Annotated in this window: 106 protein-coding genes, 1 pseudogene and 1 riboswitch; of the genes and pseudogenes, 82 read left to right on the top strand and 25 right to left on the bottom strand. The window is 73.3% G+C overall.

The genetic code is table 11. The features are described from left to right. The first annotated feature begins 98 nt into the window (after positions 1–98). The 4 genes from secD to M8C11_RS04920 all read left to right on the top strand — a co-directional run bounded on the left by secD (position 99) and on the right by M8C11_RS04920 (position 6551). Positions 99–2000: a protein translocase subunit SecD gene (gene secD / locus M8C11_RS04935; RefSeq protein ID WP_252448544.1), complete on the top strand. Its 1902-nt coding sequence runs from the start codon at positions 99–101 to the stop codon at positions 1998–2000. A 1-nt stretch (position 2001) separates the two neighbouring features. After that, positions 2002–3189 (top strand): protein translocase subunit SecF, encoded by a 1188-nt coding sequence (secF, locus tag M8C11_RS04930; protein ID WP_252448542.1) that lies wholly within the window; start codon positions 2002–2004, stop codon positions 3187–3189. Positions 3190–3286: 97 nt separating this feature from the next. Beyond that, entirely contained in the window at positions 3287–3853 is a 567-nt protein-coding gene (locus M8C11_RS04925) for an adenine phosphoribosyltransferase (protein WP_120573853.1), read from the top strand. Between the two features lie 226 nt (positions 3854–4079). Next, on the top strand, positions 4080–6551 hold the full coding sequence (locus tag M8C11_RS04920) for a bifunctional (p)ppGpp synthetase/guanosine-3',5'-bis(diphosphate) 3'-pyrophosphohydrolase (protein WP_013285470.1): 2472 nt from the start codon (positions 4080–4082) through the stop codon (positions 6549–6551). A gap of 72 nt (positions 6552–6623) precedes the next feature. Here the strand turns inward: M8C11_RS04920 and M8C11_RS04915 are convergent, their stop codons facing one another. Next, a complete protein-coding gene (locus tag M8C11_RS04915; protein WP_252448540.1) occupies positions 6624–7466 on the bottom strand; it encodes a peptidylprolyl isomerase in 843 nt (280 codons plus the stop codon). 94 nt (positions 7467–7560) lie between these two features. Further along, the gene (locus M8C11_RS04910) at positions 7561–8430 is read right to left on the bottom strand and encodes a peptidylprolyl isomerase (RefSeq protein ID WP_120570534.1); all 870 of its coding nucleotides are present in this window, start codon (positions 8428–8430) and stop codon (positions 7561–7563) included. A 236-nt stretch (positions 8431–8666) separates the two neighbouring features. Here M8C11_RS04910 and M8C11_RS04905 point away from each other — a divergent pair, with 236 nt between their 5' ends. The 3 genes from M8C11_RS04905 to M8C11_RS04895 are packed head-to-tail and all read left to right on the top strand — an operon-like array spanning position 8667 to position 11772. Then, a complete protein-coding gene (locus M8C11_RS04905) occupies positions 8667–9386 on the top strand; it encodes an MBL fold metallo-hydrolase (protein ID WP_047892832.1) in 720 nt (239 codons plus the stop codon). 55 nt (positions 9387–9441) lie between these two features. Continuing rightward, positions 9442–10782 (top strand): histidine--tRNA ligase, encoded by a 1341-nt coding sequence (gene hisS / locus M8C11_RS04900; RefSeq protein WP_252448539.1) that lies wholly within the window; start codon positions 9442–9444, stop codon positions 10780–10782. Between the two features lie 51 nt (positions 10783–10833). Then, positions 10834–11772, top strand: coding sequence for an acyl-ACP desaturase (locus M8C11_RS04895; RefSeq protein ID WP_252448538.1), 939 nt, complete (start codon positions 10834–10836; stop codon positions 11770–11772). Between the two features lie 111 nt (positions 11773–11883). Here the strand turns inward: M8C11_RS04895 and M8C11_RS04890 are convergent, their stop codons facing one another. Continuing rightward, a complete protein-coding gene (locus M8C11_RS04890) occupies positions 11884–12384 on the bottom strand; it encodes a PaaI family thioesterase (RefSeq protein WP_252448537.1) in 501 nt (166 codons plus the stop codon). A 56-nt stretch (positions 12385–12440) separates the two neighbouring features. Here M8C11_RS04890 and M8C11_RS04885 point away from each other — a divergent pair, with 56 nt between their 5' ends. After that, a complete protein-coding gene (locus M8C11_RS04885; protein ID WP_252448536.1) occupies positions 12441–12917 on the top strand; it encodes a helix-turn-helix domain-containing protein in 477 nt (158 codons plus the stop codon). Between the two features lie 201 nt (positions 12918–13118). Next, positions 13119–14168: a S1 family peptidase gene (locus M8C11_RS04880; protein ID WP_120570529.1), complete on the top strand. Its 1050-nt coding sequence runs from the start codon at positions 13119–13121 to the stop codon at positions 14166–14168. A gap of 59 nt (positions 14169–14227) precedes the next feature. Here the strand turns inward: M8C11_RS04880 and M8C11_RS30495 are convergent, their stop codons facing one another. Next, positions 14228–14686: a DUF998 domain-containing protein gene (locus M8C11_RS30495; protein ID WP_252448535.1), complete on the bottom strand. Its 459-nt coding sequence runs from the start codon at positions 14684–14686 to the stop codon at positions 14228–14230. 151 nt (positions 14687–14837) lie between these two features. On the opposite strand from M8C11_RS30495, the gene aspS reads away from it, so the two are divergent. From aspS to M8C11_RS04855, 4 genes are all read left to right on the top strand, one after another. Then, the gene (aspS, locus tag M8C11_RS04870) at positions 14838–16643 is read left to right on the top strand and encodes an aspartate--tRNA ligase (RefSeq protein ID WP_252448700.1); all 1806 of its coding nucleotides are present in this window, start codon (positions 14838–14840) and stop codon (positions 16641–16643) included. A 65-nt stretch (positions 16644–16708) separates the two neighbouring features. After that, a complete protein-coding gene (locus tag M8C11_RS04865) occupies positions 16709–17518 on the top strand; it encodes a sugar nucleotide-binding protein (RefSeq protein ID WP_252448534.1) in 810 nt (269 codons plus the stop codon). 61 nt (positions 17519–17579) lie between these two features. Next, positions 17580–18194 carry a helix-turn-helix domain-containing protein gene (locus M8C11_RS04860; protein WP_252448532.1) on the top strand — a complete coding sequence of 205 codons (615 nt, stop codon included), beginning with the start codon at positions 17580–17582 and terminating at the stop codon, positions 18192–18194. Next, complete coding sequence (locus tag M8C11_RS04855; RefSeq protein ID WP_252448530.1) at positions 18191–19543, top strand: MFS transporter; 1353 nt, start codon at positions 18191–18193, stop codon at positions 19541–19543. Before M8C11_RS04860 ends, M8C11_RS04855 begins: the two co-directional genes overlap by 4 nt. A gap of 95 nt (positions 19544–19638) precedes the next feature. Here M8C11_RS04855 and M8C11_RS04850 read toward each other — a convergent pair whose 3' ends face one another. Then, positions 19639–20379, bottom strand: a complete 741-nt coding sequence (locus M8C11_RS04850) for a GNAT family N-acetyltransferase (RefSeq protein ID WP_252448528.1) — start codon at positions 20377–20379, stop codon at positions 19639–19641. Positions 20380–20512: 133 nt separating this feature from the next. On the opposite strand from M8C11_RS04850, the gene M8C11_RS04845 reads away from it, so the two are divergent. The 11 genes from M8C11_RS04845 to M8C11_RS04795 all read left to right on the top strand — a co-directional run bounded on the left by M8C11_RS04845 (position 20513) and on the right by M8C11_RS04795 (position 33988). Continuing rightward, a complete protein-coding gene (locus M8C11_RS04845) occupies positions 20513–20725 on the top strand; it encodes a hypothetical protein (protein ID WP_013285485.1) in 213 nt (70 codons plus the stop codon). Between the two features lie 75 nt (positions 20726–20800). Next, positions 20801–22291 carry a replication-associated recombination protein A gene (locus tag M8C11_RS04840; RefSeq protein ID WP_252448526.1) on the top strand — a complete coding sequence of 497 codons (1491 nt, stop codon included), beginning with the start codon at positions 20801–20803 and terminating at the stop codon, positions 22289–22291. A 3062-nt stretch (positions 22292–25353) separates the two neighbouring features. After that, positions 25354–25971 (top strand): hypothetical protein, encoded by a 618-nt coding sequence (locus M8C11_RS30490; RefSeq protein WP_308212724.1) that lies wholly within the window; start codon positions 25354–25356, stop codon positions 25969–25971. 146 nt (positions 25972–26117) lie between these two features. After that, a complete protein-coding gene (locus tag M8C11_RS04830; protein ID WP_013285490.1) occupies positions 26118–26579 on the top strand; it encodes a DUF948 domain-containing protein in 462 nt (153 codons plus the stop codon). A 32-nt stretch (positions 26580–26611) separates the two neighbouring features. Beyond that, complete coding sequence (locus M8C11_RS04825; RefSeq protein ID WP_252448523.1) at positions 26612–26917, top strand: hypothetical protein; 306 nt, start codon at positions 26612–26614, stop codon at positions 26915–26917. Next, entirely contained in the window at positions 26914–29595 is a 2682-nt protein-coding gene (alaS, locus tag M8C11_RS04820; protein ID WP_252448522.1) for an alanine--tRNA ligase, read from the top strand. The genes M8C11_RS04825 and alaS overlap by 4 nt, the downstream gene beginning before the upstream one ends. A gap of 70 nt (positions 29596–29665) precedes the next feature. After that, positions 29666–30127, top strand: a complete 462-nt coding sequence (ruvX, locus tag M8C11_RS04815) for a Holliday junction resolvase RuvX (RefSeq protein ID WP_252448521.1) — start codon at positions 29666–29668, stop codon at positions 30125–30127. Then, positions 30124–31323 (top strand): endolytic transglycosylase MltG, encoded by a 1200-nt coding sequence (gene mltG, locus M8C11_RS04810; protein ID WP_252448520.1) that lies wholly within the window; start codon positions 30124–30126, stop codon positions 31321–31323. Before ruvX ends, mltG begins: the two co-directional genes overlap by 4 nt. Beyond that, positions 31323–32159: a shikimate dehydrogenase gene (locus M8C11_RS04805; RefSeq protein WP_252448519.1), complete on the top strand. Its 837-nt coding sequence runs from the start codon at positions 31323–31325 to the stop codon at positions 32157–32159. The genes mltG and M8C11_RS04805 overlap by 1 nt, the downstream gene beginning before the upstream one ends. Before the next feature lie 85 nt (positions 32160–32244). Next, the gene (gene aroC / locus M8C11_RS04800) at positions 32245–33423 is read left to right on the top strand and encodes a chorismate synthase (protein WP_252448518.1); all 1179 of its coding nucleotides are present in this window, start codon (positions 32245–32247) and stop codon (positions 33421–33423) included. A gap of 55 nt (positions 33424–33478) precedes the next feature. After that, positions 33479–33988: a shikimate kinase gene (locus M8C11_RS04795; protein WP_252448517.1), complete on the top strand. Its 510-nt coding sequence runs from the start codon at positions 33479–33481 to the stop codon at positions 33986–33988. 162 nt (positions 33989–34150) lie between these two features. Here M8C11_RS04795 and M8C11_RS04790 read toward each other — a convergent pair whose 3' ends face one another. Together M8C11_RS04790 and M8C11_RS04785 are read right to left on the bottom strand one after the other, a co-directional pair. Beyond that, positions 34151–34972 carry a cytochrome c oxidase assembly protein gene (locus tag M8C11_RS04790; RefSeq protein ID WP_252448516.1) on the bottom strand — a complete coding sequence of 274 codons (822 nt, stop codon included), beginning with the start codon at positions 34970–34972 and terminating at the stop codon, positions 34151–34153. Continuing rightward, entirely contained in the window at positions 34969–35511 is a 543-nt protein-coding gene (locus tag M8C11_RS04785; RefSeq protein WP_121683045.1) for a DUF2243 domain-containing protein, read from the bottom strand. Before M8C11_RS04785 ends, M8C11_RS04790 begins: the two co-directional genes overlap by 4 nt. A 92-nt stretch (positions 35512–35603) precedes the next feature. Between M8C11_RS04785 and aroB the strand changes: the two genes are divergently transcribed. The 4 genes from aroB to nusB all read left to right on the top strand — a co-directional run bounded on the left by aroB (position 35604) and on the right by nusB (position 38220). After that, positions 35604–36680, top strand: a complete 1077-nt coding sequence (gene aroB / locus M8C11_RS04780) for a 3-dehydroquinate synthase (RefSeq protein ID WP_120570514.1) — start codon at positions 35604–35606, stop codon at positions 36678–36680. Continuing rightward, the gene (aroQ, locus tag M8C11_RS04775) at positions 36677–37117 is read left to right on the top strand and encodes a type II 3-dehydroquinate dehydratase (protein ID WP_252448514.1); all 441 of its coding nucleotides are present in this window, start codon (positions 36677–36679) and stop codon (positions 37115–37117) included. Before aroB ends, aroQ begins: the two co-directional genes overlap by 4 nt. Positions 37118–37228: 111 nt before the next feature. Next, on the top strand, positions 37229–37786 hold the full coding sequence (gene efp / locus M8C11_RS04770) for an elongation factor P (protein ID WP_073827682.1): 558 nt from the start codon (positions 37229–37231) through the stop codon (positions 37784–37786). A 23-nt stretch (positions 37787–37809) separates the two neighbouring features. Next, positions 37810–38220, top strand: a complete 411-nt coding sequence (gene nusB / locus M8C11_RS04765; protein WP_199733039.1) for a transcription antitermination factor NusB — start codon at positions 37810–37812, stop codon at positions 38218–38220. Between the two features lie 61 nt (positions 38221–38281). Here nusB and M8C11_RS04760 read toward each other — a convergent pair whose 3' ends face one another. Then, complete coding sequence (locus tag M8C11_RS04760; protein ID WP_013285505.1) at positions 38282–38770, bottom strand: transcriptional regulator; 489 nt, start codon at positions 38768–38770, stop codon at positions 38282–38284. 286 nt (positions 38771–39056) lie between these two features. Here M8C11_RS04760 and pyrR point away from each other — a divergent pair, with 286 nt between their 5' ends. The 20 genes from pyrR to M8C11_RS04660 all read left to right on the top strand — a co-directional run bounded on the left by pyrR (position 39057) and on the right by M8C11_RS04660 (position 63345). Next, complete coding sequence (gene pyrR / locus M8C11_RS04755) at positions 39057–39641, top strand: bifunctional pyr operon transcriptional regulator/uracil phosphoribosyltransferase PyrR (protein ID WP_252448512.1); 585 nt, start codon at positions 39057–39059, stop codon at positions 39639–39641. Next, positions 39638–40564 (top strand): aspartate carbamoyltransferase catalytic subunit, encoded by a 927-nt coding sequence (locus tag M8C11_RS04750; RefSeq protein WP_120570510.1) that lies wholly within the window; start codon positions 39638–39640, stop codon positions 40562–40564. The genes pyrR and M8C11_RS04750 overlap by 4 nt, the downstream gene beginning before the upstream one ends. Then, positions 40561–41838 (top strand): dihydroorotase, encoded by a 1278-nt coding sequence (locus tag M8C11_RS04745; RefSeq protein WP_252448510.1) that lies wholly within the window; start codon positions 40561–40563, stop codon positions 41836–41838. Before M8C11_RS04750 ends, M8C11_RS04745 begins: the two co-directional genes overlap by 4 nt. Before the next feature lie 55 nt (positions 41839–41893). After that, on the top strand, positions 41894–43066 hold the full coding sequence (gene carA / locus M8C11_RS04740; RefSeq protein ID WP_252448509.1) for a glutamine-hydrolyzing carbamoyl-phosphate synthase small subunit: 1173 nt from the start codon (positions 41894–41896) through the stop codon (positions 43064–43066). After that, positions 43059–46406, top strand: a complete 3348-nt coding sequence (gene carB / locus M8C11_RS04735; RefSeq protein WP_120570507.1) for a carbamoyl-phosphate synthase large subunit — start codon at positions 43059–43061, stop codon at positions 46404–46406. Before carA ends, carB begins: the two co-directional genes overlap by 8 nt. 112 nt (positions 46407–46518) lie before the next feature. Then, complete coding sequence (locus tag M8C11_RS04730) at positions 46519–47532, top strand: quinone-dependent dihydroorotate dehydrogenase (protein WP_252448507.1); 1014 nt, start codon at positions 46519–46521, stop codon at positions 47530–47532. Between the two features lie 72 nt (positions 47533–47604). Continuing rightward, positions 47605–48879 (top strand): adenosylmethionine--8-amino-7-oxononanoate transaminase, encoded by a 1275-nt coding sequence (locus M8C11_RS04725; protein WP_252448506.1) that lies wholly within the window; start codon positions 47605–47607, stop codon positions 48877–48879. 87 nt (positions 48880–48966) lie between these two features. Continuing rightward, positions 48967–49806, top strand: coding sequence for an orotidine-5'-phosphate decarboxylase (gene pyrF / locus M8C11_RS04720; RefSeq protein ID WP_252448505.1), 840 nt, complete (start codon positions 48967–48969; stop codon positions 49804–49806). Between the two features lie 175 nt (positions 49807–49981). Further along, entirely contained in the window at positions 49982–50299 is a 318-nt protein-coding gene (mihF, locus tag M8C11_RS04715; protein ID WP_013285515.1) for an integration host factor, actinobacterial type, read from the top strand. Positions 50300–50324: 25 nt separating this feature from the next. Next, positions 50325–50876, top strand: coding sequence for a guanylate kinase (locus M8C11_RS04710; protein WP_120570503.1), 552 nt, complete (start codon positions 50325–50327; stop codon positions 50874–50876). 3 nt (positions 50877–50879) lie between these two features. After that, a complete protein-coding gene (gene rpoZ / locus M8C11_RS04705) occupies positions 50880–51146 on the top strand; it encodes a DNA-directed RNA polymerase subunit omega (protein ID WP_013285517.1) in 267 nt (88 codons plus the stop codon). Between the two features lie 14 nt (positions 51147–51160). Beyond that, on the top strand, positions 51161–52369 hold the full coding sequence (coaBC, locus tag M8C11_RS04700) for a bifunctional phosphopantothenoylcysteine decarboxylase/phosphopantothenate--cysteine ligase CoaBC (protein ID WP_252448504.1): 1209 nt from the start codon (positions 51161–51163) through the stop codon (positions 52367–52369). A 97-nt stretch (positions 52370–52466) separates the two neighbouring features. Beyond that, on the top strand, positions 52467–53657 hold the full coding sequence (gene metK / locus M8C11_RS04695) for a methionine adenosyltransferase (RefSeq protein ID WP_013285519.1): 1191 nt from the start codon (positions 52467–52469) through the stop codon (positions 53655–53657). 59 nt (positions 53658–53716) lie between these two features. Continuing rightward, positions 53717–55684, top strand: a complete 1968-nt coding sequence (locus M8C11_RS04690) for a primosomal protein N' (RefSeq protein WP_252448503.1) — start codon at positions 53717–53719, stop codon at positions 55682–55684. 225 nt (positions 55685–55909) lie between these two features. Further along, positions 55910–56890: an AAA family ATPase gene (locus tag M8C11_RS04685; protein ID WP_252448502.1), complete on the top strand. Its 981-nt coding sequence runs from the start codon at positions 55910–55912 to the stop codon at positions 56888–56890. A 62-nt stretch (positions 56891–56952) separates the two neighbouring features. After that, positions 56953–58248: a cytochrome P450 gene (locus M8C11_RS04680; RefSeq protein ID WP_256485273.1), complete on the top strand. Its 1296-nt coding sequence runs from the start codon at positions 56953–56955 to the stop codon at positions 58246–58248. 42 nt (positions 58249–58290) lie between these two features. Continuing rightward, the gene (def, locus tag M8C11_RS04675) at positions 58291–58851 is read left to right on the top strand and encodes a peptide deformylase (RefSeq protein ID WP_013285523.1); all 561 of its coding nucleotides are present in this window, start codon (positions 58291–58293) and stop codon (positions 58849–58851) included. Between the two features lie 5 nt (positions 58852–58856). Beyond that, the gene (fmt, locus tag M8C11_RS04670) at positions 58857–59783 is read left to right on the top strand and encodes a methionyl-tRNA formyltransferase (RefSeq protein WP_120573849.1); all 927 of its coding nucleotides are present in this window, start codon (positions 58857–58859) and stop codon (positions 59781–59783) included. Then, positions 59780–61360, top strand: a complete 1581-nt coding sequence (locus tag M8C11_RS04665) for an RsmB/NOP family class I SAM-dependent RNA methyltransferase (protein WP_252448500.1) — start codon at positions 59780–59782, stop codon at positions 61358–61360. The genes fmt and M8C11_RS04665 overlap by 4 nt, the downstream gene beginning before the upstream one ends. A gap of 236 nt (positions 61361–61596) precedes the next feature. Then, entirely contained in the window at positions 61597–63345 is a 1749-nt protein-coding gene (locus M8C11_RS04660; RefSeq protein ID WP_252448499.1) for a M28 family peptidase, read from the top strand. 43 nt (positions 63346–63388) lie between these two features. On the opposite strand, the gene M8C11_RS04655 is transcribed toward M8C11_RS04660, so the two are convergent. Next, on the bottom strand, positions 63389–64279 hold the full coding sequence (locus tag M8C11_RS04655; protein ID WP_252448497.1) for a septum formation family protein: 891 nt from the start codon (positions 64277–64279) through the stop codon (positions 63389–63391). 77 nt (positions 64280–64356) lie between these two features. Beyond that, on the bottom strand, positions 64357–65244 hold the full coding sequence (locus tag M8C11_RS04650; RefSeq protein WP_121685678.1) for a septum formation family protein: 888 nt from the start codon (positions 65242–65244) through the stop codon (positions 64357–64359). Positions 65245–65505: 261 nt separating this feature from the next. Between M8C11_RS04650 and rpe the strand changes: the two genes are divergently transcribed. The 27 genes and pseudogenes from rpe to argH all read left to right on the top strand — a co-directional run bounded on the left by rpe (position 65506) and on the right by argH (position 93526). After that, positions 65506–66186 carry a ribulose-phosphate 3-epimerase gene (gene rpe, locus M8C11_RS04645; RefSeq protein ID WP_013285529.1) on the top strand — a complete coding sequence of 227 codons (681 nt, stop codon included), beginning with the start codon at positions 65506–65508 and terminating at the stop codon, positions 66184–66186. Between the two features lies 1 nt (position 66187). Beyond that, positions 66188–67144: a response regulator gene (locus tag M8C11_RS04640; RefSeq protein WP_091424366.1), complete on the top strand. Its 957-nt coding sequence runs from the start codon at positions 66188–66190 to the stop codon at positions 67142–67144. A 74-nt stretch (positions 67145–67218) separates the two neighbouring features. Beyond that, positions 67219–67391: riboswitch (FMN riboswitch) on the top strand. 169 nt (positions 67392–67560) lie between these two features. Continuing rightward, a complete protein-coding gene (gene ribD, locus M8C11_RS04635; RefSeq protein WP_252448496.1) occupies positions 67561–68622 on the top strand; it encodes a bifunctional diaminohydroxyphosphoribosylaminopyrimidine deaminase/5-amino-6-(5-phosphoribosylamino)uracil reductase RibD in 1062 nt (353 codons plus the stop codon). A gap of 1 nt (position 68623) precedes the next feature. Continuing rightward, the gene (locus M8C11_RS04630; protein ID WP_252448495.1) at positions 68624–69235 is read left to right on the top strand and encodes a riboflavin synthase; all 612 of its coding nucleotides are present in this window, start codon (positions 68624–68626) and stop codon (positions 69233–69235) included. Further along, positions 69235–69930 carry a nicotinamide riboside transporter PnuC gene (gene pnuC, locus M8C11_RS04625; protein WP_121685675.1) on the top strand — a complete coding sequence of 232 codons (696 nt, stop codon included), beginning with the start codon at positions 69235–69237 and terminating at the stop codon, positions 69928–69930. The genes M8C11_RS04630 and pnuC overlap by 1 nt, the downstream gene beginning before the upstream one ends. Then, entirely contained in the window at positions 69927–71192 is a 1266-nt protein-coding gene (locus M8C11_RS04620) for a bifunctional 3,4-dihydroxy-2-butanone-4-phosphate synthase/GTP cyclohydrolase II (protein ID WP_252448494.1), read from the top strand. Before pnuC ends, M8C11_RS04620 begins: the two co-directional genes overlap by 4 nt. 4 nt (positions 71193–71196) lie before the next feature. Then, positions 71197–71694, top strand: a complete 498-nt coding sequence (gene ribH, locus M8C11_RS04615; protein WP_091424378.1) for a 6,7-dimethyl-8-ribityllumazine synthase — start codon at positions 71197–71199, stop codon at positions 71692–71694. 26 nt (positions 71695–71720) lie between these two features. After that, on the top strand, positions 71721–72002 hold the full coding sequence (locus tag M8C11_RS04610; RefSeq protein ID WP_198039659.1) for a phosphoribosyl-ATP diphosphatase: 282 nt from the start codon (positions 71721–71723) through the stop codon (positions 72000–72002). A gap of 43 nt (positions 72003–72045) precedes the next feature. Then, a complete protein-coding gene (hisG, locus tag M8C11_RS04605) occupies positions 72046–72891 on the top strand; it encodes an ATP phosphoribosyltransferase (RefSeq protein WP_120570489.1) in 846 nt (281 codons plus the stop codon). Next, a complete protein-coding gene (locus M8C11_RS04600) occupies positions 72888–73850 on the top strand; it encodes a DMT family transporter (RefSeq protein WP_252448493.1) in 963 nt (320 codons plus the stop codon). Before hisG ends, M8C11_RS04600 begins: the two co-directional genes overlap by 4 nt. 8 nt (positions 73851–73858) lie before the next feature. Beyond that, a pseudogene (locus M8C11_RS04595) lies at positions 73859–74305 on the top strand (PH domain-containing protein); the annotation flags it as partial. A gap of 333 nt (positions 74306–74638) precedes the next feature. Next, positions 74639–75289, top strand: coding sequence for a translation initiation factor IF-3 (gene infC / locus M8C11_RS04590; protein ID WP_120570487.1), 651 nt, complete (start codon positions 74639–74641; stop codon positions 75287–75289). A 19-nt stretch (positions 75290–75308) separates the two neighbouring features. Beyond that, on the top strand, positions 75309–75503 hold the full coding sequence (gene rpmI, locus M8C11_RS04585; protein ID WP_007075851.1) for a 50S ribosomal protein L35: 195 nt from the start codon (positions 75309–75311) through the stop codon (positions 75501–75503). A gap of 32 nt (positions 75504–75535) precedes the next feature. Then, on the top strand, positions 75536–75928 hold the full coding sequence (rplT, locus tag M8C11_RS04580; protein WP_043324928.1) for a 50S ribosomal protein L20: 393 nt from the start codon (positions 75536–75538) through the stop codon (positions 75926–75928). Between the two features lie 32 nt (positions 75929–75960). After that, on the top strand, positions 75961–76845 hold the full coding sequence (locus M8C11_RS04575; RefSeq protein WP_252448492.1) for an RNA methyltransferase: 885 nt from the start codon (positions 75961–75963) through the stop codon (positions 76843–76845). Between the two features lie 168 nt (positions 76846–77013). Further along, the gene (gene pheS / locus M8C11_RS04570) at positions 77014–78075 is read left to right on the top strand and encodes a phenylalanine--tRNA ligase subunit alpha (RefSeq protein WP_252448491.1); all 1062 of its coding nucleotides are present in this window, start codon (positions 77014–77016) and stop codon (positions 78073–78075) included. Between the two features lie 26 nt (positions 78076–78101). Further along, a complete protein-coding gene (locus tag M8C11_RS04565) occupies positions 78102–80666 on the top strand; it encodes a phenylalanine--tRNA ligase subunit beta (RefSeq protein WP_252448490.1) in 2565 nt (854 codons plus the stop codon). A gap of 336 nt (positions 80667–81002) precedes the next feature. After that, positions 81003–81530, top strand: a complete 528-nt coding sequence (locus M8C11_RS04560) for a hypothetical protein (RefSeq protein ID WP_252448489.1) — start codon at positions 81003–81005, stop codon at positions 81528–81530. A gap of 2 nt (positions 81531–81532) precedes the next feature. Next, positions 81533–84928, top strand: a complete 3396-nt coding sequence (locus tag M8C11_RS04555; protein ID WP_252448488.1) for a hypothetical protein — start codon at positions 81533–81535, stop codon at positions 84926–84928. Between the two features lie 157 nt (positions 84929–85085). After that, entirely contained in the window at positions 85086–86087 is a 1002-nt protein-coding gene (gene argC, locus M8C11_RS04550) for an N-acetyl-gamma-glutamyl-phosphate reductase (RefSeq protein WP_121685668.1), read from the top strand. Then, positions 86084–87256 carry a bifunctional glutamate N-acetyltransferase/amino-acid acetyltransferase ArgJ gene (gene argJ, locus M8C11_RS04545; RefSeq protein ID WP_252448486.1) on the top strand — a complete coding sequence of 391 codons (1173 nt, stop codon included), beginning with the start codon at positions 86084–86086 and terminating at the stop codon, positions 87254–87256. Before argC ends, argJ begins: the two co-directional genes overlap by 4 nt. Continuing rightward, positions 87253–88140 carry an acetylglutamate kinase gene (argB, locus tag M8C11_RS04540; RefSeq protein ID WP_120570481.1) on the top strand — a complete coding sequence of 296 codons (888 nt, stop codon included), beginning with the start codon at positions 87253–87255 and terminating at the stop codon, positions 88138–88140. The genes argJ and argB overlap by 4 nt, the downstream gene beginning before the upstream one ends. Continuing rightward, a complete protein-coding gene (locus M8C11_RS04535; protein WP_252448484.1) occupies positions 88137–89414 on the top strand; it encodes an acetylornithine transaminase in 1278 nt (425 codons plus the stop codon). The genes argB and M8C11_RS04535 overlap by 4 nt, the downstream gene beginning before the upstream one ends. Continuing rightward, on the top strand, positions 89411–90337 hold the full coding sequence (gene argF / locus M8C11_RS04530; protein WP_252448482.1) for an ornithine carbamoyltransferase: 927 nt from the start codon (positions 89411–89413) through the stop codon (positions 90335–90337). The genes M8C11_RS04535 and argF overlap by 4 nt, the downstream gene beginning before the upstream one ends. Further along, complete coding sequence (locus M8C11_RS04525) at positions 90334–90846, top strand: arginine repressor (RefSeq protein WP_013474917.1); 513 nt, start codon at positions 90334–90336, stop codon at positions 90844–90846. The genes argF and M8C11_RS04525 overlap by 4 nt, the downstream gene beginning before the upstream one ends. Then, positions 90843–92048, top strand: a complete 1206-nt coding sequence (locus M8C11_RS04520) for an argininosuccinate synthase (RefSeq protein WP_252448480.1) — start codon at positions 90843–90845, stop codon at positions 92046–92048. Before M8C11_RS04525 ends, M8C11_RS04520 begins: the two co-directional genes overlap by 4 nt. A gap of 14 nt (positions 92049–92062) precedes the next feature. Next, the gene (argH, locus tag M8C11_RS04515; RefSeq protein ID WP_030271078.1) at positions 92063–93526 is read left to right on the top strand and encodes an argininosuccinate lyase; all 1464 of its coding nucleotides are present in this window, start codon (positions 92063–92065) and stop codon (positions 93524–93526) included. Positions 93527–93610: 84 nt separating this feature from the next. Here argH and M8C11_RS04510 read toward each other — a convergent pair whose 3' ends face one another. The 3 genes from M8C11_RS04510 to M8C11_RS04500 form a co-directional block, all read right to left on the bottom strand. Next, complete coding sequence (locus M8C11_RS04510) at positions 93611–93964, bottom strand: MmcQ/YjbR family DNA-binding protein (RefSeq protein ID WP_252448478.1); 354 nt, start codon at positions 93962–93964, stop codon at positions 93611–93613. Positions 93965–94045: 81 nt separating this feature from the next. After that, positions 94046–94471, bottom strand: a complete 426-nt coding sequence (locus tag M8C11_RS04505) for a hypothetical protein (RefSeq protein ID WP_013285554.1) — start codon at positions 94469–94471, stop codon at positions 94046–94048. 155 nt (positions 94472–94626) lie between these two features. After that, positions 94627–95265, bottom strand: coding sequence for a DNA-3-methyladenine glycosylase (locus M8C11_RS04500; protein ID WP_252448476.1), 639 nt, complete (start codon positions 95263–95265; stop codon positions 94627–94629). Positions 95266–95403: 138 nt separating this feature from the next. On the opposite strand from M8C11_RS04500, the gene M8C11_RS04495 reads away from it, so the two are divergent. Then, entirely contained in the window at positions 95404–96504 is a 1101-nt protein-coding gene (locus M8C11_RS04495; RefSeq protein WP_120570474.1) for an LLM class flavin-dependent oxidoreductase, read from the top strand. Further along, the gene (locus M8C11_RS04490; RefSeq protein WP_252448475.1) at positions 96501–97127 is read left to right on the top strand and encodes an FMN reductase; all 627 of its coding nucleotides are present in this window, start codon (positions 96501–96503) and stop codon (positions 97125–97127) included. The genes M8C11_RS04495 and M8C11_RS04490 overlap by 4 nt, the downstream gene beginning before the upstream one ends. Before the next feature lie 41 nt (positions 97128–97168). Here the strand turns inward: M8C11_RS04490 and M8C11_RS04485 are convergent, their stop codons facing one another. Together M8C11_RS04485 and M8C11_RS04480 are read right to left on the bottom strand one after the other, a co-directional pair. Further along, the gene (locus M8C11_RS04485; protein WP_252448473.1) at positions 97169–98053 is read right to left on the bottom strand and encodes a universal stress protein; all 885 of its coding nucleotides are present in this window, start codon (positions 98051–98053) and stop codon (positions 97169–97171) included. A 70-nt stretch (positions 98054–98123) separates the two neighbouring features. Continuing rightward, positions 98124–99032 carry a universal stress protein gene (locus tag M8C11_RS04480; RefSeq protein ID WP_252448471.1) on the bottom strand — a complete coding sequence of 303 codons (909 nt, stop codon included), beginning with the start codon at positions 99030–99032 and terminating at the stop codon, positions 98124–98126. Between the two features lie 157 nt (positions 99033–99189). Here M8C11_RS04480 and M8C11_RS04475 point away from each other — a divergent pair, with 157 nt between their 5' ends. Further along, entirely contained in the window at positions 99190–99660 is a 471-nt protein-coding gene (locus M8C11_RS04475) for a cyclic nucleotide-binding domain-containing protein (RefSeq protein ID WP_252448470.1), read from the top strand. 3 nt (positions 99661–99663) lie between these two features. Here the strand turns inward: M8C11_RS04475 and M8C11_RS04470 are convergent, their stop codons facing one another. The 6 genes from M8C11_RS04470 to ppdK all read right to left on the bottom strand — a co-directional run bounded on the left by M8C11_RS04470 (position 99664) and on the right by ppdK (position 107360). Further along, entirely contained in the window at positions 99664–99948 is a 285-nt protein-coding gene (locus tag M8C11_RS04470) for a hypothetical protein (RefSeq protein ID WP_120570469.1), read from the bottom strand. A 32-nt stretch (positions 99949–99980) separates the two neighbouring features. Beyond that, a complete protein-coding gene (gene pflA / locus M8C11_RS04465; RefSeq protein ID WP_252448469.1) occupies positions 99981–100763 on the bottom strand; it encodes a pyruvate formate-lyase-activating protein in 783 nt (260 codons plus the stop codon). Beyond that, entirely contained in the window at positions 100760–103003 is a 2244-nt protein-coding gene (pflB, locus tag M8C11_RS04460; protein ID WP_252448468.1) for a formate C-acetyltransferase, read from the bottom strand. Before pflB ends, pflA begins: the two co-directional genes overlap by 4 nt. Positions 103004–103069: 66 nt before the next feature. Beyond that, positions 103070–104080 carry a zinc-dependent alcohol dehydrogenase gene (locus M8C11_RS04455; protein ID WP_252448467.1) on the bottom strand — a complete coding sequence of 337 codons (1011 nt, stop codon included), beginning with the start codon at positions 104078–104080 and terminating at the stop codon, positions 103070–103072. 163 nt (positions 104081–104243) lie between these two features. Further along, entirely contained in the window at positions 104244–104687 is a 444-nt protein-coding gene (locus tag M8C11_RS04450; protein WP_252448466.1) for a hypothetical protein, read from the bottom strand. A 12-nt stretch (positions 104688–104699) separates the two neighbouring features. Continuing rightward, positions 104700–107360, bottom strand: a complete 2661-nt coding sequence (gene ppdK / locus M8C11_RS04445; protein ID WP_252448465.1) for a pyruvate, phosphate dikinase — start codon at positions 107358–107360, stop codon at positions 104700–104702. Between the two features lie 133 nt (positions 107361–107493). Between ppdK and M8C11_RS04440 the strand changes: the two genes are divergently transcribed. The 3 genes from M8C11_RS04440 (at position 107494) to M8C11_RS04430 (ending at position 110134) form a co-directional block, all read left to right on the top strand. Next, positions 107494–107997 carry a GNAT family N-acetyltransferase gene (locus tag M8C11_RS04440; protein ID WP_120570463.1) on the top strand — a complete coding sequence of 168 codons (504 nt, stop codon included), beginning with the start codon at positions 107494–107496 and terminating at the stop codon, positions 107995–107997. Positions 107998–108006: 9 nt separating this feature from the next. Then, on the top strand, positions 108007–108633 hold the full coding sequence (locus M8C11_RS04435) for a hypothetical protein (protein WP_120570462.1): 627 nt from the start codon (positions 108007–108009) through the stop codon (positions 108631–108633). A gap of 145 nt (positions 108634–108778) precedes the next feature. Further along, the gene (locus M8C11_RS04430; RefSeq protein ID WP_252448464.1) at positions 108779–110134 is read left to right on the top strand and encodes a hemolysin family protein; all 1356 of its coding nucleotides are present in this window, start codon (positions 108779–108781) and stop codon (positions 110132–110134) included. Positions 110135–110211: 77 nt separating this feature from the next. Here M8C11_RS04430 and M8C11_RS04425 read toward each other — a convergent pair whose 3' ends face one another. The 4 genes from M8C11_RS04425 to M8C11_RS04410 form a co-directional block, all read right to left on the bottom strand. After that, positions 110212–110529, bottom strand: coding sequence for a PRC-barrel domain containing protein (locus tag M8C11_RS04425; RefSeq protein ID WP_252448462.1), 318 nt, complete (start codon positions 110527–110529; stop codon positions 110212–110214). Then, complete coding sequence (locus M8C11_RS04420; RefSeq protein ID WP_252448460.1) at positions 110516–110896, bottom strand: hypothetical protein; 381 nt, start codon at positions 110894–110896, stop codon at positions 110516–110518. The genes M8C11_RS04425 and M8C11_RS04420 overlap by 14 nt, the downstream gene beginning before the upstream one ends. After that, a complete protein-coding gene (locus tag M8C11_RS04415; RefSeq protein WP_252448459.1) occupies positions 110893–112119 on the bottom strand; it encodes an NRAMP family divalent metal transporter in 1227 nt (408 codons plus the stop codon). Before M8C11_RS04415 ends, M8C11_RS04420 begins: the two co-directional genes overlap by 4 nt. Before the next feature lie 71 nt (positions 112120–112190). Continuing rightward, positions 112191–112574: a PaaI family thioesterase gene (locus M8C11_RS04410; protein WP_175438812.1), complete on the bottom strand. Its 384-nt coding sequence runs from the start codon at positions 112572–112574 to the stop codon at positions 112191–112193. A gap of 108 nt (positions 112575–112682) precedes the next feature. Here M8C11_RS04410 and tyrS point away from each other — a divergent pair, with 108 nt between their 5' ends. Continuing rightward, the gene (tyrS, locus tag M8C11_RS04405; RefSeq protein ID WP_252448699.1) at positions 112683–113966 is read left to right on the top strand and encodes a tyrosine--tRNA ligase; all 1284 of its coding nucleotides are present in this window, start codon (positions 112683–112685) and stop codon (positions 113964–113966) included. The last annotated feature ends 569 nt before the right edge of the window (positions 113967–114535 follow it).

The following is a 114535-nucleotide window of genomic DNA, read 5'->3' as shown; positions in this document are numbered from 1 at the left end:
CCGGTGCCGACCCGCCGGAGCAGTCGGGCGGACACCCCCGGCCCGACAGTTGTCGCCGCCGTGGAAGCGGCGCGACCGTACAGGGAGACAGGACAGCCGTGGCACCACCTCAGGGACAGATGCGGCCCGGACGGCAGCTCGCCGTGCTCGGGCTCATCTTCGTCGTCCTCTATCTATTGGTGTTCTTCTCGGGCGGCGCCAGCGGCGGCTGGAAGGACCGGTTGGAGCCGCGGCTCGGCCTGGACCTCGTCGGCGGCACCCGGCTGACGCTCGAGGCCACCAACACGGTGGACGGCAAGCCCCCGACCGCCGACAACCTCGAGGAGGCCCGGCAGATCATCGAGAGCCGGGTCAACGCGTACGGCGTGGCCGAGGCCGAGGTGGTCACCGAGGGCAACCGCAACATCGTCATCTCCCTGCCCGGCCAGAACCGCGACCTGACCGACGTCGGTGAGGCCGCCGAGCTGCGCTTCCGCAAGGTGCTCAAGGCCACCGACGGCAGCGGCGCCGCGGTCGCGCCCGCGCCGACGCCCAGCGCCACCCCGTCCGGTGCCGCCACCCCGTCGGGCAGCGCGTCGCCGAAGGCGAGCACGAGCCCCAAGGTGAGCGGGTCGCCGAGCGCCGGCGGGCAGGGCGGCATGGCCCCCACGCCGAGCGCCAGCGCCTCCGCGTCCCCGTCGGCCTCGCCGAGCGCCGCCGCGCCGAGCCCGAGCGCCAGCGCCGAGCCGGTTCCGCAGAGCATCGAGCAGCAGCGCAAGGCCGTCGAGCAGAAGGTCGGCGCGGCCGCCTGGGCCGCCGCCTCGGGCCTGCAGGCCCCGGCGGACCTGACCACCGACCCGTCGCTGGCGGACAAGCTCAAGCCGTTCGGCACGCTCACCCCGCAGGAGATCGCCGTCCTGCCGGTGGAGATGCAGTTCAACGTCCCGACCATCACCTGCGCCCAGCTCGACAAGCGGCCCGCCGCCTCGATCAAGGACGAGAAGCAGAAGGCGGTCGCCTGCGAGTCCGGCGCCAAGTACCTGCTGGACGTCGCGAAGGTGCTGGGCACCGACGTCAAGAACGCCTCCGCCCAGCTCGACCAGACCAGCTCCTGGGTGGTCAGTCTCAACTTCACCGGCGGCGGCCAGGAGAAGTGGACCGCGCTGACCCGCGAGGCGTTCACCAACGAGGGCCAGGCCTGCGACCAGACCGCGCTCGGCCAGGACGGCAAGTGCCGGGTCGCCGTGGTGCTGGACAACGAGATCGTCTCGTCCCCGGAGATCCAGGGCGTGCTGACCGGTGACTCGCAGATCACCGGCAGCTTCGACAACAAGGCCGCGAACGCGCTCGCCAGCCAGCTGCGCTACGGCGCGCTGCCGGTGACGTTCGAGCCGCAGGAGCAGCAGAACGTCACCGCGACGCTCGGCGACAGCCACCTCAAGGCGGGTCTGCTGGCGGCCGGCATCGGCATGCTGCTGGTCATCATCTACTCGTTCTTCTACTACCGGCTGCTCGGCTCGGTCATCTTCCTGAGCCTGGTGCTCTCCGCGCTGCTGGTGTTCGGCGCGCTCGTGGTGCTCGGCCGGTCGATCGGCTTCACGCTCACGCTCGCCGGCATCGCCGGCATGATCGTCTCGCTGGGCGTCGCGGCGGACTCGTTCGTCATCTACTTCGAACGACTGAAAGACGAGATCCGGGAGGGCCGCAGTCCACGCAGCGCGGTGCCCCGCGCCTGGATCCGGGCCCGCCGGACGATCATCTCGGCCAACGCCATCACGCTGATGTCGGCAGTGGTGCTCTACATCGTGTCCGTCGGCGCGGTGAAGGGCTTCGCCTTCGCGCTCGGCCTGGCGACCGTGCTCGACCTGGTCGTCGTGTTCCTCTTCCGCCACCCGATCATGACGATGTTCGCCCGTACCCGGGCGTTCCTGTCGCCGCGGGTCAGCGGTCTGGGCCGGGCGCTGCCGGCCCGGTCGGCCGAGCCGGGCAACGCCCGCAACCCGCGTGTGAAGGAGGCCTGAGATGGCTAAGAGCGGTCTGGCCGCCCGGCTCTACCGGGGTGAGGCGGATCTCAACATCGTCGGGCGGCGCAAGCTGTGGTTCGGCGTGGCCGGCGTGCTCGTGCTGATCGCCGTGCTGAGCTTCGCGATCAGCGGCTTCAAGCTGGGCATCGAGTTCGCGGGCGGCAACTCGTTCCAGGTGCCGGCCAGCGTCGGCACGCTGGACCAGGCCGAGCGGACCGTCGACGACGTGCTGGCCGACGAGGCGCCGGGCGTCGAGGTGGTCAGCGCGCAGAAGGTCGGCGGCACCAGCGGCGAGTTCTACGAGATGCGCACCGGCCAGCTCTCCGCCGAGCAGGCCAACGCGGCCAAGACCGCGATGGCGCAGGAGTTCGGCATCCCGGCCGACCAGATCAGCGGCAGCCAGGTCTCCGAGGCCTGGGGCAGCCAGGTCACCTCGCGCGCCTTCCTCGGCCTGGTGATCTTCATCGCGGTGGTGTCGATCTACCTGGTGCTGCGCTTCGAGTGGCGGATGGCTGCCGCCGCGATCGTCTCGCTGCTGACCAACCTGGCCCTGACCGCCGGCATCTACTCGCTGGTCGGCTTCGAGGTCACCCCGTCGACGATCATCGGCTTCCTCACGATCCTGGGCTTCGCGCTCTACGACGTGGTGGTGGTCTTCGACAAGGTGCAGGAGAACACGCGCGGCATCACCGCGAACAACAACGTCACCTACGGCGAGGCGTCCAACCTGGCGCTCAACCAGAGCCTCATGCGGTCGCTGAACACCTCGGTGGTGGCGCTGCTGCCGGTCGGCGGCCTGCTCTTCATCGGCGCCGGCCTGCTCGGCGCCGGCACGCTGAAGGACCTCGGCCTGGTGCTGTTCGTCGGTATGGCGGTGGCGTTCCTGACTTCGATCCTGCTGGCCACGCCGCTGCTGGTGCTGCTGAAGAACATGGACCCGCGGATCAGCGCCCACAACAAGCGGGTGCTGTCCCGCCGGGCCGCGCTCGCCCGGGGCGAGATCACGCCGAAGGGCCCGCGTACCGCAGCGCCGGCCGCCGACGCGCCGATCGACCCGGACGCGGCCGCGCTGGCCGGAGCCGCACCCAAGGTGGGCGCCCGGCCCGCGGGCAAGCGCCCCAGCGGCGCCCGCGGCGGCCGTCCCGCCGGTGGCGGCGGCAACCGGCCCGGCGGCAAGCGCCGCTGACCGCGGGGCCGGACGGAATCGGTCCGACGGCGTCCGTCATGCTGATGTCACGGCATGACGGACGCCGTCGTCGTTTCGAGAGGACATGGGACGCACCGTGACGGAGACCCACACCGCAGGGGTACGCGGAGACAGCGGCCCGGAGGTCGCCCAGCTCGTCGCCAGCCGGTTGCTGGACGTGCCGGACTTCCCCAAGCCGGGTGTCGTGTTCAAGGACCTGATGCCGCTGTTCGCCGACGGTGAGGCGTTCCGGGCGGTTATCGACGGCATCATCGCGTACCACGGGCGGGACTCGTTCGACACGGTCGCCGGCATCGAGGCGCGCGGGTTCGTGCTGGCGGCGGCGGTCGCGTACGCCACCGGCGTCGGCGTGGTGCCGGTGCGCAAGGCCGGCAAGCTGCCCCGGGCCACCCACTCGGCCTCCTACGCGCTGGAGTACGGCGAGGCGACGCTGGAGGTGCACCAGGACGCGTTCACCGCCGGTCACCGGGTGCTGGTGCTCGACGACGTGCTCGCCACCGGCGGGACCGCCGAGGCCACGCTCGACCTGGTGGAACGGGCCGGCGGGACGGTGGCCGGGTTCACCGTGCTGCTGGAGCTGGGCTTCCTCGAGGGCCGTAAGCGGCTGGCGCAGCGCCCGGTCCATGCCCTGTTGACCGTTTGACCGGGCCGGCCCGTCGGGCCGGTCGGCGCCGACCGTCCGGGGGAGCGGTGGCGTACCCTGCGTACGGGTAGCATTGCCCTTTGCCCGGCCCGGCCGAGATCTCCGGGGCGGCGAAGGCGCCGGGGCCCGGCCCCGGCGACCGCGTGGAACAACACCGGCCCCCGGGCCGGTTGAACCAGACGTCGGCCGGACGGCCGGCGCATCCCGGCGAGCGGTGAGGAGGCCGGTGTCCCACGATGTCGTCCCTCCGGTGGAGGGCACGGTGCACCCGACAGGCGACGCGGACGGCTCGGTGACCGAGCGCAGCGGCAACCCGCCGGCCCGGGCGACCGGCGCCACCGGCGGCGCGTCCGACGCGACGGCCGACGGCGGGGCGGTCGTGGTGCCGTTCCCGACCGAGGGTTCCACCGAGTCCACGCCCGGCAGCGGTTTCGCCCTCTCCAACGCGCCCACCGGCCGGCGGGTACGCGCCCGGCTGGCCCGGTTCAACGCGCCCTGGCAGACCTCGCAGGTCAGCGAGGTGCTGGAACCGTTGATCGCGACGCACCGGGAGAACCACCCCAAGGCCGACGCGCGGCTGCTCCAGCGCGCCTTCGACACGGCCGCGCGGTGGCACTCGGGGCAGTACCGCAAGTCCGGCGACCCCTACATCACGCACCCGCTCGCGGTGGCGACCATCCTGGCGAACCTGGGCATGGACACCACCACGCTGGTCGCGGCGCTGCTGCACGACACCATCGAGGACACCGAGTACACGCTCGACCAGATGCGCGCCGACTTCGGCGGTGAGGTCGCGCTGCTCGTCGACGGCGTCACCAAGCTCGACAAGGTCAAGCTCGGGGACGCGGCGAAGGCCGAGACCATCCGCAAGATGGTCGTCGCGATGGCGAAGGACCCCCGGGTCCTGGTGATCAAGCTGGCCGACCGGCTGCACAACATGCGGACCCTGACCTTCCTGCCCCGCCCGAAGCAGGAGCAGAAGGCCAAGGAGACGCTGGAGATCCTGGCCCCGCTGGCGCACCGCCTCGGTATGAACACGATCAAGTGGGAGCTGGAGGATCTCGCCTTCGGCACGCTGTTCCCGAAGCGGTTCGAGGAGATCAACCGGCTGATCGGGGAGCACCAGCCGCAGCGCGAGGCGCTGCTGCGCCAGGTGACCCAGAAGGTGTCCACCGACCTGAAGGCCGCCAAGATCAAGGCGGAGACGACCGGGCGGCCGAAGCACCTCTACTCGATCTACCAGAAGATGATCGTGCGGGGGCGCGACTTCAACGACATCTACGACCTGGTGGGCGTGCGGATCCTGGTCGACACGGTTCGGGACTGCTACGCGGCGCTGGGGGTCATCCACGCCAACTGGCAGCCGGTGCCGGGCCGGTTCAAGGACTACATCGCCATGCCCAAGTTCAACATGTACCAGTCGTTGCACACGACTGTCATCGGGCCCACCGGCAAGCCGGTGGAGATGCAGATCCGCACGTACGCGATGCACCGTACCGCCGAGTTCGGCATCGCCGCGCACTGGAAGTACAAGGAGCACAAGGGCACCCCGGTGGTGGGCCCGCCGGCGCACATCGACGAGATGACCTGGCTGCGGCAGCTGCTGGACTGGCAGCGCGAGGCGGCCGACCCGAGCGAGTTCCTGGACGCGCTGCGGTTCGACCTGTCCAGCCAGGAGGTGTACGTCTTCACGCCCAAGGGCGACGTCATCCCGCTGCCGACCGGGTCGACGCCTGTGGACTTCGCGTACGCGGTGCACACCGAGGTCGGGCACAAGTGCATCGGCGCGCGGGTCAACGGCAAGCTGGTGCCGCTGGAGTCGACGCTGTCCAACGGCGACGTGATCGAGATCTTCACGTCGAAGTCCGACACGGCCGGTCCCACGCAGGACTGGCTGGGCTTCGTCAAGAGCCCGCGGGCGCGTACGAAGATCCGCCAGTACTTCAACAAGGAGCGGCGCGAGGAGGCGATCGAGGCCGGCAAGGACGCGATCGTCAAGGCGATGCGCAAGCAGGGCATGCCGTTGCAGCGGATGCTCACCTCGGACGCGCTGATGGCGATCGCCCGGGACCTGCACCTGGCCGACGTGGCCTCGCTGTACGCGGCGGTCGGCGACAGCCAGGTCTCCGCGCAGTCGGTCGTGCAGAAGCTGATGGCGTCCTACGGCGGTGAGGAGGGCGCGGCGGAGGACATCGCCGAGACCGCCGTCGCCACCCGGCCGCCGCGCAGCCGGCAGAGCAGCGCCGACCCGGGCGTGGTGGTCCGCGGCGTCAGCGACGTCTGGATCAAGCTGGCCCGCTGCTGCACGCCCGTACCGCCGGACTCGGTGTTCGGGTTCGTCACCCGCTCCGGCGGGGTCAGCGTGCACCGGGACGACTGCGCCAACGCCGAGGACCTGCGCGCCCAGCCCGAGCGGGTGGTCGAGGTGAGCTGGAAGCTCACGTCCGCCTCCACGTTCCTGGTCGCCATCCAGGTCGAGGCGCTGGACCGGCACAAGCTGCTCGCCGACGTGACGCGGGTGCTGTCCGAGGAGCGGGTCAACATCCTCTCCGCGACCGTCACCACCACCCGCGACCGGGTGGCGGTGAGCCGGTTCAGCTTCGAGATGGCCGACCCGAAGCACCTCGGCCACCTGCTGGCCGCCGTGCGGAAGGTCGACGGCGTGTTCGACGCGTACCGGGTCACCTCGGGGGCCTGACCCACCCACGCACGCGAAAGCGCCCGCCGGCTGCGATCAGCCGGCGGGCGCTTCGTCGTCGTGCGGGTGCGGTCAGCCGCCCTCGACCGGGCTCATCGTCACCTTGGTCATGGTGATCTCCTTCTTCGGGTGACCACCGCCGGCCTGCTTGGCGAACGCGCCGTCGTCACCGGCCGCGGCGACCTGCTTCACCACGTCCATGCCACCGGTGATGGTGCCCAGCACCGTGTAGTTCGGGTCGAGCGGCGAGTCGCCGTACACGATGAAGAACTGGCTGCCGGTGCTGCCCGGCTGGCCAGAGTTGGCCATCGCGATGACACCCTCCGGGTACGGCGGGCGCTTGTCGGTGGGGAGGTTCTCCTCGGCCAGGTTGTACGACGGGCCGCCGGTGCCGTCGGTGTCCCGCCAGCCCTTGCCGGTGGCGCTCGGGTCGCCGCACTGGAGCACCTTGATGCCCTCGGTGACCAGCCGGTGGCACTTGGTGTTGTCGAAGAAGCCCTTGCTGGCCAGGTGCGTGAAGCTGCCGGCGGTGCAGGGCACCTTGGCGCGGTCGATCTTGGCGGTGATCGGGCCCAGGTTGGTGTCGATCGTCATCGTCTGGGAGCCCTTGCCGGCCTGCTGGGCCGGCGGCAGGCCGACGTCCTTGATCTGCGGCGGCCGGCCCTCCTTGGGCACCTCCGTGTACGCGCACTGCACAGCGTCGGCCCCGGCGGCGGTGCCGCCCTGCTTCTCGTCGTCGTCGCCGAGCGCGGCGACGAGCCAGACCGTGCCGGCCACGACGAGCACCAGCACCGCCGCGGCCCCGACGATGGCCTGGGTCTGCCGGCGCTTGCGGGCCCGGCCGGCCCGTTCCGCCATCTCCCGCTCGAGCTTGGCCCGCGCCGCCGCGCGCTGGCGGTCTCTGGTGGACGTCACGGTCACTCCTCACCTGCTGCGTATGGGGTCGGCGCGCGCGCCGCCGGGTCACGTGTGGGTCACCGGCGGCGGGCCGCCGGATCGGGTTGTCGGGTCAGCCCGCGCTGGCGCTGGGCGAGGGCGCGGGGCTTTCGGCCGGCGCCGCGCCGGGCTCGCCGACTGTGACGCTCTGGACCAGCACCTGCGTCTTCGGCTTGACCTTGGCGCCGTTGCCATTGTCCACCGTCGGCATGGCGCCGATCTTCTCCACCACGTCGAGCCCGCCGGTGACCTTGCCGACCACCGAGTAGGCCGGCTTGGCCGGGCTGGCGTCCTTGAAGAAGATCAGGAACTGGCTGCTGTTGCTGCCGGGCGGGTTGCCGATCATGGCGACCGTGCCCTTCGGGTACGTCGGGGCCTGCCCGGGCGCCGGCGAGGCCGACGGGCTGGGCTCCGCCGCGGCCGGGACGTTCTCGTCGTAGAACGAGTAGGTCGGGCCGCCGAGCCCGGTGCCGGTCGGGTCACCGCAGCGCAGCGCACCCTCGGCGGTGATCTCGTGGCAGGTGGTGTTGTCGAAGAACGACCGGCCGGCCAGGTAGCTCAGGCTCGCCGCGCCGCACGGCGCGTCGGTCTGGTCCAGCTCGACGGTGATCGGCCCACCCTGGTTGGTGGTGATCGTCATCGGGCGGGTGCCCGAGGTCGGCAGGCCCGTGGTGGGCGGCTGGCCGACGTCCTTGAGGTTGGTGTTGACGGCACCGTCCTCCGCGGTCCAGAGGCAGACGTCCTCGGCGGCCTTCTTCTCCGGCTCGGAGTCGAACGCGCCGAGTGCCCAGGCCGAGCCGGCCACGATCAGCACGAGCACCACCGCGGCGCCCACGCCGGCCCGGATCTGCCGGCGGCGCTTCGCGACCGCCGCCCGCCGGGCGAGCTGCCGGTCGAGCTTGGCGCGCGCCAGTTTGCGCTGCCGGTCCCTGCTGGAAGCCACGTGCGCTCCCCTTCCTCTGCCTGATCGCCGCCGGCGCCGGGCGCCGTCCGCCGTTCCGATCGGGGTGCGCCACGCCACACGCCCGCCAGAGTGTACGGGTAGCGACTGTGAAAGTGGTGTACGAGGTCCGGTCATCTCAGCCCGGCCGGGGCGGACGGGGCCGGTGGCGGACGGAACTCGCTCGCCGCTACGACTAGGCTGCAGGCAGACGACGACCGGACGGAAAGGGGAGCGACGTGCTCGTGGCCGGCTTTCCCGCGGACGCCTTCGGCACCAACTGCTATGTGGTGGCGACCGGGCCGGGGGAGCAGTGCGTGGTGGTCGACCCCGGCATCGGGGTGCTCGACCGGCTCGACGCCGTGCTCGCCGAGCACCGCCTGCACCCGGCCGCCGTGCTGCTCACCCACGGCCACCTGGACCACACCTTCTCCGTCGCCCCGGTCTGCGGCGCGCGGGGCATCCCGGCCTACGTCCACCCGGACGACCGGGAACTGCTGGCCGACCCGAGCAAGGCGTTGTCGATGGACCTGACCCAGCTGTTCGGCGGCCGGCTGCCGTACGCCGAGCCGGACGACGTGGCCGAGCTGACCGACGGCGCGACGCTGTCGCTGGCCGGGTTGGAGATCACCGTCGACCACGCCCCCGGCCATACCGGCGGGTCGGTGCTGTTCCGGTTGCCTGGCGCCGGCTCGCCCTGGGAGGCGGAGCAGATCTGCCTCTCCGGTGACGTGCTGTTCGCCGGCTCGATCGGCCGCACCGACCTGCCGGGCGGCAGCATGCCCCGGATGCTGTCCAGCCTGCGGGAGAAGGTGCTCCCGCTGGCCGACGACACGGTCGTCCTGCCCGGCCACGGCCCCGCGACCACGATCGGCCGCGAGCGCGCGACCAACCCGTACCTCGTCGAGGTGGCGGGCACCGGCGGCGCGCGCCCGGCTGCGCCCACCCGCGGCCTCTGACCGCCGCGGCCCACGACGTTTCGCCCGCGCCCCGCGCGGGATCGAGGAGTACGCCATGAGCAAGCCCACGCCCATCTCCGGCTTCCCCGAGTGGACGCCGGCGCAGCGGATGATCGAGCAGTTCGTGCTCGACCGGATCCGCGCTACGTTCGAGCTGTACGGCTTCGCCCCGCTGGAGACCCGTTCGGTCGAGCCGCTGGACCAGCTCCTGCGCAAGGGGGAAACCTCCAAGGAGGTCTACCTGCTGCGCCGGTTGCAGGCCGACACCGACGGTCCGGCCGGTGACGACGCGCTCGGCCTGCACTTCGACCTGACCGTGCCGTTCGCCCGCTACGTGCTGGAGAACGCCGGCAAGCTCCAGTTCCCGTTCCGCCGCTACCAGATTCAGAAGGTGTGGCGGGGTGAGCGCCCGCAGGAGGGCCGCTACCGGGAGTTCCTCCAGGCCGACATCGACATCGTCGACCGGGACACCCTGCCGGCCCACTACGAGGCCGAGATGCCGCTGGTCATCGGTGACGCGCTGCGGTCGCTGCCGATCCCGCCGGTGCGTATCCAGGTCAACAACCGCAAGATCTGCGAGGGGTTCTACCGGGGCATCGGGCTGACCGACACGGAGGCGGCGCTGCGCGCCGTCGACAAGCTCGACAAGATCGGCCCGGCCGGGGTGACGGAACTGCTGGCGAGCACCGCCGGGGCGAGCGAGGCGCAGGCCAAGGCCGTGCTGGCGCTGGCCGAGATCTCCGCGCCGGACGCCTCCTTCGCCGACGCGGTGCGCGGCCTCGGGGTGAGCGACCCGCTGCTGGACGAGGGCGTCGCGGAGCTGACCGCCGTGGTGGAGACCGCCGGCGCGCACGCGCCCGGCCTCTGCGTGGCCGACCTGCGCATCGCGCGGGGCCTGGACTACTACACGGGTACGGTCTACGAGACGCAGATGATCGGCTACGAGCGGTTCGGCTCGATCTGCTCCGGCGGCCGGTACGACAACCTGGCCAGCTCCGGCAACGTCCGGTTCCCCGGCGTGGGCATCTCGATCGGCGTGACCCGGCTGCTCGGCCTGTTGTTCGGCGCGGAGGCGCTGTCGGTGTCCCGTTCGGTGCCGACCTGCGTGCTGGTGGCCGTGACCGCCGAGGAGGACCGGGCGGCCAGCGACGCGGTCGCGGCGGCGCTGCGGTCGCGGGGTGTGCCCACCGAGGTGTCCCCGTCGGCGGCCAAGTTCGGCAAGCAGATCCGGTACGCCGAGCGGCGCGGCATCCCGTACGTCTGGTTCCCCGGCGCGGACGGCGACGAGGTCAAGGACATCCGTTCCGGCGAGCAGGTGCCGGCCGCGGCGGGCGAGTGGACGCCGCCCCGGGCGGACCTGAAGCCGCTGGTCGGCCCGGCGGGCACTGGCGTCTGAAGACGTTTCGACCTACGGTGGCGTAAGTTACGCCACCGTAGGGAGAACGTCGTGAACGTGCTCAGCCAGACCGCTCTGCTCACCGAACTCGAGCCGGTGGTCGAGAAGAACCTCGACCGCCACCTGTCGCTGGCCAAGGAATGGTTCCCGCACGAGTACGTGCCGTGGAGCGAGGGCCGCACCTTCGACGGCCCGCTGGGCGGCGAGGCGTGGTCGCCGGAGGACTCGACGCTGCCCGAGGTGGCCCGGACCGCGCTGATCGTCAACCTGCTCACCGAGGACAACCTGCCGTCGTACCACCACGAGATCGCCACCCTGTTCGGGCGCGACGGCGCGTGGGGCACCTGGGTGCACCGGTGGACGGCGGAGGAGGGGCGGCACGGCACGGCGATCCGCGACTACCTCACCGTGACGCGGGCGGTGGACCCGGTGGCGCTGGAGCGGGCCCGCATGGTGCACATGTCGGCCGGTTACCAGAACGTGCACGACCAGGAGATGCTGCACTCGCTGGCGTACGTGTCGTTCCAGGAGCTGGCGACGCGCATCTCGCACCGCAACACGGGCCGGGCCACCGGCGACCCGATGTGCGAGGCGCTGCTGGCCCGGGTCGCCGCGGACGAGAACCTGCACATGGTCTTCTACCGCAACCTGCTCGGCGCGGCGTTCGAGCTGGCCCCGTCGCAGGCGATGCGTGCCGTCGCCGACGTGCTCGCCAACTTCCAGATGCCGGGTGTCGGCATCGACGGCTTCGCCCGCAAGTCGGTGGCGATCGCGCTGGCCGGGATCTACGACCTGCGCCAGCACCGTGACGAGGTGGTGATGCCGGTGCTGCGCCAGTGGAACCTGTTCGACGTGACCGGCCTGAACGCCGACGGCGAGGCCGCCCGCGACCAGATCGCCGCCCACCTGGACACCCTGGAGACCCAGGCGTCCCGCTTCGAGGAGCGCCGCGCAGCCCGAGCCGCCCGCGTCTCCGCCCGCACCGCCTGACCCCCGCCCCCCGTCCGCTCGCGCGATCTTGCACTTGCGGCCCCCGCGAATGCCGCGAAACCGGCGCTGCGGGGGCCGCAACTGCAAGATCGCCGGGGTCAGGGGAGGGGGTCAGGGGAGGGGGAAGATGAGGCAGGTCGAGGTGGCGTGGGCTGCCAGGCGGTTGGCGGGGTCCGTGAGGCGGGCCTCGGCCAGGGCGGTACGGCGGCCCCGCTGGAGCACGGTGCCCTCGCAGCGCAGCAGGCCGGTGTCGACGGTGACCGGGCGCAGGAACTTCACGTTGAGGTCCAGCGACGTGTAGCCGACGCCGGCCGGCAGCGTGGTGTGCACGGCGCACGCCGCGGCGGTGTCCAGCAGCGTGGAGAGGACGCCGCCGTGCACGGTGCCGAGCGGGTTGTAGTGGAACTCCTGCGGCAGCAGCTCGACCGCCACGCGCCCCTCCTCGGCCTCCATCCGGGACATGTCGACGAGGTGCATGATCGGCGGCGCGGCCAGCTCCCCGGCGATCATCGCCCGCATCAGTTCCAGGCCGCTGCGCCGGCCCAGGTGTGCGGCGCCGCCCGCCGGGTCGGACCAGGTGAACGTACGGGTGCGCTCCTGCGTCTGCGTCATGGACTCAGCCTCGCAGCGCGTTGCTGAGTCTGTCAATCAGACCTAGCCTGGTCGACATGAGACCCGCGGCACTGGACTGGTCGGTGGAGAACTGCACCATCGCGCGCGCCATGGAGGTCCTCGGTGAGCGGTGGACCCTCGTCGTGCTGCGCGAGGTCTTCAACGGCGTACGCCGGTTCGACGACATGCGGGTGCGTACCGGCATCCCGCGCCAGGTGCTGACCAACCGGCTCGCCATGCTCGTCGAGCGCGGCGTGCTGCGCCGGGAGCCGTACCGCGAGCCGGGCAGCCGGCCGCGCCACGAGTACCGGCTCACCGAGATGGGCCTGGACCTGTGGCCGGTGCTCGTCGCGGTGCTCGGATGGGGCGACCGCTACCTGGCCGACCCGGAGGGCTCGCCGCTGAGCGTCGCGCACCGCGACTGCGGCGCCGAGGTCCGGGTCGCGTTGCGGTGCGCCGAGGGGCACGAGATCACCGAGGCGCGCGACGTGCTGCCCCGCCCGGGCCCGGGCGCCCGCCGCCGCGCACCCTGAGCCGCTCTGACAGATGATGTCGATGTTGTTGCTTCGGCGTTACACCGGGCGCTGGTGCGAATCCGGGCAAAGCCATGTCTTGCTTACGATCTTAAATGTGTGAATACTTTGGGCACCCGGGCGGTTTCCCCAGGTCGCCCGGGTTGTCCTCGGGCGCGCCCCCATGACAGCGCCCGTTCACCCCCATTCGGAGGTTGTTACATGCGACCCACGAGGTCCACGCTCCGCCGCGCCGCCGCAGTCGCCGTCGCCGGCACCCTGGTCACCGGCTCGCTGCTCGGCGCCCCCGCGCAGGCCGCCCCCACGGCCCTCTCGCCGGACGCCGCCGCCACCCTCGTCGAGAAGCTCGGCGCCCGCGCGGCCGGCACGTACGCCGACGCCAGCGGCAAGATGGTCGTCACGGTGACCGACACCGCCACCGCCCGCCAGGTGCGCGACGCCGGCGCCATCCCGAAGATCGTGGCGCGCGGCGCGGACAAGCTCAACGCCGCCACCAGCGAGCTGGAGCGCTCCGCCAAGATCCCCGGCACCGCCTGGTGGACCGACCCGGCCACGAACCAGGTCGTCGTCTCCGTCGACAGCACCGTCACCGGCGCCAAGCTGGAGCGGGTCAAGGCCGCCGCCGCCCGTCACAACGGCGCGATCCGCATCGAGGCCGAGGCCGGCGTGCTGAGCACCCGGATCTCCGGCGGCCAGGCGATCTACGCCGGCGGCGGGGGTCGCTGCTCGCTCGGGTTCAACGTCCGCAGCGGCTCGACCTACTACTTCCTCACCGCGGGCCACTGCACCAACATCTCGTCGAGCTGGTACAGCAACTCCGCGCAGACCAGCCTGCTCGGCACCCGGACCGGCACCAGCTTCCCGGGTAACGACTACGGCATCGTCCGGCACAACAACTCGGCCAACGCGGCCGGCAACGTCTCGCTCTACAACGGCAGCTTCCAGGACATCACCTCGGCCGGCAACGCGTACGTCGGCCAGTCCGTCCGCCGTTCCGGCAGCACCACCGGCCTGCGCAGCGGCAGCGTCAGCGCGCTCAACGCAACCGTGAACTACGCCGAGGGCAGCGTCTCCGGCCTCATCCGCACCAACGTCTGCGCCGAGCCGGGCGACAGCGGCGGCTCGCTGTTCGCCGGCACCGTCGCGCTCGGCCTCACCTCCGGTGGTAGCGGCAACTGCCGCACCGGTGGCACGACCTACTTCCAGCCGGTCACCGAGGCCCTCAGCCGCTACGGCGTGAGCGTCTTCTGATCCACGCACTCCCACGAACGGGCCGCCGGGTGACCGGCGGCCCGTTCCGCGTACCCGTCTCAGGCGCCCGCGCCGAGGCGGCCCGGACCGACCGGCGGGCCGTCCGGCCGGGGCGGCTCCGACGGCCGGGCCGTCCAGTGCCGGTGGGCCCGCCGCGCGGACAGCACCGCCGCCAGCTGCCAGAGCGTCACCGCGAGCGCGGCCACCCGCTCGGCCAGCCCGGTCCGGGAGCCGCCCGTCACCTCGGCCACCGACCAGCCGAACAACGCCAGCAGCACCGCCGTGACGGCCAGCGCCACCGGCCGGCGGAACGCCCGCGGCGGCCGGCCCGCCGGGGAGGCGGCCACCGTACGCGGCACCCTGCGGGGCAGGCGCAGCGCCGTGCCGGCCGGCCACAGCGCCAGCGCGAGCACCGCCACGGTGGCCACCACTCCGTGCGCCGGGGAGCCGCCCACCTGCGGCCGGGGGAACGCGATGAGCGCGACGGTGGCCACGGCCCAGCTCGGTACGGCACCCACCCGGCCACGGTAGACCGCCGGACCCGGCCCGCATGGCGCTTTGGCCACGCACCCTGAGCGGCCCGGCTCGACGGGTGCCGGGGAGCGGGCCCGCCCGTCCTGACAGAATGCGGGGGAGCAGTGAGTGGACCAGATTGAGGAGACGCCAGCCGTGATCCGTACCCACAATGCCGGAAGCCTGCGCGCCGCGGACGCCGGCTCGACGGTGACGCTCGCCGGGTGGGTGGCCCGCCGGCGCGACCACGGCGGTGTCATCTTCGTCGACCTGCGTGACGCCTCCGGCGTCGTGCAGGTGGTCTTCCGCGAGGAGGACGCGCACGCGCTGCGCAACGAGTTCTGCGTCAAGGTCACCGGCGAGGTGACCCGCCGCCCGGAGGGCAACGAGAACCCGGACCTGCCGACCGGCGAGGTCGAGGTGACAGCGACCGCGCTGGAGGTGCTCTCCGAGGCCGCGCCGCTGCCGCTGCCGGTGGACGACCAGATCGAGGCCGGCGACGACATCCGGCTCAAGTACCGCTACCTGGACCTGCGCCGGGGCGGCCCGGCCAAGGCCATGCGGCTGCGCTCGCGGGCCAACCAGATCGCCCGCGGCGTGCTGCACGAGCGGGACTTCCTGGAGATCGAGACGCCGACGCTGACCCGCTCCACCCCGGAGGGTGCGCGCGACTTCCTGGTGCCGGTGCGCCTGCAGCCCGGTAGCTGGTACGCGTTGCCGCAGTCGCCGCAGCTGTTCAAGCAGCTGCTCATGGTCGGCGGCATGGAGCGGTACTACCAGATCGCCCGCTGCTACCGCGACGAGGACTTCCGCGCCGACCGCCAGCCGGAGTTCACCCAGCTCGACATCGAGATGTCGTTCGTCACCGAGGACGACGTGATCGACCTGGGCGAGGCGATCGTCTCGGCGTTGTGGAAGGACCTCGCCGGCTACGAGATCTCCCGGCCGATCCCGCGCATCACCTGGCACGACGCCATGTCCCGGTACGGCTCGGACAAGCCGGACCTGCGCTACGGCGTGGAGCTGACCGAGCTGACCGACTACCTGCGCGGCACCGAGTTCCGGGTGTTCGCCGGCGCGATCGACGCGGGCGGCTACGTCGGCGCGGTGGTCATGCCCGGCGGCGCCTCGCAGACCCGCAAGGAGCTTGACGGCTGGCAGGACTGGGCCAAGGCGCGCGGCGCGCGCGGCCTGGCGTACGTGGTGCTGGACGCCGAGACCGGCGAGCCGCGCGGCCCGGTGGCGAAGAACCTGTCCGAGGCGCACCTGTCCGGCCTGGCCGACGCGGTCGGCGCGAAGCCCGGCGACGCGATCTTCTTCGCCGCGAGCACGAACACCCGCGAGGCGCAGGAGCTGCTCGGCGCCGCCCGGATCGAGATCGCCAAGCGGTCGAACCTGGTCGACGAGAGCGCCTGGGCGTTCTGCTGGGTGGTGGACGCGCCGATGTTCGAACGCACGGACGAGGGCGGCTGGACCGCCGTGCACCACCCCTTCACCTCGCCGAACGCCGAGTGGGTGGACCGGTTCGAGGAGGCACCGGACCGGGCGCTGGCCTACGCGTACGACATCGTCTGCAACGGCAACGAGATCGGCGGCGGCTCGATCCGTATCCACCGGGGCGACGTGCAGCAGCGGGTGTTCGACCTGCTCGGCATCACCGCCGACGAGGCGCAGGACAAGTTCGGCTTCCTGCTGGAGGCGTTCAAGTACGGCGCTCCGCCGCACGGCGGCATCGCGTTCGGCTGGGACCGGGTCTGCATGCTGCTCGCCGGCGCGGACTCGATCCGCGAGGTGATCGCGTTCCCGAAGACCCGGGGCGGCTTCGACCCGCTGACCGGCGCGCCCACCCCGATCACCGGGCAGCAGCGCGCCGAGGCCGGCATCGACGCCAAGCCGAAGGCGCCGGCCGGCGCGCACGCCGGCACGGCCGGCCCGGCCGCACCGGTGGCCGACCCCACCTGATCGTTCGCCCGCCGGAACGGCCCGCGTCATGATGACGCGGGCCGTTCCGATCTTGAGGGGGACTGATGCATCTGCTCGTGGTGGGAGCCGGCGGCTTCCTCGGCGCCGAGGTGTGCCGGCAGGCGGTCGCCGCCGGGCACCGGGTCACCGGCACGTACCACCGCGCCGCCGTCGCGGTGCCGGGCGTCGCGCCGCGCCGGCTCGACGTGACCGACCGCGCCGCCGTGCGCGAGCTGCTGATTCGGGTACGCCCCGACGCGGTCGTCGCCACCCCCTACCGGTACGACGACTGGGCGGTCACGGCGGACGGGGCGGCCCACATCGCGGTAGCCGCCGCCGAGGTGGGCGCCCGGCTGGTGCACCTGTCCAGCGACGCGCTGCACGCCGGGCGGCCCACGCCGTACGCGGACGAGGACGTGCCCACGCCGCTGCACCCGTACGGGGCGGCGAAGGCGGCGGCGGAGACGGCCGTACGGGCGGTGGATCCGGCCGCGGCGGTGGTGCGGACCTCGCTGATCGTGGGGGAGGGCAGCAAGCAGATCCAGCTCTGCCGGGACGCGCTGGCCGGGCGGGCCACCTTGTTCACCGACGAGCTGCGCTGCCCGGTGCACGTCACCGACCTCGCCGCCGCGGTGCTGGAGCTGGTGCCGGGCGACTACGCCGGGCTGCTCAACGTGGCCGGGCCGGACGCGGTGAGCCGCGCCGAGCTGGGCGTGCTGGTGGCCCGGCACGACGGGGTGGACGCGCGCGGGCTGCCCACCACCACGATCGCCGCCGCCGGGCAGCACCGCCCGGGTGAGGTGGTGCTGGACTCCACCCGCGCCGCGGGGCTGCTGCGGACCCGCCTGCGGGGGATCACCGAGCTGTACGGCTAGTTGCACAGATTCTTTGCAAGCCTCTTGTGCATGGAAAGTGTGCACAGATATTGTGCATCTCATGGAGGAGAAGAAGGAGCGCACCGTACGCATCGACCACCGCCAGGTTCGTGCCCTGGCCCAACCGCTGCGCATGCGGCTGGTCGGGGCGCTGCGCGTGGGCGGCCCGGCCACCGCCACCGCCCTCGCGGAGATGCTCGGCACCAACAGTGGTGCGACCAGCTATCACCTGCGTCAGCTCGCCGAGGTGGGTCTCGTGGTGGAGGACCCGAGCCTCGGCACCGGCCGCCAGCGCTACTGGCGGGCCGCGCACGACGTCACCAACTGGGAGTCCAGCGACTTCGACGACGACCCGGACTCGCGGGCCGCCATCGAGTGGCTGGAGGCGGACTACTTCCGGTTCTTCGGCCAGCACGCCGAACGGTGGTTCGCCCAGCGGCACCGGTGGTCGGCGGAGTGGCGCGACGGGTTCGGCATGGGCGACTTCTTCATGCGGATCCCGGTCGAGCGCCTCAAGGCGATCCAGGAGGAGGTCTTCGCGGTCTTCGAGCGGCACCGCGACGAGACCGATCCGGACGACCCCGACGCCGAGACGGTGCAGCTCTACCTCGCCGCCCTCCCGATGGACGCGGCCTACCCGCGGTCCGCCCCGCCGCCCACCGAGGAGAAGCCGTGACCGCGCTGTCCGTACGCCAGATCCGGTTCCGCTACCTCACGCTGTACGGCCTGCGCTGGTTACCGACCGGCCTGCTCATGCCGGTGATGATCCTGCTGATGCAGGAGCGCGGGCTCACGCTGTCCCAGATCGGCCTGGTCGCCACCGCGCAGGGCCTCGTGGTGCTGGCGCTGGAACTGCCCACCGGCGGCTTCGCCGACGCGCTCGGCCGCAAACCGGTGCTGGTCGCCGCCTGGGCCATCGGCCTCGGCTCGCTGGCGCTCATGGCGGTGGCCGACTCGTTCTGGATGTTCTTCCTGGTCTGGGCGTTGCAGGGCGTCTACCGGGCGCTCGACAGCGGCCCGATGGAATCCTGGTACGTCGACGCCACGCTCGCCGCCGACCCGAAGGCCGAGTACGAGCGCGGCCTCGGCTGGGCCGGCACCGTGGTCGGCGTCGCCATCGGCGCGGGCGCGCTGCTCAGCGGCGGCCTGGTCGCGCTCGGCCCGATCGGCCCGGTCAGCGCGCTGGCGCTGCCGGTGATCGTCGCCGCCGTGCTTCAGGCCGTGTCCATCGTGGCACTGCTGGCGCTGATGGCCGAGCGGCGGCCCGCGACCGGCCCGGCCGCGCTGCGCGCCTCGGTGGTCGACGCGCCCCGCATGGTCGGGCAGGCCGTCGGGCTGCTGCGCCGCAACCGGGTGCTGCTGGCCCTGGTCGCCGTCGAGCTGTTCTGGGGCTTCGGCATGGTCACCTTCGAGTCGCTGCTCCCGGTACGCCTCGCCGACGTGGTCGGTGGCGCCGACCGGGCGGCGGCGCTGCTCGGTCCCGCCGGCACGGCGGCCTGGCTGGCGAACGCCGCCGGCGCCGCGCTCACCCCGTTCCTGCTGCGCCGCCTCGGCGCCGCCCCGGCCGCCGCGCTGATGCGGATCCTCCAGGGCGTGACGGTGGTCGGCATGGGCCTGCTGGCCGGTCCGGTCGGCGTGCTCATCGCGTACCTGGCCTGCTACGCCGTGCACGGCGCGTCGAACCCGCTGCACATGGGCCTGCTGCACCGGCAGGTCGACGGCCCGTACCGGACGAGCGTGCTCTCGCTGAACTCGATGGCCGCCCAGCCGGCCGGCGCGCTCGGCGCGGTCACGCTGACCGCGCTGGCCGACGCCACGAGCGTCAGCGTCGCCATGATCGTCGGTGCGGTGATGCTCGCCGTGGCCGCGCCGCTCTACCTGCCGGCCTGGCGCGCCGCCCGCCGTACCCCGCAGGACGTCACAGTGGAGCCGGAGGCGACGGCCGGCCCCGGCCACTCCGGCCTGGCGCCCGAGCCGGCCGGCCCGTCCCTCGACGCCGCGGCAGCCCCCGCCGGCCGCGACTGACCCCGGCGCGATCCGCCGGGACCGGACGAGATCTTGGTACGCGAGCGCCCCTGTGACGGCCGTTCCGTACCAAGATCTCGTCGTGGGAGGCTGCGTCAGGCGAGCCGGATCGACGTGCGACGTTCGGCGGCGGTGAAGCCGAGCCGGCGGTAGAGCCGGATCGCGCCCACATTGTCCGGGTACACGCCCAGCGCCACGGCGTCGTACCGGTCGAACAGGGCACACGTCATCCCGGCGGTCAGCGCCGCGCCCAGCCCCCGGCCGCGATGCCCGGGCGCGACCGTCAGCCCGGCCAGGAAGCCGATGTCGCCCCGGCTGCGATCGGCACCGCAGGCGAGCAGGCGGTCACCGTCGCGGATGCCGTACCAGCCGACGATGCCCGGATCGCCCGGTCGGGAGGTGGTGCTCGGGAACGCCTCCTCGATCAGCGCGGCCAGCGCGGGACGGTCGGCCCCGGTCAGGCGTACCACCCGCTCCTGCTCCGGCTGGTGCGGTGGCGGCGCGGTGGTCCAGAGGAAGTCCCACTCGGTGAGCCGGGCCACCGGCAGCCGCGCGGACACCTCGGCCGGATCCGCCCGGGGCAGGTTGATCGACTGGCCGGCCGACAGCGCACCGTCCGCCCGCTGGGCGGCGAAGACGTCGAGCGCCGGGCCGGGAGCGCCGACCGCGCCGCCGGCCGACCACTCGCCCGGCGGGAGCAGCCACCCGACCGCGCCGCCGTGCCGCCATCCGCGTACGGCCTCGTCGCGCCGCAGCGCGTGCCGGGCGAACGGGTGACGGCGGGCCGCGGCGAGCAGTGCCTCCGGCCCGGTCAGCGCCTCGTCGACCGTGATCATTCCGCCAGCCTACGAGCATCCGCGGTCCGTACCGGAGGCCGGGCCATCTCCTGTTCCACGGTGGAGATTGACGAACAGACCGATTGGGTACATCCGTCGCCGACCTGCTGGGAACCCCCACCGGAGGAACGACATGCTCGCCATTCTCGCGGCCATCGTGTTCGGTTTCGCGCTGCTGCTCGACTTCATGAACACCGACCTCGGCGCCCCCGATCTGTTCAGCACCACGACGCTCATGCTCATCGGCTTCCTGCTGCTCTCGCTCTACCTGGCCGGCGTCGGCTCCGGCCCGCGCGGCGGCGGTGGCGGCCGGTGGTACCGGGGCCGGCGGCCGGGTCGCGGCTGACCGGAAAAGACCACCCCGGGCCGGGACGGCGGCGCGATTCCGGCGTCGTCGGCCCGGCCCGGTACTGTTCTCGTGATGGAATCGGACGCCCTCTTCACCCTCGGCGAGCCGGCCGGCGCACCCGCGGGCGCGGGCGGCGCCGACGGCTTCACCGACACCCGGGCGGACTCGCCCCTGCCGGTGCGGATGCGCCCGGCGGGCATCGACGAGCTGGTCGGGCAGGAGCACCTGCTCGCGCCGGGAGCGCCGCTGCGTCAGCTGGTCGAGGGCGCGGCGCCGATGTCGGTGATCCTCTGGGGTCCGCCGGGCAGCGGCAAGACCACCATCGCCCACCTCGTGGCCCGGGCCACCGACCGGCGGTTCGTGGCGATGTCCGCACTGACCGCGGGCGTGAAGGACGTGCGCGCCGTGATCGACACCGCCCGGCGGCAACGCCGGTCCGGCGGCCCGCCCACAGTGCTGTTCATCGACGAGGTGCACCGGTTCAGCAAGACCCAGCAGGACTCGCTCCTCGCCGCCGTCGAGGACCGGACGGTCACGCTGCTGGCGGCGACCACGGAGAACCCGTACTTCTCGGTCATCTCGCCCCTGCTGTCGCGCTGCGTGCTGCTCACCCTCCAGGCCCTGGACGACGACGACGTACGCGGGCTGCTGCGCCGCGCGGTCGCCGACGAGCGCGGGCTCGGCGGCGCGCTGGTCCTGGCGCGGGAGGCGGAGGACCACCTGGTCCGGCTCGCCGGGGGCGACGTGCGCAAGGCGCTCACCGCGCTGGAGGCCGCGGCGGCCACCGCGACCGCGCTGGGCACCGGCCGGATCGACCTGGCCGTGGCCGAGCAGGCGGTCGACGTGGCGGCGGTGCGCTACGACCGGGACGGCGACGCCCACTACGACGTGACGAGCGCGTTCATCAAGAGCATGCGCGGCTCGGACGTGGACGCGGCACTGCACTGGCTGGCCCGGATGCTGGTGGCCGGCGAGGACGCCCGGTTCATCGCCCGCCGGCTGGTGATCTTCGCCAGTGAGGACGTCGGCATGGCCGATCCCACCGCGCTGACAGTGGCCACCGCGGCCGCCCACGCGGTCGAGTACGTGGGCCTGCCGGAGGCACAGCTCAACCTGGCCCAGGCGGTCATCCACCTGGCCACCGCGCCGAAGTCGAACTCGGCCACCACAGCGATCGGCGCTGCCGTCGCCGACGTACGCGCGGGTCGGGGCGGCGCGGTGCCGCGCGGTCTGCGCGACGCCCACTACTCCGGCGCGCGGGGCCTCGGCCACGGCGCCGGCTACCGCTACCCGCACGACGACCACCGGGGGGTGGTCACCCAGCAGTACGCTCCGGACGACCTCGTCGGAACCGACTACTACCAGCCCAGCGGGCACGGCGCGGAGCGGGCGGTGGCCACCCGGCTGCCGCTGCTGCGCCGGATCGTGCGCGGGCTGCCGGCTCCGGCGACCCGGGCGGAGGCCGGCGCCCCGGCCGCCGCGAACGGGGCCCGGGTGGGGGGCGGCGAGCAGGCCAGCGGGGCGAGTGAGGGCGGCAGCGACGCCGCCGAGGGGGGTCAGTAGTGATGGCGCGTGGTCCGGAGCGGCCGGCGGACGGCCCCGACGAGCGGCGCGACCCGCGGGGCAAGGGCCGCCGGTGGGGACGGGGCCGGGCCGAGCCCGAGCTGGACCCGACCGTCGTCGGCGAGGAACTCGGCTGGATCGACGACCTGCGTACCGCCAAGCAGCAGGGCGGTGAACTCGGACCGGACGGGGGCGCCCCCGCGCCGCGCCCCGGCACCGACCCGTCCTGGCCGGACGGCGAGCCGGCCCGGCCACCCCGCCCGGCCGCCGCGCCGGGTCCGGGCCCCGGTGTGCCGCCCGCCGGCCGGCAGGCTCCGCGGCCCCCGGCATCGGGCGCCCAGCCGCCCTCGACCGGCCAGCCGGTTCCGCCGCCGTCGCCCGCCGGCCGGCCCGGCACTCCGTCGGCAGGTGCACCCCCGGCTCCCGGCCGGCCGGTTCCGCCCTCGGCTGCCACGCCCCAGGCTCCCGGCCGGTCCGTTCCGCCGCCGGCCGCCGCGCCGCAGGCTCCCGGCCGACCGGTTCCGCCGTCGGCCGCCGGGCCGCAGGCTCCCGGCCGGCCCCATCCGGGCGGGCCCGCTCCGGCCGGCCGCACCGACCCGACGATGCCGCCCGTGACCGGCCGTCCCGGCCCGACCGCGCCCCCGGCCGCCGGGCGTCCCGGCGGGCCGGTCACCGGACGACCCGGTACCGACCTGCCCCCGGCTCCCGGCCGACCGGGCGTCGACACGCCTCCGCCTGCCGGACGGTCCCGGGTGGACACCGCCCCGCCGTCCGGCCGGCCCGGCGTGGACATGCCTCCGGCTCCCGGGCGCCCGCCCGCGGACACGCCGCCGGGGGTCCGCCCGCCGGTCGTGGACGCGCCCTCCGGTGGTGGCCGTCCCGGCCCGGAGACGCCGCCCGGTGGTGGCCGGCCCGGTCCGCGTCCGCCGGTCATGCGCCGCCCCGACACGCCCGGTCCGGCCGCGCCGCCGATGCGCCCCGGCGGTCCCGATACCGGTGCCCCGCGCCGGGCCGGTGACGGCCCGTGGCCCGGCGGCCCCGAAGCCGGCGCCCCGCACCGCCCCGTCGACGGTCCGTGGCCCGGCGTGCCCGAGGCACCCCGTCCCGCGGACGCGCCGTACCGCCGCCGCGTGGACGGACCCACCGGCCAGCAGCCACCCGTCGCCGGCACCCGCGTCCCGCCCGCTCCACCGACCTCCGGCCGGGCACCCGCCGACCCGGGCCGGCCGCCTGTCGACGGTGACACCCGGGTACCGCCGACGCCGCGCGGCCGGCACGGATCCGGACCCGAGGTCCCGCACCAGGCCGATCCGACGATCCCGCCGCCGCCCGTCGGCCGACGCGCCCGGGCGGACGACACCGCCGGCATCCAGCCGGTTTCCGGTGGTGCCCGCCGGGCCCGCGCCGAGGACACCGACGCCGGCCAGCCGCTCCCGGGTGGAGCACGCCGGGCACGGCCCGACGACGTGGCACCCGGTACCCGGCCGGTCTCCAGTGCGGGCCGGCGGGCCCGTGCCGACGACGTACCGCCCGGCACCCGCCCCGTCTCCGGCGCGGGCCGTCGCGCCGCGCCGGAAGGTGCCGGACCCGGCGGGCCGGCCGGACGGGCCGTACCGGACGCCGCCCCGGTCTCCGGCGGCGGGCGACGCGCCCGGCACGACGAGCCCACCGGCGGGCACCACGTGTCCGCGCCCGGCGGCGAATCCGCAGCCGTGCCCACGCCGGGCACCGGCCGCCGGGCCGCCCCGGAACGCCCCCCGGTCGTCCCGCGCAGCGGAAACGCGCCGGACCTGCCGGGCGCGCCCGTGTCCGGCAGTCCGGCGACCGGCCCGACCCCGCCCGCCGGCCGCCGCGGCACGCCCGCCGGCCGCGGTGCCGCACCCGACGTACCCGGCAGCCGCCGGGCCGCGCCCGATGCCGCCGGTGGCCGCCGGGCCGCTCCCGACGAGCCGGTCGGTCCCGGCGCCGGCGTCGAGACGCCCGGTCGCCGGGCCGCGCGTGACGATGCCGGTGAGCCGCGGCCGCAACGGCCCGACCGGCCCGCGGACTGGCTGCGGCAGGCCGGTCGCACGCCGCACACCGACCCGGCCATGCCGGTCACCCGCCGCCCGGCCGGACCTCCGGCCGAGGAGCCGTCCGGTCGTCCCGGTGGGCCCGCCGGCCGGGCCGGCGTCGCGGTTCCGCCGGTGCGTCCCGAGCCGGGTACGCCGTCCCCGCGCCCCGGACAGCCCGGCCCCGACGTGCCGGCGCGCGCCGAACCGGCGGGCCGCCCCGGCCAGCCCGGTCCGGCCGTGCCCCCGGCCCGGTCCCAGCCGTCCGACCCGTCGCGCGGCGGGCCCGGTCCGGCCCGCGGCGCGGCGCGCCCCGGTGTCGCGCCCGCTCCCGGCCCGGCCGGTCCCGGTCCGCGCGGCGATCTCGATCGCACGGGCGGGATTCCCGCGGGTGGTGGCCGTCCCGGTGGTGCTCCGGCGGGTCCGGCCGGCCCTGCCCGCCCGGGTCCGCGTGGCGATCTCGATCGCACGGGCGGGATTCCCGCCGACGGTGGCCGCCCCGGTGGCGGCCCGGCGGGTCCGGCCGGTCCCGGTCCGCGTGGCGACGTCGAGCGCACCGGTGGGATGCCGGTCGGTGCGGGCCGCCCCGGTGGCGGTCCGGCCGGACCCGGTGGCGACGGGCGCGGGGTGGCACGCCCCGACGACACCCGGCCCGGTGCCGGGCCCCGTCCGCCGGTGGCACCCGGCACCCGAGGGCCGGCAGGCGACGGCCCGGTGCCGCCCGGCGCGCCGGTGACCGCCCGCGCGGCAGCCGGTGTGGCCCGCCCGGTCGCGCCGGACGAGCGGAGCGCCGGACGTGCGACGCCACCCGGACCGGAGCCGGACCGGCCCGGACCGGGCAACGCGGCGACACCGGCGACGGCCCGGGCGGCTGTGGTCGTACCCCCGGGGGAGCCCGCGGGGCCACGGCCCGCAGCGGGCGGCGCGCCACGGCCCGGCGGTCCCGGACCGGACGACAGCGGCGCGGAGGCCGGGGGCCTGCGCGGCGCCCGGTCCGAGCTGCGCCGGCAGATGCGCGAGCGCACCCGGCTGCGGCTGGGCATCCTCGCCCTGGTCAGCCTCGTGCTGCTCGGCGCGGTGCCGCTCTACTTCGGGATGCGGACGCTCAGCCGCGACCCGGTCTTCGACACCCTCGACGCGCTCGCCGTGCCCGCCTGGGCGCAGAGCAACACCGTCGACAACGTCAGCGGCAGCCGCTGGTGCCTCCAGGAGTGCCGCCTGCGTGAACGTTCCGTCGAGTCGGAGCAGGGGTGGAAGGAGACCGTCGCGGTCTACGAGAAGGCGCTGACCGGGGACGGGTGGCGGCGCTGGAAGGTCGACCGCTGCCCGGACGAGAAGGTCCCGGGTAGCTACACCTGCTGGCGCCGGGACGAACTGACGCTCGACCTGTGGGTACGCGACCGCACCTGCACGCCACCGCCGGTGGACGGGGCGCCCGCGCCGACCGCACCGGCCACGCCCGCAGCGGCGGAGTGCACCGGCTCGTTGGTGTCGGTGAAGGTGCGCAACGCGATCGACGACGAACGCACCGGACCGACACCGACCACCGATCCGTCACTCACCGGTGAGGATCCGTACCCGACCCTGACCGACGACCCGCTGGGCGAGGCGACCCCCTCACCGTCGTGAGCCGACTTTCATCACGGACGGTAGGGTCTGGGGCTGGCACGCCCGTCCGCGCCCGGTGACCGGGTCGGCGTGGCGCGAAGTGGGTAGGTACGGTCGCGCGTTCCGGGGCGTCGGGTCCCGGGACACTGCTTGAGGAGGACTTTCGCGTGAGTGGTGGAGAGATCGCTGCGCTGATCGCGGCCGGCGCGTTCCTGATGCTGGTGCTCGTGCTGGCGGTGCCGATCCTGCGGCTGCGGCACACCGTGGACGCGACGACCCGCATGATCACCGACGTGAACGAGCGCACCGCGCCGCTGCTCGGCGACGTGAACACCACGGTGAAGAACGTCAACGTGGCGCTGGAGCAGGTGCAGACCTCGCTGGACGGGGTGAACCTGCAGCTCGCCAAGGTGGACACCATGACCAGCCACGCGCAGAACGTCACCGCGAACGTGGCGAACCTGGCCACCGTGGTCTCCGCCGCCGCCGCGAACCCGCTGGTCAAGGTGGCCGCGTTCGGCTACGGCGTGCGCCGGGCCGCCTCCGCCCGCCGGCACGCCGAGACCGAGCGCGAGGTGCGCGACACCATCAAGCAGCAGCGTCGCGCCGCCAAGCGCGGCAACCGCTGACCCCGACCGGCGTACGCGGGAAGGATGAGAACATGAGGCGGTTGTTCTGGCTGGGCATCGGGCTGGCCGTGGGCGTCCTGGTGGTGCGCAAGGCCACCCGGACCGCGCAGGCGTACACCCCGGGCGGCATCGCCAGCGGGCTGTCCGAGTCCGCCGGCGGTCTGGTCGAGTCGCTGCGGGCGTTCGTGGACGACGTCCGGGTCGGCATGGCCGAGCGTGAGCAGGAGATCCACGAGGCCTTCGCCCGCGGCGAGGTGTACGACGACCAGTTCGCCGAGCTGCGGGAGGACCCGCGGATCGGTGACCGAGAGATTTTCCCGGAGGACCACCAGCGATGAAGACGGCGGAGATCAAGCGGCGGTTCCTCGCCCACTTCGAGGCGAACGGGCACACCGTGGTGCCGTCCGCTCCGCTGCCCGCCATCAGCGACCCGAACCTGCTGTTCATCAACGCGGGCATGGTGCAGTTCGTGCCCTACTTCCTGGGCCAGCAGACCCCGCCGTACGCGCGGGCGACGAGCGTGCAGAAGTGCATCCGGACGCCGGACATCGACGAGGTCGGCAAGACCAGCCGGCACGGCACGTTCTTCCAGATGAACGGCAACTTCTCCTTCGGTGACTACTTCAAGTCCGGTGCGATCCCGCTCGCCTGGGACCTGGCCACCAAGCCGGTCGAGGCGGGCGGCTTCGGGCTGGACCCGGAGCGGATCTGGGCCACCGTCTACCTGGACGACGACGAGGCGTACGACATCTGGCGCGCCACCGGCGTGCCGGCCGAGCGGATCGTGCGCCGCGGCAAGGCGGACAACTTCTGGTCGATGGGCATCCCCGGCCCGTGCGGCCCGTGCTCCGAGCTGTACTACGACCGCGGCCCGGCCTACGGCCGCGAGGGTGGCCCGGAGGTCGACGAGGACCGCTACCTGGAGTTCTGGAACCTCGTCTTCATGCAGTTCGAGCGCGGTCCGGGTGTCGGCAAGGAGGACTTCCCGATCCTCGGCGACCTGCCGGCGAAGAACATCGACACCGGCATGGGCCTGGAGCGGATGGCCTCGCTGCTGCAGGGCGTGGACAACCTCTACGAGATCGACGAGGTCAAGCCGATCCTGGACCGGGCCGCCGAGCTGACCGGCAAGCGCTACGGCGTGCACTCCGGCCACGCGGCGAACGAGTCGCACCCGGACGACGTACGGCTCCGGGTGATCGCCGACCACGTGCGCACCTCGCTGATGCTCATCGGCGACGGCGTGACCCCGTCGAACGAGGGCCGGGGTTACGTGCTGCGGCGGATCATGCGCCGGGCGATCCGGGCGGTGCGGCTGCTCGGCTACCAGGACCGGGCGCTGCCGGAACTGCTGCCGGTGGCCCGCGACTGCATGGCGCCGTCGTACCCGGAGCTGGCCGAGGACTTCGGCCGGATCTCCCAGTACGCGTACGCCGAGGAGGACGCGTTCCTGGCCACGCTGCGCGCCGGCACCACGATCCTGGACACCGCCATCGCCGAGACCAAGTCGGCCGGCAAGGCGGCGCTCTCCGGTGACAAGGCGTTCCAGCTGCACGACACGTACGGCTTCCCGATCGACCTGACCCTGGAGATCGCGGCCGAGCAGGGCTTGCAGGTCGACGCGGAGGGCTTCCGCCGGCTGATGGCCGACCAGCGCAGCCGGGCCAAGGCCGACGCGCAGGCGCGCAAGACCGGGCACACCGACGTGTCGGCGTACCGGTCGGTGCTCGACGGCGGCGGGCCGGTGGAGTTCACCGGCTACACCGAGCTGAGCCGGGAGTCCCGGGTGCGCGCGCTGCTGTCCGGCGGCGCCACCGTGTCGGCGGCGGTCGAGGGGGACACGATCGAGCTGGTGCTCGACACCACCCCGTTCTACGCCGAGGGCGGCGGCCAGCAGCCCGACCAGGGGCTCATCACCGTCGGCGGCGGCCAGGTCGAGGTCTTCGACGTGCAGCAGCCGGTGCCCGGCCTGATCGTGCACCGGGCCAAGGTGGTGCGCGGCGAGGTGCGCTCCGGCGAGACCGGGTACGCCGAGATCGACGTGTCCCGCCGCCGGGCGATCTCCCGCTCGCACACGGCGACGCACCTGGTGCACCAGACGATGCGCAACTTCCTCGGCGAGTCGGCGACCCAGGCGGGTTCGCTCAACGCGCCGGGCCGGCTGCGGTTCGACTTCAACACCCCGACGGGTGTGGCGCCGAGCGTGCTGCACGACGTCGAGCAGCAGGTCAACGAGGTGCTGCTGGCCGACCTGGAGGTGCACGCGTTCGTCACCAGCCAGGAGGAGGCCCGCCGGATCGGGGCGATGGCCCTGTTCGGCGAGAAGTACGGCGAGCGGGTCCGGGTCGTCGAGGTCGGCGACTACGCCCGTGAGCTGTGCGGCGGCACGCACGTGGCCCGCTCCGCCCAGCTCGGCCTGGTGAAGATCCTCTCCGAGGCGTCGGTGGGTTCCGGAGTACGCCGGATCGAGGCGCTCGTCGGCATGGACGCGTTCGGCTTCCTGGCCCGCGAGCACCTGCTGGTGTCCCGGCTGGCCGAGCTGTTCCGGGTGCCGGGGGAGCAGGTCGCCGACCGGGTGGAGCAGACCGTCACCCAGCTGCGCGACGCGGAGAAGGAACTGGAGAAGCTGCGCGCCCAGCTCGTGCTCGGCGGGGCCGGTGCCCTGGCGGCGCAGGCGAAGGACGTGCGCGGCGTCGCGTACGTCGGCACCGAGGCACCGGAGGGCGCGGCGGCCAACGACGTGCGGACCCTCGCCCAGGAGATCCGGGGCCGGATCGACGCGGCCCGCCCGGCGGTGGTCGCGGTGGCCGCCCGGGCAAACGGCAAGGCGTCGCTCGTGGTGGCCGTCAACCAGGCCGCCCGGGGACGGAACCTGAGCGCGAAGGACCTGGTCAAGGCCGCGTTCTCCGGCCGGGGCGGCGGCAGCGACGACCTGGCCCAGGGCGGCGGGCTGCCCGCGACGGAGGCGCCGAACCTGCTGGTCACCGTCGAGCGGGCGGTCGCCGACGCGGCATGAGCGAACGGATGTACGCCAGGGCGGGCCACCCGGTCCGCCCTGGCCCGTACCGGCGGGGAGGTGTCCGCTCGTGACCGAGCTGTCCCGTGGCGTCCGGCTGGGTGTCGACGTCGGTCAGGTCCGGGTGGGGGTGGCCCGCTGTGATCCGCACGGCATCCTCGCCACGCCGCTGGTCACGCTGGCCCGCGATCTGACGGCCGAACCGGACGCGGTGCCCGCCGACATGGCCGAGCTGGTCCGGCTCGCAGCCGAGCACGAGGCGGTGGGGATCGTGGTCGGGCTGCCGGTCAACCTCGCCGGAAAACACGGCCCCGCGGCGGTGAACGTATCAGCATATGCCAGCCGTTTGGCTGATGTAATGAGGCCGATTCCGGTGACGCTGACGGACGAGAGGATGTCTACCGTCGTCGCGAGTCGTAGGCTGGCCGAACGGGGCGTCCGGGGAAAGCGCCAACGAGCGGTGGTCGACCAGGCTGCCGCGGTGGAGATTCTGCAGAGCTGGCTGGACGCACAGCGGAGGCGGACGCAATGATCGACGATCTTGATCTGGGGTTCGACGAGCCGGACAGGGGGGAGAAGGGCCGGCACCGGCGCGGCGCGGTGCGCCGGCGCCAGGGCAAGTCCGGCGGCGGCCGGGGCAAGACCCTTCTCGCACTCGCGCTCGCGCTGGTCCTGCTGGGCGGCATCGGCGGCGGCGCGTTCTACGGCTTCGACCGGGTCCAGAACTACTTCGTCACCCCCGACTACGACGGCTCCGGCACCGGCGAGGTGACAGTCGAGATCAAGCAGGGCGCGCTGATCGCCGACATGGCCGACGCGCTCGTCGCGGCCGACGTGGTGAAGAGCACCAAGGCGTTCATCGAGGCCGCCGAGGAGAACTCGCGCAGCAAGAACATCCAGCCCGGCACGTACAAGCTGCGCAAGCAGATGAGCGGTGACGCGGCGGTCGTGGCGCTGCTGGACCTCAAGAACAAGATCGTCAATGGGATCACCATCCCCGAGGGGCTCACCGCGAAGACGGTCTACAAGCGGCTGTCCGAGAAGACCGACATCCCGGTCAAGGACTTCGAGGCCGCCGCGAAGGACCCGGAGGCGCTCGGCGTACCGGACTGGTGGTTCAAGCGCTCCGACGGCAAGAAGGTCAAGCCGTCGATCGAGGGATTCCTGTTCCCGGACACCTACGAGATCCCGCCGAAGGCCACCGCCGAGACGGTGCTCAAGCTGATGGTGGACAACTTCCTCACCGTCACCTCCGGCATGCAGTACGCCGAGAAGGTGCAGAAGGACCGCGGCGGCATCACCCCGTACGAGGCGCTGATCGTCGCGTCGCTCGCGCAGGCCGAGGCCGGCAACAAGGCCGACCTGGGCAAGGTCGCCCGGGTCGCGTACAACCGGGTCTTCGGGGAGTTCCCCTGCAACTGCCTGGAGATGGACGTCACCGTCAACTACTACCTGGAGCTGACCGGGCAGAAGACCAAGGCGTCCAAGGACATGACCGCCGCCGAGCTGGACGACCCGAAGAACCCGTACAACCGCAAGCTGCGCGGGCTGGTCCCGTCGCCGATCAACAACCCGGGCAAGGAGGCGCTGGAGGGCGCGCTGAGCCCGCCGCCGGGCAAGTGGCTCTACTTCGTGGCGATCAGCAAGGACGGCCGCTCCGCGTTCGCCGAGACCTACGACGAGCAGCTGCGCAACGAGCGGAAGGCCAAGGAGGCCGGGATCATCTGATGGCCGATCCCCGCCGTGCCGCGGTGGTCGGCAAGCCGATCGCCCACTCGCTCTCCCCGGTGATCCACACCGCCGGGTACGCGGCGGCCGGGCTGACCGGCTGGTCGTACACCCGGATCGAAGCCGGCGCCGACGACCTGCCCGGCCTGGTCGCGGGCCTCGGCCCGGAGTGGGCCGGGCTGTCGGTGACCATGCCCGGCAAGGAGGCGGCGCTCGCGCTGGCCGACGAGGTCTCGCCGGTCGCCGCCGCGGTCGGCGCCGCCAACACGTTGGTACGCCGGCCCGACGGCACCTGGTACGCCGACAACACCGACGTCGCCGGCATGGTCGAGGTGCTCACCGGTGCCGGTTGCGTGGCCGGGGCGGTCGTCACCGTGCTCGGCGCGGGCGGCACGGCCCGGGCCGCGATCGCGGCGGCGGCCCGGATCGGGGCGGCCGAGGTGACAGTGGTGGCCCGCCGCCCGGAGGCGGTCGACGAGCTGCGCCCGGTCGCGGCGGCGGCCGGCGTGCCGCTCGCGGGCGCCGAGTGGGACGGCGCGCCCGCCCACGCCCGCGCCGATCTGGTGATCTCCACGGTTCCCAAGGGCGTCGCCGACCCCCTCGCGGACAACTTCGACTGGCGGCCCGAGTCCGTCTTCTTCGACGTGGTCTACGACCCGTGGCCCACGCCGCTCGCGGCGGCGGCGCTCGCCGCCGGATGCCGGGTCGTCTCCGGGCTGGACCTGCTGCTGGCCCAGGCGTTCGGCCAGTTCGAGCAGTTCACCGGCGTCACCGCGCCACGCGCCGCGATGGCCGACGCCCTGGCACGGGAACGGGTCGGCGCCGGACCGGCGTGACCGGTGCGCGGACGGGCCCGTCCGCAGGGCGGGACGCGGCGGGCGGCGTACGCCGGTGACCATCGGGCGTGACAGACTGACCGTCGTGTTGCGCTGGCTGACTGCAGGTGAATCGCACGGACCCGCCCTCGTCGCGATGCTGGAGGGCGTACCCGCCGGCATCGAGGTGACCACCGGGGAGATCTCCGGCGAACTGGCCCGGCGCCGGCTCGGCTACGGCCGGGGCGCCCGGATGTCGTTCGAGCAGGACGAGGTCGAGATCATCGGTGGGCTCCGGCACGGCGTGACGCTGGGCAGCCCGGTGGCGATCCGGGTCGGCAACTCCGAGTGGCCCAAGTGGCGCACCGTGATGGCCGCCGACCCGGTCGACCCGGAGGAGCTGGCGAGCCAGGCCCGCAACGCGCCGCTCACCCGTCCCCGCCCAGGTCACGCCGACCTGGCCGGCATGCAGAAGTACGGGCACACCGACGCCCGGCCGATCCTGGAACGCGCCAGCGCCCGGGAGACCGCCGCCCGGGTCGCGGTGGGTACCGTCGCCAAGGCGCTCGTGCGTCAGGCGCTCGGCGTCGAGATCGTCTCCCACGTGGTCGAGCTGGGTCCGGTGGCGGTCAAGCCGGGCCTGCGCCCCACGCCGGAGGATGCCCCGCGCATCGACGCCGACCCGCTGCGCTGCCTCGACGCCGAGGCCAGCGCCCGGATGGTCGCCGAGGTCGACGCCGCGAAGAAGGCCGCCGACACGCTCGGTGGCGTGGTCGAGGTGCTCGCGTACGGGGTCCCGCCGGGCCTGGGCAGCCACGTGCAGTGGGACCGCAAGCTCGACGCCCGCCTCGCCACCGCGCTCATGTCGATCCAGGCGATCAAGGGTGTGGAGATCGGCGACGGCTGGCAGCAGGCGCGTTCCCGCGGCTCGGAGGCGCACGACGAGATCGTGCCCACCGCGACCGGGGTGCGGCGGATCACCGACCGGGCCGGTGGCCTGGAGGGCGGCATCACCACGGGTGAGCCGCTGCGGGTGAAGGCGGCCATGAAGCCGATCTCGTCGCTGAACCGGGCGCTCGCGACGATCGACGTGACCACCGGCGAGCCGGCCACCGCGATCAACCAGCGCTCGGACGTGTGCGCGGTGCCGGCGGCGGCCGTGGTGGCCGAGGCGATGGTCGCGCTGGTGCTGGCCGAGGCGGCGGTGGAGAAGTTCGGCGGCGACTCGGTCGCCGAGATGCGCCGCAACCTGGCCGGTTACCTCGACAGCCTGGTGGTCCGGTGAGCGCGAGGAACGCAGCGCAGCGGAGTCCCGCAGTCGCGAACGAGAGGTGGCAACGATGAGCACCCGGCCGGTCTGCGTGCTGGTCGGGGCGCCCGGCTCCGGCAAGACCACAGTCGGTACGGCGCTCGCCGAGGTGCTCGGCGTCGGCTTCCGGGACACCGACGCCGACATCGAGAACCTCGCCGGCAAGCCGATCCCGGAGATCTTCGTGGACGAGGGGGAGGAGCACTTCCGTACCCTCGAACGGGCCGCCGTGGCGGCGGCGCTCGCGTCGCACGCGGGTGTGCTCGCGCTCGGCGGCGGCGCGGTCCTGGCCGAGGAGAACCGGGCCGCGCTGATCGGCCACACGGTGGTGCACCTGTCGGTGGAGCTGCCCGACGCGCTCAAGCGGGTCGGTCTCGGCGCCGGCCGGCCGCTGCTCGCGCTGAACCCGCGCGCCACGCTCAAGCACCTGATGGACCAGCGCCGCCCGCTCTACGCCGAGGTGGCGACCGCGACTGTGGTCACCGACGGGCGTACGCCGCAGGAGTTGGCCGCGGAGATCGCCGCGCTGCTCAAGCCCTGACCCGCCCCGCCCGACTGCGCCCGGCTCCCGGCTCCCTCGGTGGAACGCCGTGGGTGTCTCGTGAGCGTTGTGGCACCCATGGCGTTCCAGCCGGCATGCATGCCGTCGGTGGGTGGAACGCCATGGGCGAGTGAGGAGGCGTGCCGGCGCGAGGGTGGACGGTCAGGCGTTGGCCGCAGCGGTCCCGGCCGTCCGGCGTCCGGCCCGGCGGCGAGGGCTCGGCGCGCGGCGGCGCCGGGCCGGTTCGGGCCGCCAGGTGGCCAGCAGCGCGAGCGCAAGCGCGATCTCGGCCAGGTCGCCGAGGTAGTACATGAGCGTGGCGCCCGCCCGCAGCTCGGCGGCGGTGGCGGGCACGTCGACGAACAGCCCGGCGTAGAGCAGCTGGGCGATGGTGGCGTGCGCGGCCACCCCGAACCCGATCACCACCAACCGGACCGGTACGCGCGGGCGGTGCGGTCCCGGGTCCGGACCGGCGATCGACCAGGCGAACAGGCAGCCGCTGAGCAGGAAGTGCAGGTTCACCAGCGTGTGCAGGGCCGGGCTGTCCAGCGTGGCCCGGTACAGCGGGGTGAGGTAGAGCAGCCAGAGCCCGCCCGCGGTGAGCAGCAGCCCGGTCACCGGGTGGCCGAGCACCCGCGCGACCGGATGCCGCAGCAGGTGGACCAGCCTCCGGCCGGTACGCCGGTCCAGCGTGCGCAGCAGCAGCGTGACCGGGGCGCCGAGCACCAGCGCCAGCGGCGCGAGCATGCCGATCAGCAGGTGCTGCCACATGTGCCCGACGAAGTCCCCGGCGGGCCACAGCAGCCCGGCCGTCAGCAGCAGCGCGCCCAGCCCGAAGCTTGCCGTGCGGGCGTGCGGCCAGCCCGGCCCGCCGGGGTCGCGCAGCCGCAGCGCGGCGGCCAGGTACGCCCAGAACAACGCCACCGGGATCAGCGCGGTGGCCGGGAAGCCGCCGGCGGCGTGCCCGGCGTGGGCCACTGTCACCGGCGCTCCGGCGCGCAGAGGTCGACGGCGCGGGCGCGGCGCTGGATCGCCCAGCCGACCGCGATCAGCACCACGCCGAGGGCGAGGAACCCGAGGTCCCACCAGAGCTGGTTCGGGCCGCTGCGAACGTGGTGGATGCCGAGCAGGTGGTGGTCGATGACGCCCTCGACCAGGTTGAACAGGCCCCAGCCGATGAGTGCCCAGCCCCACAGCATCGGCGAGCGCCACAGCCGGCCGCGGGAGTGGGTGACACGGGAGTAGAGCAGGGCCAGGCCGGTCAGCACCGCCACCCAGGTGACCACGTGGAACAGGCCGTCCCACAGCGTGTTCATCTGCAACCCGGGCACCGTGTCCACCGGGTACTCCCGGACGCCGATGCGGTCGCTGCCGGTGCTGCTGAGCAGGTGGTGCCACTGGAGGACCTGGTGCAGGACGATGCCGTCGACGAAGCCGCCGAGCCCGACGCCGAGGATCGTGGCGGGCAGCCGGATGCTCGTCGCGGACTCCGGTCGGGTCGTGTGTGCCGTCGTCTCACTCATTCCGGCCGCCCTACCCACCCTGCGGCCGGGCAAACACCCAGCCAGTGGACAACGGCCGCGCGGGGGCGGCGCGCTGGACTAGGCTGCCCGCGATGGACGAGGTGACCCGGATCCCGGTCGGCGGCGAGCGGCCGTACGACGTGCTCGTGGGACGTGACCTGCTGGACCCGCCGCCCCGGCTGCTGCCCGGCGCCGAGCGGGTGGCCTTCCTGCACGCGCCGCCGCTCAAGGCGCTCGCCGACAAGCTCGCCGACGGCGTCCGCGAGGGCGGCGTGACGCCGCTGCTGATCGAGGTGCCGGACGCGGAGGCGGGCAAGCACGTCGACGTGGCGGCGGCCTGCTGGGACCGCCTCGGCGACGCCGGGTTCACCCGTACCGACGCGGTGGTCGGGGTGGGCGGCGGCGCGGTCACCGACCTGGCCGGGTTCGTCGCGGCCACCTGGCTGCGCGGCGTGCGCTGGGTGCCGGTCGCGACGTCGCTGCTCGGCATGGTCGACGCCGCCGTGGGCGGCAAGACCGGCATCAACACGGCCGCCGGCAAGAACCTGGTCGGCGCGTTCCACCCGCCGGCCGGCGTGCTGGCCGACCTGGCGACGCTGGACAGCCTGCCCCCGGCCGACCTGGCCGCCGGGATGGCCGAGGTGGTCAAGTGCGGGTTCATCGCCGACCCGGTCATCCTCGACCTGGTCGAGCGGGATCCGGCCGCCGCGCTGGACCCGGCCGGGCCGGTGCTGCGGGAACTGGTCGAGCGCGCGGTCCGCGTGAAGGCCGACGTGGTCGCCGGGGACCTGCGCGAGTCCGGGGTACGCGAGGTGCTGAACTACGGGCACACGCTGGCGCACGCGATCGAGAAGGTGGAGGGCTACCGCTGGCGGCACGGTCACGCCGTGGCGGTCGGCCTGGTGTACGCCGCCACGCTGGCCCGGCTCGCCGGCCGGCTCGACGCGGCCGACGCGGAGCGGCACCGCCGGGTGCTGGCCGCGCTCGACCTGCCCACCGGCTACCGGGCCGACGCCTGGCCGGAGCTGCTGGCCGCGATGCGGGTGGACAAGAAGGCCCGGGGCAGCCGGCTGCGGTTCGTGGTGCTCGACGGGCTCGCCCGCCCGGCGATCCTGGAGGCGCCGCCGGACGACCTGCTCGCCGCCGCGTACGCGGAGATCAGCTCGTGAGGGTGTACGTGCTGAACGGGCCGAACCTGGGCCGGCTCGGCACCCGCCAGGTCGACGTGTACGGGGTGACCAGCTACGCCCAGCTCGTGGCCGACTGCGAGCGGCACGGCCGGGAGCTGGGCCTGGACGTGGTGGTCCGGCAGACCGACGCCGAGCACGAGATGCTGGCCTGGTTGCACGAGGCGGCCGACGAGGCGGCGGCGGTGGTGCTCAACCCGGCCGCCTGGTCGCACTACTCGATCGCGGTGCGGGACGCCTGCGCCATGCTGCGCGGCCCGCTGGTCGAGGTGCACATCTCCAACATCCACGCCCGGGAGGAGTTCCGGCACCACTCGGTGGTCTCCGCGGTGGCCACCGGGGTGATCTGCGGCCTGGGCGTGGACGGCTACCGGCTGGCGCTGCACCACCTGGCCGCCGGGCTCGCCGCAGGCGCCTGAACGGGTCCGCCCGGCGGCGCTCCCGCCCGGTCCGTTCCGTGGCGCGAGTCCGATTCGACAGGGCGAGTAGACTTGGACGGTCTGTCCGCCAATTGATGATCAAGGCAGGAAATGGCCACCACCAACGACCTGAAGAACGGCCTGGTACTCAACCTGGACGGCGAGCTGTGGGCCGTCGTCGAGTTCCAGCACGTCAAGCCCGGTAAGGGTGGTGCCTTCGTGCGCACCACGCTGAAGAACGTGCTGTCCGGCAAGGTGGTCGACAAGACCTTCAACGCGGGCACCAAGGTCGAGACCGCGACCGTGGACAAGCGCACCATGCAGTACCTGTACGCCGACGGCGAGGACTACGTCTTCATGGATCTGGAGACGTTCGACCAGATCACCGTCCCCGGCGCCACCGTCGGCGAGGCCGCCAACTACCTCCTCCCCGAGGCCGAGGCGACCGTCGCCACCCACGAGAGCGTGCCGCTGTACATCGAGCTGCCGACCTCGGTCGTGCTCGAGGTCACCTACACCGAGCCGGGCCTGCAGGGCGACCGGTCGACCGGCGGCAACAAGCCAGCGACCGTCGAGACGGGCGCGACCGTGCAGGTGCCGCTGTTCATCACCACCGGTGAGAAGATCAAGGTCGACACCCGCGACGGCCGTTACCTCGGCCGAGCCTGATGGCCGAGGGCCCCAAGCAGCAGATGCCGGCGCGCCGCAAGGCGCGCAAGCGGGCGCTGGACGTGCTCTTCGAGGCCGATCTGCGGGACCGCCCGCCGGTCGAGGTGCTCGCCGGTTACCTGGAACGGATCGAGCAGCCCCGCCCCGACCACCTCGGCTACGCGGTCGGGCTGGTCGAGGGCGTGGCGGCGCACCTCGACCGGATCGACGAGACGATCGCCAGCTACGCCGAGGGGTGGACGCTGGAGCGCATGCCGGTGGTCGACCGCAACCTGGCCCGGATCGCCGTGTACGAGCTGCTCTACGTCGACGAGATCGACGACGCGGTGGCGATCAGCGAGGCCGTGGAGCTGGCCCGGCAGATGTCGACCGACGACTCGCCCCGCTTCCTCAACGGCATCCTCGGCCGGATCGCCGAGTACGCCTCGCGCTGACGCGCCACGACGACGAAGGGCCCGTGCCGGTAGGCACGGGCCCTTTCGGTCGTACGGGGTGTCAGGACGCGAAGAACGCCCGCGGGTCGGCGACCAGCACGCCGTGCTCGGTCAGCCGCTCGATCAGGCCCGACGGCGAGGCGTCGTAGACGATCGCGAGGGCGCGCAGGTCGTCGGCGCGGATCGAGAGCACCCGGCCGTTGTAGTCGCCGCGCTGCTGCTGGATGGCGCGCGCGTAGCGGGCCACGTACGCGAGGTCCTCGGAGGCCTCGTCGTAGAGCCGCTCCAGGTCCAGGACGATCTTGCTGGTGGGCTCGTGACGCACCCCGCTGCCGTCGGGCAGCAGCTCCGAGACGGGAACGCGGTAGAAGTCGGCCAGCTCCGCCAGGCGGGACACGGTGACGGCGCGGTCGCCGCGCTCGTACGAGCCGACCACCACGGCCTTCCACCGCCCGTTCGACTTCTCCTCCACCCCCTGCAGGGACAGGCCCTGCTGCTGGCGGATGGAGCGCAGGCGGGCGCCCAGCGACTTGGCGTATTCAGAGGGCATTCGGACACTCCCAGTGCTGTTCGGGTTCCCCGAGCTATCGCTACGGAGCGTGACGGTACGGGGATTGCGACATGTGGTCAAGTGTTGCCGTCCACCGGGTCCGGCACCCACGTGTGGCTTGTCCCCATTTCTCCGGGCTGACCAGCAGGTCAGGACCGGCGGCGGGCGGCCCGGTGACCGCTGGTAACGTGGCGTGAAGCCCCGGTCCGGGCCCCGCGCGGGCCTGCCGGAGCCGACCAGACGTCCTTTAACGACCCGTCCCGTGAGGCGGGGAAGGAGGTCCGCCGTGGCCTACCCACCGGCTGCCCACTCGTCGCCGCCGCGACAACCCTCGGTGAAGGTGATCCTCGCCGCAGCGGACGTGTCGCGGGTGGTCGACCGTATCGCCCACCAGATCCTGGAGAAGACCCAGGGCGCCGCCGACACCGTGCTGCTCGGCATCCCCACCCGGGGCGTGCCGCTGGCCCACCGCCTCGCGGACCGGATCAGCACCTTCGAGGACGTCACAGTCCCGGTCGGCGTGCTCGACATCACGCTCTACCGCGACGACCTGCGCCGGCACGCCACCCGCGCGGTCGGCCCGACCGACCTGCCGCCCGGCGGGATCGACGGCAAGCGGGTGATCCTCGTCGACGACGTGCTGTTCTCCGGCCGCACCGTGCGGGCCGCGCTGGACGCGCTCAGCGACGTGGGCCGGCCGGCGTCCGTGCAGCTCGCGGTCCTGGTCGACCGCGGCCACCGGCAGCTGCCGATCCGCGCCGACTACGTCGGCAAGAACATCCCCACCGCGCTGGCCGAGAACGTCAAGGTCACCCTCGCCGAGACCGACGGCGCCGACGAGGTACGGCTGTACGGAGGCTCCCTCTCATGATTCGGCACCTGCTCTCCGGCGCCGACCTGGACGCCGGCACCGCCACCCTGGTCCTGGACACCGCCGCGGAGATGGCGACGGTGGCCGGTCGCGAGGTCAAGAAGCTGCCCGCGCTGCGCGGGCGCACCGTGGTCAACCTCTTCTACGAGGACTCCACCCGCACCCGGATCTCGTTCGAGGCGGCCGCCAAGCGGCTCAGCGCCGACGTGATCAACTTTTCCGCCAAGGGCTCCAGCGTGGCCAAGGGGGAGAGCCTGAAGGACACCGCGCTCACGCTCCAGGCGATGGGCGCGGACGCGGTCGTCGTCCGGCACCCCGCCTCCGGCGCCCCGCACCGGCTCGCCGAGTGGGTGGACGGGTCGGTGGTCAACGCCGGTGACGGCACCCACGAGCACCCCACCCAGGCGCTGCTCGACGCGTACACGATGCGGTCCCGGCTGGGCCGGCTCGACGGCCTGCACGTGGCGATCGTCGGCGACGTGCTGCACTCCCGGGTGGCCCGCTCCAACGTGCTGCTGCTGTCCACGCTCGGCGCGAAGGTCACCCTGGTCGGCCCGCCCACGCTCATCCCGGTCGACATCGCCGCCGCCCTGGCGCCCGGCACCGACGTCTGTTACGACCTCGACGCCGTTCTCCCGGATGTGGACGTGGTGATGATGCTGCGGGTGCAACGTGAGCGGATGGGTGACTCCTACTTCCCGTCGGCCCGCGAGTACGCCCGCCGCTACGGGCTCGACGGGCCGCGCATGCGCCGGCTGCCCGAGCACGCGATCGTCATGCACCCCGGCCCGATGAACCGGGGCATGGAGATCACGCCCGAGGTGGCCGACTCGCCCCGCTCCACCATCGTCGAACAGGTCGCCAACGGGGTCTCCGTGCGGATGGCCGTGCTCTACCTGCTGCTCGGAGGGAACAACCGGTGACCGCGTACCTCATCAGAAGCGTCAGCATCGTCGGCGGCGAGCCGACCGACCTGCTCATCCGCGACGGCGTGGTGGCCGAGACGGGCCGCGGGCTCGCCGCGGACGACGCCACAGTCCTCGACGCGAGCGGCCTGGTCGCGCTGCCCGGCCTGGTCGACCTGCACACCCACCTGCGCGAGCCCGGCCGAGAGGACGCCGAGACCGTCGAGTCCGGTTCCCGGGCGGCGGCGCTCGGCGGCTACACGGCGGTGTGCGCGATGGCGAACACCTCCCCGGTCGCGGACACCGCGGGCGTGGTCGAGCAGGTCTGGCGCCTCGGCCGGGAAGCCGGCCTGGTCGACGTGCAGCCGATCGGGGCGGTCACGGTCGGGCTGGCCGGCGAGCGCCTGGCCGAGCTGGGCGCGATGGCCGACTCGGCCGCCGGGGTGCGGATCTTCTCCGACGACGGGCACTGCGTGTCCGACCCGCGGCTGATGCGCCGGGCGCTGGAGTACGTCAAGGCGTTCGACGGCGTGATCGCCCAGCACGCCGAGGAGCCCCGGCTCACCGAGGGCGCGCAGATGCACGAGGGCGAGGTGTCCACCCGCCTCGGCCTGACCGGCTGGCCGGCCGTCGCCGAGGAGGCGATCATCGCCCGGGACGTGCTGCTCGCCGAGCACGTCGGCAGCCGCCTGCACGTCTGCCACGTCTCCACCGCCGGCAGCGTCGAGGTGCTGCGCCAGGCCAAGGCGCGCGGGGTACGCGTCACCGCCGAGGTGACGCCGCACCACCTGCTGCTCACTGATGAAAGGGCAGCCAGCTACGACCCGGTCTTCAAGGTCAACCCGCCGCTGCGTACCGCCGCCGACATCGCCGCGCTGCGGGAGGCGCTGGCCGAGGGCGTGATCGACATCATCGCCACCGACCACGCGCCGCACGCCGTGGAGGACAAGGAGTGCGAGTGGGCGTACGCCCGGCCGGGCATGCTCGGCCTGGAGACGGCGCTGTCGATCGCGCTCGACGTGTTCGGCCCCCGCTGGGACCTGATCGCCGAGCGGATGTCCCGCACGCCGGCCCGGATCGCCGGGCTGGCCGGGCACGGCCTCGACCCGGCGCCCGGCGTACCGGCCAACCTGACCCTGGTCGACCCGGCCGCCCGCCGCGTCATCGAACCGGCGGAGCTGGCCAGCCGTAGTCGCAACACCCCGTACGCCCGCATGACGCTGCCGGGTCGCATCGTGGCGACCTTCCTGCGCGGCGAGCCGACGGTCCTGGACGGAAAGGCTGTCAAGTGAGCGCGAGGAACGCAGCGGAGCGGAGTCCCGCAGTAGCGAACGAAAGGCGGGCACAGTGAAGCGACGGCCCGCGATTCTCGTCCTTGAGGACGGGCGCACGTTCCACGGCGAGGCGTACGGCAGCGTCGGGGAGACCTTCGGCGAGGCGGTCTTCAACACCGGCATGACCGGCTACCAGGAGACGCTCACCGACCCCTCGTACCACCGGCAGGTGGTGGTGCAGACCGCGCCGCACATCGGCAACACCGGCGTCAACGGCGAGGACGACGAGTCCGACCGGATCTGGGTGGCCGGGTACGTGGTGCGCGACCCGGCCCGGATCAGCTCCAACTGGCGCGCCGACGGCGGGCTGGAGGACCGGCTCGCCGCCGAGGGCGTCGTCGGCATCAGCGGCGTGGACACCCGGGCGCTGACCCGCCACCTGCGCGAGCGCGGCGCGATGCGCGTCGGCATCTCCAGCGTCGAGGACGACCCGGCCGCCCTGCTGGAGCGGGTACGCCGCTCGCCGCAGATGGTCGGCGCGAACCTGTCCGAGGAGGTGACCACCGCCAAGCCGTACGTCGTCGAGGCGCAGGGCGAGCACCGGTTCACGGTGGCCGCGTTGGACCTGGGCATCAAGCGCAACGTGCCGCGGCGGCTCGCCGCCCGCGGCGTCACCACCCACGTGCTGCCCGCCGGGTCGACGATCGAGGACCTGCTCGCCACCGGCGCGGACGCGGTCTTCTTCTCGCCCGGCCCGGGTGACCCGGCGACCGCCGACGGCCCGGTGGCGCTGGCCCGGGAGGTGCTGACCCGGCGGATCCCGCTGTTCGGCATCTGCTTCGGCAGCCAGATCCTCGGCCGGGCGCTCGGCTTCGGCACCTACAAGCTCGGGTACGGCCACCGCGGCATCAACCAGCCGGTGCTCGACCGGGCCACCGGCAAGGTCGAGGTGACCAGCCACAACCACGGCTTCGCGGTGCAGGTGCCGGGTGCCGGGGACGGCGCCGTGGTGCCGGATCAGGTGATCCAGACCGAGTTCGGCGCCGTCCAGGTGTCACACGTCTGCCTCAACGACAACGTGGTCGAGGGGCTGCGGGCCGTGGACGTGCCCGCCTTCACCGTCCAGTACCACCCGGAGGCGGCGGCCGGCCCGCACGACGCGGACTACCTCTTCGACCGTTTCGCCGAGTTGATCGAAGGCAGTGGCTTCGACCGGAAGCACAGTGAAGGCGGAGAGAATGCCTAAGCGGACCGACCTCAAGCACGTCCTGGTGATCGGCTCCGGGCCGATCGTGATCGGACAGGCCTGCGAGTTCGACTACTCCGGCACCCAGGCCTGCCGGGTGCTGCGCAGCGAGGGGATCCGGGTCAGCCTGGTCAACTCCAACCCGGCGACGATCATGACGGACCCGGAGTTCGCCGACGCCACGTACGTCGAGCCGATCACCCCGGAGTTCGTCGAGCTGGTCATCGCCAAGGAGCGCCCCGACGCGCTGCTGCCGACGCTCGGCGGCCAGACCGCGCTGAACACCGCCGTCGCCCTGCACGAGGCCGGTGTGCTGGAGAAGTACGGCGTCGAGCTGATCGGCGCCAACATCGAGGCGATCAACCGGGGCGAGGACCGGCAGCTGTTCAAGGAGATCGTCGCGAAGGCCGGCGTACGGCTGGGCCTGGCGGATCCGTCCGCGCTGGTGCCGCGGTCGCGGGTCTGCCACTCGATGGACGAGGTCCGCGAGACGGTCGCCGAGCTGGGCCTGCCGGTGGTCATCCGGCCGTCGTTCACCATGGGCGGCCTCGGTTCCGGCATGGCGCACACCGACGAGGACCTGGAGCGCATCGCCGGCGCGGGCCTGGCGGCCAGCCCGGTGCACGAGGTGCTCATCGAGGAGAGCGTGCTCGGCTGGAAGGAGTACGAGCTCGAACTGATGCGCGACCGCCACGACAACGTGGTGGTGGTCTGCTCGATCGAGAACGTCGACCCGATGGGCGTGCACACCGGCGACAGCGTCACCGTCGCCCCGTCGATGACGCTCACCGACCGGGAGTACCAGCGGCTGCGTGACCTCGGCATCGCGGTGCTGCGCGAGGTCGGTGTGGACACCGGCGGCTGCAACATCCAGTTCGCGGTGAACCCGGCCGACGGCCGGATCGTCGTGATCGAGATGAACCCGCGCGTGTCGCGCTCCTCGGCGCTGGCGTCGAAGGCCACCGGCTTCCCGATCGCGAAGATCGCCGCGAAGCTCGCCATCGGCTACACGCTCGACGAGATCCCCAACGACATCACGCTGAAGACGCCTGCGGCGTTCGAGCCGACGCTCGACTACGTGGTGGTGAAGATCCCCCGGTTCGCGTTCGAGAAGTTCCCCGGCGCGGACCCGGAGCTGACCACCACGATGAAGTCGGTGGGCGAGGCGATGAGCCTGGGCCGCAACTTCACCGAGGCGCTGAACAAGGCGATGCGCTCGATGGAGACCAAGGCGTCCGGCTTCTGGACCGTGCCGGACCCCGACGGCGCGACGAGGGAGAACACGCTGGCGGCGCTGCGCACGCCGCACGACGGCCGGCTCTACACCGTCGAGCGGGCGCTGCGCCTCGGCGCGTCGATCGCCGAGGTGTCCGAGGCGTCCGGCGGCATGGACCCGTGGTTCCTGGACCAGATCGCCTCGCTGGTCGAGCTGCGCGCCGAGATCGTGGACGCGCCGGTGCTCGACGCCGGTCTGCTGCGCCGGGCCAAGCGGGCCGGCCTGTCCGACCGGCAGCTCGCCGCGCTGCGTCCCGAGCTGGCCGCCGAGGACGGCGTCCGTACGCTTCGGCACCGGCTCGGCGTCCGGCCGGTCTACAAGACGGTGGACACCTGCGCGGCCGAGTTCGAGGCGACCACGCCGTACCACTACTCGACGTACGACTCGGAGACCGAGGTGGCGCCCTCGGCCCGGCCGAAGGTGCTCATCCTGGGCTCCGGGCCGAACCGGATCGGGCAGGGCATCGAGTTCGACTATTCGTGCGTGCACGCCGTACAAGCTCTCCGGGACGTGGACTACGAGACCGTCATGGTCAACTGCAACCCGGAGACCGTCTCCACCGACTACGACACCGCGGACCGGCTCTACTTCGAGCCGCTGACGTTCGAGGACGTGCTGGAGGTCTGGCACGCCGAGGACACCTCCGGCAGGGAGGCGGGCGGCCCCGGCGTCATCGGGGTGGTCGTGCAGCTCGGCGGGCAGACCCCGCTCGGCCTGGCCCAGCGGCTCAAGAACGCCGGCGTGCCGATCGTCGGCACCTCCCCGGAGTCGATCCACCTGGCCGAGGAGCGCGGCGCGTTCGGCGCGGTGCTGGCCCGGGCCGGGCTGCGCGCGCCCGCGCACGGCATGGCCACCTCGTACGACGAGGCGAAGACGATCGCCGACGAGATCGGGTACCCGGTGCTGGTCCGCCCCTCGTACGTGCTCGGCGGGCGCGGCATGGAGATCGTGTACGACGACGCCACGCTGCGCGACTACATCGGCCGGGCCACCGCCATCTCGCCGGACCGCCCGGTGCTGGTGGACCGGTTCCTGGACGACGCCATCGAGATCGACGTGGACGCGCTCGTGGACGCCGACGGCGACGTCTACCTGGGCGGCGTGATGGAGCACATCGAGGAGGCCGGCATCCACTCCGGCGACTCGTCCTGCGCGCTGCCGCCGATCACGCTGGCCGGCTCGCACCTGGCCCAGGTGCGGCACTACACCGAGCAGATCGCCCGCGGCGTCGGGGTGCGCGGCCTGCTCAACGTCCAGTACGCGTTGCAGGGCGACATGCTCTACGTGCTGGAGGCCAACCCGCGCGCCTCCCGGACCGTACCGTTCGTCTCGAAGGCCACGGCGGTGCCGCTGGCCAAGGCGGCGGCCCGGATCGCGCTCGGCGCCACGATCGCGCAGCTGCGCGCCGAGGGGATGCTGCCGCCCACCGGCGACGGCGGCACCATGCCGGCCGACGCGCCGATCGCGGTCAAGGAGGCGGTGCTGCCGTTCAAGCGGTTCCGCACGCCGTCCGGCAAGGGCATCGACGTGCTGCTCGGCCCGGAGATGAAGTCCACCGGCGAGGTGATGGGCATCGACACCGGCTTCGGTCAGGCGTTCGCCAAGTCGCAGGCCGCCGCGTACGGGTCGCTGCCGACCGCCGGGAAGATCTTCGTCTCGGTCGCCAACCGGGACAAGCGCGGCATGATCTTCCCGATCAAGCGCCTGGCCGACCTGGGCTTCGAGATCGTGGCCACCACCGGCACGGCCGAGGTGCTGCGCCGGCACGGCATCGCCTGCGAGCAGATCCGCAAGCACTACGAGTCGGGTGAGGGCGCGGACGCGGTCTCGCTGATCCTCGGCGGGGACGTGGCGCTGGTGGTGAACACGCCGCAGGGCTCCGGGGCGAGCGCCCGTTCCGACGGGTACGAGATCCGCAGCGCGGCGGTGAGCGCCGACATCCCGTGCGTCACCACGGTCCCCGGCGCGGCCGCCGCCGTCATGGGCATCGAGGCCCGGATCAACGGCGACCTGAAGGTCCGCCCGCTGCAGGACCTCCACGCCGCCCTCCGGGCGGGCGAGTGACCCCCCGCCCCACTGCGTCGATCATGAGGTTGGCGGTGGATATGGAGATCGACATCGCCGCCAACCTCATGATCAACGGGGAGGTCGGGCGGACCGGGCGGGGGGCCGGGGCGTGATCTTCGAGAAGGTGGTGCGGCCCCGGCTGTTCTCGCTCGCGGGCGGGGACGCGGAGGGGGCGCACGAGTGGACGCTGGAGCGGCTTGCCGCGGTGTCGCGGCAGCCGGCGGTGCTCGCGGCGCTGCGCGCGGCGTACTTCCGGTCGGCGCCGCGCACCGTGTTCGGGGTGCGCTTCCCCAACCCGGTCGGGCTGGCGGCCGGCATGGACAAGAACGGACTCGCGTTGCCGGCCTGGCCGGCGCTCGGCTTCGGCTTCGTCGAGGTCGGCACCGTGACCGCGCACGCCCAGCCGGGCAACCCCCGGCCCCGGCTGTTCCGGCTGCGCGACAGCGAAGCGGTGATCAACCGGATGGGCTTCAACAACGCGGGCGCGGCGGCGCTCGCGGACCGGCTGGCCGCGCTGCCGCGCCCGCTCGGCGTGCCGCTGGGCATCTCGCTCGGCAAGTCCAAGGTGACCCCGCTGGACGAGGCGGTCGAGGACTACCTCGCCTCCTACCGGGCGCTCAAGGAGCATGGCGACTACTTCGCGGTGAACGTGTCCTCACCGAACACTCCCGGACTGCGGTCGCTTCAGGACCGGTCCCATCTGGACGCGTTGCTCGCCGCGCTGGTGGGGGAGAAACCGGTGCTGGTGAAGATCGCCCCGGACCTGACCGAGCCGGCCGTGGCCGAGCTGCTGGAGGTGTGCCTCGACCGGGGCGCGGCCGGGGTCATCGCCACCAACACCACGCTCGCCCGCGACGGGCTCGCCCCGGCCGACCGGGAGCGCGCCGCCGAGGCCGGCGGGCTGTCCGGCCGGCCGCTGACCGTCCGGGCCCGGGAGATGGTCGCCTTCGTGCACCGGGAGACCGGCGGCCGGCTACCGGTGATCGGCGTGGGCGGCATCCTGCACCCGGACGACGCCACCCGCATGTTCGACGCCGGCGCCGCCCTGCTCCAGCTCTACACCGGCTTCATCTACCGAGGCCCCGCCCTGACGAGAGCCATAACCCGGACCATCCGACCCTGACCCACCCACCCTCTCGCACCCGCGCGGGGAGAGAGGGGGTGCGGGGAGCGGGGGCGGGGTGAAGGAGGAGACGTGACGCCTGAGGAGATCCTGGAGGCCGACCGGCGGCACGTGTGGCATCCGTACACCGCCATGCCTTCCGCCAGTGCGCCGTACGTCGTCGACAGCGCGGAGGGGGTGCGGCTGCGGCTCGCCGACGGGCGGGAGCTGGTCGACGGCATGTCGTCGTGGTGGGCGGCGATCCACGGCTACCGGCACCCGGTGCTCGACGCCGCGGTGACCGACCAGCTCGGGCGGATGAGCCACGTGATGTTCGGCGGGCTCACCCACGAGCCCGCCGTACGCCTGGCGCGCACGCTCGTCGAGCTGACCCCGGACGGCCTGGAACACGTCTTCCTGGCCGACTCCGGCTCGGTGAGCGTCGAGGTGGCGGTGAAGATGTGCCTGCAGTACCAGCGGGCGCTGGGACGCCCGCAGCGCCGCCGGCTGGGCACCTGGCGGGGCGGCTACCACGGCGACACGTTCCACCCGATGAGCGTGTGCGACCCGGAGGGCGGGATGCACCACCTCTGGGGCGACGTGCTGCCCCGGCAGGTGTTCGCGCCGGTGCCGCCGCCCGGCTTCGACGAGGCGCCGGACCCGGCGTACGAGGCGGCGCTGGTGGAGGCGGTCGAGCGGCACGCCGACGAGCTGGCCGCGGTGATCGTGGAGCCGGTGGTCCAGGGCGCCGGCGGGATGCGGTTCCACCACCCGCACTACCTGCGCGTGCTGCGCGAGGTGACCCGCAGGCACGGCATCCTGCTGGTGTTCGACGAGATCGCCACCGGCTTCGGCCGGACCGGGCGCATGTTCGCCGCCGAGCACGCCGCCGTCACCCCGGACGTGCTCTGCGTCGGCAAGGCGCTCACCGGCGGGTACCTGACGCTCGCCGCGGCGCTGTGCACGCCCGAGGTGGCGCGGGCGATCTCCGCCGGCGGGGTGCTGGCGCACGGGCCGACGTTCATGGGCAACCCGCTCGCCTGCGCCGTCGCCAACGCCTCCCTGGACCTGCTGCGGGCCGGGGACTGGGCGGGACGGGTGGCGGGCATCGCCGAGGGCCTGCGGGCCGGCCTGGCGCCGTTGCGGGACGCGCCCGGTGTGGCCGACGTACGCGTGCTCGGCGCGATCGGGGTGGTGCAGCTCGACCACGAGGTGGACCTGCCCCGGGCGACCGCCGCCGCGGTGGCCGAGGGGGTGTGGCTGCGCCCGTTCCGGGATCTCGTCTACACGATGCCGCCGTACGTCTGCGACGCCGCGGACGTGGCGCGGATCGCGGCCGGAGTGGCCGCGGCGGTCAAGGCCGGCTGAGCCCGGCCGAGTTCCACAGGGCGCGACGGGAGGCCCGTCGCCGGACACGCCAGGCGGCCCGGAGCCGCCGGGAGAGGGAGAGACGCGATGGAGACGTTCGGCGCCCGTCTGCACCGGGCCGTGGCGGAACGAGGGCCGCTCTGCGTGGGGATCGACCCGCACCCCGGGTTGCTGACCGCCTGGGGCCTGTCCGACGACGTGGCGGGCCTGGAGCGGTTCTGCGCCACTGTGGTGGAGGCGATCGGCGACCGGGTCGCCGTGGTCAAGCCGCAGTCGGCGTTCTTCGAGCGCTTCGGCGCCCGGGGTGTGGGTGTGCTTGAGTCAACTATCCGACAGTTGCGAGATTTGGGAGCGCTCACTCTGCTTGACGTCAAGCGTGGTGACATCGGCTCGACGGTCGCCGCGTACGCCTCGGCGTACCTCGATCCATCCAGCCCCCTGTATGTCGATGCGGTCACCGCGAGCCCCTACCTGGGAGTAGGTTCGCTCGCCCCGATGTTCTCCACCGCCGCCGAGCACGGTGGCGGGGTCTTCGTCCTGGCGCTCACCTCCAACCCGGAGGGTGCCTCCGTGCAGCGCGCCGTGGGTGCCGACGGGCGCACCGTCGCGCAGACCGTGATCGACGAGATTTCCCAGCTCAACCGGGGTGCGGAGCCGCTCGGCAGCTTCGGTCTGGTGGTCGGCGCGACGGTCGGTGAGACGGGTCACGATCTGGACTCGGTCAACGGTCCGCTGCTCGCGCCGGGGCTGGGCGCGCAGGGCGGAACGCCCGCCGGGTTGCGTACCGTGTTCGGCGCCGCGCTGCCGTCGGTGCTTCCCTCGTACTCCCGGGAGGTGCTCGGCGCGGGCCCCGACCCGGCCGACCTGCGGGCCGCCACCGAGCGGGTGCTGGCCGACTGCCGGGCCGCCCTGGGCACGGCGGACTGACTGACGGCTCGGTCACTTTGGGTTGATCATCGCGCGCCCACGTTGCCGAAATCTCCGTTGACCGCTAGTTTTCCCCGCGCTGGGAACCACGGACCCCTTTGGTTGCCAGCGACACCACGTTTCACAGATGCGGTGGGGCGCTCAGCCCGCCGTACTAGGGACCTGAGGAGAACTGGTGCCGCTCCCGTCACTGACCCCCGAGCAGCGCGCTGCCGCGCTGGAGAAGGCCGCGGAGATCCGCAAGGCCCGCGCTGAGCTGAAGGAGCAGCTCAAGCAGGGCAAGACCACCCTCGCCACCGTCCTCGAGCGGGCCGAGTCCGACGACGTCGTGGGCAAGCTGAAGGTTTCGGCCGTGCTCCAGGCGATGCCGGGCATCGGCAAGATCCGGGCCACCCAGATCATGGAGAAGCTCAAGATCGCGGACAGCCGTCGCCTGCGCGGCCTCGGCGAGCAGCAGCGCAAGGCTCTGCTCGGAGAGTTCGCCGCCAACTGAACGGCCCGCCGTGTAGAAACAAGCGGTGAGCACGGATGACGAGGCGCGCTCGGCGGCTCGGCTCACTGTCCTGTCCGGTCCCTCCGGGGCCGGCCGGAGCAGTGTCGTCGAGGCGGTCCGGGCGCGCCTTGCGTCTGTCTGGGTGCCGGTGGTCGCCACCACCCGCCCACCCCGTCCGGACGAGCGCGACGGCGTGGACCGCGTCTTCCTCGACGCGCCGGGCTTCGACCGGCTGATCGCCGCCGGGGAGCTGCTGGAGTGGTGCCGGATCGGGCCGTACCGCCGGGGGGTGCCCCGGGCCGAGGTGCGGGCGCGGCTCGCCGAGGGACGGCCGGTGCTGCTGCCGCTGGACCTGGCCGGCGCGCTGGCGGTACGGGCCGCGGCGCCCGGCGCCCGGCTGGTGCTGCTCGCGCCGCCGGCGTACCGGGCCGACCCGGACGTGGCGGCCGTCTTCGCCCACGCCGTGGCACACGACCACACCGAGCGCGCCGCGGCCGAGCTGGTAGGATTGCTCGGTTCGTCCTTCCTGGCTCCGGCCCGACCGCCCGCGGGCGGCGCACGAGACGCAGAGGTTTAATTCGTGGGATCCATCGCCACCAACCCCGAGGGCATCACCAACCCGCCGATCGACGAGCTGCTCGAGAAGACCACCTCGAAGTACGCGCTGGTCATCTTCGCCGCCAAGCGCGCCCGTCAGGTCAACGCCTACTACAGCCAGCTCGGTGAGGGCCTCCTGGAGTACGTCGGCCCGCTGGTGGAGACCACCCCGCAGGAGAAGCCGCTCTCCATCGCCATGCGCGAGATCAACGCGGGCCTGCTCACCGCCGAGCCGACCGACCAGCCGTAACCGCGCCCGCGCCGATGCCCGCCGAGATCGTCCTCGGGGTCGGCGGCGGCATCGCCGCCTACAAGGCGTGTGAGCTGCTCCGGCTTTTCACCGAGTCGGGTCACCGGGTCCGGGTGGTGCCGACCGCCTCGGCGCTCCGCTTCGTCGGGGCGCCGACCTGGGCGGCCCTGTCCGGCCGGCCGGTCGCCGACGACGTCTGGTCCGACGTGCACGAGGTGCCGCACGTGCGGCTCGGGCAGCACGCCGACCTGGTCGTGGTCGCCCCGGCCACCGCCGACCTGCTCGCCAAGGCCGCCCACGGCCTCGCCGACGACCTGCTCACCAACACGCTGCTGACCGCGCGCTGCCCGGTGCTGCTGGCCCCGGCCATGCACACCGAGATGTGGGAGCACCCGGCCACTGTCGCGAACGTGGCCACGCTGCGCTCGCGGGGCGTCCGCGTGATCGAGCCGGCCGTGGGCCGGCTCACCGGGCGGGACACCGGCAAGGGCCGGCTGCCCGACCCGGCGGAGATCTTCGCGGTGGCCCGCCGGGCGCTGGCCCGCGGCGTCGAGGCCGAGGCCGACCTGGCCGGCCGGCACGTGGTGGTCACCGCCGGGGGCACCCGCGAGCCGCTGGACCCGGTCCGGTTCCTGGGCAACCGGTCGTCCGGCAAGCAGGGGTACGCGTTCGCCCGCGCCGCGGTGGCCCGGGGCGCCCGGGTCACGCTCGTCGCGGCCAACGTGGCGCTGCCCGACCCGGCCGGGGCGGACCTGGTCCGGGTGGGCACCACCGAGGAGCTGCGCGACGCGACGCTCGCGGTGGCCGCCGGCGCGGACGCCGTGGTGATGGCCGCCGCGCCCGCCGACTTCCGGCCGGCCAGCTACGCCACCGGGAAGATCAAGAAGTCCGACGACGGGGTCGCGCCCACCATCGAGCTGGTCACCAACCCGGACATCGCGGTGGAGCTGGGGCGGCGTCGCCGGCCCGGGCAGGTGCTGGTGATCTTCGCGGCGGAGACCGACGACGCGGAGGCCAACGGCCGGGCCAAGCTGGCCCGCAAGGGGGCCGACATGATCGTGGTCAACGAGGTCGGCGTGGACAAGGTCTTCGGCGCCGACACCAACGCGGCCACCGTGATCGGTGCCGACGGCGCCGTGCACCGGTTGCCGGAGCAACCCAAGGAGGCCCTGGCCGACGCCGTCTGGGACCTCGTCTGTCAGCGGTTGCCGTCGCGTTCCTGACGGTTGGTCGACCCGCGTTCGTCGGGTCGCGGCGGAACGATGATGACTAAACTGCCGCCGAGCGACCTTTAAAAGTCTTCACATGCTTAGGAGTGCCGTGACACGTCTCTTCACGTCCGAATCGGTCACGGAGGGCCACCCGGACAAGATCGCCGACCAGATCAGTGACGGCATTCTCGACGCGCTGCTCGCCCAGGACCCGCACAGCCGGGTCGCGGTGGAGACGTTGATCACCACCGGTCAGGTGCACGTGGCCGGCGAGGTGACCACCAAGGCGTACGCCGACATCCCGACGATCGTCCGCGAGACCATCCTCGGCATCGGCTACGACTCGTCGAAGAAGGGCTTCGACGGCGCGTCCTGCGGCGTCAGCGTGTCCATCGGCGCCCAGTCGCCGGACATCGCCCAGGGCGTCGACAACGCCTTCGAGCTGCGTACCGGTGGGTCGGAGAGCGCGCTGGACGCGCAGGGCGCCGGTGACCAGGGCATGATGTTCGGCTTCGCCTGCTCCGAGACGCCCGAGCTGATGCCGCTGCCGATCGCGCTGGCGCACCGGCTGGCCCGCCGGCTCGCCGCGGTCCGCAAGGACGGCACGATCCCGTACCTGCGGCCGGACGGCAAGACCCAGGTCACCATCGAGTACGACGGGCTGCGCCCGGTCCGGCTCGACACCGTCGTCGTGTCCAGCCAGCACGCGGCGGACATCTCGCTGGAGTCGCTGCTCACCCCGGACATCCGGGACCACGTCATCGCCCCGGAGCTGGAGGGCCTCGGCCTGGAGACCGAGGGCTACCGGCTGCTGGTGAACCCGACCGGGCGGTTCGAGATCGGCGGCCCGATGGGTGACGCCGGCCTGACCGGCCGCAAGATCATCGTGGACACGTACGGCGGGTACGCCCGGCACGGCGGCGGCGCGTTCTCCGGCAAGGATCCGTCGAAGGTCGACCGGTCGGCCGCGTACGCGATGCGCTGGGTGGCCAAGAACGTGGTCGCCGCCGGGCTGGCCGAGCGGTGCGAGGCGCAGGTCGCGTACGCGATCGGCAAGGCGCACCCGGTGAGCCTGTTCATCGAGACGTTCGGCACCGAGACCGTGCCGGTCGCCTCGATCGAGAAGGCCGTGGCCGAGGTGTTCGACCTGCGTCCGGCCGCCATCATCCGGGACCTGCACCTGCTGCGCCCGATCTACCAGCAGACCGCCGCGTACGGCCACTTCGGCCGGGAGCTGCCGGAGCTGACCTGGGAGGGCACCGACCGGGCCGCCGACCTCAAGTCGGCCGCGGGAGCCTGACCGCCACCACGCGCCGCGACCGGCGACCCGCACAGGGGTCGCCGGTCGCGCGCGTCTGCGTGGACGTGCCGCTGCCCCACCTCGACCGCCCCTTCGACTACCTGGTGCCGGAGGCGCTCGACGCCGACGCCCGGCCGGGGGTACGCGTGAAGGTGCGGTTCGCCGGCCAGCTCGTCGACGGCTGGCTGCTGGAGCGCGCCGAGGCGTCCGAGCACCCGAAGCTGGCGTACCTGGAGAAGGTCGTGTCCCCGGTGCCGGTGCTCTCCCCGGAGGTGGCCCGGCTGGCCCGCGCGGTCGCCGACAGGTACGCCGGCAGCCTCGCCGACGTGCTCCGGCTGGCCGTGCCGCCCCGGCACGCCCGCGCCGAGAAGGCCGTCACGGCGGCGGACGCGCCACCGTCCGCCGACGCCGACGCCGACGCCGACGCCGACGCCGACGCGGACGCGGACGCCCGGGTGGGCGGCCGGGCGGAGGTGGACCCGCGCGGCTGGCGGGACTACCCGGCCGGGCCGGCGCTGCTGCGCGCGCTCACCGACGGCAAGCCCGCCCGCGCGGTCTGGTCGGCGCTGCCGGGGGAGGACTGGGCCGACCGGTACGCCGACGCGGTCGCCGCCACGGTGGCCGGCGGCCGGGGCGCCGTGGTCGTGGTGGCCGACGCCCGTGACCTGGACCGCCTCGACGCCGCCCTGACCGCCGTGCTCGGCGCGGGACGGCACGTCCGGCTCACCGCCGCCGACGGCCCGGCCCGCCGCTACCGGGCCTTCCTCACCGCCCGGACGGGCGAGGTGGACGTGGTCGTCGGTACCCGGGCCGCGATGTTCGCCCCGGTGCGGCGGCTCGGCCTGGTGGCGATCTGGGACGACGGCGACGACCTGCACGCCGAACCGCGCGCGCCCTACCCGCACGCCCGGGACGTGCTGCTCACCCGGGCGCAGCTCGGCGACGTGGCCGCCCTGGTCGGCGGCTACGCGCGTACCGCCGAGGCGCAACTGCTGGTGGAGACCGGCTGGGCGCGTGAGGTGGTGGCGGACCGGGCGGTGGTGCGCGCGCGTACCCCGGCCATGGCGCCCACCGGCGACGACCCGCAACTGGCCCGCGACCCCGGCGCCGCCTCGGCGCGGCTGCCGAGCCTGGCCTGGACCACCGCCCGGGACGCGCTGCGCGCGGACCTGCCGGTGCTGGTGCAGGTGCCGCGCCGGGGGTACGTGCCATCGGTGGCCTGCGCCGACTGCCGCGCCCCGGCCCGCTGCCCGCACTGCGCCGGCCCGCTCGCGCTGCCGTCGGCGCAGGGCACGCCCGCCTGCCGCTGGTGCGGCCGGCTGGCCGCCGCGTACGCCTGCCCGGAGTGCGGCGGGCGGCGGCTGCGCGCCTCGGTGACCGGCGCCCGGCGGACCGCCGAGGAGCTGGGCCGGGCGTTCCCCGGCGTGCCGGTGCGGACGTCGGGGCGGGAGGAGGTGCTGGCGGGCGTGCCGGGCGGGGCCGGGCTGGTGATCGCCACACCGGGCGCCGAGCCGGTCGCCGAGGGCGGCTACGGCGCGGTGCTGCTGCTCGACTCGTGGGCGCTGCTGACCCGGGCCGACCTGCGAGCCGGCGAGGAGGCGCTGCGCCGCTGGATGGCCGCCGCCGCCTTGGCCCGGCCCGGTACGGCCGGCGGCCGGGTGGTGGTGGTCGCCGACGGCGCGCTGGCCCCGGTGCAGGCGTTGCTGCGCTGGGACTCCGCCTGGTTCGCCGCCCGGGAACTGGCCGAGCGGCGGGAGCTGGGCTTCCCTCCGGCGGTACGGATGGCGAGCGTCACCGGCGTGGCCGAGGCGGTGGCCGACCTGCTCGCCGGCGCCCGGCTGCCGGGCGACGCCGAGGTGCTCGGCCCGGTGCCGGCCGAGGAGGGCCGGGAGCGGATGCTGGTACGCGTGCCCCGGTCCCGGGCCGCCGCGATGGCCGAGGCGCTGCACGCCGCCGCCGGGCAGCGCAGCGCCCGCAAGGCGGCCGACCCGGTACGCCTCCAGGTCGATCCGCTCACCCTGTTCTGATCGGACGCGACCGCGTGACGGTGCGCACGTGGGCCCTCGCGCACGGTCGTGAGCTGGGGTTTGCCGCACACCTGGTCCGGCAATCGAGTAGCGGGCGGTGATAGCATCGCCCGTCATGCCCAGCCGCGCGGTTTTCCCGCGCGGGACGCGGCGCGGCGGGTGCCAGAGCACGTCGGGCCGACACTCGATGTCGTCAGTCAGCCGGTGAGCAGGGGTGGACCAGTCGTGACCGTTCGTCAGTCGATCGTCTTCAACGGTGACCTCGGCAGTGGCAAGAGCACCGTCTCGGTCGAGATCGCCAAGCGGCTCGGGCTGCGCCGGGTCAGCGTCGGCGACCTCTACCGCCAGATGGCCCAGGAACGGCAGATGACCGCCCTCCAGCTCAACCTGCACGCCGAGCTGGACCAGGCCGTCGACGGCTACGTCGACCAGCTCCAGCGCGACATCGCCGCCTCCGGCGAGTCCCTGGTCATGGACTCCCGCCTGGCCTGGCACTTCTTCACCGACGCGCTCAAGGTGCACATGATCACCGAGCCGACCGAGGCGGCCCGGCGGGTGCTGGCCCGCCCGTCCGGCCCGGCCGAGAGCTACACCTCGCTGGAGGAGGCGCGGGCGAAGCTGCGCGAGCGCAGCGAGAGCGAGCGCGGCCGGTTCATCGTCCGGTACGGCGTCGACAAGGCCCGCCTGCGCAACTACGACCTGGTCTGCGACACCACCCGGGCCAACCCGGAGCAGGTCATCCAGCACGTCGTCGACGTCTACGAGGGCCGCCTGGGCGCGGACGTGCTGCGCGCCGGCCAGCCGTTGCTGCTGCTCGACCCGACCCGGGTGTACCCCACCGAGGACGTGTCGACGCTGCGCGGCCTCTGGGACGCCGACGTCGCCGCCGAGGCGGCGGGCAGCGGCGAGGAGCCCGAGCCGCTGAGCATCGGCTACACCGGCGAGTACTTCTTCGTCGTGGACGGGCACCGGCGGCTCAGCGCGGCGGTGCGCGCCGGGCTGCCGATGGTCCCGGCCCGGCTGGTCGCCGAGGTGGAGGAGCCGGTGGTCGGCGGGATCAGCGCGCTCGACTTCTTCACCGCGCAGGCCCGCCCGGGCCTGATCCACGACTGGGAGGACGCGCACGGCATCACGCTGCCGCTGCCGGAGCACGCGCTGCTCGGCGGCGGCCCGGTGCTCGCCGGGGAGCCGGGCGCCGGCGCCTGACCGCCGGGGGACACCGCCACCTCACCGGCACGGGTTCACCCGATCCGGCGGGCCGGAGCATGATGAAGGCCTCCGATGCCTGGGGAGGCGGAATCGTGGATCCCACCGACGCGCTCGCGCTGCTGATGTCCCCCGAGGGTCGTCTCGACCCCTATCCGACGTACGAGCGGCTGCGCGCGCACGGCCCGGTGGTCCAGGCCGGGCCGGTCTTCTACGTGGTCACCGGCTACGCGGAGGCCGACGCGATCCTGCGCGACGCCCGGTTCGGTGTGATGGACGACGCGCTGCGCGACCAGTTCATGCCCGGCTGGCGGGAGAGCCCGGCGGTGCTGTCGATCTCCCGGTCGATGCTGCGCACCAACCCGCCCGACCACAGCCGGATGCGGCGGCTGGCCGCGGGCGCGTTCACCCCGCGCCGGATCGCCGCCATGCGCGACGTGGTGCGGGCACAGGCCGACGAGCTGGTCGACGCGATGCTCGCCGCCGACGGGCCGGTCGACTTCATGGCCGCGTTCGCGTACCCCCTGCCGGTCGGGGTGATCTGCGCGCTGCTCGGCGTGCCGGCGGCGGACCGGCCGCTGTTCCGGCGCTGGGCCACCGACCTGACCGGCGTGCTCGAACCGGAGATCACCGCCGACGAGCTGGCGGTGGCCGACCGGGGCGCGGCCGAGCTGCGGAGCTACTTCACCGAGCTGGTGGCGGCCCGCCGCCGGGCCCCGGCCGACGACCTCACCACCGCGCTGGTCCAGGCCCACGACGGCGGCGACCGGCTCTCCGGCGACGAACTGCTGGCCAACCTGATCGTGCTGCTGGTGGCCGGTTTCGAGACCACCACCAACCTGCTCGGCAACGGCCTGGTGGCGCTGTTGGACCACCCGGACGCCGCGGCGGCGCTGCGCGAGCGGCCCGACCTGGCGCCCGCCTACGTCGACGAGCTGCTGCGCTACGACTCGCCGGTGCAGCTCACCTCGCGGATGAGCACCGCGCCGTCCCGGTACGGCGACGTCGACCTGCCGCCGGAGAGCTGGGTCATCGTGCTGCTCGGCGCGGCCAACCGCGATCCCCGCCGCTATCCGGATCCGGCCCGCTTCGATCCGTGGCGGGCGCAGATCACGCCGCTGTCCTTCGGCGCCGGGCCGCACTACTGCCTCGGCGCGGCGCTGGCCCGGCTGGAGGCGCAGGTGGCGTTCCCGCTGCTGCTGCGCCGGCTGCCCGGGCTGGCGGTGGCGGGCCGGCCCGAGCGGCGGGTCCGGCTCACCCTGCGTGGTCACGCCACGCTGCCGGTGCGCGTGGGGCGGGAGGCGGCCCCGGTCACCGTTCCCGGTACGCCACCCGGGGCGGCCGGGCCGACTCCGTAGACTGGACGCGCATCGTTCGACCCAGACAAGGAGCCACGCCGAGTGACCGTCCAGCCCATCCGTCTGTTCGGCGATCCGGTGCTGCGCACGCCGGCCGACCCGGTCGTCGACTTCGACGCCGAGCTGCGCAAGCTGATCGCCGACCTGACCGACACGATGCGCGAGCAGAGCGGCGCCGGCCTGGCCGCGCCGCAGCTCGGGGTGGGCCTGCGGGTGTTCACCTTCGACGTCGACGACGTCCTCGGTCACCTGGTCAACCCGGTGCTGGAGTTTCCCGACTCCGAGGAACAGGACGGCCCGGAGGGCTGCCTGTCCATCCCCGGGCTCTACTTCGACACCAAGCGCCGGCAGAACGTGATCGCCAAGGGCTTCAACGGCTACGGCGACCCGTTGCAGATCGTCGGCACCGGCCTGATGGCCCGCTGCGTGCAGCACGAGACCGACCACCTCGACGGCGTCCTCTTCGTCGACCGGCTCGACGCGGCCGGCCGCAAGGAGGCCATGAAGGCGATCCGCCAGGCCGAGTGGTACGACCAGGCGGCCCCGCCCACCGTCAAGCTCAGCCCGCACGCCGCCGGCAACCCGTTCGGCCTGGGGCGGTGACCCGGATGCGCCTGGTCTTCGCCGGCACGCCGGCTGTCGCCGTACCGGCCCTGGACGCGATCGCCGCCTCCGGGCACGAGCTGCTCGCCGTGGTCACCCGCCCCGACGCCCCGGCCGGCCGGGGGCGGGGACTGGTCCGCTCGCCGGTCGGCGCGTGGGCCGACGCGCACGGCGTCGAGGTGCTCACCCCGGCCCGCCCGCGTGAGCCGGAGTTCCTCGACCGGCTGCGCGAGCTGGCGCCGGACTGCGTACCGGTGGTCGCCTACGGCGCGCTGGTGCCGCCGGTGGCGCTGGAGATCCCCCGGCACGGCTGGATCAACCTGCACTTCTCGCTGCTGCCCGCCTGGCGCGGCGCCGCGCCGGTGCAGCACGCCGTGCTGCACGGCGACGAGCTGACCGGGGCCAGCGTCTTCGAGCTGGAGGAAGGGCTGGACACCGGCCCGGTCTACGGCACCGTCACCGACGAGATCCGTCCCGCCGACACCTCCGGTGACCTGCTGGAGCGGCTCGCGCACTCCGGCGCCGGGCTGCTGGTCGCGGTCCTCGACGCGATCGGCGCCGGCACCGCCCGGGCCGTGCCGCAGCCCGCCGACGGGGTCTCGCTCGCCCCGAAGCTCACCGTCGAGGACGCCCGCGTCCGCTGGGGCGACCCCGCGTTCGCTGTGGACCGGCGCATCCGTGCCTGCACGCCCGCGCCCGGCCCGTGGACCACGTTCCGCGACGACCGGGTCAAGCTCGGCCCGGTCACCCCGCTGGCCGACGGCCCGGAGCTGAAGCCGGGGGAGCTGCACGTGGAGAAGTCCGGCGTGCTCGTCGGCACCGCCACCACGCCGGTGCGCCTCGGCGAGGTGCGCGCCGCCGGCAAGAAGGCCATGCCCGCCGGCGACTGGGCGCGCGGCGCCCGGGTCACCGCCGGCGAGGTGTTCGCGTGACGGGGCCGTCGCGCCCGGACCGGCCCGCCGAGGGCGAGCGTCCCCGGGGGTACGCGCGTGAGCACGCCGACCGGCCCGCCGCGGACCGGCGTGGCGCAGACCGGTCCGGTGGGGACCGGCGTGGCGCAGACCGGTCCGGTGGGGACCGGCGTGGCGGTGACCGGTTCGGCGGTGACCGGTCCGGTGGGGACCGGCGCGGTGGGCGCCGTCCGGTCCGTCCGGCCGTGGATCTGCCCCGGCAGATCGCGTACGAGGCGATCGCGGCGGTGCACCGCGACGACGCGTACGCCAACCTGGTGCTCCCGGCGATGCTGCGCGAGGCCGGGCTGACCGGCCGGGACGCCGCGTTCGCCACCGAGCTGACCTACGGCACGCTGCGGCACACCGGCACGCTCGACGCGATCGTCACCGACGCGGCCGGGCGGGACGTGCAGCGCATCGACCCGCCGGTGCGCGACGCGCTGCGGCTCGGGGCGTACCAGATCCTGCACACCCGGGTGCCCGCGCACGCCGCGGTGTCCTCGACCGTGGACCTGGTCCGGTCGGTGGGGCCGGGCGCCACCGGGTTCGCCAACGCGGTGCTGCGGGAGATCACCAGCCGGGACGCCGACGCCTGGGTGGCGAAGATCGCCCCGGCCGAGGAGACGGACCCGATCGGGCACCTCGCGCTGGCGTACAGCCATCCGCAGTGGATCGTTCGGTCGTTCGCCGAGGCGCTCGGCGGCGACATGGGGGAGACGACCCGGCTGCTCATCGAGGACAACGAGCGCCCGCCGGTGCACCTGTGCGCCCGGCCCGGTCTGGCCGATCCGGTGGCGCTCGCCGACGAGGTGGGCGGCGCGCCCGGCGCGTTCTCGCCGTACGCGGTCTACCTGCCCGGTGGCGCGCCGGGTGACCTGCCGGCGGTGGCCGACGGCCGCGCGCACGTGCAGGACGAGGGTTCCCAGCTGGTGGCGGACGCGCTGGCGGCGGCGCCGCTGGACGGGCCGGACGGCCGGTGGCTGGACCTGTGCGCCGGCCCGGGCGGCAAGTCCGGCCTGCTCGGCGCGCTCGCCGCGACCCGCGGCGCGCGGCTGACCGCGGTCGAGGTGGCCGAGCACCGGGCGCGGCTGGTCGAACAGGCCACCCGTGGGTTGCCGGTGACGGTGCTGAACACCGACGGGCGCACCGTGGGCAGTGACCCGAAGCTGCCGGAGGAGCACTTCGACCGGGTGCTCGTGGACGCGCCGTGCACCGGGCTGGGCGCGCTGCGCCGCCGCCCGGAGTCGCGGTGGCGTCGCCAGCCGTCGGATCTGCCGCCGCTGACCCGGTTGCAGCGGGAACTGCTCACCGCGGCGCTGCGGGCGGCCCGGCCGGGTGGCCTGGTGGCGTACGTGACGTGCTCGCCGCACGTGGTGGAGACGCACGTGACGGTGACCGAGGCGGCCCGGCGGTGCGGTTTCGGCGTCGACTTCGTCGACGCGCGGCCGCTGCTCCCGGCCGGCATGCCGGGCCTGGGTGACGGCCCCACGGTGCAGCTCTGGCCGCACCGTCACGGCACCGACGCCATGTTCCTGGCGGTCCTCCGCCGGGTCTGACCCACCTCTCTCCGCAGTCGATCAAGGAGTTCGTGTCCCCGGGGCCGCCGTGCCCGGGCACGAACTCCTTGATCGTCATGCGGCGAAATGGGGAGGGATGGAGCGTGTGCGGCATCCCGGTGGGGGGAGGGGGTCGGTGGGATGTGACAGCCCGTTGACTGTGCGATCGATACATGTAACTGTTCCGATCACCGGTCCCGGCACCCCCGCCCGCCGAACCCCCACGAGGAGTCTCCATGAGACGCAGAACGCCGACCACGAGCCTCGCGCTCGCCCTCGTCGCCACCCTGACGACGGCGAGCCTGGCCGGCACCGCCTCCGCCGCGCCCGCTCCGGCCCTCGCCCCCGCCCCGGCCGCCGCCGCGCTCGCCGCGCCGGACGTCTCCCTGAGCAACATCCAGGCCCACCTCACCCAGTTCAACTCCATCGCCACCAGCAACGGCGGCAACCGGCGCTCCGGCTCGGCCGGCTACACGGCGTCGGTCAACTACGTCAAGGGCAAGCTCCAGGCCGCCGGCTACACGGTCACCGAGCAGAACTGCTCCACCTGCACCTACCCGGGCAACAACCTGATCGCCGAGTGGCCGCAGGGCCCCTCCGACCAGGTCGTCATGTTCGGCGCGCACCTGGACGGCGTCGCCGCCGGCCCCGGCATCAACGACAACGCCTCCGGCTCGTCGGTGCTGCTGGAGAACGCGCTGGTGCTGGCCGCGCAGAACCCGACCATGACCAAGCGGGTCCGGTTCGCCTGGTGGAACGGCGAGGAGCAGGGCCTCCAGGGCTCCAAGCACTACGTCAACCAGCTCAGCTCCACCCAGCGCGGCTACATCAAGGGCTACTACAACTTCGACATGGTGGGCTCGCCCAACGGCGGCTACTTCATCAACCGGATCACCTCGGCCACCGCCGCGCCGCTGAAGGCGTACTGGGACTCGTTCGGCATCTCGCCGGAGGAGAACACCGAGGGGCAGGGCCGCTCCGACGACTACTCGTTCGCCAACGCCGGCATCCAGACCTCCGGCTACGCGGCCGGTGCCAGCTACACCAAGAGCTCGGCGCAGGCCAGCAAGTGGGGCGGCACCGCGGGCGCGGCGTACGACGGGTGCTACCACCGCTCCTGCGACAACACCAGCAACATCAACACGACCATCCTCAACCGGGCCGCGGACGGCGTCGCGTACGCGATCTGGCAGCTCGCGGTCGGCGGCGGCACCCCGACCAACGACTTCTCCGTCTCGGTGAGCCCCACCTCCGGCAGCGTCGCCCGGGGCGGCTCCACCACCGCCACCGTCGGCACCGCCACCACCGCCGGCAGCGCGCAGACCGTGACGCTGTCCGCCAGCGGCGCGCCGAGCGGCGTCTCGGTGAGCTTCAGCCCGTCGTCGGTCACCTCGGGCGGCTCGGCCACCATGACCGTCACCGCCTCGTCGACGGCCACCACCGGCACGTTCACGCTCACCGTGACCGGCACCGGCTCGGCCACCCGCACCGCCAGCTACACGCTCACCGTGACCGGCGGGAGCGGCGGCTGCACCGGCGGCCAGCTCATCGGCAACAGCAGCTTCGAGTCCGGCACCACGCCGTGGACGGCCAGCTCCGGCGTGATCACCAACAGCTCCAGCCAGGCGGCCCGCACCGGGTCGTACAAGGCGTGGATGAACGGGTACGGCTCCTCGCGTACCGACACGCTGTCCCAGTCGGTCACGCTGCCGGCCGGGTGCAGCAGTTACACGTTCTCGTTCTGGCTGCACATCGACACGGCCGAGACGACCAGCTCGACCGCGTACGACAAGCTGACCGTGCAGGTCGGCTCGACCACGCTGGCCACGTACTCGAACCTGAACAAGGCCACCGGCTACACCCAGCGCACCTTCAACCTGGCCGCGTACGCCGGTCAGACGGTCACGCTGAAGTGGACCGGCGTCGAGGACTCCTCGCTGCAGACCAGCTTCGTCGTGGACGACGTGACGCTGCAGGTCGGCTGAGCGGTCCCGGGCGGGGTGGGCGCCGGTCCGCCCCGCCCGGGTCTCAGGTGATGGGCAGCGCCTTGGCGCCCGCGCCCTTGACCGACCGGGTCAGCGAACGCTCGGAGACCCACAGGAAGCACTGCACGCCCCGGTCGCCGTCCCGCCACTGCTCCTCGAACGGGTGGTAGATGATGGTGCCGGCCCGGTACTGCATGTTGCCGTCGTTCGGCAGCTTCGCGTACTTGGCGATCAGGCCGCGGCACGCCTTGTGCGTGCGCAGCGGCGTGCGCTCGAACTCGGCGTAGCTGATGTCCGGCGCCTGGTAGACGCCGACGAACTCGGCGTGGTGCCGGGAGGTGCAGGCCACCGGCCGCATCGCCTGCACCTCGTCCTTGCTCAGCTTCGGGTTGAAACAGCCGAACGCGAGCTTGGAGCCGGGCTTCAACGCGCCCCGCAGGCTGCCGGTGCGCTGGGCCACGGCGCCCTCGTCCAGGTCGGTGATCTCGGCGACGTCGCAGCGGTACCAGCGGGCCCCGCCGGACCACGCGAGCGCCGAGGGGAAGACCACCGCCAGGCGCAGCCGCCCGCCGCGCCAGTCCGCGCCGACGGCCCGGGTGACCTGCCGGGCGCAGTCGGCGTGCGCGGCGCGCATCCCGGCCGAGCCGGTACGCGGCGGCGCGGAACGCTCTGCCTCCGCGCCGGTCATCGTGCCCACGTGCAGCGTCTCGGTGCGGTGCGGGGCGGCGCAGTCGACCGGCTGGTAGCCGCTGAGGTAGCCGACGTCGGCGACGGTGGGGTGACAGGCGCCGGACTTCGGCACGAAACCGACCGGCGCGGCGAACGCGGGCCAGTCGTCGACCAGGTCGCGGTCCACTCCGGCCGGCGCGGCACAGCCGCCGAGCGCCAGCGCCAGCGCCGCGCCCACGGTGACCGCCACCCGCCATCGCCGCATCCCGACCGACCTCCCCCGCGCATCCGGCGCCACCCGGTCGACCGGTACGCCTCGGCGGTGCAGCATACGGCAGCGGCTCAGGTGACCGGGAGTCCCTCGGGCCCGGCGCCGCGCACCGAGCGGTTCAGCTTGCGGTCGTCACTCCACAGGAAACAGCGCACGCCCCGGTCGCCCTCCTCCCACTCCCGCTGCGACGGCGGGTAGAAGATGGACCCGGCCCGGTACGGCAGTTCGGCGTTGTCCGGCACCTCGGCGAACGCGGCGATGAGCGTCATGCAGCGCCGGTGCGTGGCGGGCGCGCCCCGGGTGAACTCGGCCCAGCTCATGTCGCCTTCCTCGTACACGCCGACGAACTCGGCCCGGTGCGGTTCGGTGCACAGCACCGGGGCCATGTAGTTGAGGTTCTGGCCGATCAGCTTCGGGTCGAAGCACCTGTGCACCAGCGGGTTGTCGCCGACGAGCGCGCCGCGCAGGCTGCCGACCCGGTTGACCGGGCGGGTGTTGTCGATGCTGTCGGTCTCGGCCAGGTCGCAACGGAACCAGCGGGCGCCGGACGTCCAGGCGGTGACGGTGGGCAGCGCGATGTTCAGGGTCAGCCGGGCGGCGTGCCAGTCCCCGCCGATCATCTCCCGGGCCCGCTGGTCGCACTCGGCGCGCGCGGTCCGCAGCGCCGGTGAGCCCGGTTCCGGGCGTACGCCCTGCGCCGCCGGCCCGCTGAACCGGCCGACGTGCACGGTCTCGGCCAGGTGGCTGCCCGCGCAGTTCACCGTCTCGTACGTGGCGGCGGCCACCACTGTGCTCAGCCGGGGCAGGCACGCCTCGGTCGCCGGGACGAACAGCTGCGGCACCGGCAGCGCCGCCCAGTCGTCGATCAGGTCGCCGTCGGCCCGGTGTGTCTGAGCGCATCCGGCGAGCACCGCAGTCACGGCGCCGGCCAGCGCGAGCACGTGGAGCCACCGTCGCATCGTCCGCCCCTTCCGGGAGAGATGACAGCCGGTCGCCACAGGCCCGACCGGCGTCCCCCGCGCCCGGGCGTGCAGCATACGTGACCGTCCCTGTAGGAGTTTCGCCATCTTTCAATCGATCGGCCAGTCACCGGCGACTATTCGTGCCGATTTTCTCTCCGGACGGCCGGATGGCGCACCGCCGGTGAATGGGGCATCACCACCTGTCACTCCGGGAGACGTGCCGCGACCTCCGGATCACCGCGTTCGTACACTGGCCCGGTGACCGTACCGCCGCCGATCGTCGCGCCGAGCATCCTGGCCGCCGATTTCGCCCGCCTCGCCGACGAGGTCCGTGCCGTGGAGCCCGCCGCCGACTGGCTGCACGTCGACGTCATGGACAACCACTTCGTGCCCAACCTGACCATCGGACTGCCGGTGGTGCAGAGCCTGCGCGCCGTCACCGGGATCCCGTTCGACGTGCACCTGATGATCACCGATCCGCGCCGCTGGGCGCCCGGGTACGCCGACGCCGGGGCGTACAACGTCACGTTCCACGCCGAGGCGTGCGACGACCCGGTGGCGCTGGCGAAGGACCTGCGCTCGGCCGGGGCGAAGGCGGGGCTGGCGATCGACCGGGACACCCCGATCGAGCCGTACCTGGAGCTGCTGCCGAGCTTCGACACGCTGCTGATCATGACGATCAAGGCCGGCTTCGGCGGCCAGCGTTTCCTGCCGCAGCTGCTGGACAAGGTGCGCGCGGCCCGCCGGCACGTCGACAGCGGGCACCTGGAGCTGCGCATCGAGGTCGACGGCGGCATCGCCGCGGACACCATCGAGCAGGCCGCCGCGGCCGGCGCCGACGCGTTCGTCGCGGGCACCGCCGTCTACGGCGCCGACGATCCCGCGGAGGCGGTACGCCGCCTGCGGGGCCTGGCGGAACGCGCGATGACCGGGGCCTGAGATGGACCCGGCCGGCGAGCGACCCGACGTGATCCTCGTCGTCGACGACGACGAGGACATCGCCCGCTTCGTCGAGTTCAACCTGCGCCTGCACGGCTTCGAGGTGCTGCACGCCGCCGACGGCCAGGAGGCGCTGGAGATCATCGAGCGACAGCGGCCCGACCTCGCGGTGGTCGACCTGATGATGCCGCGCATCGACGGGCTGGAACTGACCCGGCGGCTGCGCGCCGACCCGATGACCTCGGCCCTGCCGGTGATCATGCTCACCGCCAAGGGGATGACCCAGGACAAGGTCAACGGGCTCAGCGTCGGCGCGGACGACTACCTGGTCAAACCGTTCGACACGCTGGAACTGGTGGCCCGGGTCAACTCCACGCTGCGGCGCAACAAGGAGTTCCGGGAGGTCTCCCCGCTGACCGGGCTGCCCGGCAACAGCCGGATCCGGCGGGAGATCAGCGACCGGGTGCGCAACGGCGTCGACTACGCCGTCGGCTACATCGACATCGACCGGTTCAAGAGCGTCAACGACCGGTACGGCTTCGTGCGCGGCGACGAGTTCATCTCGGCGCTGGCCCGCAGCCTGCACCGGGCGGTGGTGTCGATCGGGCTGCCGCCGGCGTTCCTCGGCCACGTCGGCGGTGACGACTTCGTCATCGTCTGCACCCCCGGTCAGGTCCGGCCGCTGACCAGCCGGGCCGTCGTCGACTTCGAGAAGGCCGCGGACGCGCTCTACGACGCGACCGACCGGGAACGCGGCTTCGTCGAGCTGAAGGACCGGCGCGGCAACATCCGCCGCGCCGCGCTCGTCACGCTCTCCATCGGCGTGTCGCTCTCCGATTCCGGCAAGCGGTTCACCGATCCGCTGGAGGCGATCGCGGTGGCCTCGGAGATGAAGACCGTGGCCAAGAGCCAGCCCGGCTCGTACGTGGCGGTGGACCGCCGGCGCGGCGTCACCTGAGGCGGTCCTGTGAGGTAGCTCGCCTCTGTGGCGCGCGCCCGGGCGGAACGTGTAAGACTTCCCGTATACCCACCACGCGCTGGCGGGGCTCGGTGAAATTCCGAACCGGCGGTGATCCACGGTCCGACCGTGGTAAGCCCGCGACCCGGACGGCTTCGGCCGGACGGTGGACCTGGTGAGAATCCGGGGCCGACGGTTGGGGTGCGGCTCGTCCGCCCCCAGAAAGTCCGGATGGGAGACAGCGCGCGGAACGGGGGAGGCCCCTGCCGGCCGCTGAGCACCCTCAGCCGCCGCGTGGGCTCCCCGGGGTCGGCGTCGCCGTCCCCGGGTTCTCCGCCGCCGCGTGTCCGCGGCTTTCGTGGCCGTTGCTCCCGAACCTGCCCGCGCGCGACCGGCGAGCGGGAGGACAGGCGGCCATGGCGAGCGTCTCCGTCGACGAGGCGATGCGTCGTGCCATCGAACTGGCCGCGCGCGGCCTCGGCGCCACGAGCCCCAACCCGGTGGTCGGCTGCGTGCTGCTCGACACCGACGGCGAGGTCGTCGGCGAGGGCTTCCACGCGTACGCCGGCGGCCCGCACGCGGAGATCGTCGCGCTGGCGCAGGCCGGCACGCGCGCCCGCGGCGGCACCGCGGTGGTCACCCTGGAGCCCTGCGACCACACCGGCCGCACCGGCCCGTGCAGCCACGCGCTCATCGCCGCCGGGGTGTCCCGCGTGGTGATCGCCGTGCCCGACCCCAACCCGGTCGCCTCCGGCGGCGCCGCCACGCTGCGCGCTGCCGGGGTCCAGGTCGCCCTGGGGGTACGCGCGGAGGAGGCCGAGGCCGGCAACGTGGCCTGGCTGACCTCGATGCGCCGAGGCTGGCCGTACGTGATCTGGAAGTACGCGGCCACGCTCGACGGGCGTTCCGCCGCGGCCGACGGCACCAGCATGTGGATCACCTCGGAGGCGGCCCGGATCGACGTGCACGCGCTGCGCGGCACCGTCGACGCGGTGCTCGCCGGGGTGGGCACCGTGCTCACCGACGACCCCCGGCTGACCGCACGCAACCTGCGCGACGGCACGCTCGCCATCCGGCAGCCGCTGCGGGTCGTGGTGGACAGCTCGGGGCGTACCCCGGCCGAGGCCCGGGTCCGCGACGGCGCCGCCCGCACGTGGGTGGCCACCGCCGCGGAGGTCGGCGCCGGGCCGGACGGCCGGGTCGACCTGCCGGCGCTGCTCGCGGAGCTGCACCACCGGGGCGTGCGGGCCGCGCTGCTGGAGGGCGGGCCCACGCTGGCCGGCGCGTTCCTCGCCGCAGGCCTGGTCGACAAGATCGTCGGGTACGTCGCGCCGAAGCTGCTCGGCGCCGGCCCGACCGCGCTGCTCGACGCCGGCGTGAGCACCATCGCCGACGCCATCGATCTGGAGATCACCGACGTTACGCGGGTCGGTCCCGACCTGCGGATCACCGCGCTGCCCCGGAAGAGGGAGGGCTGACATGTTCACCGGCATCGTCGAGGAACTGGGCGAGATCGTCCGGAGCACCGAGACCGGCGACGACTCCGCGCTGGTCGCCATCCGCGGCCCGCTCGTCACCTCGGACGCCCGGCACGGCGACTCGATCGCGGTCAACGGCGTCTGCCTGACGGTGGTCGACGTCGACGGCGGCGTGTTCACCGCCGACGTGATGGGCGAGACGCTGCGCCGCACCGCACTCGGCGCGCTGCGCCCCGGCGACCCGGTCAACCTGGAACGGGCCGCCGCGCTCAACAGCCGCCTGGGCGGGCACCTGGTGCAGGGCCACATCGACGGCGTCGGCGAGATCGTCGCCCGGGAGCCCGCGGCGCAGTGGGAAACGGTGCGGTTCCGGCTGCCCGCCGGGCTGGCCCGGTACGTGGTGGAGAAGGGCTCGATCACCGTCGACGGCGTGTCCCTGACCGTCGCCGAGGTGGGCGACGACTGGTTCTCGGTCGGCCTGATCCCGACCACGCTGAAGCTCACCGTGCTCGGCGCGAAGCGGATCGGCGACCCGGTCAACCTGGAGGTGGACGTGCTGGCCAAGTACGTCGAGCGGCTGCTCGGCGACCGGAGCGCGGGGGGTGCGCGGTGATGGGCCCGCTCGGCTGGCTGCTCGACGCCCAGGTGCACGTGGCCGGCTCGCCGGTGCTGGTGCGGGAGATCGTCGGCAACGTGTTCGGGCTCGGCTCGGCGCTGCTCGGGCTGCGCCGGGTGGTCTGGGCCTGGCCGGTCGGCATGATCGGCAACGCGCTGCTGCTCACCGTGTTCCTCGGCGGCGTCTTCGTCACCCCGCAGGCGCACGACCTCTACGGCCAGGCCGGCCGGCAGGTCTTCTTCTTCGCCGTCAGCGTGTACGGCTGGTGGCGCTGGTCGCGCAACCGGCGCGCCGGTGGCGGGGACGAGCCGGCCGTGGTGCCGCGCTGGGCCACCTGGCGGGAGCGGCTCGGCCTGCTCGTGGCCGCCGCCGCCGGCACCGCCGCCGCGTACCCGGTGCTCGCCGCGCTGGGCTCGTGGGGGCCGCTGCCGGACGCCTGGATCCTGGTCGGCAGCCTGCTCGCCACGTACGGCATGGCCCGCGGCTGGGTGGAGTTCTGGCTGATCTGGATCGCCGTCGACGCGGTCGGTGTGCCACTGCTGCTGCGCGGCGGCTTCTACCCGTCGGCCGCCATGTACCTGGTCTACGGCGCGTTCTGCGCGGCCGGCCTGTACAGCTGGTGGCGCACCTCCCGGGCCGTCGCGACCGCGCCCGCCCCGATCCCGGCGACGTACTCGGAGGCCGTGGCATGAGCACGTTCGGATCGATCGAGCAGGCGGTGGCGGACATCGCCGCCGGGCGTCCGGTGGTCGTGGTCGACGACGAGGACCGGGAGAACGAGGGCGACCTGATCTTCGCGGCCGAGCTGGCCACGCCGGAGCTGGTCGCGTTCATGGTCCGCTACACGTCCGGCTACATCTGCGTACCGCTGACCGAGGACGAGTGCGACCGGCTGGACCTGCCGCCGATGCACCACACCAACCAGGACCGGCGGGGCACCGCGTACACGGTGACGGTGGACGCGCGGGAGGGTGTCAGCACCGGCATCTCGGCCGCCGACCGGTCGCACACCATCCGGCTGCTCGCCGACGCCGCGACCGGCCCGACCGACCTGGCCCGGCCCGGTCACGTGGTGCCGCTGCGCGCCCGTGCCGGCGGGGTGCTGCGCCGCCCCGGGCACACCGAGGCGGCGGTGGACCTGACCCGGCTGGCCGGGCTGCGCCCGGCCGGGGTGCTCTGCGAGCTGGTGAACGACGACGGCACCATGATGCGCCTGCCGGACCTGGAGAAGTTCTGCGCCGAGCACGGGCTGACGCTGGTCACCATCGCGGACCTGATCGCCTACCGGCGGCGTACCGAGAAGCAGGTCGAGCTGGCCGCCGAGGCCCGGATGCCCACCCCGTACGGCGTGTTCCGGGCGCTCGGCTACCGCGCCGAGCACGACCCGGCCGAGCACGTCGCGCTGGTCATGGGCGACATCGGCGACGGGCGGGACGTGCTCGTGCGGGTGCACTCCGAGTGCCTCACCGGCGACGTGTTCGGCTCGCTGCGCTGCGACTGCGGGCCGCAGTTGCAGGCCGCGCTGGCGCGGGTCGCCGCGGAGGGGCGCGGCGTGGTCCTCTACGTGCGCGGGCACGAGGGCCGCGGCATCGGCCTGCTGCACAAGCTCCAGGCGTACCAGCTCCAGGACCAGGGCCGCGACACCGTGGACGCGAACCTCGACCTCGGGCTGCCGGCCGACGCCCGCGACTACGGCACCGGCGCGCAGATCCTCTACGACCTCGGCGTGCGGACGATGCGGCTGCTGACGAACAACCCGGCCAAGCGGGCCGGCCTGGAGGGGTACGGCCTCACCGTGACCGGCCGGGAGGGGCTGCCGGTGCGGTCCAACCCGGAGAACGTGCGCTACCTGCGCACCAAGCGGGACCGGATGGGTCACCTGCTGGACGGACTGGACGAGGTGACCGAGGCGCCGATGGGCCGCCCGGTCGCCGGTGACGAGATCGGAGCGTAGGGCGGTGGCGGGTTTCGGTGAGCCGGGCGTGACCGCGGTGGACGCCGCCGGGATGACGGTCGGCGTGGTGGCCGCCCGGTGGCACGGCGACCTGACCGACCACATGACCGAGCGGGCGGTGGCCGCCGCGCAGGCCTGCGGGGCGCGGGCCGTGGTGGCCCGGGTGGCCGGCTCGGTGGAGCTGCCGGTGGTGGCCCAGGCGATGGCCCGCCGCTTCGACGTGGTGGTCGCGCTCGGCGTGGTGGTACGCGGCGCGACGGCACACTTCGACTACGTCTGCCAGTCGGTCACCGAGGGGCTGACCCGGGTGGCGCTGGACGAGGGCAAGCCGGTGGCGCACGGGGTGCTGACCGTGGACACCATCGAGCAGGCCCGGGACCGGGCCGGGCTGCCCGGCTCGGCCGAGGACAAGGGCTGGTCGGCGACGGTGGCCGCGCTGGACGCGGCGCTGGCCGTCCGCGCGCTGGACGCCCAGTCCGCCCACCGGGTCGGCTTCGCCTGACCCACCCGGCCCGTCACCGGGAGCGGCTGGAAGAATCGCCTTCCGTGAAGACGTTCGAGGAGTTGTTCGCCGAGCTGCAGGCCAAGGCCGCCGCCGGCACCCCGGGCTCGGGCACGGTCGAGGCGCTCGCCAAGGGCGTGCACTTCATCGGCAAGAAGGTCGTCGAGGAGGCGGCCGAGTCGTGGATGGCCGCCGAGCACGAGGGCCCGGAACGGGCCGCCGAGGAGATCTCCCAGCTGCTCTACCAGGCGCAGGTGCTGATGCTCGCCACCGGCCTGGAACTGAAGGACGTCTACCGACATCTGTGAGTGCCCGTCCGCTGATCATCCGATCGAACGAAGGAGCACTCCCATGCTGCGTGTCGCAGTACCCAACAAGGGCGCCCTGGCCGAGTCGGCCGCCGGGATGCTGCGCGAGGCGGGCTACCGCCAGCGCACCGACCCGAAGGACCTGGTCTGCCGGGACGAACCCAACGACATCGAGTTCTTCTACCTGCGTCCCAAGGACATCGCCACCTACGTCGGCTCCGGTGACCTGGACGTCGGCATCACCGGCCGCGACCTGCTGATCGACTCCGGCGCGCCGGCCGAGGAGGTGGTCGACCTCAACTTCGGGCGGGCCACCTTCCGGTTCGCCGCCCGGCCCGACGACGTCGCCTCCGTCCAGCAGCTCGGTGGCCACCGCATCGCCACCGCGTACCCGGGTCTGGTCGAGCGGCACCTGGCCGAGCTGGGCGTCAAGGCCGACGTGATCCGCCTGGACGGCGCGGTGGAGAACGCCATCCGCCTCGGCGTGGCCGACGTCGTCGCCGACGTGGTGGAGACCGGCGCGACGCTGCGCCAGGCCGGCCTGGTGGTCTTCGGCGAGCCGCTGCTGCGCTCCTCGGCGGTGCTGGTCCGCCGCGCCGGCGCGACCGGCGGCGCGCAGCAGGAGCAGCTGCAGCGCCGGCTGCACGGCGTCCTGGTCGCCCGCCGGTACGTGATGCTCGCCTACGACGTGCCGGCCGGCCTGCTCGACCGGGCCAGCTCGCTGACCCCGGGCATCGAGTCGCCGACGGTCTCGCCGCTGCACCGGGAGGGCTGGGTCGCGGTGCAGGCGATGGTGCTCCGCGACGACGTGCACCGGATCATGGACGAGCTGTACGAGCTGGGCGCCCGCGCGATCCTGGTCACCAACATCCACGCCTGCCGGCTGTGAGGCCGCTGCCGCTCCCGGCCGCGCTGGCCGTGGTCGTCGCCGGTGGCGTGGCCTCGGCCGCCCAGGGCGCGGTCAACGCCGAGATGGGGGAGCGGACCGGCGCCCCGGTCCTCGGCGCGGTGATCAACAACCTCGGCGGCTGCCTGCTGGTGCTGGCCGGGATCGTGGCGCTGCCCTCGATGCGCGCCGGGCTGGCCGGGCTGCGCCGCTCCGGGCTGCCGTGGTGGACGTACCTCGGCGGGGTGGGCGGCGCGGTGATCGTGCTGGTCGCGCCGGTGGTGGTGCCGGTGCTCGGGGTGGCGGTGTTCACGATCGCCCAGGTGGCCGGCGGCAGCCTCGGCGGCCTCGCGGTGGACCGGGCCGGGCTGGCCGCCACCGGCCGGATGCCGCTCACAGTGCCCCGGGTCGGCGGGGCGGTGCTCGGCGTCGGCGCTGTCGCGCTCGCCCAGCTCGGCCGCCCGATCGGTGACCTGGCGGTCGGGCTGGTGCTGCTCTGCGTCCTGGGCGGGCTGGCGGTGGCCGGGCAGTCCGCGCTCAACGGCCGGGTCGCCGCCTCGGTCGGCCCGGCCGCCGGCCTCGCCGTCAACTTCGCGGTCAGCACCGTGGTGATCGGCGCCGTCGCGGCGCTCACCGGCGCGCTCGCGAGCCAGCCCCGCTGGCCTGCCCAGTGGTGGCTCTACCTCGGTGGCCTGCTCGGCGTCGGCATCGTGCTCTCGCTGCTGGTCGGGGTACGCGCCGCCGGGGTGCTGCGGACCGGCCTGGCGCTGGTGGCCGGGCAGCTCGGCGGCGCGCTGCTGCTCGACCTCGTACTGCCCGGCGGCCCCGGTGTCCGGCTGCCGGTGCTGGCCGGCGCCCTGCTCACGCTGCTCGCCGTGGTGGTCACCAGCCTGCGCCGGCGTGGCCCGGACCGTGTGGCGGCCGAAGGCGCGCCCGAACCGGATGGCAGACTGGTCGGGTGAGCGATTCCGTGGTGACCGTGCGACCCCGCCGCGTCCGGGTCGTCTGCTGGGCCTCGGCCGTCACGCTGATCGTGGTGTTCAGCCTCGTCGCGACGTCGCTGACCGGCGCCACCGGCAACGGCTACGGCACGTTCCAGCGCGGCGACCAGTTCGCCATGATCGGCCTGGGTGTCTTCGGCGCGCTCGGCTTCCTGCTGTTCACCCGCCCCCGCGTGATCGCCGACGCCAGGGGCGTCCGGGTGCGCAACGTGTTCAGTTCCTACGAGCTGCCGTGGGAGGTCGTCCGCGGTGTCCGGTTCGACCGGGGCGCCCCGTGGGCCAGCCTGGAGCTGCACGACGACGACCTGCTGCCGATGGTCGCGTTGCAGGCCGCCGACAAGGAGAGCGCCGTCGAGGCGGTCCGCGCGCTGCGCCGCCTGCACCAGGCGCACCTGGCGGCGCTGTCCGCCGGCCAGTCGGCACCCCGGCGAGCCCGGTTTGGGCGGGCCTGGGCCGAGGGTGTAGTGTTGCGGAGTCGACCAGACTGCCCCCGTCCCTGACGCGCGGGCGGTCGAGAAGCGGAGCGCCCGCTCCCACCCGAGTCGCCGCCACGGTGGCCGGGTCCGGTCCCCGGTTTCGGGCACGTCCCGACGCCGGATGCGCGATCCTGTGATCGTGCCGACCGGTCGAGTGGGCCCTGGCATACGCCGGGGCCTTCTGCTTTCCGGGTCGGCTCCCACCCGGGAGCCCACGGAGTCGGCACCGTAGGAGACTCGACTCGAGGAGGCCCCATCAGCGTCGAACCACGCGTGAACGAGCAGATCCGGGCACGTGAGGTCCGACTGGTCGGCCCTGAGGGTGAGCAGGTGGGCATCGTCCCGCTTGAGCGCGCCCTGCAGCTGGCCGCGGACGTCGACCTGGACCTGGTCGAGGTTGCGCCGATGGCGCGCCCGCCGGTGTGCAAGCTCATGGACTTCGGCAAGTTCAAGTACGAGAGCGCACTCAAGGCGCGCGAAGCGCGGCGTAACCAGCAGCAGACCGTCATCAAGGAGATGAAGCTCCGGCCGAAGATCGACCCGCACGACTACGAGACCAAGAAGGGTCACGTGGTGCGGTTCCTCAAGGCCGGCGACAAGGTCAAGGTGACGATCATGTTCCGCGGTCGCGAGCAGAGCCGCCCGGAGCTGGGTTACCGGCTCCTGCGCCGGCTCGAGTCCGAGATCACGGACCTGGGATACGTCGAGGCCGCGCCGAAGCAGGACGGCCGAAACATGATCATGGTTCTCGCTCCGCACCGGGCCGTGAAGGCCTCCGCGGTCGCCGCCACGGCGTCCCGCGGTGGACCGCGCGATCGGGCTGCGGAGGAATCGGCCGCTCCGGCGACCGGCGAGACCCCGGCGGCCGGCGAGACCGCAGCAGCCGGTGAGACCGGCACGACCGCTGAGACCAGCGGCCAGTAACAGGGGAGAAGACGTTCCAATGCCGAAGATGAAGAGCCACACGGGTATGGGCAAGCGGGTCAAGGTGACCGGCAAGGGCAAGATCGTTGCCCAGCAGGCCGGCCTTCGCCACAACCTGGAGAAGAAGCCCAGCACCCAGACCCGTCGGCTGACCGGCACCGTCGAGCTGGCCAAGGCCGACACCAAGCGCATCAAGAAGCTGCTCGGCCGCTGACGCGAGCCACCTGAACCGAAGAAGGAGTTGAGATGGCACGCGTCAAGCGGGCTGTGAACGCCCAGAAGAAGCGTCGTACCCTGCTGGAGACCGCGAGTGGTTACCGCGGTCAGCGCTCCCGGCTGTACCGCAAGGCCAAGGAGCAGGTGCTGCACTCGATGCAGTACTCCTACCGGGACCGTCGCGACCGCAAGGGCGACTTCCGGCAGCTCTGGATCCAGCGGATCAACGCCGGCGCCCGGGCCAACGGCCTGACCTACAACCGGCTGATCCAGGGCTTGCGCCTGGCCGGCATCGAGGTCGACCGGAAGATCCTGGCCGACATGGCCGTCAACGACGCCGCCTCGTTCGCGGCGATCGTCGAGCTGGCCCGCGCCGCCGTGGCGGCCGAGGGCACCGGTGGCGCCGCGGCTCAGGCCGCCTGACCCACCCCGTACGGCAGATCGAGGCGTCTCCCATGCAGTCACAGTCGCAGGGGAGGCGCCTCGACGCCGTTCCCGGACCGTTCACCCCGCGTACCCCCAGGGTCGTGGCGGCACGCCGGTTGCAGCGCCGGCGCGACCGCGACCAGGCCGGCCGATTCCTGGCCGAGGGGCCGCAGGCGGTCCGGGAGGCGCTCGCCCGCACCGGCACCGTGGTCGAGCTGTTCGGCATCCCGGCGGCGCTCGACCGGTACGCCGATCTCGCCGCCGCTGCCGCCCGGGCCGACGTGCCGGTCTCCGAGGTGACCGACGACGCGCTCGCGGCGCTCACCGAGACCGTCGCACCGCAGGGGTTGGTCGCGGTCTGCCGGCACCTCGACGTACCCCTGGAGCAGGCTGTGGCGCGCGGGCCGCGACTGGTCGCGGTGCTCGCCGGGATCCGCGACCCGGGCAACGCCGGCACGGTGCTGCGCACCGCCGACGCGGCCGGCGCGGGCGCTGTGGTCTTCGCCGGCGAGGCGGTCGACCCCTACAACGGCAAGTGCGTGCGGGCCTCCGCCGGCAGCCTCTTCCACGTCGACGTGGTGCGCGCCGCCGACCCGCTCGCCGCCGTCGAGGCGCTGCGGGCCGCCGGCCTCACCATCTTCGCCACCACCGGGTACGGCGACAGCGACCTGGACGACCTCGCCGACGCAGGAAGGCTGGCCACACCTGCCGCGTGGCTGTTCGGCTCGGAGGCGCACGGCCTGTCCGAGGAGCTGATCGGCGCGGCCGACGCCCGGGTCCGGGTGCCGCTGCACGGGCGCGCGGAGAGCCTGAACCTGGCTGCGGCGGCGGCCGTGTGCCTGTATTCTTCCGCCAGAGCACAGCGTGCCCCCAGGGCCACGCACGAGACAGCAGGGGAGTCCGCCTCGTCATGAACGCGCCACGGCGTTCGTTTAGCCAGCCCGCCGGTGTCGGCGGGCGGCGGGCCTGACCCTTCCCCCTGCACGACTCCCCACCGGCGGGCTGCGGCGAAGCCGCGCGTCCGTAGACTCGCCTAGCCACCCGTGAGGGTCGGCGCCGCCGTGAGGGAGTGCCCGTTCACCATGAGCTACCGCAACGATCCGTACGACCCGAAGCAGGTCGCCCTGCTCGACCCGGACGCCCTGTCCGGGGCCGTGGCCGACGCCGAGAAGGCGTTCGCCGGGGCCGCCGACCCGGACGCGCTCGCCGCGCTGCGCCCCGCGCACCTCGGTGACCGGTCCCCGGTGTCGCTGGCCCGCCGGGAGATCGGCGCGCTGCCGCCGGCCGCGAAGGCCGACGCCGGCAAGCGGGTCAACGAGGCCCGCCGGGCGATCGAGTCCGCGTACGCCGCCCGGCAGGAGATCCTGGACCGGGAACGGGCCGCGCGGGTGCTGGTCGAGGAGCGGGTCGACGTGACCCTGCCGTACGACCGCCGGCCGCGCGGCGCCCGCCACCCGCTGAGCGTGCTGATGGAGCAGATCAGCGACCTGTTCATCGGCATGGGCTACGAGGTGGCCGAGGGCCCCGAGGTCGAGCTGGAGTGGACCAACTTCGACGCGCTGAACATCCCGGCCGACCACCCGGCGCGCGGCCTGATGGACACGTTCCACATCGCACCCGAAGGCTCGGGCCTCGTGCTGCGCACGCACACGTCGCCGGTGCAGGCGCGCACCATGCTCACCCGCAAGCCGCCGATCTACGTGGTGGTGCCCGGCCGGGTCTACCGCACCGACGAGCTGGACGCCACCCACGCGCCGGTGTTCCACCAGGTCGAGGGCCTGGTGGTGGACAAGGGCATCACCATGGCGCACCTGCGCGGCACGCTCGACCACTTCGCCCGGGCCATGTTCGGCGAGGGCGCGAAGACGCGCTGGCGGCCGCACTACTTCCCGTTCACCGAGCCGTCGGCGGAGTTCGACGTCTGGTTCCCGGAGCACCGGGACGGTCCGCAGTGGGTCGAGTGGGGCGGCTGCGGCATGGTCAACCCGCGGGTGCTGCGCGCCTGCGGCATCGACCCGGAGGTCTACTCCGGATTCGCGTTCGGCATGGGCATCGACCGGACCGTGATGGTCCGGCACGGCGTCAGTGACATGCGGGACATGGCCGAGGGCGACGTGCGGTTCACCCGCGCGTTCGGCGCCTGAGCTACGGGAACGGTGGTTTAACAGTCATGCGAGTCTCTGTCAGTTGGCTGCGGGAGTACGTGGACCTGCCGGCCGACCTGCCCACCGGCGACCTGGAGCAGGCGCTGGTCGACCTCGGCATCGAGGTCGAGTCCGTCGTGGACCTGCGCGAGTCGGTCACCGGCCCGCTGGTCGTGGGCGAGGTCCTGGAGATCGAGGAGCTGACCGGCTTCAAGAAGCCGATCCGTTTCTGCCGGGTGGACGTCGGCGCCGCGAACGGCACCGGCGAGCCGCAGGAGATCGTCTGCGGGGCGCGCAACTTCGCCGTGGGCGACAAGGTCGTGGTCATCCTTCCCGGGGGCGTGCTGCCGGGCGGGTTCGCCATCGGCGCGCGCAAGACGTACGGGCGCAACTCCCACGGCATGATCTGCTCCGCCCAGGAGCTGGGGCTCGGCGACGACCACTCGGGCATCGTCGTGCTGCCCGAGGACGTCAAGGCCCAGCCCGGCGACGACGCGCGGCCCGTCGTCGGCCTGGACGACGTCGTGGTCGAGATGGAGATCACCCCGGACCGCGGGTACGCGCTGAGCGTGCGCGGCATCGCCCGGGAGCTGTCGCACGCGCTCGGCGTGCCGTTCCGCGACCCGGCCGACGCGCCCGCGCCCGGCGGGACCGCCGAGCCGGCGTACCCGGTGGAGGTCCGTGACCCGGTCGGCTGCGACCGGTTCGCGGCGCGGATGGTGCGCGGCGTCGACCCGACCGTCGAGACGCCCGGCTGGATGCGGCAGCGCCTCACCGTGGCCGGGGTGCGCAGCATCTCGCTCGCCGTCGACATCACCAACTACCTGATGCTCGAACTCGGCCAGCCGATGCACGCCTTCGACGCGGACCGGATCGCCGGCACGCTCGTGGTGCGCCGCGCCGAGGCGGGGGAGAAGCTGACCACGCTGGACGGGGTGAGCCGCTCCCTGTCCGCCGAGGACCTGGTCATCTGCGACGACACCGGTCCGATCTCGCTGGCCGCGGTGATGGGCGGCGAGACCAGCGAGGTGCTCGCCTCCACCACGAACGTGCTCTTCGAGGCGGCGCACTGGGATCCGGCCACCGTCGGCCGTACCGCGCGACGGCACAAGCTGTTCAGCGAGGCCGCGAAGCGGTGGGAGCGTGGCGTCGACCCGGCGCTGCCGCTCGTCGCGCTGGAGAAGGCGGTCCGGCTGCTCACCGACCTCGCCGGCGGCACCGCCGGCGGGGAGGTGCTCGACATCGACCACGTCGCGCCGCGCACGCCCGTGACGCTGCCGGTGGACCTGCCGTCGCGGCGCGTCGGCGTGGCGTACTCGCCGGACCGGGTGGTGGAGCTGCTGGAACAGGTCGGCTGCACCGTCACCCGCGGCGCCGACCGGCTCGCCGAGGACCCGGGCAGCGTCGGCACGGCCGCCGGTGGCGGTTCCGCCGCCGGGGGTGGCGAGGTGCTGACCGTGACGCCGCCGAGCTGGCGGCCCGACCTGACCGACCCGGCCGACCTGGTGGAGGAGGTGGTACGCCTCGACGGCTACGACCGGGTGCCGTCGGTGCTGCCCACCGCGCCGCCCGGCCGGGGCCTGACCTGGCAGCAGCAGCGCCGCCGGGCCGTCGCCCGCTCGCTCGCCGAGCGCGGCTACGTCGAGGTGCTGGCGCAGCCGTTCGTCGCGCCGGAGCTGGTCGACCAACTCGGCCTGCCCGCCGACGACCCGCGCCGCCCCGCGGTACGCCTGGCGAACCCGCTATCGGAGGAGGAGCCGCTGCTGCGCACCACGCTGCTCGGCCCGCTGCTCGGCATCGTCAAGCGCAACGTCGGCCGGGGCCAGCGGGACGTGGCGATCTACGAGATCGGCACCGTCTTCCACCCGCGTCCCGGCGCCGGCGCCCCGCCCGCGATGGGCGTGGACCGGCGGCCCACCGACGAGGAGTTCGCCGCCGCCGACGCGGTCGTACCCGCCCAGCCCCGGCACGTCGCGGTGGCGCTCACCGGCGAGATCGAACCGGTCGGCTGGTGGGGCGCGGGCCGCACGGCCGGCTGGGCGGACGCCGTCGAGGCGGGCCGGGCGGTGCTCGACGCCGCCGGGATCCCCGCCGACCGGGTGACGGTACGGGCCGGGGAGCGGGCGCCCTGGCACCCGGGCCGCTGCGCCGAGCTGGTGGTGGACGACGTGGTCGTCGGCCACGCCGGTGAGCTGCACCCGGCCGTGCTGGCCGCGCTGGAGCTGCCCCGGCGTACCAGCGCCATGGAACTGGACCTGGACGCGCTGCCCGCTGCCCCGCTGGCGGCCGGCCCGACCATCTCCACGTTCCCGCCGGCGCTGATCGACGTGGCGCTGGTGGTGGACGACTCGGTGCCGGCCGCCGAGGTGCGGGCGGCACTGGTCGAGGGCGCGGGCCCGTTGCTTGAGGACGTCCGCCTGTTCGACGTCTACACCTCCGAGCAGCTCGGCGAGGGACGCAAGTCGCTGGCGTACAAGCTGACGTTCCGCGCCCCGGACCGGACCCTCGCGGGCGAGGAGGCGGTGGCCGCGCGCGACGCGGCGGTCGCTGTCGCCGCCGAGCGCTTCGGCGCCACGCTGCGCGGCGCCTGACGCAACCCTGCCCGATTACCCCCGCCGCTTCCGGCGGGGGTAATCGGCTTGCCGGGACGACGGCATGCGTCTGTACGTTCTGTCCGGAAGTCAACAGAGCGCGGTGGATGACGATCTCGGCTGTCTAGAGTCGAGACCGGCAGAAGCGAGGATCTTTGCATGTCGCAGTCGACTTCATCCCGGACTTCAAGGCCGGAGACGAGAGGCCCCCTCGTATCGGCGGTATTTGACGCAGTGGTGCAGGCTCACTACCCAGATCGGATCCGGGTAGCCCAGAGCGCTCGGGCGCGGGCGCAAGCTGCGCAGTCGGTCGTCACTGTCTTCGCCGGTGCGCTGGTGGCCACCTTCACGTTTACGTCACTTGCTTCGGCTGCCGCGATCACTCGTGTCGCCGCTTGCATATCGATCTTCTGTTGGCTTGCCGCAGCTGTCTGCTACGTGCGGGCTATTGCGACTGGCATCTCCCCGGCGCCTGACGCGATAAACGAGATCGCTGACCCCGCCGTGTTGATCCGGGAAGTGGTGAAGCGGGGTGACCGGGAGGCCCTGCAGGTCGACCGACGTCAGTCGGTTGCCAACGCCGTCTCCCTCGTGGCCCTCGCCGCCACGCTGGCGACCATGGCGCTGGCGCTCTTCGTCAAGGGTCAGGAGAAGCCGGGCGTTCTGGTCCTCACCGACAAGGGGCAGGCTGACCTCGAAGCGCTTTGCGGTCGTTCGGGCCAGCGGGTGGAAGGCACGGTGGACATCGCATCGATAACCGGTGCCTATATCGCTGTGGAAGTGCCTCACTGTGGTGACCGTCGCAATGTCACGCTTCGTTTTGCCAAAGAATCAGTGGCAGTCGTGCTCACGAGGAAGGGTTGACCGTGGCGCTGAACGGTGACTTGGCGCTATTAGCATGCTCAGCGCCGAGGTCGATCGCCGAGTCGATGGAGGAGCTGACCCGAGACGCGATCGAGGCGATTGCCGATCTGCATCGTCGGGGCGGGACGCTCGACGTTATCCTCCTCCTCGGCGACCTGACGGCAACGGCGAGACCGGAGTCGTTCGAAGCGCTGACCGCAGGTGTCAACCGCATGTTGGAAGCCTGCCTGGAAAGTCCCGACGTCACCGAGCTGCCTGCTGTACTGGCCGTGCCGGGCGCTGGGGACCGACAAGCGCAGGCGCCTCAGCTCGCTCTCGTTCGCGCACTCGGGGAGCTGTGGCCGGACCTGCGCGAAACCTTCTCTGCAGAGCAGACCGACGTGCTTGGTCTGGTCCACAAGGCATTTTCTCGTTTTGAGGACTGGTATGGGGCGGTCCGGGACTCACGGTGGCGAAGCGCTCTCTTGCCAGGCGATGGCTCACTACTGCTTGACTCGGGGTCATCTCATGTCGCGTTGGTTGGACTGAACAGTGTATTTCGCATGCTTACGAGCGGCGCGACGCCCGACATGGCGGAGCTGCATCCAGAACAGGTGCGGGCCGCCATACCGGGCAGCGACGCGAAATCGGCTCCCTACCCGGTTGTCCTTGTCTGTTCGAGGGCAGTGGCATTGCCTGCGGCCCTTCAAAACCCAGTGATCGGGCTAGCCGCCACGATGACCTCAGGGGCTGGGGAGGGATGGTGGGTGCCGAAACCTGGGCTGGCGCAGGTGGACCTGTTGACGGTCCACGCCGACGCCGGGCACCACGCCTTGCGGACACTCGACGGTACGACGGTCGCGATGGCGCTCGGGCCCGCGGACGAGTCGAGCGGAGGCGATGCGCTCACAGAGCAGGCACCGACCGGCGTCGCCCGATCGCCCCGACCGGACGCGTCGGTGGAGAGCGCCGTGGGCGAGATCGACCGGGTGCTCGCCACCGGGCAAGCGGTCCTCGTCGTCACCTCGGGTATCGAAAAGGAGTCTCGGAGTGAGTGGGGTACGCCGTTGGGGAGCGCAGACGAGGTCTTCGCTCTCTTCATGGAGCAGCTCACTATTCCGCTTGTGGACGACCGGGTGACCCTGGCCGCCACGATGCGTCGATTGCGTCGACATGACCGGGCGACGGTGGACCGAATTGTCTCAGGGACGCTGGTATCTGACGGCAGCAAGGCCAACGCGACAGCCTTGAGGATTCTCCGTGCACCCTGGTACCGAATCTATGACTGCACCGGGACCAACATTTTCCAGGATCTCGTGGCTCGCCTGAACATGGGCTCCAAGGTAGTGGTGGTAGATGCCGGGAAGCACGTGCCAGGGAGCTCCCGAAGCCAACTAGAGGTGATCGCGATGAACGGGATCGCACCTGGCGGTGAGGGTAGCCCTGTCTCCTTCGACATCCAGGACCGTGGGCGGAGCAGCCGAGCCCTGTGGTTCAGGCAGATGAAGGCCGACATGATCACGAATCAGCTCGTGGTGGCGGCCAGTAGCGTGGGCAGCAAGCACCTGTGGTCCTACCTCGACTGGTTTACGGCAGACGACGTTTGGGAGGGAGAGCAGACGAGACTGGTGGTGGCTCCCGACACAGACGAGACCGCTACGTGGAAATTGAACGGCTCGCGGCTGCGACAGGTGCGGGCATCGCTACCGCAAATAGCTCAAGCTCGACTAGATCCCGATAGCGAAGAACTGCGCCGAGGGGCGCAATTGCTGGCCCGTCTGCGAGCCGGCTTCGACGACGCGGGCGCCGTCCAACTTGTCTCATCTTTGCTGCGTACCGCGCCCGCCGGAAACGATGCCTACCTGCGTGGTGCGGACCCTACGTGGGGAGATGTCAAGGACGGTGTTCCCGCAGCGCTTTCGACCTTCAAGTCGATGCTTAGCCTTGCGGAGGCTCCGGAAGGGCCGAAGCCTGTGCTCGTACTTCAGGACGCCGCCGGTACCGGCAAGTCGACTGCACTGATGCAGCTCGGTCTGAACCTTCACGAACGTGGCCAAGCGGTTGGGTGGGTTGACCGGAGGGTCACCAGCGACATCCCCGAAATCGTCGCCGAGTGTGCACAACTGGGGCTCGACGCGGTGCTGATCGACGATATCGACATTTTCGGCAGTCGGGCGGCGGCGCTGGTCGATCAGCTCAGCCGCCGAGGCGCGGTGCTGGTCGTGGCGACGGTCCGCAGCACGCGGGGCGACCTGCTGGACGGGGTGACCGGTCTGACCAAGGTGCCTCATTTGAGGCTGACGGACGACGACCTGGACGGGTTGGTCCGCCACCTGGACTCGTGGCGCCAGTTGGGTGAGCTCAAGGCCCTAAAGGTGCATCACGCTCGGGTCGCCCGGCTACGTGAACTGTCGTATCGGAACCTCATGGCGGCGATGGTCGAGGCCATCACGGGGTTTCGGTTCGAGGACCGGGTTGCCAGCGAGTTCAGGCAGTTGCGGGAGCTGGAACGCTCCATCTATGCCACCGTTTGCCTGTTCGAAGCGCTGCAGTACGAGGACCACTCACTCACGCTCTCGCAGAATGCCCTGCTTCAGATCGTCTCCGACTCCCCGACCCCGGCGGTCAATCGAGCCATTGATCATCTTGTTTCGGGTCTTCGCATCCTGGTTAAACAGGAATCCGGGCATGTGCGGACCCGGCATCGCAGGGTGGCCGAGGAGACCGAGAAGAACCTCCGCCGGGATCCGGCGCTCTACCGGGAACTTGTCGAGAACTTGATCCTATTCTATGTACAGAGGGGGGCGAACATCCTCAATCGCAATGACCCGACGCGGCGAGCCATGGTGGCTTTGATCAATCATCGAGTGATGATCAAGTCGGCGCTCTCTGCGGACGTGGTCCGCGAACTCTATCGTTCCCTGCACGACTACCTGAGTGAGGACTTTCATTACTGGTTGCAATGCGGTTCGTACGAGGTTGCCCGCGACCTCGACCAAGCGTTGAACTACCTGGAAATCGCTCGGGGCTGCGAGGGCGGTCAGGACCACTTCAAGGTCGTGACGACGTGGGCGATGGTCTGCTTGCGACTGGCTCGTCGCCGGCCGGACGATCCGGTCCTCCATGAAAAAGCGCTCCGGGCGATGGGGGAGCTAGAGCGGATCGCCGGAATTTTTGGGGAGAGATCGCCTCATACCTACGTTAGTATCCTGCGTGATGGCACCCAGTGGTTGACCGCTAGCGCCTTGCTTGGCCCAGACGAGCGACGTGGCCTGGCAGCTCGGATCGGCCACTGGGCAGAAGTCGGTGCTGACCGTTTGAACACCAACCGCGAGTTTCGCGGCGTGCGCCGCGAATTCACGCCCGTCCTGAGGCAATTCCTGGCTGACGAGGGCGACGTCGAGACCGTGCCCATCTGACTTGGCAGTATGGGCCGGGCGTCGCCGGGCGCTGCCCGCACTGAAGGGGGCCCTGCGGCGAAGAGGCTGGGCTGAATTTCCATCCAGTCTAACGTATGAACTTGCAGCAGCGTGACAGGTTGGCTAGTCTCCTCTGCATAGTCATGCGGAGGTGGGTATGGGCATTCGGGTTGCTGTAGCCGGGGCGAGTGGATACGCCGGGGGCGAACTGCTGCGCCTGCTCGCCGGTCACCCCGAGTTCGAGCTGATCGCCGCCACCGCGCACAGCCAGGCCGGTCAGCCCGTCACCGCCGTACACCCGCACCTCGCCGGCCTCGACCTGGTGTTCGCCGCCACCGAACCGGCGACCCTGGCCGACGCGGACCTGGTCTTCCTGGCCCTGCCGCACGGGCAGTCCGCGGCGCTCGCCGCGGCGCTGCCCGCCACGGTCAAGGTGGTCGACCTCGGCGCGGACCACCGGCTGCGCGACGCCGGCGCCTGGTCCCGCTACTACGGCGGCGAGCACGCCGGCGCCTGGACCTACGGGCTGCCCGAGCTGCCCGGCCGGCGGGCCGAGATCGCCGCCGCGTCGCGGGTCGCCAGCACCGGCTGCTACGCGGTGGCGACCACGCTGGCACTCGCCCCGCTGATCGCCGCCGGCGCGGTACGCCCCGACGACGTGGTGGTGGTCGCCGCCTCCGGCACCTCCGGCGCGGGCCGGGCCGCCAAGGCCCACCTGCTCGGCAGCGAGGTGATGGGCGACCTGACGCCCTACAAGGTGGGCGCGCACCAGCACGTACCGGAGATCAAGCAGGCCACCGGCGCGACCGGCCTCTCCTTCACGCCGGTGCTCGCGCCGATGCCCCGGGGCATCCTGGCCACAGTCACCGCGGTGCCCACCGGCGACGCCGACCCGCGCGCGGTGCTGGCCGCCGCGTACGCCGACGCGCCCTTCGTGCACGTGCTGCCCGAGGGGGCGTGGCCGCACACCGCCGCGACCGCCGGCTCGAACTCCTGCCACCTCCAGGCGACGGTGGACGTCGACTCGGGGCGGGTGATCGTGGTCAGCGCGATCGACAACCTCGGCAAGGGCGCGGCCGGTCAGGCCGTGCAGAACGCCAACCTGATGGTGGGTCTCCCGGAGACCACCGGTCTGTCCGTGTTTGGAGTGGCCCCGTGAGCGTCACCGTCCCCCGTGGGTTCCGCGCCGCAGGTGTCGCGGCCGGACTCAAGTCCTCCGGCGCCGCCGACGTCGCCCTCGTGATCAACGACGGCCCGGACGCCGGTGTGGCCGGTGTGTTCACCGCCAACCGGGTCAAGGCCGCGCCGGTGCTGTGGAGCCAGCAGGTCGTGCACGGCGGCGTCGTGCGCGCCGTGGTGCTCAACTCCGGCGGCGCGAACGCCTGCACCGGACCGGCCGGCTTCCAGGACACCCACGCCACCGCCGAGCACACCGCCGCCGCGATCACCGCGGCGAACGCCCGGCTCATCGTCGGCGCGGGCGAGGTCGCGGTCTGCTCGACCGGTCTGATCGGCGAGCGGCTGCCGATGGACAAGCTGCTTCCCGGCGTACGCGAGGCGGTGCGCGGCCTGTCGCGCGACGGCGGCCCGGCCGCGGCCGAAGCGATCATGACCACCGACACCCGGCCCAAGACGACTGTGGCACAGGGTACGGGCTGGACCGTCGGCGGCATGGCCAAGGGTGCGGGCATGCTCGCCCCGGCCATGGCCACCATGCTCTGCGTGCTCACCACCGACGCGGTGGCCGGGCCGGACGCCCTGGACGCCGCGCTGCGCGCCGCCACCCGGATCACGTTCGACCGGATCGACTCCGACGGCTGCATGTCCACCAACGACACGGTGCTGCTGCTGGCCAGCGGCGCCTCCGGCATCGAGCCGACCGCCGAGGAGCTGACCGTCGCGGTCACCGCCGCCTGCCACGACCTGGCCCAGCAGCTCCTGGCCGACGCCGAGGGCGCGACCAAGGAGGTCGCGATCGAGGTGGTCGGCGCGGCGAGCGAGGACGACGCGGTCGAGGTGGGCCGCACGGTGGCCCGCAACAACCTGGTGAAGACCGCGCTGTTCGGCAACGACCCGAACTGGGGCCGGATCCTCGCCGCGGTCGGCACCACCGCCGCCGTGTTCGAACCGGACGGCGTGGACGTCGCGGTCAACGGCATCTGGGTGTGCCGGGGCGGCGCCGCCGCCGAGGACCGCGCCAAGGTGGACCTCACCGGCCGCGGCGTCACGGTCCGCATCGACCTGCACGCCGGTGCCGACGCCGCCACCATCTGGACCAACGACCTTTCGCACGCGTACGTCCACGAGAACTCGGCATACTCCACATGAATCTTTCCGCTGACCTCACCCGGGCACAGGCCAAGGCCGCCACGCTGATCGAGGCGCTGCCCTGGCTGGCCCGTTTCTCCGGCGCCACGGTCGTGGTCAAGTACGGCGGCAACGCCATGGTCGACCCCGAACTCCAGCGGGCGTTCGCCGCCGACATGGTGTTCCTGCGCTACGCGGGCCTGAAGCCGGTCGTGGTGCACGGCGGCGGTCCGCAGATCTCCGCCATGCTCGGCCGCCTCGGCATCGCCAGCGAGTTCCGCGGTGGCCTGCGGGTCACCACGCCGGAGGCGATGGACGTGGTCCGGATGGTCCTCGTCGGTCAGGTCGGCCGGGAACTGGTCGGGCTGATCAACGCGCACGGCCCGTACGCGGTCGGCCTCTCCGGTGAGGACGCCGGGCTGTTCACGGCGGTGCGCCGTCCCGCGTACGTGGACGGGGAACCGGTCGACGTGGGCCAGGTCGGCGATGTGGAGTCGGTGAACGTCTCGGCGGTGACCGACCTGATCGAGGCCGGCCGGATCCCGGTCATCTCGACAGTCGCGCCGGACGCCGACGGGGTGCTGCACAACCTCAACGCGGACACCGCCGCCGCCGCGCTCGCCGTGGCGCTGGACGCCCGCAAGCTGGTCGTGCTGACCGACGTGCCGGGCCTGTACGCCGACTGGCCGGACACGTCCAGCCTGGTCAGCGAGATCACCGCGGACGACCTGGCGAAGCTGCTGCCGTCCCTGGAGTCGGGCATGGTCCCGAAGATGGAGGCCTGCCTGCGGGCGGTGCGCGGGGGAGTACCGGCCGCGCACGTCGTCGACGGCCGGGTCGCCCACTCCACGCTGCTGGAAGTGTTCACGTCGGAGGGCTTCGGAACCATGGTGATCGAGTCATGAGCACGCTGGTGCAGCGGTGGAACGCCACCATGATGGACAACTACGGCACGCCGCCGCTGGCGCTCGTCTCCGGCTCCGGCGCCGTCGTGGTCGACGAGACCGGCCGGGAGTACGTCGACCTGCTCGGCGGCATCGCCGTCAACGCGCTCGGACACGCCCACCCGGCGGTGGTGGCCGCCGTCAGCAAGCAGGTCGCGACGCTCGGGCACGTGTCCAACCTGTTCGTCGCCGAGCCGCCGGTGGCGCTGGCCGAGCTGCTGCTGGCGCTGGCCGGCCGTCCGGGCCGGGTGTTCTTCGCCAACTCCGGCGCGGAGGCCAACGAGGCCGCGTTCAAGCTGTCCCGGCTCACCGGCCGCCGGCACGTGGTCGCCACCCACGGCGGCTTCCACGGCCGGACGATGGGCGCGCTGGCGCTGACCGGCCAGCCCGCCAAGGCCGACCCGTTCCGCCCGCTGCCCGGCGACGTGACCCACGTGCCGTTCGGCGACGCCGACGCGCTGGCCGAGGCCGTCACCGACGACACCGCCATGCTGATCATCGAGCCGATCCAGGGCGAGAACGGCGTGGTCGTCCCGCCGCCCGGCTACCTGGCCGCGGCCCGGCGGATCACCGCCGCGCACGGCGCCCTGCTGGTGCTGGACGAGGTGCAGACCGGCGTCGGCCGCACCGGTCACTGGTTCGCCCACCAGGCCGAGGGCGTCGAGCCGGACGTGATCACGCTCGCCAAGGGCCTCGGCGGCGGCCTGCCGCTGGGCGCCTGCCTGGCCTTCGGCCGGGCCGCCGACCTGCTCACCCCCGGCTCGCACGGCACCACGTTCGGCGGCAACCCGGTCAGCTGCGCCGCCGCGCTCGCGGTGGTCTCCACGATCGCGCACGAGGGCCTGCTCGACCACGTCAAGCGCGTCGGCGAGCGCCTGCGGCGCGGCGTCGAGGCGCTCGGGCACCCGCTGGTCCGCGAGGTACGCGGCGCCGGGCTGCTGCTCGGCATCGTGCTCGACCAGCCGGTCTCCGCCGCGGCCGCAGCGGAGCTGCGCGAGGCGGGCTTCCTGGTCAACCCGGTGCAGCCGGACGTGGTCCGGCTCGCCCCGCCGCTGATCCTCACCGCGGCGCAGGCCGACGCGTTCCTCGCCGCGCTGCCGGCCGCGCTGTCCGCCGCCGTTCCCACCGGCACCGCCGCACCCGCCGGCGCCCCCGTGCCCGGCCTTCGCGCCGGCACCGCGACCGCCGGCACCGCCGCGACCGACGCCACGACCCCGACGGAGGCTCCCGCATGATCCGCCACTTCCTGCGCGACGACGACCTCACGCCCGCCGAGCAGGCCGCCGTGCTCGACCTCGCCGCCCGGATGAAGGCCGACCGGTACGGGCACCAGCCGCTGGCCGGGCCGAAGTCGGTCGCGGTGCTGTTCGACAAGCAGAGCCTGCGCACCCGGATCTCGTTCGACGTGGGCATCGCCGAGCTGGGCGGGCACCCGCTCGTGGTGGACACCCAGGTCACCCACTTCGGCCGGGGCGAGACGCTCGGCGACGCCGGCCGGGTGCTGTCCCGCTACGTCGCCGCGATCGTGCTGCGCACCCACGGCGACGACCGGATCGCCGAGGTCGCCGCGCACGCCACGGTGCCGGTGGTCAACGCGCTCACCGACACGTACCACCCCTGCCAGCTGCTGGCCGACCTGCTCACCGTGCGGGAACGCTTCGGCGGCACCGCCGGGCGGATCCTCACGTACGTGGGCGACGCGGCGAACAACATGGCCCACTCGTACCTGCTGGCCGGCGCGACCGCCGGGATGCACGTGCGGATCGCCGGGCCGGACGGGTTCCAGCCGGACCCGGAGATCGTGGCCCGCGCCGAGAAGATCGCCGCCACCACCGGCGGTTCGGTGCAGGTGCTCACCGACCCGGCCGAGGCGGTACGCGGCGCGCACGTGATCGCCACCGACACGTGGACGTCGATGGGGCAGGAGGACGACGGGCTGGACCGGATCACCCCGTTCCTGCCGTACCAGGTCAACGCCGAGCTGCTCGGCCACGCCGACGCCGACGTGATCGTGCTGCACTGCCTGCCCGCCCACCGGGGCGAGGAGATCACCGACGAGGCGCTCGACGGCCCGCACAGCGCGGTGTTCGACCAGGCGGAGAATCGGCTGCACGCCCAGAAGGCGCTGCTGACGTTTCTCCTGGAGGAATCCGCATGACCGCTCCGCTGACCCGCGCCGCGCGGCACGCCCGCATCGTCGAGCTGATCCGCGACACCCCCATCCACTCGCAGACCGAGCTGGCCGACCTGCTCGCCGGGGACGGCATCCAGGTCACCCAGGCCACGCTGTCGCGCGACCTGAAGGAACTGGGAGCGGTGACCGCGCGGGGCGGCGACGGGCGGGGCGTCTACCTGATCCCGGAGGACGGGCACCGGCCGCTGCGCGACGCCGAGGGCGCGCCGGCCCGGCTGGTCCGGCTGCTGCGTGAGCTGCTCAACGGTGTCGACTCCAGCGGCAACATCGCGGTGCTGCGCACCCCGCCGGGTGCGGCGCAGTACCTGGCCAGCGCGCTGGACCGGGCCGGCCTGTCCGAGATCGTCGGCACCATCGCCGGCGACGACACCATCCTCGTCGTGGCCCGCGAGGCCGACGGCGGGGCCGCGCTGGGTGAGCGGCTCGCCGCCTGGGCCCGCCGCGACGACACAGCCGAAGGGGGCACCTCGTGACCGAGCGGGTCGTGCTGGCGTACTCCGGGGGCCTGGACACCTCGGTCGCCATCCCGTACCTGGCCGAGCGGACCGGCGCGGAGGTCATCGCGGTCGCCGTCGACGTCGGCCAGGGCGGCGAGGACATGACCGTGATCCGGCAGCGCGCGCTCGACTGCGGCGCCGTCGAGTCCCAGGTGGTCGACGCCCGCGACGAGTTCGCCGCCGACTACTGCCTGCCGGCGATCCGGGCCAACGCCCTCTACATGGACCGCTACCCGCTGGTGTCCGCGCTGTCCCGGCCGCTGATCGTCAAGCACCTGGTCGCGGCGGCGCGCGCCCACGGCGGCACGATCGTGTCGCACGGCTGCACCGGCAAGGGCAACGACCAGGTCCGGTTCGAGGTCGGCCTGGCCGCGCTCGCGCCCGACCTGAAGGTCGTCGCACCGGCCCGGGACTTCGCCTGGACCCGGGACAAGGCGATCGCGTTCGCCGAGGAGAAGGGCCTGCCGATCGACGTGTCGGCGAAGTCGCCGTACTCGATCGACCAGAACCTGTGGGGCCGGGCCGTGGAGACCGGTTTCCTGGAGGACATCTGGAACGCACCGGTCGAGGACCTCTACGCGTACACCGAGGACCCGGCCTCGGAACGCGACCCGGACGACGTGGTGATCACCTTCGACGGCGGTGTCCCGGTCGCGATCGACGGCGAGACGGTCACCCCGTACCAGGCGATCCGGGAGCTGAACCGGCGGGCCGGGGCGCACGGCGTGGGCCGGCTGGACATGGTCGAGGACCGGCTGGTCGGCATCAAGAGCCGCGAGGTGTACGAGGCGCCAGGCGCGCTCGCCCTGATCACCGTTCACCAGGAGCTGGAGGCGGTGACAGTCGAGCGGGATCTCGCCCGGTTCAAGCGCGGCGTCGACCAGCGCTGGGGCGAGCTGGTCTACGACGGGCTCTGGTTCTCGCCGCTGAAGCGGTCGCTGGACGCGTTCATCGACGACGCCCAGCGGCACGTCACAGGTGAGGTACGGCTGCGCCTGCACGGCGGCCGGGCGGTGGTGACCGGCCGGCGCTCCGAGGCGAGCCTCTACGACTTCGGCCTGGCCACCTACGACACCGGCGACACGTTCGACCAGTCGCTGGCGAAGGGATTCGTGCAACTGTGGGGACTGCCCAGCAAGATGGCCGCGCAACGGGACGCCCGGATGGGAGGGGCCTGATGGGGGGCACCACAATGGGTGGGGTGGACGACAAGAGCCTGACCGAGAACAGCGCCCCCGCCAACCGGACGAGCCTCTGGGGCGGCCGGTTCGCCGGCGGTCCCGCCGAGGCGCTCGCGCGGCTGTCGGTGAGCGTCCAGTTCGACTGGCGCCTCGCCCCGTACGACATCGCCGGTTCCCGCGCGCACGCCCGGGTCCTCGCCGGCGCCGGCCTGCTCGACCCGGACGAACTGGGCCGGATGCTGGCCGCGCTGGACGACCTGGAGGCGGCGTGCGCCTCCGGCGCGTTCCGCCCGACAGTCGACGACGAGGACGTGCACACCGCGCTGGAGCGCGGCCTGCTGGAACGCCTCGGCAGCCTCGGCGGCAAACTGCGCGCCGGCCGGTCCCGCAACGACCAGGTCGCCACCGACCTGCGGCTCTACCTGCGCGACCACGCCCGCGGCGTGGCGGCCCGGCTGGTCGAGCTGGCCGAGGCCCTGGTGGAGCAGGCGGAGCGGCACGTGGACACCGCCGCGCCGGGCATGACCCACCTCCAGCACGCCCAGCCGGTGACGTTCGGCCACTGGCTGCTGGCCCACGTGCAGCCGCTGCTGCGCGACCTGGAACGGATGCGTGACTGGGACGAGCGGACCGCGATCAGCCCGCTCGGCGCGGGCGCGCTGGCCGGCTCGGGGCTGCCGCTGGACCCGGTGGCGGTCGCCAAGGAGCTGGGTTTCCGCACCTCGTTCGCCAACTCGATGGACGCGGTCGCGGACCGCGACTTCGTCGCCGAGTTCCTGTTCGTCACCGCCATGATCGGCGTGCACCTGTCCCGCCTCGGCGAGGAGGTGGTGCTCTGGACGTCGCAGGAGTTCGGCTGGGTCGAGCTGGACGACGCCTTCGCCACCGGCTCGTCGATCATGCCGCAGAAGAAGAACGCGGACATCGCCGAGCTGGCCCGGGGCAAGTCCGGCCGGCTGGTCGGCGGCCTGATGAGCGTGCTCACCATGCTCAAGGGCCTGCCCATGACGTACGACCGGGACATGCAGGAGGACAAGGAGCCGGCGTTCGACGCGGTCGACACGCTGGAGCTGCTGCTGCCCGCGCTGGCCGGGATGATCTCCACGATGACGGTCCGGGTGGACCGGCTGGTCGCGAGCGCCCCGTCGGGCTTCTCGCTGGCCACCGAGGTCGCCGACTGGCTGGTCCGGCGCAACGTGCCGTTCCGCGACGCGCACGAGATCACCGGCAAGCTGGTGGCGCTCTGCGCGGCCCGCGACTGCGCGCTGGACGAGGTGTCCGACGCCGACCTGGCCGCGGTCAGCGAGCACCTGGACCCGTCGGTGCGCGACGTGCTCTCGGTGCGCTCGGCGCTGGCCGCCCGCATCACGCCCGGCTCCACCGGCCCCGGTCCGGTCGCCGACCAGCTCGCCGCCGCGGCGGACAAGCTGACCGGCTGGCGGGAGTGGGCCGCCGAGCGGGTCGTCCCCCGCTGACCTTCACGGCTGCCCCGAGATCTTGGTACGGAACGGCCCTGTATGGGCGCTTCCGTACCAAGATCTGCGGGCCGCGCTTCCCGGTCAGCGCGTCGGGCGCTCGCGTTTGGGCAGCTTCGCGACCACCGCGTCGTACGAACCGTCGACCGCTTCGATCAGCTCGTCGTCAGGGATGCCGCCGGAGAGCCGCAGCGTGTTCCAGCCCGACCGGCCGATGTAGGGGGAGGGGCGCGCGTCGTCGGGGAATCGGTGCAGCCACTCGTCGGCCACCTCCCGGGACGGCCCGCACTTCACCCCGAGCCGCGCCTCACCCTCCGGGGAGCCGAGGAACGCGAAGATGCGGCTGCCCACCTTCACCACCTCGTCGCCCTCCCACGGCCGGTCGAGCCAGGCTCCCGGCTTGGCCAGGCAGTAGGCCAGCATCTCCTCGCGCGTCATCGCGTCCTCCCGTGCCGTCGTCCGGCACAGTCTCGCCCGCCGCTGTGACAGCCCGCGTCGCCCGGCCGCCGGTGTGCCGAATCAGTCGCCGGTGCCGGTGCGGACGGTGAGCCGCTCGTAGCGCTGCCGGGCCGCCTGGGCGCTGCCCAGCCCCAGCCCGAAGGCGATCGCCTGCCAGGTCATGCCCCGGCCGCGGGCCACCTGCAACAGGCCGGCCTCCAGCGCGTCCACCTCGGCCCGCACGTGCGGGATCAGCGTCAGCGCGGCCATCAGGTCGGCCTGGTCGACGGGCTCCTCGCCCTCGTCCAGCTCGGCGCCACCGGCGAGCGCCATCACCAGCGTGGCCGCCTCGTAGGCGTCGGGCACGTCGGGGTGGGCATAACGCCTGCGGCGGGAGTTGGTGCCGGCGTGCCGCTCGGCGATCCGCAGCAGCGCCGCGTAGTTGCGGTGGGCCCGGGCCTGGGCAGCATCCGGAGCGGTGAACGGGTCGTTGTCCACGGTGACCATGCCGTCCATCCCACACCCAAGAATGGCCTGTTGTCAACACCCTGTTGAAAGTCATTCGTGCAAAAGGTCGTGCGCTCAGGGCGTGGTGAGAAGACGGCGCGTCATGCCACCACAGACGCGCCGCGGGGTGTTCCGGGTTGCCCGGAACGGCCGATTCAGGCCGGTGAGTTCCGCACCGGGGCTGTCGGGCCGGGCCGACGGCGTGGGACGTGCCGCCGGTAGACGCTGACGCTCGGCTCGTCCGCCAGCCAGAACCGCCACGGCAGGTCGTGTGCGGCAGCCACCCCGACTCGCGGCCCGGCGACGATCCGCGCCGGGTCGACCGGGCTCGCCGGTGGCGTCAGCAGCAGCGGGCCGCTGCCGTCGATCGCCGAGGTGCCGTTCGCCTCCCGCCCGAGCCCGAGCGCGGTGACCAGCCGGGCCGGTCCGCGGGCCAGCTCCCGGTCGGTGGCGCGCGGCCGGCGTTCGCGGGCGATCTCGACGCCGTCGACCACCTCGCCCGCGCGCAGCAGCACCGCCGCCGCCTCGCCGTCGCGACCGCAGACGATGTTGGCGCACCAGTGCATGCCGAACACGAAGTACACGTACACGTGCCCGGCGGGCCCGAACATGACCCTGTTGCGCGGCGTCGGCCCGCGGTGGGCGTGCGACGCCGGGTCCTCGCCGGTGCCCGCGTACGCCTCGACCTCGGTGAGCCGGACGGTGACGCCGCCGGCCGACACGGTCCAGCCGAGCAGCGTCCGCGCGGTGTCGGCGATCCGGGCGGCCGGTGCGTCGAGCCAGGGGTACGTCATCGCGGCAAGGGTAGTCGGTGGGTGGCGCGTGATCCGGGCCACGCCGGGGTGGGCGGCCGCCGGAATAGTTGACTCGTCAAATATGTTGTGAGGAGCGATCCCGGGCGACCGGTCCGGACCCCACGCGAGGAGCTGGTCATGCAGTTCGGAGTCTTCACCGTCGGTGACGTCACCGTCGACCCCACGAACGGGCGGCTGCCGTCCGAGCGTGAGCGGATCAAGGCCATGACCGCCATCGCGCTCAAGGCCGAGGAGGTCGGCCTGGACGTCTTCGCCACCGGCGAGCACCACAACCCGCCGTTCGTGCCGTCGTCGCCGACCACCATGCTCGGCTGGATCGCCGCGCGCACCGAACGGCTGCTGCTGTCGACCTCGACCACGCTGATCACCACGAACGACCCGGTGAAGATCGCCGAGGACTACGCGATGCTCCAGCACCTGGCCGACGGCCGGGTGGACCTGATGATGGGCCGCGGCAACACCGGCCCGGTCTACCCGTGGTTCGGGCAGGACATCCGCAACGGCATCCCGCTGGCCATCGAGAACTACGACCTGCTGCACCGGCTGTGGCGCGAGGACGTGGTCGACTGGAAGGGCCGCTTCCGTACGCCGTTGCAGTCGTTCACCTCGACCCCGCGCCCGCTCGACGGCGTGCCGCCGTTCGTCTGGCACGGCTCGATCCGCAGCCCCGAGATCGCCGAGCAGGCCGCGTACTACGGTGACGGCTTCTTCGCCAACCACATCTTCTGGCCCAAGGAGCACACGCAGCGGATGGTCGGCCTCTACCGGGAGCGGTTCGCGCACTACGGCCACGGCTCGCCGGACCAGGCGATCGTCGGCCTCGGCGGGCAGGTGTTCATGCGCCGCAACTCCCAGGACGCGGTACGCGAGTTCCGCCCCTACTTCGACAACGCCCCGGTCTACGGGCACGGCCCGTCGCTGGAGGAGTTCACCCGCGAGACGCCGCTGACAGTGGGCAGCCCGCAGCAGGTCATCGACCGGACGCTGGGCTTCCGCGAGTACGTCGGCGACTACCAGCGGCAGCTGTTCCTCATGGACCACGCCGGGCTGCCGCTGAAGACCGTGCTGGAGCAGCTCGACCTGCTGGGCGAGGAGGTGGTGCCGGTGCTGCGCAAGGAGTTCGACTCGATGCGTCCCGCGCACGTGCCCGAGGCGCCCACCCACGCGAGCCTGCTGGCCGCCCGCGACGCCGCCCCGGCCGCCGGGGAGCAGCGATGACCGGCCGTACCCTGGCGGTCGTCTCGGCCGGTCTCGGCCAGCCGTCGTCCACCCGCCTGCTCGCCGGCCAGCTCGCCGCGGCCGCCCGCGACGAGCTGGCCGGCCGCGGCGCGACGGTGGAGCTGCGCGTGGTCGAACTGCGCGAGCACGCCCACGACGTGGTGAACCACCTGCTCACCGGCTTCGCACCGGCCGCGCTGCGGCGCACGCTCGACGAGGTGGCCGCCGCCGACGGGCTGATCGCGGTGACGCCGATCTTCAACGCGTCGTACAACGGGCTGTTCAAGTCGTTCTTCGACGTGGTCGACCGGGACGCGCTGGCCGGCAAGCCGGTGCTGCTCGGGGCGACCGGCGGCACCGCCCGGCACTCGCTGGCCCTGGAGCACGCGGTCCGGCCCATGTTCACGTACCTGCGGGCGGCGACACTGCCCACGGCGGTGTTCGCCGCGCCGGAGGACTGGGCCGGCGACGACGGCGACAGCGCCCTGCGGTCCCGGATCCGCCGGGCCGGGGCCGAGCTGGCCGAGCAGGTGGACCGCCGTCCGCCCGCGACCGGCCCGGCCGACCCGTTCGCGCTCACCACCGACTTCGCCGACCTGCTCGCGGGCCGCGACCCGTCCTGACGCCTGGCGGACCGGACCGGACCGGCCGGCCGCGCGGGGCGTCAGTCGTCGGCCGGCTCGGGCCGGTGGGCGACGAGCACCGGGCAGTGGGAGTGCTGCACCAGCGCCTGGCTGACCGAGCCGAGCAGCAGCCCGGCGAAGCCGCCCCGGCCCCGGGAACCGACCACCACGAGCGCCGCCTCGCCGCTGGCCTCCCGGAGCGCCGTCTCCGGCGAGGCGGCGGTCACGGCACGCTCCGTCACGCGCAGGCCCGGGTGCGCCGCCCGGACCCGGTCCGCGGCCTCGGCCAGCAGCCCGGCCGCCTCGGCCCGCTCGGCGGTGGACGCCTCCGCCGCGACCTCCGGCGCCACCGCGCCGCGTTCCGGCGAGCGGACGTGCATCAGCACCAGCTCCGCGTCGCGCCGCTCGGCCTCGTCCGCCGCCAGCTCGATCGCGTACGCGGCCGAGTCGGAACCGTCCACGCCGACCAGCACCGGACCGTCCACCGGGATCGGCTGCTCCTCGGGCCGGACGATCAGCACCGGGCAGTGCCCGTGCTGCGCGAGCTGCCCGCTGACCGAGCCGAGCAGCAGGCCGGCGAAGCCGCCCACGCCCCGGCTGCCCACCACGACCAGCTCGGCTCGGCGGGACTCCTCGACCATCGTGGCGCCCGGACCGCCGGCGACCTGGCGAACCTGCACCCGCAGGCCCGGGTGCCGCTCGGCCAGGTCGGCGGCGACCGACTCCAGCATCTTCTCCGAGTCCGCGGTGGGCGCCGGCACCCCCAGGTCGTACGGGTTGAGCGGCACGCCGTAGCCCAGTGGGTGCAGGTAGCCGTGCACCAGCAGCAGCGGCCGGGAACGGGCGACGGCGGTCGCGGCGGCCAGGTCGGCGGCGGCCAGGCTGGACGGCGATCCGTCCACTCCCACCACGACGGGTCGGTTCATCAGGTGCTTTCCCTCCGGTCGGCTCAGGCCATTGTGGCGCTACCGGCCCCGTCCGGGCCGGGGAACCGGCTCAGTGGGTCCGGCCGCCCCGGTGCCGGACGACGGCCAGAGGGCTGTGGCAGTGGTGCAGCACGGCGTGGCTGACCGAGCCGAGCAGCAGCGCACCGAGGCTACCGCGACCGTGCGCGCCGACCACCGTCAGCTGCGCGCCGACGGACTCCTCGACGAGCACCCGGGACGGCGTGGCGGCGGCGACCAGCTTCGGCCGTACCGTGACCTCCGGGTAGCGCTCGGCCCAGCCGGCGACCGCCTCGACCAGCACCCGCTGCTCGTCGGCGTGCAGCTCCTGCGGGTCGTACGCCAGCGGCACGACGTCGCCGAACGCCTCCCGGTAGGTCACCGGCTGCGGGTAGAGCCAGGTGTGCACCACGACCAGTTCGGCGCCGCGCGCCGCGGCCTCGGCGAACGCGAAACCGACCGCCTCGTCGGACAGCGCGGAGCCGTCCACGCCGACCACCACCGGGCCGTCGGCGCGGGCCTCACCACGGGCGACGAGCACCGGGCAGTCCGCGCGGGCGGAGAGCTGCACCGCGGCGGAGCCGACCAGCAGTTCGGCGAAGCCGCCGAGTCCCCGGTGACCCAGCACGAGCAGCGCGGCGTCGCGGCTCTCCCGCAGCAGCACCGCGACCGGCCCGCCGTCGACCACCGCCCCGGTCACCGCCAGGTCCGCGTCGACCTTGCGGGCCTCGTCCACCGCCTCCTCGACCAGCTTCTCGGCCTCCTGGCGCAGCTCGACGTCGGGCAGCACCGGGGCGACCATGCCCAGCGGCGTGCCGACCAGCGGCCAGAGGAACGCGTTCACCACCCGCAGCGGCCGGTGCCGCAGCACCGCCTCGCGTGCGGCCAGCCGTACCGCGTCCAGCGCGGACGGGGAGCCGTCCACACCCACCACGACGGGGGCACCGGTTCTGTCGGTCATGACGTCCTCCTTCGGTTCCCCCTCAGCCTGCGCCGTCGGCTCCCACCCGGGCAGAGTCGATCCGCCCGGCCCGGCCGGGACCATCGGCCCCTACCGGCCGGGACGACGGCGGGGTGAAATGGAACCAGTGCTCCCTCCTGTCGACCCTGGAGGCGCGATGACCCCGCTGGAGATGCTCCGCGTCCACCCCTTCCTGGCCGGGCTGCCCGACGAGTGGCTGCCCCGGCTCACCGGCTACGCCCGCCCGGTGGTCTGGCATCCCGGGCACCGGCTGTTCCGCTCCGGCCAGCAGGCCGACCGCTTCTGGCTGGTCCGCGGCGGCCAGGTGGCGCTCGACTTCCCGGTGCCGGGTCGCGGCGACGTGGGCATCGAGACGATCGGGCCGGGCGGGGTGCTCGGCTGGTCCTGGCTGTTCCCGCCGTACCGCTGGCAGTTCGGCGCGGTCGCCACCCAGCGCAGCACCGCGGTCGAACTCGACGCCGACGGGGTACGCCGGCTGATGGAGTCCGACGACACGCTCGGCCGTCAGCTCACCACCCGGTTCATGAGCGTGGTGGTCGACCGGCTCCAGGCGTCCCGGGTGCGGCTGCTCGACCTCTACGGCTACCCGACGGCGGCGGCGAGCTAGGGCTCAGCGGTCGCGGACGACCAGCTCGTCCACTTCGAGGCGGCCGATGCGCAGTTCGCGGATCACCGCGCGGCGCACGGCGAGCCGGCCGATCACGAGCGAGCCCACCGCCACGGCGCCGAGCGCGAACGCGCCGAAGGCGATCGCGCCGATCGCGGTCGCACCCAGGGCTCGTGCACCTGTCGCGCCCGCGCCGGTGGCCTGCGCGCCGACGGCCCGCGCCCCGGTGGCCTGCGCGCCGGTCGCGCCCAGGGCGCGGATACGTGCGGTCGGAAGCAGGTTCGGCATGCCCTGATCGTAGTGCGCCGCGGCCGGACCGGTCAGGTGACGGTGAGGCCGCGGGCGGCGAACTGCCCGCGTACCCGGGTCAGCAGGTCGGCATCCGGCGGCTCGGTGTCGGCCAGCGGGAAGGTCAACCCCAGCTCGGCGTACTTGTGCGCGCCGAGCCGGTGGAACGGCAGCACCTCGACGCGCTGCACCGTGGCCAGCCCGGCGGCGACGTCGGCCACCCGTTCCACCTCGTCGACCGCGTCGGTCAGGCCGGGCACCAGCACGTACCGGATCCAGATCGGCGTACCCCGGTCGGCCAGCCGTTGCGCGAAACGCAGCGTCGGCGCGAGCCGGCCGGTGCCGGTGACCCGGCGGTACGTCTGCGGGTTGCCCGCCTTGACGTCGAGCAGCACCAGGTCGGTGGCGTCCAGCAGCGCGTCGTCGGCGCGGACGCCGAGGAAGCCGGAGGTGTCCAGCGCGGTGTGCAGGCCGAGGTCGTGGCAGCTGCGCAGCAGCTCGCCGGTGAACGCCGGCTGCAGCAGCGGCTCCCCGCCGCTCACGGTGACGCCGCCGCCCGCGACCTGGATGAACCGGCGGTACCGGGTGGCGAGCGTGACCATCTCGTCCACCGTCCGGCGCCGGCCGCTGCGGCCGTACCAGGTGTCCGGGCTGTGGCAGTAGCGGCAGCGCAGCGGGCAGCCGGCCAGGAACACCACGAACCGGGTGCCCGGCCCGTCCACCCCGACCGAGGTGTCCCACGAGTGCACCGCGCCGGTGACGGCACCCGGCGCCGCCGGAGTCACCTCCGGCGGCGCGGGCGGGCGGCCGTTCACAGCGACCCGTGGAAGGTCCGCGACACCACGTCGCGCTGCTGCTCCGGCGTGAGCCGGACGAAGTTCACCGCGTACCCGGAGACCCGGACGGTGAGCTGCGGGTACCGCTCCGGGTGCGCCATCGCGTCCAGCAGCGTGGCCCGGTCCAGCACGTTGACGTTGAGGTGGAACCCGCCGGCGTCGGCGTAGCCGTCGAGCACCCCGGCCAGGTTCGCGATCCGCTCGTCGCGGGTGTGGCCCAGGCCGTCCGGCGTGACGGTGCCGGTCAGCGAGATGCCGTCGCGGGCCGCGTCGTACGGCAGCTTCGCCACCGACAGCGCCGAGGCGACCAGGCCGTGCGTGTCCCGCCCGTTCATCGGGTTCGCCCCCGGCGCGAACGGCTCACCGGCGCGCCGGCCGTCCGGCGTGTTGCCGGTGTGCTTGCCGTACACGACGTTCGAGGTGATGGTGAGCACCGACATGGTCAGCTCCGCGTCGCGGTACGTGCGCTGCCGGCGCAGCTTCTCCGCGAACGTCTCGACCAGCCACACCGCGATCTCGTCGGCCCGGTCGTCGTCGTTGCCGTACGTCGGGAACTCGCCCTCGACCGCGTAGTCGACGGCCAGGCCGGTGGCGTCCCGCAGCACCTTCACCCGGCCGTACCGGATGGCCGACAGGCTGTCCACGGCGACCGACAGCCCGGCGATGCCGGTGGCCATGAACCGGCGCACCGGGTGGTCGTGCAGCGCCATCTCCAGCCGCTCGTACGCGTACCTGTCGTGCTGGTGGTGGATCACGTTCAGCGCGTCCACGTACGTCTCGGCGAGCCAGTCCAGCATCCGGTCGTACGCGGCCAGCACCTCGTCGTAGTCGAGCGTCTCGCCGCCGGCCGGCGCGGCCGGCGGTGCCACCTGGGTGCCGGTGAGCTCGTCCCGGCCGCCGTTGATCGCGTACAGCAGCGCCTTCGCCAGGTTCGCGCGGGCGCCGAAGAACTGCATGTCCCGCCCGACCCGCATGGCGGACACGCAGCAGGCGATCGCGGTGTCGTCGTCGTACGCCGGGCGGATCAGCTCGTCGTTCTCGTACTGGATGGCGCTGGTGTCCAGCGACACCTGGGCGCAGAACCGCTTGAACCCCTCGGGCAGGCGCGGCGACCAGAGCACCGTGAGGTTCGGCTCCGGCGCCGGGCCGAGGTTGTAGAGCGTCTGGAGGTAGCGGAACGCGGTGCGGGTGACCAGCGGCCGGCCGTCCGCGCCCATCCCGCCGAGCGACTCGGTGACCCAGGTGGGGTCGCCGGAGAACAGCTGGTCGTACTCGGGGGTGCGCAGGAAGCGGATGATCCGCAGCTTGATCACGAAGTCGTCGATCAGCTCCTGCGCGCCGCTCTCGTCCAGCCGCCCCTCGGCGATGTCCCGCCGCAGGTACGCGTCGACGAACCCGGCGGTGCGACCGAGCGACATCGCGGCGCCGTTCTGCTCCTTCGTGGCGGCCAGGTAGGCGAAGTAGAGCCACTGGATCGCCTGCGCGCCGGTGGCGGCCGGGCGGGAGATGTCGAAGCCGTACGAGGCGGCCATCTCCCTCAGCTCACCGAGCGCGCGGACCTGCTCGGCCAGTTCCTCCCGGTCGCGGATCACGTCGTCGGTGCTGCGCCGGTCGTCCAGCGCCGCCTTGAGCGCGCGGCGCTCCTCGACCAGCCGGTCCACGCCGTACAGCGCCACCCGGCGGTAGTCGCCGATGATCCGCCCGCGCCCGTACGCGTCGGGCAGCCCGGTGATGACGTGCGAGCGCCGCGCCGCCAGCACGTTCGCCGGGTACGCGTCGAACACCGCGTCGTTGTGGGTGCGCCGGTACCGGGTGAAGATCTCGTGCACGCGCGGGTCCGGTTCGCGCCCGTACGCGCGCAGCGCCGTCTCCACCATCCGCAGCCCGCCGGCCGGCATGATCGCCCGCCGCAGCGGCGCGTCGGTCTGCAACCCGACGATCAGCTCCCGCTCCCGGTCGATGTAGCCGGGTGCGTGCGAGGTGATCGTCGACGGGGTGGCCGCGTCGACGTCGTACACGCCGCGCCGCCGCTCCTCGCCGAACATCTCCCGCAGCCGGTCCCACACGGCGAGCGTGCGCGGCGTCGGCCCGGTGAGGAACGACGCGTCCCCGGTGTACGGCTCGTGGTTGTGGCGGACGAAGTCGGCCACGTCGACTGTCTCCTGCCACGCTCCGGCGTGGAATCCGCGCCAGGGGGCCAGGGGTTCGGTGGCGGTCATGTCGGTCCCTCTCCGGGCGTCGGCGGTGGCCCGGTCCCCGCCGGTTGCGGGGACCGGGGGCGGGGGTCAGGGCTGGAGCACCAGCCGGGCGGCGACCCGGCCGGCGAGGACGTCGTCCACCGCGTCGTTGATCTCGTCGAGCTTGCGGGTCTCGTAGACGACCCGGGTGCGGCCGGCGGCGTGCAGCGCGAAGACCTCGGCCAGGTCGGCGCGGGTGCCGACGATCGAGCCGAGCACCGTGATGCCCTTGAGCACCGTCTCGAAGACGGGCAGGGTGATCGCGTTGTCGGCCGGCAGCGACACCAGCACCAGCCGGCCGCCGCGGCGCAGCGAGCGGTGGGCCTGCTCGATCACCCGGGGGCTCGCGGCGAGCACGATCGCCACGTCCACGCCGCCCAGCGCGGTGATCCGCTCGACCGGGTCGGTGGTGGTGGCGTCGACGGTGTGCGCCGCGCCCAGCGACGTGGCCAGCTCCAGCTTCTCGGCGGTCACGTCCACCGCGACCGTCTCGGCGCCGAAGATCTGCGCGTACTGCTGCGCGAGGTGGCCGAGGCCGCCGATGCCGAAGATCGCGACCCGCTCGCCCGGCCGCACCCCGGCGACCTTGACGGCCTTGTACGTGGTGACGCCCGCGCAGGTCAGCGGCGCGGCTTCGAACGGGTCCACGCCGTCGGGCACGCGGACCGCGTAGCGGGCGGCGGCGACCGCGTACTCGGCGTGCGCGCCGTCGATGCTGTAGCCGGTGTTGCGCTGCGACTCGCACAGCGTCTCCCAGCCGGTCACGCAGTACGAGCAGGTGCCGCAGGCCCAGCCGAGCCAGGGCAGCGCGACCCGGTCGCCGACGGCGTGCTCGATGACGCCGGGGCCGACCTGCTCGACCAGGCCGACGCCCTCGTGACCGGGCACGAACGGCGGGGTGGGCTTCACCGGCCACTCGCCGCGGGCGGCGTGGATGTCGGTGTGGCAGAGTCCGCTGGCTTCGATGCGGACCAGGATCTCGCCCGGGCCGGGCTCCGGCACGGGACGCTCGGTGATCTCCATCGGACGGTCGAACGCGGTGACGACACTGGCGCGCATCGGGGGCCTCCCTCGGTCTCGTTCTCACCCTCAGCGTCGTCGGTCCGGGCGCTGCCGGGCAGGGGCGCAGGACCGCGGTGACCCGGGACCAACGGCCCCCTCCCGGGCGGGGAACGGCGGTACGGCCGCCGGTGACGTGCCGGCGGCCGTACCCCGGTGGTGGTCAGCGGTCGACGACCAGGCGGCGGGCCCGCAGCACGCGCGCCCACCACGGCCGGTCGTCCGGGCGCAGCCGCGGCGCCGGCACGCCGCGCAGGCTGACCCAGCCGCCCGGCCCCATGGTGACGGTGCCGACCGACGGCGGTCGGCGCCGCGACCACACCGCCACGGCGGCGGTGAGCGCCGCGACCGCGAACGCGCCGGTGGCGGCGGCGACGAGCTGGTCGGGTTCGACCACGCGCCGGTAGCGGACCCGGCCGCCGGCCGCGACGAACACGCCGAGCGGGCGGCCGTCGCGGTGCACCGGCACCAGCGCGGCGTCCCCGGGCAGTTCCAGCACCGGGCCGACGGCTCCGGCCGGCGCGGGGGCGGGCGTCGCGGCCTTCGGCGGCGCCGGGCGGGGGAGCGGCGTGACAGCCGGTCCGGTCGGGTTGAAGATGGCGGTCATGACGCTGCCCTCCTAGCGGGAGTCGGACTTCTCGGTGCGGGCCTCGACCGCGGCGCGGCCGGCGGCCAGCCGCGCCACCGGCACCCGGTACGGCGAGCAGGAGACGTAGTCGAGCCCGGCCGCGGCGAAGAACCCGATCGAGTCCGGGTCGCCGCCGTGCTCGCCGCACACCCCGACGGTCAGGTCCGGCCGGGCCGCCCGCCCCTCGGCGACGGCGAGCCGGACCAGCCGGCCCACCCCGGTGGCGTCGATGCTCTCGAACGGCGACACCGGGAAGATCCCCCGTTCCAGGTACGTGGAGAAGAACGCCCCCTCCACGTCGTCCCGGGAGAACGCCCAGGTCATCTGCGTCAGGTCGTTGGTGCCGAAGGAGAAGAACCGCGCCTCGGCGGCGATGTCCCCGGCGGTCAGCGCCGCCCGGGGCGTCTCGATCATGGTGCCGACCGGGATCTCCGGTGCGTCCGGCACCTCGGCCAGCACCCGCCGCGCCTCGTCCGCCACCGCGGCGAGTTCCCGCACGTCACCGACCAGCGGCACCATGATCTCCGGGCGGGGGTCACCGCCGGCCCGGACCCGCTGCGCGGCCGCCTCGGCCAGCGCCCGCACCTGCATCGCGAACAGGCCCGGCACCACCAGCCCGAGCCGTACGCCCCGCAGCCCCAGCATCGGGTTCGTCTCGTGCATCCGCCGCACCGCCGCCAGCAGCACGCCGTCGTGGCCCGGTTCCTCGCCGCGCGCCTGCGCGCCCGCCACCCGGGCGGTCAGCTCGGCCAGCGGAGGCAGGAACTCGTGCAGCGGCGGGTCGAGCAGCCGGACGGTGACCGGCAGCCCGTCCATCGCGGTGAGCAGCCCGAGGAAGTCGGCCCGCTGCAACGGCAGCAGTTCGTCCAGCACAGTGCCCACCTCGGCCGGGCTCTCGGCCAGGATCAGCCGCTCGACCAGTTCCCGGCGCTCGCCGAGGAACATGTGCTCGGTGCGGCACAGCCCGATCCCGGCGGCACCGAGTTCGCGGGCGCGGCGGGCGTCGTCCGGGGTGTCCGCGTTGGCGTGGACACCGAGCGTGCGTACCGCGTCGGCGTGCCCGAGCAGCCGGTGCACGGCGGCGACCAGCGGGTCGGCCTCGGGCCGCAGCTCACCGGTCAGGTACCGGGCCACCGGGGACGGCTGCACCGGCACCTCGCCGAGCCAGATCCGCCCGCTGGTGCCGTCGATCGAGATCACGTCGCCGGCGCGCACCACCTGCTCGCCCACCGTGAACTCGCCGCGCTCGACGTCGATGGCCAGCGCCTCGGCGCCGCACACGCAGGTCCGGCCCATGCCCCGGGCCACCACGGCGGCGTGCGAGGTCTTCCCGCCGCGCGAGGTCAGCACCCCGGCCGCGGCGATCATGCCGGGCAGGTCGTCCGGGTTGGTCTCCGGCCGGACCAGGATCACCGGTCCGTCGGCCGCCGCCGCGGCGGCCGAGTCGAACACCACCCGCCCCACCGCGGCGCCGGGCGAGGCGCCGACGCCGACCGCGAGCGGCTCGGGCGCGCCGGCGGCGTCGAAGGCCGGGAACATGAGCTGGGCGAGCTGCGCCCCGCTGACCCGGGTCAGTGCCTCGTCGGCCGTGATCAGGCCCTCCTCGGCGAGCTGCGCGGCGATCACGAACGCCGCCGCCGCGGTGCGCTTGCCGACCCGGGTCTGGAGCATCCACAGCCGGCCGCGCTCGATGGTGAACTCGACGTCGCACAGGTCGCGGTAGTGCCGCTCCAACGTCGCCATGATCTCCCGCAGCCGGTGGAAACTCGCCGGGTCCAGCCGCTCCAGCTCGGTCAGCGGCACCGTGTTGCGGATGCCCGCCACCACGTCCTCGCCCTGCGCGTCGGTCAGGTAGTCGCCGTACACGCCGGGGGCGCCGGTGGCCGGGTCGCGGGTGAACGCCACCCCGGTGCCGGAGTCCGGGCCGAGGTTGCCGAACACCATCGCCATCACGTTGACGGCGGTGCCCAGGCCGTCCGGGATGCGCTCCTGCCGCCGGTAGATCCGGGCCCGCTCCGAGTGCCAGGACTCGAACACCGCGCGTACGGCCAGGAACAGCTGCTCGTGCGGGGCCTGCGGGAAGTCGTGCCCGACGTGCCGGGCGAAGATCTTCTTGTACGTCTCGACCAGGTCGCGCAACTGCCCGGCGCCCGGACCGTCCGGCCCGGCGGTGGCCCGCAGCGCGGCCAGCTCGTGCTCGAACTCCTCGGCCGGGATGCCGTGCACGGTCCGGCCGAACATCTGGATCAGCCGCCGGTACGAGTCCCAGGCGAACCGCTCGTCGCCGGTGCGGGCGGCCAGCCCGGCCACCGTGGTGTCGTTGAGCCCGATGTCGAGGATCGTCTCCATCATCCCCGGCATCGAGTACCGGCCGCCGGAGCGGACCGCCAGCAGCAGCGGGTCACGCGGGTCGCCCAGCCACCGGTCCAGCCGCGCCTCCACCTCCCGCAGATGCGCGTTGATCTCCTCGTACAGGCCGTCCGGCGGCGCGCCGGTGGCCAGGTACGCCCGGCACGCGTCGGTGGTGACGGTGAACCCGGGTGGCACCGGCAACCCGAGCCGGGTCATCTCGGCGAGGTTCGCGCCCTTGCCGCCGAGCAGGTCGGCCCGGCTGCGGTCACCCTCGATGAAGTCGTAGACGTACTTCGACATGGTCCGGCCTCCTCGACTGCGTCGTTCCACCTCCTTGGTAACCGGGGCGGCCGGCGGCGCGGCAGGGCCGGACGGGACACACACCGGGCCGGAGGTCCCGACCGTGTCGGAGGGTGCCCGTATCGTTCCGGCCGTGACAGACGAGGTGCTGCTCCGCCCGGTGCGCGACGACGACCTGCCCGCCTTCTTCGCCCACGAGCAGGATCCGCAGGCGAACTGGATGGCCGCGTTCGGCCCGAAGGATCCGTCCGACCGGGCCGCGTTCGACGCGCACTGGGCGCGCATCCGCGCCGACGAGCGGATCGTGAACCGCGCCGTCATCGCCGACGGCCGGCTGGTCGGGCGGGTGGCGGCGTTCCCGGTCGGCGAGCAGACCGAGGTCAGCTACTGGATCGACGCGGCGCACTGGGGGCGCGGCCACGCCACCGCCGCGCTGCGCGCGCTGCTGCGGGAGGTGCCGCACCGGCCGCTGCACGCCCGCGCCGCCAAGGACAACGCCGCCTCGCTCGCGGTGCTGCGCAAGTGCGGCTTCGTCGTGGTCGGCGAGGACTCGGGGTACGCCCCGGCGCGCGGCACCGAGGTCGAGGAGTACGTACTGGAGCTGCCCGCCGAGGGGTCTGACCAGGCAGACCGCTAGTCTCCCCGGGTGAACTGGCTGGAACTCGTCGGCTGGGCCGGCTCCGCGCTGCTGGTCTGGTCCCTGCTGCAGACCCGGATCCTGCGGCTGCGCGCGCTCAACCTGGTCGGCTGCCTCATCCTGATCGGCTACAACACCGCCGTGCAGGTCTGGCCGATGGTCGGGCTGAACGTCGTGCTCGCCGTGATCAACGTCTGGTACCTGCGCAAGCTGCTCGCCACCCGGCACGACGAGCAGACCTACCAGGTGGTCGAGGTGGGCACCGGCGACGCCTTCCTGGCCCACACGCTGCGGGTGCACGCCGCCGACATCGCCCGGTTCAACCCGGGCTTCCACTGGGACCCGGCCGCCGCCGACCGCTCGGCGTTCCTCGTGGTACGCGCCGACGAGGTGGTCGGCGTGATGCTCTCGCACGCCGAGCCGGGCGGGGTGGCCCAGATCGACCTGGACTACGTGACCCCGCCGTTCCGCGACTTCACGCCGGGGGAGTTCGTCTACCGGCGCAGCCGCCTGTTCACCGACCGGGGTTTCCGCCGGGTGGTCAGCCCGCCCGGCATGATCGCCCCCTACTACCACCGGCTCGGGTTCCGCCCCGAGGGCGGCGCGTACGTGCTCGACCTGCCCGTACCGGCCTGAACCGGGCTCCGGCGGGCGACGCCCGGGGCCGGTCATGATTCGGCGGCGGGCCCGCGGGGCAACACAGGGGCCACGCCGACCGGATCTGCCGGCCGGCGCGTCGGCCATCGGCCGATCCGGATCGGGCCGAGGGAGATAACCGGTCGTGCAGAGCTACTGGAGCCAGCTTGCCCTGGTCGGTGTGCTGGTGATCCTCAACGCGGCGTTCGCCGGCAGCGAGATGGCCCTGGTGTCCCTGCGTGACAGCCAGGTGCAGCGGCTGGAGCGCAGCGGCCGGGGCGGACGCACGCTCGCCCGCCTCGCGAAGGACCCGAACCGGTTCCTGGCGACCATCCAGATCGGCATCACGCTCGCCGGGTTCCTCGCCTCCGCCGCCGCGGCGGTCTCCCTGGCCAAGCCGCTCGTCCCGCTGCTGGGCGTCTTCGGCAACGCCGCCGAGACGGTCGCCATCGTCGCGGTCACGCTGGTGCTCACGTTCGTCACGCTCGTCTTCGGCGAGCTGGCGCCGAAGCGGATCGCGATGCAGTCGGCCGAACGGTGGGCGCTGCTGGTGGCCCGTCCGCTCGACGTGCTGTCCAGCATCACCCGGCCGGCCGTCTGGCTGCTGGGCGCGACCACCGACCTGGTGGTACGCCTGTTCGGCCTGGACCCGAAGGCCGAGCCGGACGAGATCGGCCCGGACGAGCTGCGCGACATCGTGGCCGGCAACCACGGCTTCACCAAGGAACAGCGCACGATCATCGCCGGTGCGGTGGAGATCGCCGACCGACAGTTGCGGGCTGTGCTCGTACCCCGGCTGCAGGTCTTCACGCTCGACAGCGGCACCACGGCGGAGGCCGCCCGGCTCGTCCTGGCGGCGACCGGCCATTCCCGGGCGCCGGTGGTGCGCCACGGCGGCCTGGACGAGGCGGTGGGCGTGATCCACCTGCGGGATCTGGTCGGCGTCCCGGACGACCGGCCGGTCGACGAGATCGCCCGTCCGCCGATGCTGCTGCCCGACTCGCTGCCGGTGGTCGACGCGCTGCGCCAGTTCAAGGCCGAACGCCAGCACATCGCGCTGGTGGTCGACGAGCGCGGCGCGGTCGACGGGATCGTGACGCTGGAGGACATCCTGGAGGAGATCGTCGGCGAGATCTACGACGAGACCGACCGGGACCTGCGCGCCGTGCGCACCGAGGCCGACGGCACGCTGGTGCTGCCCGGCACGTTCCCGGTGCACGACCTGACCGACCTCGGCGTGGAGCTGCCGAACCGGCCCGTGGGCGACTACACCACAGTCGCCGGGCTGGTGCTGATCTGCCTCGGGCACATCCCGACGGTGGCGGGGGAGCAGGTGACCGTGGACGGCTGGGAGCTGGCGGTGGCCGACGTCGACCAGCGGGCCATCACCGAGGTGCACGTCCGCCGCCGCGGCCGCCACGACGGCTCCCCGGACGGCGACATCACCGACGACGCCGCCGACCCGGCCGACACGCCGGAACTGGACGACGCCCGCCGCTGACCGGCGCCCGGCGCTCGCTCCACCGGCGCTCGGCTCAGCGGCGCTCGGCTCAGCGGGGCCGGCTCGGCGGGGCCGGCTCAGCGGCGCCCGGCGGGCGGGCCGAACGGGAAGCCGGGCACCGGCGGGAGCAGCTGCACCGCGTCGGCGGGCAGCTGACGGGTGCTCCGCCCGACCAGCCGGGCGATGATCCGCAGCAGCCACGGCCCGGACGGGTGCAGCTCCGGGCCGATCAGCCGGCTGATCACCCGGGTCCACCAGTGCCCGGCGACGATCACGTCGGTGATCCGCAGCCGGTCCGGCGGCCACCCGCCGCGCACCACCACGTCCACCACCCGGCCCAGCCGCCGCCCGTGCAGGTCGTACGCGGTGCGGCCGAGCAGCTCACCCGCTCGCACGGCCGGACCCCGGGATGCGCTCGATCAGGTGCCGGCGCAGCCACGCCTCCACCGGTGACGGCGGCAGGTCCGCCGCCGGGCAGCGCAGCCGCACCGCGCTGTCCACGCGGGCGACCTCGGCCAGCGGTACGCGCAACGGCGGCACCGGCGGGTCGTCGGTGAACCGGTCCGCCACCGCCACCAGCAACCGCCCGACCCGCCCGCCGATCCGCTCGCCGAGCGCGCCCTGCCCGGTGAGCAGGGCGTCCACGTACGGGAAGCCCTCGTCGTCGACCGCGAACGCGATGTCGTCGACGCGCCCGACCAGGAGTCCGTCCACGTCGACGATCTGCCGGTCGAGCAGCCGCTTGGCGAGCTGAACCCTCATCGCCCCATCCCCGTCATGATCGCCAGTGGGATCGCCGCCACCGAGGCCGCCACGATGAGCAGCAGGAACACCGCGCCGAACAGGTTCATCCACCGCCCGTTGACCCGGTCACCGAGGTACCCGCGGTCGTTGGCGACCACCAGGATCGGCAGGTACGTCAGCGGCAGCACCACCGCGCTCAGCACCAGCATGTACTCGGTCAGCCGCACCGGGTCCACAGTCGTCATCAGCATCACCACACCGAGCAGCAGACCGACGAGCAGCACGCTGTGGAACCGGGCCGCCTCCCGGGGGCGGACCCGTTTGCCCCACTGCCACCCGAAGTACTGCGCCGCCGCGTACGCCGCCGACAGCCCGGTCTCCAGCGCCGCGCCGAACGTCACCGCGAAGAACGCCAGCACCGCGGCGGCCAGGCCGGCGCCACCGAGCGCGGTCGCCACCGGCCGCGCCACCTCGTCCAGCGTGCTCAACGACGCCCCGGACGGGTGGTAGGCCACCGTCGCGACGGCGATCAGCGACAACGCCAGGAACCCGCCCACCGGGAAGCCGATCAGCACGTTCGAGCGGGCCCGCGCCAGGTCCGCCGCGCTCCACCGCTCCTCGACGCCGCCGGAGGAGAAGAAGAACACCTCGTACGGGCTCACAGTCGAGGCGAACAGCGCCACCGCCACGAACCAGTACAGCGGCCAGCCGTGTCCGGCCGAGCTGACCTGCCACACGCCCTGCCCGAGTTCCGGCCAGTCGGTCGGCAGCGCCACCAGCGCGACCGCGAACACCAGCAGCGACAGCCCGGCCAGCCCGAAGATCCGCTCCATCAGCTCGAACCGCAGCCGCCACAGCACCAGCCAGACGGCCAGCGCGGCGAGCGGCACCCAGAACAGGTGGCTCAGCCGCGTCGCCAGTTGCAGCGCCAGCGCCACTCCGCCCAACTCCGCGGCGAGCGTGACGACAGTGACCAGCCACGACGCGACCAGGTTGAGCAGCGCCACCCGCGGCCCGAGCCGCTCCCGGACCAGGTCGAACACCGCCCGTCCGCTCACCGCCGCGATCCGGCCGGCCATTTCCGCGTACGCGCAGATGCCGACCACCCCGACCAGCAGCACCCAGGTGTGGGCCATGCCGAACAGCGCGCCGGCCTGACTGGCCGCCACCAGGTCACCGATGTCGACGAAGCCGCCGACGGCCGACAGCACGCCGAGCGTGGCGGCGAACAGCTTCCTCACGTCGGGCCGGGAGCGGGCGTCCTCACCGAGGCGACGATATCGCCGTCAGCGCCCGGTTTCGGGCGAATGCGTCAGGCGGCGGTGAGGTTCTGCAGCCGCACCTGACCGCGGGCCACCAGCCGGCCGTCGGCGTCGGTGATCTCCACGAGCCAGAGCTGCTGGCTGCGGCCCCGGTGCACCGGCGTGCCGACAGCGGTCAGCTCGCCGTCACGCACCGCGCGCAGGAAGTCGGTCTGGTTCGACACCCCGACGACGTTGCCCTTGTCGCCCAGCCAGAGCGCGCCGCCGATGCTCGCCGCCGTCTCCACCACCGAGCAGTAGACGCCGCCGTGCTGGATCCCGTACGGCTGGTGCAGCTCCGGGCGCACCTTCCAGCGGATCACCACCCGGTCCCCGCTGACCTCGTCGAACGTCAGGCCCAGCAGGGCCACGAAGCCACCGGTCAGGTTCGGCATGTCCACCGCGGTTCCTCCTCGCGTTCGACGGGCGCCGCCAGCCTAGTCGCCGCCACGTCGGCAAACCCGGTACGGGCCGGGCCCGGGAATGGGGGAGAATCGGTGACCGTGACCGACAGCAACCTCCCGCAGGGGCGGGACTCCCTGACCGACGACCTGCTGTGGCGGGGCCTGATCCAGGACTCGACCGGCCTCGACGAACTGCGCGAGCTGCTCGACGGCGGGAGCACAACCTTCTACGTGGGCTTCGACCCCACCGCGCCGAGCCTGCACATCGGCAACCTGATGCAGGTCGTCATGGCCCGCCGGCTCCAGCAGGCCGGGCACCGGCCGCTGCTGCTGGTCGGTGGAGCCACCGGGCAGATCGGCGACCCGAAGGAGAGCGCGGAGCGGACGCTGAACCCGCCCGAGGTGATCGCCGGCTGGGTGGAGCGCATCCGCGAGCAGCTCTCGCCGTTCGTCACGTACTCCGGGGAGAACGCGGCGCAACTGGTCAACAACCTGGACTGGACCGGAGAGATGTCGGTGGTCGAGTTCCTCCGGGACGTCGGCAAGCACTTCCCGGTGAACAAGATGCTCGCCCGCGAGGTGGTCAAGGCGCGGCTGGAGACGGGCATCAGCTACACCGAGTTCAGCTACCAGCTGCTGCAGGCCAACGACTACTTCGAGCTGCACCGCCGGCACGGCTGCCGGCTCCAGTACGGCGGCTCCGACCAGTGGGGCAACATCACCGCCGGGGTGGACTACATCCGGCGGCGCGGCGCCGGGCCGGTCGAGGCGTTCACCACGCCGCTGGTGACGAAGGCCGACGGCACCAAGTTCGGCAAGAGCGAGACCGGCACGGTCTGGCTCGACCCGCAGATGACCAGCCCGTACGCGTTCTACCAGTTCTGGGTCAACGCCGACGACCGCGACGTCAGCCGCTACCTGCGCTACTTCAGCTTCCGCTCCCGCGAGGAGCTGGAGGAACTGGAGAAGGCCACCGCGGAACGTCCGCAGGCGCGCCTGGCCCAGCGGGCGCTCGCCGAGGAGCTGACCACGCTCGTGCACGGCGAGCGGGAGATGGCCCAGGCGGTGGCTGCGAGCCAGGCGCTGTTCGGCCGCGGCTCGCTCGACGAGCTGTCCCCGGAGACGCTGCGCGCCGCGCTGACCGAGGCCGGCCTGGTGCACCTCGACGAGCTGCCGGACGTGGCCGGCCTGCTCAAGGAGTCGGGCCTGGTGCCGAGCATGAAGGAGGCCCGGCGGGTGATCGCCGAGGGCGGCGCGTACGTCAACAACACCCGGATCTCCGAGGTGGACGCGACCGTCTCGGCGGACGACCTGCTGCACGGCCGGTACCTCGTGCTGCGCCGGGGGAAGCGCTCGTTCGCCGGCGTCGAGCTGCGCGGATAGTCGCCCGTCGACTGTGTGACGCGGGACGCGCCCAGCGGATTTGACGATCACTCCGCTGGGCGCGTAACTTTCTCTCTGCCAGCGCGGAACGGACGAAACAGGGCGAAAGACCTGGAAGGCCGGAGCGCAGGACCTGAGAACCGGGTGGTGCCCCGGATTCGCCGGGAGGCGGATTTGGCGAGGCGGAACCGACCGGGTAAGGTTGTCGGCCGGTAGGGAAACGGGCGAGCCAGTGGGAAACCGCGGGCGGCCGTCCTGCCGAATTCCTCGGAACGACCGGCGGAAGCCGGCTGAATCGGGGTGCCCGGTAAAAGGGTGATGCACGACGAACTGGGAAACACCGGTTTGACACGGCAGAAACCACCGGGTAACGTAGTAAAAGTGCCCGCTGCGAGAGCGGCGGGTGAGCGAACGAAATACCCCAAGCGGGGTTCCACGGTGTGGGGCTTCTGGTTGGTGTGTGGTTGTTCTTTGAGAACTCAACAGGGTGCTTGTAAAGCCAGTGCCAATTGTTTTATACCCCGGACTGGTGGCTGTTCTTTTTGAGGATGGTTGCTGGTTGGGATTCC

Source organism: Micromonospora sp. CPM1 (assembly GCF_023896895.1).
Lineage (GTDB): Bacteria > Actinomycetota > Actinomycetes > Mycobacteriales > Micromonosporaceae > Micromonospora > Micromonospora tulbaghiae.
This window is presented reverse-complemented; position numbering and strand designations above follow the sequence as displayed.

What these genes read in the sequence shown, in the direction of transcription:
- M8C11_RS04795 (WP_252448517.1), top strand. Translation starts at nt 33,479, where the DNA reads ATGAGCACCCGGCCGGTCTGCGTGCTGGTCGGGGCGCCCGGCTCCGGC.
- M8C11_RS04805 (WP_252448519.1), top strand. Translation starts at nt 31,323, where the DNA reads ATGGCCGATCCCCGCCGTGCCGCGGTGGTCGGCAAGCCGATCGCCCAC.
- pheS (WP_252448491.1), top strand. Translation starts at nt 77,014, where the DNA reads ATGAGCTACCGCAACGATCCGTACGACCCGAAGCAGGTCGCCCTGCTC.
- M8C11_RS04510 (WP_252448478.1), bottom strand. Translation starts at nt 93,964, where the DNA reads ATGACGCGCGAGGAGATGCTGGCCTACTGCCTGGCCAAGCCGGGAGCC.
- aroB (WP_120570514.1), top strand. Translation starts at nt 35,604, where the DNA reads ATGGACGAGGTGACCCGGATCCCGGTCGGCGGCGAGCGGCCGTACGAC.
- coaBC (WP_252448504.1), top strand. Translation starts at nt 51,161, where the DNA reads ATGCCCGCCGAGATCGTCCTCGGGGTCGGCGGCGGCATCGCCGCCTAC.
- secF (WP_252448542.1), top strand. Translation starts at nt 2,002, where the DNA reads ATGGCTAAGAGCGGTCTGGCCGCCCGGCTCTACCGGGGTGAGGCGGAT.
- M8C11_RS04825 (WP_252448523.1), top strand. Translation starts at nt 26,612, where the DNA reads ATGAGGCGGTTGTTCTGGCTGGGCATCGGGCTGGCCGTGGGCGTCCTG.
- mltG (WP_252448520.1), top strand. Translation starts at nt 30,124, where the DNA reads ATGATCGACGATCTTGATCTGGGGTTCGACGAGCCGGACAGGGGGGAG.
- M8C11_RS04490 (WP_252448475.1), top strand. Translation starts at nt 96,501, where the DNA reads ATGACCGGCCGTACCCTGGCGGTCGTCTCGGCCGGTCTCGGCCAGCCG.
- M8C11_RS04485 (WP_252448473.1), bottom strand. Translation starts at nt 98,053, where the DNA reads ATGAACCGACCCGTCGTGGTGGGAGTGGACGGATCGCCGTCCAGCCTG.
- M8C11_RS04575 (WP_252448492.1), top strand. Translation starts at nt 75,961, where the DNA reads ATGCAGTCACAGTCGCAGGGGAGGCGCCTCGACGCCGTTCCCGGACCG.
- M8C11_RS04450 (WP_252448466.1), bottom strand. Translation starts at nt 104,687, where the DNA reads ATGACCGCCATCTTCAACCCGACCGGACCGGCTGTCACGCCGCTCCCC.
- M8C11_RS04420 (WP_252448460.1), bottom strand. Translation starts at nt 110,896, where the DNA reads ATGAGGGTTCAGCTCGCCAAGCGGCTGCTCGACCGGCAGATCGTCGAC.
- M8C11_RS04750 (WP_120570510.1), top strand. Translation starts at nt 39,638, where the DNA reads ATGATTCGGCACCTGCTCTCCGGCGCCGACCTGGACGCCGGCACCGCC.
- M8C11_RS04865 (WP_252448534.1), top strand. Translation starts at nt 16,709, where the DNA reads ATGCATCTGCTCGTGGTGGGAGCCGGCGGCTTCCTCGGCGCCGAGGTG.
- argC (WP_121685668.1), top strand. Translation starts at nt 85,086, where the DNA reads ATGGGCATTCGGGTTGCTGTAGCCGGGGCGAGTGGATACGCCGGGGGC.
- pyrF (WP_252448505.1), top strand. Translation starts at nt 48,967, where the DNA reads ATGGAGACGTTCGGCGCCCGTCTGCACCGGGCCGTGGCGGAACGAGGG.
- argF (WP_252448482.1), top strand. Translation starts at nt 89,411, where the DNA reads ATGATCCGCCACTTCCTGCGCGACGACGACCTCACGCCCGCCGAGCAG.
- M8C11_RS04840 (WP_252448526.1), top strand. Translation starts at nt 20,801, where the DNA reads ATGGAATCGGACGCCCTCTTCACCCTCGGCGAGCCGGCCGGCGCACCC.
- M8C11_RS04455 (WP_252448467.1), bottom strand. Translation starts at nt 104,080, where the DNA reads ATGCGCGCCAGTGTCGTCACCGCGTTCGACCGTCCGATGGAGATCACC.
- M8C11_RS04410 (WP_175438812.1), bottom strand. Translation starts at nt 112,574, where the DNA reads ATGCCGAACCTGACCGGTGGCTTCGTGGCCCTGCTGGGCCTGACGTTC.
- M8C11_RS04680 (WP_256485273.1), top strand. Translation starts at nt 56,953, where the DNA reads ATGAAGGCCTCCGATGCCTGGGGAGGCGGAATCGTGGATCCCACCGAC.
- pnuC (WP_121685675.1), top strand. Translation starts at nt 69,235, where the DNA reads ATGGGCCCGCTCGGCTGGCTGCTCGACGCCCAGGTGCACGTGGCCGGC.
- carB (WP_120570507.1), top strand. Translation starts at nt 43,059, where the DNA reads ATGCCTAAGCGGACCGACCTCAAGCACGTCCTGGTGATCGGCTCCGGG.
- M8C11_RS04880 (WP_120570529.1), top strand. Translation starts at nt 13,119, where the DNA reads ATGCGACCCACGAGGTCCACGCTCCGCCGCGCCGCCGCAGTCGCCGTC.
- M8C11_RS04785 (WP_121683045.1), bottom strand. Translation starts at nt 35,511, where the DNA reads ATGAGTGAGACGACGGCACACACGACCCGACCGGAGTCCGCGACGAGC.
- hisS (WP_252448539.1), top strand. Translation starts at nt 9,442, where the DNA reads ATGAGCAAGCCCACGCCCATCTCCGGCTTCCCCGAGTGGACGCCGGCG.
- M8C11_RS04565 (WP_252448490.1), top strand. Translation starts at nt 78,102, where the DNA reads ATGCGAGTCTCTGTCAGTTGGCTGCGGGAGTACGTGGACCTGCCGGCC.
- M8C11_RS30490 (WP_308212724.1), top strand. Translation starts at nt 25,354, where the DNA reads ATGCGCGAGCGCACCCGGCTGCGGCTGGGCATCCTCGCCCTGGTCAGC.
- M8C11_RS04845 (WP_013285485.1), top strand. Translation starts at nt 20,513, where the DNA reads ATGCTCGCCATTCTCGCGGCCATCGTGTTCGGTTTCGCGCTGCTGCTC.
- ribD (WP_252448496.1), top strand. Translation starts at nt 67,561, where the DNA reads ATGGCGAGCGTCTCCGTCGACGAGGCGATGCGTCGTGCCATCGAACTG.
- M8C11_RS04660 (WP_252448499.1), top strand. Translation starts at nt 61,597, where the DNA reads ATGAGACGCAGAACGCCGACCACGAGCCTCGCGCTCGCCCTCGTCGCC.
- M8C11_RS04525 (WP_013474917.1), top strand. Translation starts at nt 90,334, where the DNA reads ATGACCGCTCCGCTGACCCGCGCCGCGCGGCACGCCCGCATCGTCGAG.
- M8C11_RS04480 (WP_252448471.1), bottom strand. Translation starts at nt 99,032, where the DNA reads ATGACCGACAGAACCGGTGCCCCCGTCGTGGTGGGTGTGGACGGCTCC.
- ppdK (WP_252448465.1), bottom strand. Translation starts at nt 107,360, where the DNA reads ATGTCGAAGTACGTCTACGACTTCATCGAGGGTGACCGCAGCCGGGCC.
- M8C11_RS04475 (WP_252448470.1), top strand. Translation starts at nt 99,190, where the DNA reads ATGACCCCGCTGGAGATGCTCCGCGTCCACCCCTTCCTGGCCGGGCTG.
- M8C11_RS04650 (WP_121685678.1), bottom strand. Translation starts at nt 65,244, where the DNA reads ATGCGACGGTGGCTCCACGTGCTCGCGCTGGCCGGCGCCGTGACTGCG.
- efp (WP_073827682.1), top strand. Translation starts at nt 37,229, where the DNA reads ATGGCCACCACCAACGACCTGAAGAACGGCCTGGTACTCAACCTGGAC.
- M8C11_RS04505 (WP_013285554.1), bottom strand. Translation starts at nt 94,471, where the DNA reads ATGGTCACCGTGGACAACGACCCGTTCACCGCTCCGGATGCTGCCCAG.
- M8C11_RS04500 (WP_252448476.1), bottom strand. Translation starts at nt 95,265, where the DNA reads ATGACGTACCCCTGGCTCGACGCACCGGCCGCCCGGATCGCCGACACC.
- M8C11_RS04620 (WP_252448494.1), top strand. Translation starts at nt 69,927, where the DNA reads ATGAGCACGTTCGGATCGATCGAGCAGGCGGTGGCGGACATCGCCGCC.
- M8C11_RS04760 (WP_013285505.1), bottom strand. Translation starts at nt 38,770, where the DNA reads ATGCCCTCTGAATACGCCAAGTCGCTGGGCGCCCGCCTGCGCTCCATC.
- fmt (WP_120573849.1), top strand. Translation starts at nt 58,857, where the DNA reads ATGCGCCTGGTCTTCGCCGGCACGCCGGCTGTCGCCGTACCGGCCCTG.
- M8C11_RS04535 (WP_252448484.1), top strand. Translation starts at nt 88,137, where the DNA reads ATGAGCACGCTGGTGCAGCGGTGGAACGCCACCATGATGGACAACTAC.
- hisG (WP_120570489.1), top strand. Translation starts at nt 72,046, where the DNA reads ATGCTGCGTGTCGCAGTACCCAACAAGGGCGCCCTGGCCGAGTCGGCC.
- M8C11_RS04885 (WP_252448536.1), top strand. Translation starts at nt 12,441, where the DNA reads ATGAGACCCGCGGCACTGGACTGGTCGGTGGAGAACTGCACCATCGCG.
- M8C11_RS04860 (WP_252448532.1), top strand. Translation starts at nt 17,580, where the DNA reads ATGGAGGAGAAGAAGGAGCGCACCGTACGCATCGACCACCGCCAGGTT.
- M8C11_RS04640 (WP_091424366.1), top strand. Translation starts at nt 66,188, where the DNA reads ATGGACCCGGCCGGCGAGCGACCCGACGTGATCCTCGTCGTCGACGAC.
- rplT (WP_043324928.1), top strand. Translation starts at nt 75,536, where the DNA reads ATGGCACGCGTCAAGCGGGCTGTGAACGCCCAGAAGAAGCGTCGTACC.
- M8C11_RS04655 (WP_252448497.1), bottom strand. Translation starts at nt 64,279, where the DNA reads ATGCGGCGATGGCGGGTGGCGGTCACCGTGGGCGCGGCGCTGGCGCTG.
- M8C11_RS04495 (WP_120570474.1), top strand. Translation starts at nt 95,404, where the DNA reads ATGCAGTTCGGAGTCTTCACCGTCGGTGACGTCACCGTCGACCCCACG.
- M8C11_RS04850 (WP_252448528.1), bottom strand. Translation starts at nt 20,379, where the DNA reads ATGATCACGGTCGACGAGGCGCTGACCGGGCCGGAGGCACTGCTCGCC.
- alaS (WP_252448522.1), top strand. Translation starts at nt 26,914, where the DNA reads ATGAAGACGGCGGAGATCAAGCGGCGGTTCCTCGCCCACTTCGAGGCG.
- M8C11_RS04630 (WP_252448495.1), top strand. Translation starts at nt 68,624, where the DNA reads ATGTTCACCGGCATCGTCGAGGAACTGGGCGAGATCGTCCGGAGCACC.
- M8C11_RS04470 (WP_120570469.1), bottom strand. Translation starts at nt 99,948, where the DNA reads ATGCCGAACCTGCTTCCGACCGCACGTATCCGCGCCCTGGGCGCGACC.
- argH (WP_030271078.1), top strand. Translation starts at nt 92,063, where the DNA reads ATGGGTGGGGTGGACGACAAGAGCCTGACCGAGAACAGCGCCCCCGCC.
- nusB (WP_199733039.1), top strand. Translation starts at nt 37,810, where the DNA reads ATGCCGGCGCGCCGCAAGGCGCGCAAGCGGGCGCTGGACGTGCTCTTC.
- M8C11_RS04890 (WP_252448537.1), bottom strand. Translation starts at nt 12,384, where the DNA reads ATGACGCAGACGCAGGAGCGCACCCGTACGTTCACCTGGTCCGACCCG.
- pflB (WP_252448468.1), bottom strand. Translation starts at nt 103,003, where the DNA reads ATGACCGCCACCGAACCCCTGGCCCCCTGGCGCGGATTCCACGCCGGA.
- rpmI (WP_007075851.1), top strand. Translation starts at nt 75,309, where the DNA reads ATGCCGAAGATGAAGAGCCACACGGGTATGGGCAAGCGGGTCAAGGTG.
- argB (WP_120570481.1), top strand. Translation starts at nt 87,253, where the DNA reads ATGAATCTTTCCGCTGACCTCACCCGGGCACAGGCCAAGGCCGCCACG.